We start from the raw sequence: 115,020 nt of genomic DNA, 5'->3' as shown, positions 1-115,020 counted from the left end.
GCAGCGCCCCTATGTAGCGCAGGTCAGTTGAGGAATGACTCACTGCTTATTTTTTTCAGCAATCCAGGTCAGCAGGCTATCCATACCTTCGCGCATCAAAAACGCCATCACTTTGCCACGCTCACTGTCTGAAAGTTGGTAATAGTATTCAACCCACACTGCAAGTGGGTCCTGACGCCCGGCCTCGTAGATCGCAGGCTCTTCGCGCAATACCAGCAGATTTTTGACGCCGGTTGGCAAGCTGTCGATATGATATTCCAGCGCCTTGCCTTGCACGCCTTTGCGGCGACGGCTGAGCCAATTTTCGCGCCGGGCCATCAGATTGATTCCCTGTGTAGAGGACGGTAATCCTGCGATGCCTATCAGCTCCTTGGCAGCAAACCACTCGTTTTTCATAGCCATGATCTCGGGACAATAGTGTGGCAAGACAAATTTTTCAGAAACCATAAGGTATTTTTGGGAAACTTGGTGGTATCCTAGTTTCTGAATAAACGCTTCACGTTGTTCAAACGATTAATACTGACCTGTTAGTTATACCACTAACAGAACTTTCTCTAATCAAAAAAGGAATGAAAATATGAATTCACGGGACCCAGATTGGCATCCAGCAGACGTCATCGCGGCTTTGAAGAAGAGAGGTACCACTCTGGCAGCGGTTTCACGGGGGGCAGGGTTAAGTTCATCGACGTTGGCCAACGCGCTGTCACGTCCTTGGCCCAAGGGAGAGTGGTTGATTGCTGATGCACTGAACGTACATCCGGCAGAGATCTGGCCGAGCAGGTATTTTGATCCGCTTACCCATCATCTGCGAGATCGGAAAAGTCGAATCAAATCATGATAAACATAAGAAAGCCGCCGGATTCGGCCCGGCGGCTTATCAAAACATCACATACTGAGGGATCAGTTGTTGATAAACTTCTCGCCCAGTTCGATATCTTTGTGCAGTACGTCCAGCATTTCGCTCAGCGCTTTTTGCTCGAAGGCGCTCAGGGTACCGATGTCTTTACGCTCTTCGATACCGTTTTTGCCCAGCAGCAGTGGCTGTGCAAAGAAGCGGGCATATTTGCCATCCCCTTCAACATAGGCACATTCCACTACGCCTTTCTCACCGCTCAACGCACGCACCAGAGACAGGCCAAAACGTGCAGCAGCCTGGCCCATAGATAAGGTTGCAGAGCCGCCACCGGCTTTGGCTTCAACCACTTCGGTACCCGCGTTCTGGATACGTTTGGTCAAATCAGCCACTTCCTGATCGCTAAAGCTTACGCCTGGGATCTGCGATAGCAGAGGCAAGATGGTCACGCCTGAGTGGCCGCCAATCACCGGTACGTTAAGTTCTTCCGGTTGTTTGCCTTTCAGTTCAGCAACGAAGGTGTTTGAACGGATAATATCCAGCGATGTGATGCCAAACAGTTTGTTTTTGTCGTACACACCCGCTTTCTTCAACACTTCTGCCGCAATGGCCACCGTGGTATTCACCGGGTTGGTGATGATACCGATGCAGGCTTTCGGGCAGGTTTTGGCCACTTGCTCAATCAGGTTACGTACGATGCCAGCGTTAACGTTGAACAGATCGGAACGATCCATCCCTGGTTTACGCGCAACGCCAGCAGAAATCAGCACCACGTCCGCACCGTGCAGCGCAGGGGTTGCATCTTCGCCACTGAAGCCTTTGATTTTAACTGCGGTTGGGATGTGGCTTAAGTCAACGGCAACGCCTGGGGTAACAGGGGCAATGTCGTAGAGGGAGAGTTCAGAACCTGAAGGAAGCTGGGTCTTGAGTAGAAGGGCGAGGGCCTGGCCAATACCGCCAGCAGCACCGAGAACTGCAACTTTCATCCTATACTCCTTTATTGTCTTAAATATAAAAGCGCCGTGAATTCTTTGGTCACGGACCTTAATTTATCACGCCTTTAAAAACAACCTCTTAACAGTCGGTTTTAGATCTGGCGCAATAAAATGGCCGATGTTGCGAGCATTTTAAAGTAAATAGCTTATGCATTAAGGGCATAGCGCACACTAATCGAAAATAGTGCCAAGCTTTTCACGATCGCGTTAACCGGCGGTTACATTACACCCTTACGTAACATCAGAACAACATCATTTTAATAACATTTTCGTTACCGGAGAGCTGACTCGCTTCCCGCACCGAAAGGGCATATTCATGAGCAACGGATTTTGTTAAAATCGCGCTCTTGCCTTTCTGTCTGGGCATTTTTGATTTTCCAGACGGCCCCTATATTGCATAAAAATGCATTTATATGCATAATAATCAGCTCTATTACCAACATTCCACGGTGCAAAATGCGTAATCCCGCAAAGCAGGAAGATCTGATCAAGGCGTTTAAGGCGTTATTGAAAGAAGAAAAATTCAGTTCTCAAGGCGAGATCGTTTTGGCGCTGCAAGAAGAAGGCTTCGAGAACATTAACCAGTCCAAGGTATCACGCATGCTGACCAAGTTCGGGGCGGTACGCACGCGTAATGCAAAAATGGAGATGGTGTACTGCCTCCCGGCCGAACTCGGAGTCCCAACCACCACCAGCCCACTCAAGAATCTGGTGCTGGATGTGGATCATAACGACGCGGTGGTGGTGATCCATACCAGCCCAGGTGCGGCGCAGCTGATTGCCCGCCTGTTGGACTCACTGGGCAAATCCGAAGGGATCCTGGGCACCATTGCCGGTGACGACACCATTTTTGTCACTCCGGCCAGTTCATTTACCGCACGCCAACTGTTTGAAGCCATTCTCTCCTTGTTCGAACAGGAACTTTGATGCATTCAGCGCAGCCTGCGGCTCTCCGTCGCGGGCCGCTCATCCTTTATTAACCCTTCATTTACTTCTTCCGCACTGCCTACCACGTTTAAAACTGCCAATAAGCCGACTTGCAGCACATTTCAGTGACATTTCTGGGTGACTGGTGATAGTGACTGGAAGCTTCCGCACTTTTAGTCAAAAGCACTTAGCTCATTGAAATTACAAAAATTTAACATCAAAAGTGTATTTTATCGCCGTTTTTTATTCCATTAGGTTATTAAAAGTCACGGCCACCCCAATAAAGTTTCACTAGAAACTGTTAGTCAGCTATTAATTTTTGCCGTTACTAGATGTATACTCATTTTCGTGACGTAAATCACAGTTCATTGGAACTGATAAAAGAATACGAAGAGGATAAATCATGAAAATTAAAACTACCGTAGCAACAATTAGCCTGCTATCCATGCTGTCTTTCGGTGCATTTGCAGCACAATCCATTGATGCTTCACAGGCTGAAAAACTGCAGTCTGCCGGTACCATCACCGTGAGCGGCGTCGGTGCAGCACCTTCTGATATCCGTCAGGCGCTGTCTGCCAAAGCCGATGCTCAAGGCGCTACCGCTTACCGCGTGATCGAAGCTCGTAACGAAGGCAACTACCACGCTACCGCCGAGATTTACAAATAAGTACAAGATGTGATGTGAGCATTGCACGACAACTCTCTGGTAAAAAACAAGCAGATAACCGCCTTCAAGTATAAAAAACGCTGTAAAGCCCTTCCAGGCCGTTATCTCTGAACGATTAAGGATCGAAGTATCATGAACATGAAAACTACTCTCGTTGCACTTAGCCTGCTGTCTGCCGTTTCTTTCGGTGCTTCTGCGGCTAACCTGGTCACTGATGCCCAAGCCAGCAATCTGCAGTCCGTCGGCACCATTACCGCTAGCGGCGTGGGTGGCGCACCTTCTGATATCCGTCAGGCGCTGTCTGATAAAGCGGACCAGCAAGGGGCCAAAGCCTACCGTGTGATCGAAGCCTATGAAAATGGCAACTGGCACGCAACGGCTGAAATCTACAAGTAAAAAACCGAGGCCGCGTTTACTGAACTGACTACCCTCGTCACTGCCACTGCCGAGTTCTCAGGTAAACGCTAGTATCTTGGAAATTATCGTCGTCCTATCCGACGAACCCCATTGCCCTCGCTCGCGAGGGCTTTTTTATGGGCGTAAAAAAGGCCGCATCAGCGGCCTCATATTGGTAGGGTCGCCGCATGCGGCGCCCGTTTAGCTAAACGTCAGTAGGTTTCTTTCGGTTCGGCCTTGTTAGCCAACCCTGCCAGCAGTTTGTCATGAATGCCGCCAAACCCGCCGTTGCTCATCACCAGAATATGGTCACCCGGCTGCGCGGTTTTCACAATCATCTCCACCAGCGTATCCAGATCGGCACTCCAGTGCGCGGGCTGGACGCAAGCTTCGGCAACTTCCGCTACCTGCCAAGGGATGTGGTGAGGCTGGAACAGGAACACTTCATCGGCACGGCCAAGCGAGGGTGCCAGATCGTTTTTGCTGATCCCCATTTTCATGGTGTTTGAGCGAGGCTCCAGCACGGCCAGGATGCGTGCGGTGCCGCCCACTTTGCCACGCAGCGCCGCCAAGGTAGCCAGAATGGCGGTCGGATGATGGGCAAAGTCGTCATACACCGTGACGCCATTGGCTTCACCGCGCAATTCCAGACGGCGGCGGGCATTGATAAAGTCACCCAGCGCTCGGCAGGCATCGGCTGGCTGTACGCCAACATGGCGGGTGGCGGCGATCGCCATCAGGCCGTTATGCATGTTGTGTTCGCCCACCAGCGCCCAGTTAACCTCACCCACCTTCTCGCCGTTGAGGAACACTTCGTAATGGCTGGCATCCGTCGTCAGTTTGTGTGCACGCCACGCGCCCCCTTCCCCGACCCATTCCTGTTCGCTCCAGCATCCCATCGCCATCACCTGTTTCAGATGGGTGTCGTTTTCCGGCAGGATAATCTTGCCTTGCCCCGGCACCAGGCGCACCAGGTGGTGGAACTGTTTCTGGATGGCTTTCAGATCGTCAAAGATATCGGCATGATCAAACTCGAGGTTGTTCATGATCAACGTGCGCGGGCAGTAATGAACAAACTTGGAGCGTTTGTCGAAGAAGGCACAGTCATACTCATCGGCTTCGATGACGAAGAACGGGCTACCGCCAAGACGGGCCGAAACATCAAAATTGCCCGGTACGCCACCGATCACAAAGCCCGGCTGATAGCCGCAGGCTTCCAGGATCCAGGTCGCCATCCCGGCGGTGGTGGTTTTACCGTGTGTTCCCGCTACCGCCAGCACCCAGCGATCGCGCAGGACATAATCATGCAGCCACTGAGGGCCAGACATGTAAGGAATGCTCTGTTCCAGCACCGCTTCTACGCAAGGATTACCACGGCTCATGGCATTGCCGATAATCACCAGATCCGGAGCCGGATCCAACTGGGCAGGATCGTAACCCTGGATCAGATCGATCCCCTGCTTTTCCAGCAAGGTGCTCATCGGAGGATAGACGTTGGCATCTGAACCGGTCACCTCGTGCCCCAGTGAACGAGCCAACATGGCTAGCCCACCCATAAAGGTGCCGCAGATCCCAAGAATATGTATGCGCATTAGGTTTCTCATTTTAGTGCATCGATTTACTGCCTATTCTAGCGCTCAGAATCGCTCAGAAGAAATGGATTTGCCTATGAATCGCAAGTTGCTTTGGGCTACACTGCTGACGAAAACGTTGGCGGTATGTTAACAAGCCGCTATCCATCCGTAGATTCAGGGATTGTGTCATGAAAACGTTAGGCGAATTTATCGTCGAGAAACAACACGACTTCTCTCACGCCACCGGTGAGCTGACCTCATTACTTTCTGCCATCAAACTGGGTGCCAAAATCATTCACCGTGATATCAACAAGGCAGGTTTAGTTGATATCTTGGGGACTAACGGCATTTCCAACGTTCAGGGCGAAGTTCAGATGAAGCTGGACCTGTTCGCGAACGAAAAGCTGAAAGCAGCGTTGAAGGCTCGTGGTGAAGTTGCGGGCATCGCTTCGGAAGAAGAAGACGAGATCGTGATTTTCGACGGCGAGCGAGCTGAGAATGGCAAGTATGTGGTGCTAATGGATCCGTTGGACGGCTCGTCCAACATTGATGTGAACGTCTCGGTCGGGACGATCTTCTCTATCTATCGCCGCATCACCCCGATTGGCACGCCAGTCACCGAAGAAGATTTCCTGCAGCCTGGCCATGCACAGGTAGCGGCCGGATATGTGGTTTATGGCTCCTCCACCATGCTGGTATACACCACCGGTTATGGCGTACATGCCTTCACCTACGATCCGTCTCTGGGGGTGTTCTGCCTCTCCCACGAGAAAGTGCGCTTCCCGGAAAAAGCCAATATGTATTCCATCAACGAAGGTAACTACATCAAGTTCCCGCTCGGGGTGAAGAAATACATCAAATACTGCCAAGAGCAGGATGAAGCCACCCAGCGCCCTTATACCTCACGCTATATCGGTTCACTGGTTGCCGACTTCCACCGTAACCTGCTCAAAGGCGGCATCTATATCTACCCAAGCACCGCCAGCCACCCACAGGGCAAGCTGCGTCTGCTGTATGAATGCAACCCGATGGCGTTCCTGGCTGAACAGGCCGGGGGTAAAGCCAGCGATGGCAAAAACCGCATTCTGGATATCGTGCCGCAACAGCTGCACCAGCGTGCGCCATTCTTCGTCGGAACCAAATCGATGGTAGAAGACGCCGAACGCTTTATTGCTGATTTCCCGGACCAGTAACGCTATAAAAGGGGCGGCATGCCGCCCCTTCACATCACAGTTTGAACACAGCCATACTCTGTGCCAATAGCTGCGCCTGCTCTTCCAAAGAGCGCGTTGCAGCCGCAGACTCTTCCACCAGCGCCGCATTCTGCTGTGCCACCTGATCCATTTGCACTACCGCCAGGTTGACCTGCTCGATACCACTGCTTTGTTCGCGAGTGGCCGCCGAGATTTCACGCATCAGCGCCGTGACGCGTCCGACTTCGCCGGTTATTCCGTTCATGGTCTTCGCCGCCGTCGCCGCCATCTGTTCACCTTCCCGTACGCGGTGTTGTGAAACTTCGATCAGCCCTTTGATCTCTTTGGCCGATTGCGCACTGCGTTGGGCCAGGCTGCGTACCTCACCGGCCACCACGGCAAAACCACGGCCTTGCTCACCGGCACGTGCCGCCTCTACCGCCGCGTTGAGCGCCAGGATATTGGTCTGGAAGGAGATACCGTCCATCACGCTGATGATGTCGGCGATGCGTCGAGAGCTGTCGGTAATGGCCTGCATCTTGCTCATCACCTGGCTGACCACGTCACTGCCCTGCTCGGCAATATCGGAGACGCTCAGTGCCAACTGGTTGGCCTGTTCGCAGTTTTCAGCATTCATTTTCACCGTAGAGGTCAACTGCTCCATACTGGCGGCGGTTTGCTCCAGCGAAGCGGCCGATTCCTCCGTACGCTGCGCCAGATGAACGTTACCCGCAGCCAACTCGCGGGAGCCGGTATCGATCTGGCTGCTGGCATCGCGGACTTTACTGACCGACATCACCAGCGATTGCTGCATACGTTGCATAGCGCGTACCAGGCGCCCCATTTCGGTATCTCCCTCACTGCTAATTTCGTGGGTCAGATCCCCGGCGGCGATATGCTCCAATTGGACGATCGACTCATCTAACGGGCGCAGCAAGATCACACGCATAGCAAACCAGGCCAGCGCCGCCAGTAACACGCTGAGCAGCCCAGCCGCAACGATCAGGATAATCTTGGTGCTGGCATTACTTTCTGCCTCATGCGCATGCTGCTGGCCAATATCCATGGCAAACGCGCGGAACTCACTAAGATCGGCTTCAAAAGCAATGCTCAGCTTAGAGATATGATTTTCTTGAATGGCGTAATAGTCATCCAACTTCCCCGCCTTTATCGCCGCCGCCATGGGCGCAATGCCTTGCTCCAGATAGGCGCGATAGCTCTCCTGCATCCGCATTGAAAATTGGCGACCCCGTTCGGTCACCGTTCCCACGTCGACAAAGCGCGCCATTTCCTTTTTCGACTGTTCCAGGTAGCCATAAATACGCCCCACCGAGGCGTCAGCATCCTCTATCTGACCAATCTCGCGTTGGCGTACTGCAAGCGAGGCCGCCGTTCTGGCCCGCAGCGCCAGGTTGGAGCTGTTGGCCAACGAACCCAGTTCTTCCCCCAGGATCTGGTTCAAAGTCTGTAGCGAACGTGTTCCGTCGTTAATGGCTTTAACCCCGATGATGCTGACAACAATCAACAGCAACGTCATCAGGCTCAACAGGGCAATCAGCCCGGCCTTAACGGTGATCTTCTTTAACATGAGTGTTTCCCGGCTTTAGAAAAAAGTAGCTTCAGATGTAGAGGAGGCAAGAAGGCAGGGTCAGCTAGCTGCTGGACCGTTATTATTTGAGGAAGTTATCGGCAGCCGGGGAGTAAACTTCAATCATTGAGGGATTAATCTGGAAAAGTTGCTGTTATCGACCAGGCAGCAGCTCATTGATGAAAAGGGCGGGAAATCGCAAAAGACTCCGCTATAATAGCCGCCACTCCATTTCTGGTTTGATTAAAGGAAACCGACATGAGCTTGAACCTGGTCCCTGCTGGCAAAGACCTGCCAGAAGACATCTACGTAGTTATCGAAATCCCGGCTAACGCCGATCCAATCAAATACGAAATCGACAAGGAAACCGGCTCGCTGTTCGTTGACCGTTTCATGTCCACGGCGATGTTCTACCCGTGCAACTACGGTTACATCAACCACACCCTGTCACTGGATGGTGATCCGGTAGACGTGTTGGTGCCAACCCCATACCCACTGCAACCAGGCTCTGTGATCCGCTGCCGCCCAGTTGGCGTGCTGAAAATGACCGACGAAGCCGGTGAAGATGCAAAACTGATTGCCGTACCGCACAGCAAACTGACCAAAGAGTACGATCACATTAAAGATGTGAACGACCTGCCAGAACTGCTGAAAGCGCAGATCAGCCACTTCTTTGAACACTACAAAGATCTGGAAAAAGGCAAATGGGTGAAAGTGGAAGGTTGGGCAGACGCTGCCGCAGCCAAAGCTGAGATCGTCGCCTCTTTCGAGCGCGCCAAGAAGTAATTCTCGCCCGAACTGATAAAAAAACACCGCCCAGATGAGCGGTGTTTTTTTTTACTGCTTTTCGTCAAGACGCTTCAGCCAGTCACCGCTTTCAATCCGCGGGAAACCGTCCACGCTGTGTCTATACAGGTAGATCCACGCACTGCCATAAGGCGTGCGGATCAGCTCGCGCTTGTAGTCTTTGGTATTGCTTTTCAACTCGTCCAGCTCGGCCAGAATCGATGAGTTAATACGATACACTTCGCAGTGTACCGTGCCCTCTCCAGGGATCGCCGCCGGGTAGTGCCCCAGATTATAAAGCTGGTAGCCTTCTAACTCATGTTCACCCAACCATTGGGCGTTGGTCATCCAATGGCTGTTTCCCTGTTTGCGTCGTAAACTGCCGTAGACAATTATTCGCATAGCTAAAACTCAAACTGATAGAGCACATCCAGTGCCTGGTCGAGACCAGACACCGCTTCCAGATACAACCTAGGCATCAGGCGGTATCGCAACGTCAGCGTGGCCAATGAGTCGAAGATCCCCACCCCATATTTTACTTGTAAGCCAGGGAGGACATAGCCGCTCACCACTACCTGAGAGCTGTCGCCAACTCCCTCGGTATCAAGGGCCAGATTACTTACGCCAAACGCCTCGCCGATTTTACCCACAAGTTGACCACTTTGTGCAACCCCCATACCAATTAACATTGAGGTCATGGCATTGCCATCGGCACCGCCAGCCCCTAATCCCTGGCCGCGCAGCAGGTAAGACAGCGCTTCTTGCTGAGACATGGCTGGATCGGAGAACACTTCCAGCCTTGGCGCATCGGCCATGCCAGTCACGCGGACACCGGCGGTCACGTCATTCTCCGTAGCATCCGGATTACGGATCGCCTCAATATTCAGCAGCGGTTGATCCGGTGGCCCAGAGAAGAGCAGTTGCCCTTTACGCACGATCAGATCCTGGCCATAAGCATGGAAACGCCCCGACGGAATATTAATCTGACCATGCACCCCCAGACCATTCTGATCCTGTGCCACACGCAGATCGCCACGCAGTCTGGCTTTCAGGCCAAATGCATCCAGACGCACGTCGTTACCCACGCGGATCGTCAGATTGCTGTTGATTGGGATCCCTGCTGTCGCCGGTTGGATCGGCTTGAGCTGGTTATCCAGCATCACTTCATCAGGAGAAACCCCGACTGCGCTTTCTGGCAGTTCCTGCACCGTGATGCGAGCCCAAGGGATAGCTACGCTACCATTGAGTGAGAACAGCTGCGGTGTGGCTTCGAACACCACATCCGGTGAAACATCAATACGGACCATTGGTGGCAAGGTCACCCGCAACCGATCGCCCTTGGCTGCAATACGTGCACGCCAGGCATTGATATCCCGCCAGTCGGCATCCCCAGACAGATTGAGCTGCCCATGCGTGGTCGCCAGCAATCCTTCCAGGGTCGAGGTCATACCGTTGAAGTTCAGCGCCAGGCGGCCTTCGGTCATATCGAACGGCATCCAGTGGCCAACGATCGCCACCTTATCCAGCGCCAGACGGCCAAACACCAGCGGGTTCTGCGCATTGCCGCCTAATTGCAGATTGGCATTCAGCATCCCCGCGGCTTTCTCGCCCTGCGTCAGTATCGGGTTAAGCAGCGCCAGCGAGACATTGGTGATATTTACATTGCCGCTGATGGTACGACGTACCTGCGGATCGGCGATCTGAACGTTACCGTTAAACTGCCCGTTATTGGTCAGCTTGATCAGCCAGTCTGCCTGGGCCCGGCCATTGTTCAGGCCAGCATTGAGGTTTAGCGTGTCAAAGGCGATCGGCAATGCGGCACCCTGCACCTGCTGCACCACTTTCACCCCTTTGCCCACCAGTGAAACCTTCGCCTGTGGCAATGCGCCCCCTGGTTGCCAACTTACGTCAGCTCGGCCAGTAAAGACCCCGTTCATGGCGGTATCCGGCCCCAGGAACGGTTTGATCATTGCCAGGTCGAAGCGGTTGAGTACTACGCTAGCCTGGCCGCTGGCTCCCGCCTCGATGGTTCTAGGTACGCACAGCTCGGCATTCGGGTTCACCCAGCAATGTGGCCCTACGCTGATCTTCTGTTGCGTATTCAGGTAATCCAACGCGATAGCACGGCTAAGACGCCATTCACCCACCGGTGTATCAAAGCGAGTGTTGTTCAGGTTGCCTCGCCAGCGCTGTTGCTGACGATCAAAGCTGCCCTCCAGGGCCAATTGCCCGGAAACAGGCTTGCCGTCGATATTCACTTGCAGCCGATGTTGGCGCTCGCTGCCTCTGGCATCCAACGTCAACAGATTGACCTGCAACTCATCCTGTTTGAGCTGTTCAACCCGCACCGCCAATTGCCCCTGGATCTGATCGCTGGAACGGACATCACCGTTGACCTTCACCCGATTGATGTGTAGCGCCTGCCATTGCAAGCCCGTCGCGGTAAGGTCTGCCAACAGTTGCGGTGCCTGCAAATTCCCGCGCAGCTTCAACTGCCCGCGGACATTCCCAGCAAGGCCCGGCAAAGCGCCGTCGAGATGCGCTGCATCAACATTGGCATCCAGCACCCAGCTTTTCTCATCCAACTGGCCTTTAACGCTGAGCGTATTGCGCCCTAACGCCAGATCGATACCCGGGATCGTCCACTGCCCGGCCGCATTACCACGCAAAGAGCCCCGCGCCGATACCTTGTTTTGTTTCACATTGCCGTCGAGCTGCAGCACCGGTACCTGTAATTGCCAACTGCCGCCGTGCAGGCTGCCACGGGTGGTGATTTTCCCTTCCAACCGGGCTGGCCATTCCGGCCATTGCTTGGCGGTATTAATGCCCGACAGCGTCAGTTGTGACGTCCAGCTGATCGCTTTACTCCAGTCCACCAGCGCCGTCAGATCGGTGTTCCCCTCCAGCGCAACCAACCGCAGGCGCTCAAGTCTGAACTGTTCAAGATTACCTTTACCATCCAGCTGTAGCACTGCCGGTGGCAGATCCTGACCTTTGAAATTGGCGCGGGCAGACAACGCATAATCTGCGGCCTTGCCATTAAAACGCAGGCGGAAATCATTAACCTGATACTGTGCCTCGCCGGTCAGCGGCCATTTCAGCTGTTTGCTTTGCAGCGTCAGCGCCAAGGGTAAACCCGCCTCTGCCAACTGGGTTTGCACATCCAGCTGCGCACCAACGGGGCCAGACAGGTTAAGCGCTACTTTCAGCTCTTCACGCAGCCCACCAGACACATTCAGCTTCACCTTCTCGCCTTTCAGCGGATCGATATTCAGCGTGCTGTTGGCCACCATTTCCACCGGCCAACTGCCGGTCAGCGTTGCCTGTCCTTTGGCGGAAAGCATGCCCTGCGGCGATCTCACGTCAAAGCGATCCAGCTGAATATGCTGATCTTTGGTGCTGGCCTGCAACTGCAAGCGGGTGATCGACACCTCGGTATCCCCGGTCAGATGTAGCTGCTCGCCGTTGATTTCCTCAACGGTAATATCCAACGGCAGGCGAATTTCTGGCAGGTCCGGCAGCAGTGGTTTGGCAAACAGCGCTTTCAGGGTTTCGCCCAACGGTTTCTCTTCCACTGGCGGTGGCACCAATGCTGGCGCAACCGTCGTTTTCTCAGCGACCTTGTCCGCCACTTTCTCCGCTGCGGGCTGCAGCGCTTCCGGCAAAGGGTTCACCGGCGTTTTTGGCAACGCGATCAGCAAAGCGCGAACCGTAGTTGGCATCAACGTCAACGCTCGTTCCTGCCACTGTGCGCCAGTGCTGAATTCCCCCAGCGAGATCGCCGTATCGTCCACGGTAACCTTGACGTTATTCAACGCCAGCTTACGCAGGGTAATGGGATAAGGCGTGCTGAGATCGCCGATCGGCTCGTTGCTTTCCTCAACCGGCGCAGAAGGCGCCATTTCGGCGGTTTTCACCACTACATCTACATCCTGAGCGGTCAGCGCATTGACGCACAATGAACTGCGTTTAAAACAGGAGAGATCGAGCGAGAGATGGAACTGCCCGGCGTTAACCGCCACACCCGGCATCTGATACTTCACGCCTTTCAGGGTCAGATCGCGCCAGCCACCGCTGACCGCCGCAATTTCCAGCCCAGGTACCCAACGGGCAGCGCCGTTGATCAACATATGCAGGCCAGAAGTGGTGCCAAGCAGAAACGCCAACGTGCCGATCAGCAGCAACAGCAGGATCAAAAATCCCAGACAAATCTTTTTTATCAGGCTCATAGTTCAGGCCCCAAACCGATATAAAACTGTAGGCCGTGGGTATCTTGATCCCCAACCGGTGCGGCAATATCCAGTTTCACCGGCCCTACCGGCGACTGCCAGCGCACGCCAACGCCCGCACCGGTCTTGAAATTGCTGTCTTTGAAGTTGTTAACTGCCTGCCCAGAATCGACAAACATCGCCCCCCACCAACGGCCAGTGACGTTATATTGGTACTCCAACGACCCCGTCACCATTTTAGAGGCACCGGTCAGCTTGCCGTCATCTCCACGCGGGGAAATGCCCTGGAATTTATAACCACGGATGCTGCGATCGCCACCGGCGAAGAAGCGCAAATCCGGCGGCACTTTGTCAAAATCGTTGGTTTCGATCCAGCCGACCTGACCACGGACCACAAAGCGGTTTTTCTCGCCCAAGCTACGGATCCAGACGTTTTGTGCCTGCAACAGCGCAAAGTCCACCCCGGAGCCCCAGGTAGTATCCGACACGTCAATGGAATAGCGTTGGCTATCGCCCCACAAGGGCATCAGGCCTCCCCGTGAACGCGTACGATTCACGGTCACCCCAGGGTAAAGCAGCATAGTGGTATTGGTGACGGACCCCTGGGTAAAGTGGTCCAGACGCCAACTGAGGTTCACCGCATGCTGCCAGCCGCTGGAGAGATCCCAGTTACGCGAAGCCACGACCTTGGTACTGTCAGATTGAGTGTCATTCAGATCGGTACGTTTGAAACCGCCCTGTAACAGGTAATACTGTTCCAGCGGGTTGCGTAGCAATGGGATTTTATAGGTCAGATCCAGCTGCTGCTCCGGCTGAGAGATACTGGCGGCGGTTACCAGGCTGTGGCCACGATCGTTCAGCCAGGGCTTTCTCCAGGTTCCTAGCACCCGTGGACCAATATCGGTAGAAAAACCACCACCTAGCTCCACGATATTGCTGCTACGCGGCGTCACCACCGCATCTAGCGGCAGGATCTTGCTCTCTTTAGAGTCGGTAAAGTCTGGAGAGACCACCACCGAGTTGAACCAGTTGGTGGCGGATAAACGGCGGTTCAGCTCGGCAAGATCGTTCGAACTGTAATAATCCCCCTGATGGAAGGGAAGCAGGTTTTGCAGGTAGTCCTCACGGATTTGCGAGCCCTTGAAAATCACTTTGCCGAAGTGATAGCGCTCACCGCTGTTGAAATCTATGTCCCAGAACGCCTTATGCAACTCTTCCGCCACGCCAAGTTGGCTCTTGAGCATTTGAGCATCAAAATAGCCTTTACGCAGCGCCAGGTTGGTCAGCGAACTTTTAAAACTGTCGAACTGGCCATGGTTGAGGATCTCGCCAATCGTTGGCCGATCGGTTCTGACCAGATTCAGGTAATCTTCGTCGGTTCTGGCCCCGCCTTGCAGCTGGATATCCACACCTGCAATACGCACCGGTTCACCTGGATCGACCTTGGCGATCAATACCGGGCGCGAAAGCTTCGGGTTATCATCAAAGGTGAATTCAATCGTAGGCTGATAATAGCCCAACGGCCGCAACCCCAGGCGGATGGCAGCATCCACCCGAGCGCGAAAACGCCCCTCGGCATTAACCTCTTCCGGCGTGATCGCCGAAAGGCGCACACGAACGTTGCGCTCCAAATCCCCACTCAGGCCGTCAACCTGCAGCCGCACATTCGCTGCTAACACCGACGGCGTAACGAATAGCGCACATAACATGCAAAGGACACGATATCGTGGCACAGGTGCTCCTTAATTGATTTTTCTGTCCTGTCAGTACCTTTGCTCTGGTGCTGGGGCGGTGCTATCAGACTGCCCCCCTTACCTTTAGATCCCAGCCGTTGCCCATACGGCATCGGCCGTTACCGAAAACAAGACGCATTCTTAGCTTTTGGCGCTCAAAATACTGCGTTAAGCTGATACATAAACCTTAGATAGGGCTTATTGTGGGCAAAGAAGCGGCCAGTTACAACTGACACGCGTTCCTATTAGGCTAATTCTTATTATGGCAATGGGAGTCAAACATGGTGCAATCTCTTGATAAGTCTCACAACATCGATAAGGCAAGTGCGCTTCCTGGCCGTACTACGCCGATGCCCGTCGCTACGCTTAACGAGGTGACCGGCCATTCCATGACCTTCGTGCCCGAGGGGATGGCCACAGCCATCTTCGGCATGGGTTGCTTTTGGGGCGTTGAACGCCTGTTTTGGCAGCAGCCGGGGATTTATAGCACTGCCGCAGGTTACAGCGGTGGCTATACGCCAAATCCAACCTATCGCGAAGTATGCAGCGGCCAGACTGGGCATGCCGAAGTGGTACGTGTAGTCTTTGACCCGCAGGTCATCAGCTACCGCCAGCTGTTACAGGTATTCTGGGAAAACCACGATCCTGCGCAGGGCATGCGCCAGGGCGGAGATATCGGTACCCAATACCGTTCTGCTATTTACTACCTGGATGCAGAACAACAGGCCGAAGCGGAGCAAAGCCTGCAAGCTTTCCAGCAGGCGATGGATAAAGCGGGCGATCAGCGCACCATCACCACCGAAATCGCACCGGCACTGCCTTTCTACTATGCAGAAGATGACCACCAGCAATACCTGCATAAGAATCCGGGCGGCTATTGTGGTCTGGGCGGCATCGGGGTGTGTCTGCCTCCACAGGGTTAAGCTGTTAATTCTTAACCACTGGCGGCCCTCACGGGGCAACTGCTATACTGTGTTGGGCCGCGTTTGCGGCCCGCTTTTGTGGGCGCGTGATATAACGGCCCTTGGATCCACCTTTTTAAACGGTATTACCCCTCCGAAAGATCGCCGACATCCCGTCGGTACGAATGGATAGACTATGTTAAACAGTATTTTACTGATTCTTTTTCTGATCGCAGTGAGTGCGTTTTTCTCGCTTTCAGAAATCTCCCTGGCTGCGTCACGCAAGATCAAACTCAAACTGATGGCTGACGAAGGCAACATCAATGCCGCCAGAGTCCTTAAGCTGCAGGAAACCCCAGGCCTCTTCTTTACCGTGGTGCAAATCGGCCTCAACGCCGTAGCCATCCTCGGCGGGATCGTCGGCGATGCCGCCTTCTCCCCTAGTTTCAAATTGATTTTCGACCGCTTCCTGTCACCTGAGATTTCTGAGCAGGTAAGCTTTATGTGCTCGTTCGTGATGGTGACCAGCATGTTCATCCTGTTCGCGGATTTAACCCCGAAGCGCATCGGTATGATTGCACCAGAGACGGTTGCCGTCCGGATCATCAACCCGATGCGTTTCTCGATCATGCTGTTCCGCCCGCTGGTCTGGTTCTTCAACGGCATGGCCAACCTGATTTTCCGCATGTTCAAGCTGCCGATGATGCGTAAAGACGACATCACCTCCGAAGATATTTACGCGGTGGTGGAAGCCGGCGCGCTGGCCGGGGTACTGCGCAAACAGGAACATGAGCTGATTGAAAACGTCTTCGAGTTGGAGTCGCGCACCGTGCCCTCTTCGATGACGTCCCGCGAAAGCGTGATTTACTTCGACCTGCGCGAAAGCGAAGACAGTATTAAAGAAAAGATCTCCACTCATCCGCATTCCAAGTTCCTGGTGTGCGACGGCCATATCGATCAGGTCGTTGGCTATGTTGACTCCAAAGACCTGCTGAACCGCGTTTTGGGCAACCAGAGCCTGGTACTGAGCAGCGGCGTGCAGATCCGCTCGGCGCTGATCGTGCCGGATACGTTGACCCTGTCAGAAGCGCTGGAAAGCTTTAAAACCGCGGGTGAGGACTTTGCGGTGATCCTCAATGAATATGCTTTGGTGGTCGGGATTATTACGCTGAACGATGTGATGACCACGCTGATGGGTGACCTGGTAGGCCAAGGTCAGGAAGAGCAGATCGTGACGCGTGATGAGAACTCGTGGCTGATTGAAGGTGGGACGCCAATCGAAGACGTGATGCGTGTACTGCATATCGATGAGTTCCCACAGGCTGGCAACTACGAAACCATCGGCGGCTTTATGATGTACATGCTGCGCAAAATCCCGAAACGCACCGACTTTGTAAAATATGCCGGGTACAAGTTTGAAGTGGTCGATATCGACAGCTACAAAATTGATCAGCTATTGGTCACCAGGCTGGTCGACAAACCGATCACGGTGCTGCCAAAAGCCCCCGACGAAACACCTCAGGCCTAAATCCCCCTACGGTAGAAACATTAGCGGCCCCTTCGGGGCCGCAGTTACTTTTCTTTGCAGGGTACTCCATAGATTGCGCTTTAGCCCATTTCGGCCTGCAGTAACAACACCTGCCGGTTAACTTCTGACATCACGTTGAAGTGGCGCTTGTCACGAACCTTCGGCAACAGGATTTTCCCCTTGTCGAATTCGAACGCCCCCACATCCTTGATGTACAGCCGCCCCCGGAACAGGGTTTTTACATACGTAGCCACTTTCAGTGGGTTATAACGCTGGAAGATTCTCATAGTTGTTACTCTCCTCCCGTTGGATCCATGCGCTCAGCGAGCGGCCAAAGTGGCCACCTCGACATTCGGAACGCAACTTGATTGCTTTCTAGTAGACTGAGTAAAGACCATTTTGTTCAACTCCGCCTGGATTTCTATCCTGGATTTACACTTACTGACAGAATTGTGTATAGCTATTTATAACCTTTGCAGTATATCCATTCAAAAACCGCGTGATTACCCCCAGAAGGAAAAACTGCGATCCGGTTAACAGGACAGACCTCGGATGAGCACCTATGCTTTAATCACCTTGAGTCATATTGAGACTTATTTCCCTCTGCAGGAGAACGCATGAAAAATAGCATGCTGATAATATCGCTGCTGTTGGCCCCGATGTTGGCCTCTGCTCACAACCTTCAACTCCACCAGCGCGTGGCACCGATCGGCGTCAGCGATAAAGGCGAGTTGGACTATGTTGATAATAAGTTTAGCTACAAAGGTTGGAATAGCGCGCAGCTTGGTGGAAAAGTGCGAGTAGTGCAGCATATTGCTGGCCGCACTTCGGCCAAAGAGCTCAACGACCCGCTGATTGAAGCTATCAAAGCCGCTAAGCTACCGCACGATCGTTACCAAACGACGACCATCGTCAATACCGACGACGCCATCATCGGCACCGCCATCTTTGTGCGTAACAGTATTGAAGACAGCAAGAAAGAGTTCCCCTGGTCGCAGTTCATTGTCGACAGTAATGGCAACGTCAAAAAAGCTTGGGACCTGCAACCAAAAGGCTCGGCAATTGTGGTGCTCGATAAAGAAGGCAAGATCCAGTTTGCCAAAGATGGCGCACTGACGCCGCAAGAGGTGCAGCAGGTGATGGAGATGCTGCACCAGTTGCTGAAATAGCGCTTAAACGGCGTCCCGCACGGCGATGAGCGGGACGCTGCCTAAAACAGAGAAACCCTAAAGCCAGGGTTCAGGAAAGACTCACGCGGGGTATATAACAGAGGCTTGCCCTGCCAATCGTGGATCTGAGCCCCGGCTGCTACCGCTACCGCGTGCCCTGCCGCCGTATCCCAGATGTTGGTTGGCCCAAACCGTGGGTAAAGCTGCGCCCGCCCTTCCGCCACCAGGCAGAACTTCAGCGATGAGCCTACCGAAATGGTTTGGTGTTCGCCCAACTGTTGCAGGTAATCCTGTAATTCCTCATCGCTATGAGAGCGGCTGACCACCACCAACGGTAGTTCGGCATTACTGACGCTAATCTCACGACGTCGGCCACCTTCTTCCTTCCAGGCCTTGCCTCGTTCGGCCAGATACAGCACGTCCATCGCCGGGGCATAGACCACTCCCATTACCGCCTTACCCTCTTCGATCAGCGCGATATTGACCGTGAACTCACCGTTACGGTTTAAAAACTCTTTGGTACCGTCCAGCGGATCGACTAGCCAGTAACGCGTCCAGTTGCGGCGGACTTCCCAGGCGGGAGGGTCTTCCTCTGACAGCAGTGGGATCTCCGGCGTCAGTGCCGCCAGACCCTGTTTGATAATATGGTGCGCGGACAAATCCGCGGCGGTCACCGGTGAATCATCTTTTTTCTGTGCCACATCAAGCGGTTGTTCACCATGATATACCGCCATGATCGCCGTACCCGCCTCGCGGGACAGCTGGCAAATCTGCTCCAACATAGTGCACCTCAGACATTAAGTTCCGTGGGACATTTCCCCTTTCTATAGCTTGCAGCCTAGTTTTTTTTGGGCGGAATATCCATCTCAACTCGCTAAGCTGCGGTATTTATTCAAGTCTTCTCCGTCACAACTTTGCATATCTGTCCGTTACATTCGGCCAGTTTATGCCAGACTTCACAGTTTCCTGAGAGAGGTAGTGGTAATTACATACCCCTTTGAGATGCCCCTCGAAGAATAATCCAATGGAGATAACCATGATCAAGCGCCCTTTGGGACTATCTGTCCTGGCCCTGCTGGTCTGCGCCTCAACGCAGGCAGCCACGGTTGACCTGCGCGTGCTGGAAACCAGCGACCTACACGGCAATATGATGGACTTCGACTATTACAAGGATAAGCCCACCGACAAATTTGGTCTGGTGCGTACCGCCAGCCTGATCCAACACGCTCGCCAGCAGGTGACCAACAGCGTACTGGTCGATAACGGTGACATCATCCAGGGTAGCCCAATGGCTGACTATATGGCCGCCAAGGGCTTGAAACCTGGCGACATGCACCCGGTCTACAAGGCGATGAATACCCTGGATTATGTGGTAGGCAATATCGGTAATCACGAGTTCAACTACGGGCTCGACTATCTGAAGAATGCCCTGGCTGGCGCCAAATTCCCCTACGTCAACGCCAACGTTATTGATACCACCACGCAAAAACCGTTGTTCACTCCCTACATTATTGTCGATACCCCGGTAAAAGACCGTGATGGCAAAGCTCATACTTTACGTATCGGCTATATCGGCTTTGTGCCGCCGCAGATCCTGGTATGGGATAAAGCCAACCTTCAGGGGAAAGTGACCGTAAACGACATCACCGAAACGGCCAAACGCTACGTACCGGAAATGCGCAAACAAGGGGCCGATCTGGTCGTCGCGATCCCCCACTCTGGACTTTCCAGCGACCCCTATAAGGCCATGGCGGAAAACTCGGTGTACTACCTCAGCCAGGTTCCAGGCATCGACGCCATCATGTTCGGCCATGCGCATGCGGTATTCCCCAGCAAGGATTTCGCCAATATCAAAGGCGTGGATATCGATAAAGGCCTGCTGAACGGCGTGCCTGCGGTGATGCCCGGCCAATGGGGCGATCATCTCGGCATCGTGGATCTGCAATTGAACAACGATGGGGGAAATTGGAAGGTTACCGCAGCGAAGGCACAGGCCAGACCGGTTTATGACAAAGAGAACAAGCGCTCGTTGGCAGCGGAAGATCCCGCACTGGTCAAAGTGTTAGAAGAAGATCATAACGGAACGCGTGAGTTCGTCAGCAAGCCTATCGGCAAGTCCGACGGCAATATGTACAGTTATCTGGCCCTGATCCAGGACGATCCTACCGTGCAGATCGTCAACAATGCGCAAAGAGCCTACGTTGAGCACTATATTCAAGGCGATCCGGATCTGGCCGATCTGCCGGTATTGGCCGCAGCTGCGCCGTTCAAAGTGGGTGGCCGCAAGAACGATCCCGCCAGCTTTGTCGAGGTAGAAAAAGGCCAGCTCACCTTCCGCAATGCCGCCGATCTCTATCTCTACCCCAATACCTTGGTGGTGGTGAAAGCCAGCGGTAAGGAAGTGAAAGAGTGGCTAGAGTGCTCCGCCGGGCAGTTCAACCAAATTGACGTTAACAGCAGAAAACCGCAGGGGCTGATCAATTGGGACGGTTTCCGCACCTATAATTTCGACGTGATCGACGGCGTCAATTATCAGATCGACGTCAGCCAACCGGCACGTTACGACGGAGAATGTACGCTGATCAATGACCAGGCGGAGCGTATCAAGCAGCTGACCTTCAAGGGCAAGCCGATCGATCCTGACGCCCAGTTCCTGGTTGCGACCAACAACTACCGCGCCTACGGCGGCAAGTTTGCCGGAACGGGCGATAAGCATATTGCCTTTGCTTCACCGGATGAGAACCGCGCGGTATTGGCGGCCTATATCAGCGAAGAAACCCAGAAGCACGGCGCGGTGCATCCACAGGCGGACAATAACTGGCGTTTGGCCAGCTTCCACAGCCCACAGCCGCTGGATATCCGCTTTGAGACCTCCCCTAGCGAGAAGGCTGCTGCATTTATTAAGGATAACGCCCAGTATCCTATGAAATCGGCGGGTAACGACAGCATCGGCTTTGAGCTGTATAAGATCGACCTACAAGCCAAATAATTGAGCGTTAGGCGCGTTACGGCGCGCCTTTTAGCCTCTACCCCTTTTTAACCATGGCGCACCCTTTAAATTGCATTTAAAATGCATGTTATAGTTTTCTTCCTTTAAAGGGGCATCATCATGGATTACCGTAACCAATCCCTAGGCGCACTCGCCATCGCAATCCCACGTGCCAGCAAGCTGTTCCGCGACTACGATCTGGACTTCTGCTGCGGGGGTAAACAAACCCTTGAGCGCGCTGCCAGCCGCAAAGAACTGGATCTGGATAAGTTGGAAAGTGAGTTGGCCGCTCTGGCTGCAGACCCGGTGGATACCCGCGATTGGCGCCAGGCTCCACTGGCTGAGATCATCGATTACATCCTGCCACGCTTCCACCAACGCCACCGTGAACAGCTGTCAGAACTGGTGTTGATGGCGGAAAAGGTTGAACGCGTTCACGGCGACAAGCCCACCTGCCCACGCGGGCTGGCCAAGCAGCTAAACCTGATCCGGCTCGATCTGGAAAATCACATGATGAAGGAAGAACAGATCCTGTTCCCGCTGATTAAACAAGGCATGGGGCAACAGGCGGCAGGGCCGATTTCGGTGATGGAACATGAACATGATGAGGCTGGCGAGCAGTTGGAGGTGGTGAAATTCCTCACCAACAACGTCACGCCACCTGATGGGGCATGCAATACCTGGCAGGCGCTGTACAGTGGTATCAATACGTTTATCAGCGATCTGATGGAGCATATCCATCTGGAGAACAACCTGCTGTTCCCACGCGCACTGAGCGGCAAATAAAACCAGGGCGCCGTGAGGCGCCCTTACTGTAACACTAGAAGCCGATTACAGAATTTCGAGCAGCTCAACGTCAAACACCAGCGCGCTGAATGGCGGGATGGATGCGCCTGCACCACGCTCACCATAGGCCAGGTTGTGAGGGATATACAGCTGCCACTTGGAGCCAACCGGCATCAGCGTCAGGGCTTCGATCCAGCCTGGGATCACGCCGCTGACCGGGAACTCGGCAGGTTGACCACGTTCAACGGAGCTGTCGAACACATCACCGTTGATCAGGCGACCGGTGTAATGCACACGCACGCGATCCTGACGTGATGGGATTGGGCCATTGCCCTGCTCCAACACGGAGAACTGCAGGCCAGACTCGGTCAGCGTCACTTCGTCACGCTTGGCGTTATCTTCCAGGAACTTCTGGCCTTCAACGGCCATCTCCTGCTGGCGCTCAAGGCGAACAGCATCCGCACGTTCGTGGATTTCGCGCAGCGCACGATGGACCACATCTACCGGAACCGCCGGGGCATTCCCTTCCAGCGCGTCACGCAGGCCAGCCAGCAGAGCTTCTGGTTGTAAACCTTGCAGGCCGGACTCTTGCAGTTGCTGACCGACCTGTAAACCAATCCCGTAACTTGCTTGCGCTTCAACGCTATCAAAAGAAGGGGTTGTCATGGGGTTTTCCTTTAGTCTGTAAAAAGTCGAAAGCGCAGCATAACAGCGCGGCAAAGCCGGGTAAAATCTTGTGTGGAGAATGATGACTTTTGTCGTAGAAAAAGAAACAATAACCTGCTGTTAACGTTTGGTGTCATTATTCTCTCGGCTACCAATCGCTTCAAACAGTTAGCGATATAGACCCGGTACGGCTCAAGGCTGGCACCGTAGTGGCGCAGTACAGAGACTATTCGCCCCTCAAGGTGCACAAGTGCACTGCGGCTTGAAACCATAGGGTATACTGGGGTCAGCGATACACTTTTTGTAAAGTGACAATTTTACGCAGTTGAAGAGAGGTCACCATGGGCAGAATCGCGCCCAGGAGAAGGAAAACCACCCGTGTCTACCAGCCATTGCTGCGCGCCTGGCTGAACCTGAGCCAACGCCTGAAGCCTGGCCCGGCACCGGAAACGCCAGCAACCACCGATGAGCCGGACTCACCACCGCCACAGCAGAGCGGCAAGGGGCAAAGGCTTAAAGCGTTGTTGCTGAAAATATGGCACCTGCCGGACAGCCTCCACTGGATGGAACCTTTGCCCTATTTTCACCGCCGTTGGGTGATTATTTTTGGTGCTATCCTGCTACTGTCGCTGCTTTGGCCGTATTCCGACGATAACGCACGTCCGTTCCCGGTTACCAGCCAGGAAAACCAGATACCGTTGCAGGCTCAGTTACAAAACGATGGTCAGCAAACGGCAGGCGAAAGCGATAGCTGGCAGCGTTATCAGATCCAGGCTGGCCAAACTCTGGCGCAGCTGTTCCGTGACAACAACCTGCCGGTGAACGAGGTGTTTGCCATGGCGCGAGTTGAAGGCAACGATAAGCCACTCAGCAATCTGAAGGCCGGGCAAGAAGTGCGTGTCGAACGCAATGCCAACGGTGTGATCACCGCGCTCTCAGTCACCACAGTGGATAACAGGGAAGCCCTGTTCCGCCGCCAGAGCGATGGCAGCTACCTGCGCATTCGCTAATCTTTAAGCTGGTCCAGCAAAAAATCACGCAGTACAACCCCCTGGTTGTGCTGTGTGTCCTTGCTGCCATACAGCAGGGTCAACGGCTCACCTTGCTTTAACAACGCCACCAGCGGCTGCCAGGCCTCATTGGCGACCAGCTGTTGGCGATAGAGTGCAACAAACTCATCCCACTGGTCGGTATGCTGATGAAACCACTGGCGTAACGCCGTATCCGGTGCCACCTGCTTAAGCCAGATGACGCCCTGCAACCTTTCCTTACTCACACCGCGCGGCCATAGCCGGTCGGTCAGATAACAGTGCTCCGGTGCCGGGCCGCTGAAATCGTAGACTCGCTGTAAGATAATTTCTGCCATTTTCGCCTCTCCTTGCCAACAGATGGCCTCAGAGTAGCGCGTTTTACCCGGCGCTGAAAAGCAAAACGCCAGCACTAGGCTGGCGTTTTAACTTGGTGTACTAAAGCCGATTAAGCTTCAGCAACCACAACTACATTCAGCTGTGCGAACACGTCGCTGTGTACCTGGAAGTGCACTTCGTGCTCACCAGTGGTACGCAGAACGCCGTTCGGCAGACGAACTTCGCTCTTGGCAACTTCAACGCCTGCCGCAGTAACTGCGTCAGCGATGTCGCGGGTGCCGATAGAGCCGAACAGTTTACCTTCGTCGCCTGATTTAGACGCGATGGTGACTGAACCCAGTTCGTTGATCTTGGTTGCGCGAGCTTCAGCAGCAGCCAGAACGTCAGCCAGTTTGGCTTCCAGTTCAGCACGGCGTGCTTCGAAGAACTCTACGTTTTTCTTGGTAGCAGGAACAGCTTTGCCCTGTGGTACCAGGAAGTTACGGGCATAACCCGCTTTAACGTTAACCTGATCACCCAGGCTGCCCAGGTTTGCTACTTTATCAAGCAGAATAACTTGCATTACCTTATCCTCTCAAAGTCGTTAATGGACAGTGGCCGATTACTGATGACGATCAGTGTACGGCAACAAAGACAGGTAGCGCGCGCGCTTGATAGCACGGGCCAGCTGGCGCTGATATTTTGCACGAGTACCGGTGATACGGCTCGGGACAATTTTACCACTTTCAGTGATGTAGTTTTTCAGCGTAGCGATGTCTTTATAGTCAATCTCTTGAACGCCTTCCGCGGTGAAACGGCAGAACTTGCGACGACGGAAATAACGTGCCATTTGGCTAGTCTCCAGAATCTATCAATTCAATCTGCTCGGCATGCAGGACCAATTTGTTCAGCCCGTTGCGCCCTTGATGGCAGCTAACGAAGCCTTGAACGGTAACCTGACTGCCGACCGTTAATCTTTGAGTTAAAGCTTGTGACTGTTGTCCGCTGACAACCACGGGCATTCGGCACCATGCTTGCCTGCTGAATCCGGCTTCCATCTGCGACGATCGGTGCTCAAGCACAAATTGGCAGTGGGGTATCCCGGAAGGACTCACTTTTCGCACCGGCGTCTTGCACACTGTGCCAGACAACACCAGACGATTAGCCGTCACGACAGCAATTACTCTTCAGAATCCCCAGCATCTGCATCATCTGCGGTTTCGTTAGCGAAGTCTTCGCGGCGATCGCCACGACGTTCGTCTTTCGCTTTAACCATCGGAGATGCTTCAGTTACCGCGTGCTTAACGCGCATAACCATGCTACGGATAACGGCGTCGTTGAAGCGGAAGTTAGTTTCCAGCTCATCGATCGCTTCCTGCGGAGCTTCAACGTTCAGCAGAACGTAGTGGGCTTTGTGCAGTTTATTGATCGGGTAAGCCAGTTGACGGCGGCCCCAGTCTTCCAGACGGTGAATCTGACCTTGCGCGTTAGTGATGGTAGCACTGTAACGCTCGATCATGCCCGGAACCTGTTCGCTTTGGTCAGGATGGACCATAAAAACGATTTCGTAATGACGCATCGAATTGCTCCTTACGGATTATTCAGCCTCCTGTCAGGGTCAACCGCGGCCCATGGAAGCAAGGAACGTGTGTATGTGTGCGGCTGAAAAATGACGCGTAATCATACCGGCGCAAGGGGGGGAACTCAAGGACTGAGTAGGATTTATTGAGGTTTATGCGTAAGGCCACGAGAAATAGCACGATTTGCTGACAGAAAAAGCGATGTATGCCGATCCATAGGTTTTAAAAATCCTTCAACAAAATCATCGGCCCACTGGAAATCATTATCATTTTATTTGAACAAGGCCATCAAAATCTCCCCCTTTTTAATCCTGACTATCGGACTAGAGTTAAATTATCCGCCGCAGAAAGCGCAGCGATAAAGGGTTGCAGTTATTCAAGATTGATAAATAACTTTTTGCTTAATGAACAGTATATCGGCAGCGAGCCAAGTGACACGCCGCTGTAGCAAAGGGTTAAGAGAGGTGTCTATGAAACGTATCACCATCGCTACCGCTATCGCGTTGCTGCTTTCCGCCAACGCCATGGCCGCCACTGAGATCACCGCACACCAGGCCGCAGAGCGCCAAAGCATTGGCTTCGTCAGCCTGACTCAGGAAGTGGTTTCACCCGACGACGCGACGTCCCAAATCAACAAGATTGCCGATCAACGCGGCGCCAGCGCTTACCGGATTGTTGCGCTACATGAGCCAGGCAGCACCGCGTCTATCCACGTCAGCGCCGAGCTTTATCGCTAACCGAAAAATGCAGCACCAGGGAACCCTGCCGCACCAAGAGGCGGTCGATCAGTAAAAGTCATGCCTTGCCCCCTCCCTCGGGGGCTTTTTACAGTGAATCCTGGAAGAAAGCTGCGGTAGCGTTCAACGCACCAGGGGTAATACGATGGCGTACTTCCGCTTCAGTGAGGTAGGTCAACCTCCGATCCAGGCCGCGCTGGCGTAACTCACCGGCCAAGCGCTCACTCTCCACCGCAGGCACCACATCATCGGTTTCGCCATGCCATAACAACAGTGGCCGCTCGGCAAAACTCTCCCAATGATGTTCAACTTCATAAGCGGCCAGTGGTGCAAGACGTGCCATGAGCGCGGACTGCTCCAGCGGCTGGCCATGCGCATCCAATGGCGGATACAGCGTCTGCGCCAGTGACGTAAAGTAGCCCGACCCCATCAGGCTGGCGGCCGCTTTCACCCAAGGATAACGGGTAAAGGCACCCAAAGTGGTCATGCCCCCCATCGAAGCGCCCGCCACGCCAATGCGATCCCCGGCAATTAACCCACGCTGCTCAAAGTGCGTTTTGAGAGCGGGTAACTCATCGATGTTACTTTTGAGGATTTCCCAGAAATGCGCCAACCGCCGGGCTTCATCACCATCAAACCGCTCACCGTGCATCGCGCAATCGGGCAGCACCACCCGGAAACCGACCTTGGCCAATGCATAGGCAAAATAGGCGTACACCTCTTTCGATGAGGTATACCCGTGATAGAAAAAGATCGTGGGTAACGGCTGATCATAGCGCCCGGCTGGCACCGCATGGATCACCGCAACGTCACCCACCCGCTCATCATGGATCTCGATCATGTATTCCCCCTGCGCTCAATCTTCTCTATGATGGCAAATATCGGCCCGAAACCGTAGTTCAAACCGTTCTACTCTATGCTAAATAGCGATGAGGCCAGCATGAATCTTTCCCGTTCGTTGATCACCCTATTGCTGTTTGGTTTGTTATCCGGCTGCAGCGTATTTAAAACCACGCCCAAACCCCCACCGCCGCCTACCTCTCAGGCACAAGAGATCACCCGCGCCCAAACCACCGAGTTGGAGAAGATGGGGACGATCAGCGCGCTAGTGCATGGCAGCCCGATGAACGTGGAAGCCGAGATCCAGCGCAAAGCTAACACCAGCGGGGCACGCTATTACATGATCATCATGAACAGTGAAACCATCGTGCCGGGCCAGTGGTATTCACAGGCGATACTTTATCGGTAGCACCAGCTCTGAGATAGAAGTAAAAGCGGGTGCCTGATATAAGCACCCGTAAGGGAGTTTGCGCAATTACTCTTTGATTACCGGCCCACTTACATCACCGTTATTGGTGTATCTCCCCGTCAGGTTCAGTTTCACACCTTCCAGGCCGCCGATCACCGCACCACGCCGGTTAGTAAAATTCTGACTGTTGATCGTGGTGACCTTGTCGGACCATAATTGACCGCTGTTGGTCAACGCCCCGTTGACGCGAATATCCAGCCCTTCACTACCATGGACTAAACCGCTGTTGGTAAAGGCTGAAGTCACTTCTACGCTACTGCTACCTGTTGAAGAAATTGTGCCATTGCCGTTATCCAGGCGGTTAGCCAGCAGCGACAGATAAGCCACACTTGAAAGGGTGCCGCGGTTGTTATCCACGTTGCCAGCATACTGCATGTTCAAGTTGCCGCCGCTGGCAGCAATCAACCCCCGACTGTTGTACACCCGGTTACCGGCCATACTCAGATCGCCCATACTGATAATGCCTCCTTGGGTGTCTTCCGGCATATCGATATGCACCCCCATCACTCGACCAAAATTCTCACCATTACGGTTATAGAGAGTTACCGCCTTTATTTCTGCCGTCTTATCGGCATAAATCAGCCCCTCGTCATTGCGCAATGTGTCGGTATGCACATGAACTTCCTGCCCCCCCAACAAGCCCGCATTGTTGTTGACCGTGCTGGCGTACACCTCCGTGCTACCCAGCGCGCTACGGATCACGCCATAGTTGTTATTAAGGGCATTTTGGATGCGAACGTCATTGCCCTTGTCCAGGGTTAACCCACCCGTGCGGTTATCCAGGCTGTTTGCTCGCAGTAACAGCTTACCCTCACCGCTAACACTGCCATCCCGGTTGTCCATGGCGTTGATATTGGCGAGCTGGATATCCCCCATTGCAGAGATCTGCCCACCCTCGTTGAGCAGGTTACTGCCGTTGGTGTTTACGTTCAGCATCTTGGTCGCTTGCAGACTACCGGTTCTATTGGTGAGTAGCCCACTGTTGATATCCAACGCCCCAGCCGACTCAATCAAGCCGTTGGTGTTATTGAGCGCAGCGTTGTTTGTTGTCAGCTTAAAATCATCACCCGCACTCATTTTGCCGTTAGCGCTATTGTTCAACGCACTGCTGGTAGACAGATTTACGTGATGTTGAGCCGCTATTTCGCCGCCACGGTTATCAAGCGTGCCGCCAACGGTCATCGACAGATCGGACAACGAAGAACCAAAGGCAAAAATCTGCCCATTACGGTTATCCAGCGCACCGCTGATGATAGTGGAGTTACCACTGGTGGTGATCAGGCCATTGTTATTGTTCAACTGACCCGTTTTCAGGGTCATACCCAAGGTGCTGTAAATGCCGGTATCGTTATTGCGGCCAGTATTGGTCAGCAACTGCCCATTGGTATCGATAGTAATCTGTGAACCGGATTGCACCATACCGTTGGTATTGTTCAATTGCCCACTATTGATGCTCACAGAGCCGATGGCGGCTATGTTGCCGTTGGTATTGGTAAGGCGGTTTTTATGGGTATTGATAGTGATACCACCGTTACCACCGGTGATTTTCCCCCTGGTATTATTAATAGTACCTGCGGTGTTCAGTTTGTTGGCGTGTGCGGCGGATAGGGTCCCTGAACGGTTATCCAGCACACCATTAACGTCCATCATCAGATCTGAAGTGGAAGCCGCGATGGTACCGGCATTACGAACGCCCACTCCGCTTTCTGTCCCCACCAAGGTGATCTTGCCGGCATACATCCCCCCCAAAGCAGCAACGTCAATCCCGACACCGGGTCTGCCCAACGCCGAGGCCAGCGCAGTCGCCTGGGTATTATCCGCATTGACGTTATTACGGCCAGTGGTCACTTTCAAATCCTTGGCCCAGACACCGGCATTAATCGCCACGGAGCGGGCAATCAAATCGGTATAATTACTGTCACCGCTGTTCAGGCCATTGCCATTAATAACAATGCTGCCCTTTTCCGTTTTATATCCCTGTATGGCACCATCGGCAATCTGGGCAGTACCGGTGGTCAGCGTTGCTCTGCCGGCATTAATAAATCCGCAGCCGCTACAGGTAATACCGGCCGGATTGGCAATAATTACCTGAGCCTGCTGACCTGCAACTTCCACCATGCCATTTAACACGCTGGCCCGATTAGAGTTGACCTCATTAAGGATCACCGAGGCCGCCCCACCGCTTAAATTCGCATTACCCGCAAGACTCCCCGCCAGTTGGCTATTCGCACCATCGACGCTGTTATTCAGCACCACACCGTTTTTATCAACGTTGAACTGGTTGAAGATATTATGCGAAACACCCCCTTTACCCGCAGCGTTAATATTCACCACGGTCGAACCATTCGCCCCGGCATTAACCCCAGGGCTAGAGGCCTGCCCAGCGTCGGCAACGATTGCCGCATTAGCCTCGGAGACGCAGCCAAAAGCCAGCAGCCCGGCAAAGTAGAGTGGCGAAAGATTCATCCGTAGAGATGAATTGCTCTTTTCCTTACGTGTCGATAAATCGGTTGTGGACGAGTAATTACTATATGTCATGCTGTGAATTCCTTTTACACAATAGGAAAGTCAGTAGATTGCCGCGAACAAGCCGCAATAAAAAAAGACTTTCCCAAATAAATAATTAGCACAGATTGGCACTCACGAGCCGTGCTTAATCTCCATTACATTAAAAATGTAACATACAACCTGTTACCCACTCAGCCAATTAGTTAAGCAGAACCCAAAAAAGGGTATATCCCGCACATTAACGAGAATCATCCTTAAAATTACAGCAGAACACATCTTAGGCGCTCAGACGAAATTAATATCATGCGAGATATTTCTATAATTAATCATTCAAGCTGAAATCAGACAGGAAATTATACATCCAATACCATCAGCATATTATCTGATGGCATTTCCCTCTAGGCTATAAGCCCCGAGTTCCTGTTTATCCCCCCATAGCCCGCTGGAGCAGCGTATCGCACACCTCCGCGGGCAACACTCTATCTCCACGATAATCCAGCGTTAAGTGGCACCAGGCTTCCCCAATTGGCGGGCTGGCATGCTGCAGCAGTTGGGCGGCACAGCACAGATCGAATAACTGCTGGGTTAACAAACGCCCCATTTCTTCACGCGGTTGGCGCATACGCTGTTGCCATTGCCGCCAGGCGCGATCGAACAACCGGTTCTGCCCGCGCACCGGCAACAGTTCCTGCTGCAGCAACTCTAGCGCACCAGGCAACTTATGCAGACTACGCATGACGTCCAGGCACATGATGTTGCCCGACCCTTCCCAAATGCTGTTTACCGGTGCTTCTCGATACAGACGCGGCAACTCGCTGTCTTCGCAATAGCCGATCCCTCCCAGCACTTCCATGGCTTCCCCGATAAATGCCGCGCCTTGATGACAGATACTGTATTTTGCCGCCGGGGTCAGTAAGCGGCTGTAGACCACTTCGCCTTCATCCCCCCGGCTTTCCCAGGCTCGCGCCAAACGGAGCAGTAAAGCGGTATGCCCTTCAAGCCGTAACGCCATGCGGGCCAATACCTGCCGCATCAATGGCTGTTCAATAAGGCATTTACCAAACGCTTGCCGTTGCAGGGCATGGTACAGCGCCACCGAAAGGCCGCGGCGCATCAGTCCATGGCTACCCAAAGCGCAATCGAAACGGGTCATCCCCCCCATCTTGAGGATTTGCCTGACGCCATCCCCTTCATCGCCCAATAACCAGGCCGTTGCGTCCTGAAACTCGGCTTCGCTACTGGCATTGGAACGGTTGCCTAGCTTGTCTTTAAGCCGCTCCAGACGGATGGCGTTACGCGTTCCATCAGGCAGGAGCCGAGGCAGGAAGAAACAGGAAAGCCCTCCCTCCGCCTGTGCCAATATCAGATGGGCATCGCTTTGCGGCACCGAAAAGAACCATTTATGGCCCACCAGGCGATAGGCCTCCCCATTGCCTCGACTAGCGAGCGGTACGGCGGTGGTGGTATTACTCAGCACGTCCGAGCCGCCCTGCTTTTCCGTCATCCCCATGCCGATCAACAGCCCGCGCTTTTGTGCACCGGGCAGCAGATGAGGGTCATAACGATCGGAAAGTAAAGGGGATAGCCAGGATTGATACTCTTTTGGCAGGGAACGCTGTAGCAGTGGGATAGCGCCATAGGTCATGGTGATTGGGCAGAGCGTGCCGGCCTCCACCTGAGCGTGCAACACAAAGCGGGCAGCACGGGCCACCAAGGAGCCAATACGGGCATCTTCCTGCCACGGCAGGTTATGCACCCGGTTAGCGACCAGCCCCTGCATCAGGATGTGCCAGGCTGGATGAAAGCGCACGTCGTCCAGGCGTTGCCCGGTAGCGTCATAGCGCAGCAACTCCGGTGGGTTGGTATTGGCCAGCCGCCCCAACTCCAGCGACTCCTGCGTGCCTAACTGTTGCCCAAGCGAGGCTAGAACATCGCTATCCCAACCCGCCAACTCGCGCTGCAACGCTTCACGCAACGGCGTATCGGACAGGAAGAGGTTGCTGTTGCCCAAGGGCTTGGGTTGGTTAAAGACGGTATGCGTAGTCCAGACCATGAGATTGCTCCCTGATTAACGCTTCAGGGGTAATTATGGTCATTAGCTGGATTTCTGCCGCTGGCGGGATCACAAGATAGGAGATTAGAGGTAGGGGTGACAGATTTCACCCCTATTAAATCATCAGCTGCGCTGACGCACCGCTTCAAATAGACAGACACCGGTCGCTACCGAGACGTTCAGCGAGGAAACCGTACCGGCCATCGGAATGCTGATCAGTTCGTCGCAATGTTCACGGGTCAAACGACGCATACCTTCACCTTCCGCACCCATTACCAGCGCCATCGGGCCGGTCATTTTGCTTTGATACAGCGTGTGGTCGGCTTCACCCGCCGTGCCCACGATCCAGATGTTCATCTCTTGCAGCAAACGCAGGGTACGAGCCAGGTTGGTGACGGTGATCAGTGGGACATTCTCGGCCGCACCGCAGGCCACTTTCTTCGCCGTCGCATTCAGTTGGGCAGAGCGATCGCGTGGGACGATCACCGCATGGACACCGGCAGCATCGGCACTACGCAGGCAAGCCCCCAGGTTATGGGGATCGGTAACGCCGTCCAACACCAGCAGGAATGGCGTTTCAACGCTTTCCAGCAGCCCAGGCAAATCGTTCTCCTGATATTTCCGCCCTTCACGCACCCGCGCAATAATGCCCTGGTGGACGGCCCCTTCGACCTTCTCATCCAGCCATTGGCGGTTAGCCACCTGGATCACAATACCGGTCGCTTCCAGCTCGGCAATCAAAGGCTGTAAGCGGCGATCGTCACGCCCCTTGAGAATAAACACTTCCAGGAAACGTTGTGGATCGTTGTCTAGCAGGGCTTTGACAGCGTGAATACCGTAGATAATTTCGCTCATGATGCTCTTTTAACTGTGCGGCCGGGATGACCCGGCCGGGGATAATAACGTGCGGCAGGTTAACCCTGCTCGGCACCTTTCTTCTTACTGGCACGCTTGGCTTTGGTCGCGGCCGCTATCTTTTTGGTTTTATCAGACGCTTTTTTGGCTTTTGCCTTCGGATCGGTTTTCGCTTTCGCCTTCGGGTCTGGCTTCACCTTGTCTGCAGGTTTGGCCTTGGCCCCATCTTTTTTACGGAAGGCGCTGTCTGGCTCAAAGTTGGCAGGCGTCTTGCCGCCACGGCGTTTACGTTGAGCCTGACTGCGGCCCGCTCCAGCACCGTCGCGCAGCGTACGCTGGCCGCCATTCTTGGCACGTTCGCGCTCGGTTTTGCCTTCACCACGCGGTTTGCGGGTGCTGGAAACCAGGGCGAAGTCGATCTTGCGTTCGTCCATATGCACGGCCTCAACGCGGATCTCCACCGTATCTCCCAGGCGATAGACCATGCCGGAAGATTCGCCGATCAGACGCTGGCCGATATTATCGTAGCGATAGTAATCGTTATCCAGCGTAGACACGTGTACCAGACCATCGATAAACAGATCGCTCAGGCGGACGAAGAAACCAAAGCCGGTGACGCTGGCAATAACGCCGCTAAACACTTCACCGACGTGATCCTGCATAAAGTCGCACTTCAGCCAGTCCGCTACGTTACGCGTAGCTTCATCGGCACGGCGCTCGGTCATCGAGCAGTGCATACCCAGTTGCAGCATCTCTTCCAGATCGCTGTGCCAGCCTCCGGTTGGCGTCCAGCGCTCTTTCTGTTCACCTTGCTCCTTCGCCAACACGTACTTGATGGCGCGGTGCAACGACAGGTCCGGGTAGCGACGGATCGGCGAAGTAAAGTGGCCATAAGAGGCCAACGCCAGGCCGAAGTGGCCACGGTTTTCCGGATCGTAGATCGCCTGTTTCATCGAACGCAGCAGCATGGTTTGCAGCATTTCACGGTCCGGACGTTCCGATACTTCATCCATCAAAGTGGCGTAATCTTTCGGCTGCGGCTTCAGGCCGCCACCCAGGGTCAGGCCCAGTTCGCTCAACACGCTGCGCAATGCGGAAATGTGATCGTCACTTGGACGATCGTGCACACGGAACAGCGCAGGTTCGTTATGCTTCTCAACAAAGCGTGCCGCCGCAACGTTCGCCATGATCATGCACTCTTCGATCAGTTTGTGCGCGTCATTACGTACCGTTGGCTCTACGCGCTCAATACGGCGTTCGGCGTTGAAGATAAACTTGGCTTCTTCGGTTTCGAAGGCGATACCACCGCGTTCGGCACGAGCCTGATCCAGCACTTTATACAGCGCATGCAGCTCCTGCAGGTGTTTGACCAACGGATGATACTGCTCGCGCAGCTCCTGATCGCCCTGCAAGATATGCCAGACCTTGGTGTAGGTTAAGCGCGCATGGGAGCTCATTACCGCTTCGTAGAATTTAAACGAAGACAGACGGCCCGATGCGGAGATGGTCATCTCACTCACCATACACAGGCGGTCGACCTGCGGGTTGAGCGAGCATAGGCCGTTGGAAAGCACTTCCGGCAGCATTGGCACCACTTCCGACGGGAAGTAGACCGAGGTGCCGCGGCTACGGGCTTCGTCATCCAGCGCCGTGCGCGGGCGCACATAGTAGCTGACATCGGCAATCGCGACCCACAGGCGCCAGCCGCCACCGCGTTTTTTCTCGCAGTACACGGCATCATCGAAATCGCGGGCGTCTTCGCCATCAATGGTGACCAGCGGCAGGTGACGCAGATCCACACGCCCTTTCTTGGCGGCTTCCGGCACCTGCTCACTGAGGTCGGCAACCTGCTTCTCCACCTGAGGTGGCCAGGTATGCGGGATCTCATGGGTACGCAATGCGATATCCACCGCCATGCTGGTGCCCATTTTATCGCCCAGGATCTCGACGATCTTGCCCACGGCTTTGGTGCGGCGCGTTGGGCGCTGGGTCAGCTCGACCACCACCATAAAGCCCATCCGCGCCCCGCTGACCGAATCGGCAGGGATCAGAATATCGAAGCTCAGGCGGCCGTCATCCGGCACCACGAAGCCGGTACCGGCATCGGTGAAGTAGCGGCCAACAATCTGGCTGGTTTTGGGCACCAGCACGCGCACGATACGCGCTTCACGGCGGCCTTTGCGATCTTCGCCCAGCGGTTGAGCCAGCACCACATCGCCGTGGATGGCCATTTTCATCTGCTCGGCGGAGAGATAAAGGTCGTCTTTACGCCCTTCAACCCGCAAGAAGCCGAAGCCATCGCGGTGGCCGATCACCGTGCCACGCAGCAGGTCCAGACGCTCCGGCAAGGCATAGCACTGGCGGCGGGTAAAGACCAACTGGCCATCACGCTCCATCGCACGCAGGCGACGGCGCAGGGCTTCCAGCGCTTCTTCGCCGGATAAATTCAGTTCATTGCCCAACTCTTCGCGGCTGGCCGGCGTTTCACGTTTCGCCAAATGGGCCAGAATAAATTCGCGGCTAGGAATTGGGGATTCATATTTTTCTGCTTCTCGTTCCAGGAATGGATCTTGTGACATTGAGGTTCCTCCGTTGTCATCAGCAGGGTGTCGCTGAGCCTTGTCTTCTCAGTAACGCTTTATTCGACAAGCAAAAGCTTGTAGAGCGGTGAATTGTCTTCGACCATGTCGGCCAATGTGTGACTATCCAGCTCCTCAAGGAAATTCTTTACCGCCTGCTGGAGCACTTGCTTCAAACGGCAGGCTGGGGTGATATGACAAAAATCGCTGCTGCAGTTAACCAACGAAAGCGGCTCCAGCGCCCGCACCACGTCGCCAATACGGATGCTCTCAGCCGGTTTACCCAAGCGTATACCGCCGTTTTTACCCCGCACGGCGGTTACAAAGCCTTCACGGCTCAGCTGATTGATAATTTTTACCATATGGTTACGGGAAACCCCGTACACCTCCGTAACCTCAGAGATGCTGGTCATTTTGTCCGCAGGCAATGATGCCATATAGATCAATGCCCGTAGGCCATAGTCAGTAAAACTTGTTAACTGCACGTTTACCTCTGGGTATCTGCCGATTTTCGGCGATTTTCTTTACTATCTTATTGGATGATAAACCAGCCGGAGAGTTCGCAGCTAATTATTTAGTACATAGCCGACTCTCAACCGGAGCAACGAAAGGATTTTGTGAGGTGAAAACGCCATCGGGGAGGATACATGAGGCAAACAAACCGGGACTTGGCCCGGTTTGTTTGGTGACAGTAGGTAAACAGATTATGCGTCGAACGGATCGCGCAGGATCATGGTTTCGCTACGGTCTGGGCCAGTAGAGATAATGTCTACCGGTACATCAGTCAGCTCTTCGATGCGTTTGATGTAGTTCAGCGCTGCCTGTGGCAGTTTGCTGTAGTCTTTCACACCAAACGTCGTTTCGCTCCAGCCCGGCATGGTTTCGTAGATTGGCTCAATACCTTCCCAACCTTCTGCAGCCAGCGGCGTGGTGGTCATTTCGCGGCCGTCCGGCATGCGATAACCCACACAGATCTTCACTTCTTTCAGGCCGTCCAACACGTCCAGCTTGGTCAGGCAGAAGCCAGACAGGGAGTTGATCTGCACGGCACGGCGAACGGCAACCGCATCCAGCCAGCCGGTACGACGGCGACGGCCAGTGGTAGCACCAAATTCATTACCCTGTTTGCACAGGTATTCGCCGGTTTCGTCGAACAGTTCGGTTGGGAACGGGCCTGCACCTACACGGGTAGAATAGGCTTTCACGATGCCCAGCACGTAGTCCACGTAACGCGGGCCAATGCCAGAACCGGTTGCTACGCCACCAGCGGTGGTGTTGGAAGAAGTCACGTACGGATAGGTACCGTGATCGATATCCAGCAACGTACCCTGTGCACCTTCGAACATGATCAGATCGCCACGCTTGCGCGCACCGTCCAGCAGTTCGGAGACGTCAACTACCATCCCGATCAGGATATCGGCAATCGACAACACATAGTCAAGGGTGGTCTGGTAATCGACGGCTTCTACTTTGTAGTAGTTAACCAGTTGGAAGTTGTGGTAATCGATGATGTCTTTCAGCTTGGTAGCGAAGGTAGCTTTATCGAACAGGTCACCAACGCGCAGACCGCGACGGGCAACTTTGTCTTCGTAAGCCGGGCCGATACCGCGGCCGGTGGTGCCGATGGCTTTGGCGCCACGCGCTTTCTCACGCGCATTATCCAGGGCGACGTGATAAGGCAGGATCAGCGGGCAGGCTTCAGACAGTAACAGACGTTCGCGTACCGGGATGCCGCGCGCTTCGAGTTCACCCATTTCCTTCATCAACGCGTCTGGCGCCAGAACCACACCGTTGCCGATGACGCTGGTCACGTTTTCACGCAGGATACCTGAAGGAATTAAATGAAGAACGGTTTTTTCACCGTTGATAACCAGAGTGTGGCCAGCGTTATGGCCACCTTGGTAGCGCACAACATATTGAGCCCGTTCAGTCAGCAGGTCTACGACCTTACCCTTACCTTCGTCACCCCATTGGGTGCCCAGTACGACGACGTTCTTACCCATTTTAAAATCACCAGGTTGCTTAAAAATGGATTCTACCACCCTAATTCTTCAGTTTCAGCACTTTTAGCATACGATTGCGTACTTTTTCGGCTAAACTTTAAACCCCCGCGTGTGCACGCAACATGTAGTAGATCACACAGCCTGCAACCACTAATCCCCCACCAAAACGCCGCAGCGTAGCATCGGGTAGTTGCGACATTGCCTGAACCATTTTACGCCAAGCCTGTGGGAACAACATCGGCCCCAGCCCTTCCAGCACCAAAACCAACCCAAGCGCCAGCCAGATTGTCGAATTCATCCTTCCCCCAAAAAAAGAAAGGCCCGCGTTTAAACGGGCCTTGGTTCTACCCCTGTTCTTTCAAACCATGGCCTGAAAGCTATCGGGGATCGCCATCATGCTGACGTTATCTGTTGCGCGTAGCAACCGGCGACTTCATGTAGCGGAAGAAATCGCTGTCCGGGCTCAGCACCAACACGTCCTGGTTGCCAGGGCCGAAGCTGGTTTCATAAGCACGCAGGCTACGGATGAAAGCGTAGAAATCCGGATCCTGACTGAAGGCATCGGCAAACAGTTTAGCTGCTTCCGCATCGCCCGCACCGCGGGTTATACGCGCCTGACGCTCGGCTTCCGCGATGGTACGGGTCACTTCGTAGTCGGCGGTGGCTTTGAGCTTCTCAGCCTCTTCCTTACCTTGTGAACGGTGACGACGGGCTACCGCCTCACGCTCTGCACGCATACGCTGGAAGATCGCATCGGACACTTCCGCAGGCAGGTTGATCTGCTTGATACGGACGTCCACCACTTCAATACCCAGTGCTGCCATGCTGTTCGGGTTAACCGCTGGCTGTTTGCCATTGGTTTCACGCTCAACACGGGCTGCCGCAGAAGCAATAGCGTCATCGGCTTCGGTAGCGGCGGCTTCTTCGCCGTCACCCACGGTACCGGTGTTCAGCGCATCACGCACGTCTGCCATCAGACGGCCACGGGAGTCGGTCACGATGTCACGCACGTCCAAACGGCCAATCTCGGAACGCAGACGGTCGTTGAACTTGCGTTTCAGCAGCAGTTCCGCCTGAGAAACGTCACCACCACCGGTGGCCAGGTAGTAGCGGCTGAAATCACTGATACGCCATTTCAGGTAGGAGTCGACGATCAGGTCTTTCTTCTCGCTGGTCACGAAGCGATCGGCCTGGTTGTCCATGGTCTGGATACGGGCATCCAGCATTTTCACGGTTTCAATAAACGGGATCTTGAAGTGCAGACCCGGTGCATAAACCAGCGGTTTGTTTTCGCTGTCGCGCAGTACTTTACTGAAACGCAGCACGATGCCGCGCTCGCCTTCCTGAACCACAAACATTGAGGCGTAAAGGGCTACCAACACCACCGCGAGGATAACTATGAAAGACTTACGCATTGATTATTCTCTCCCTACGCGTGTGTTGTCGCTACGCTGCGCATTCGCCCGGCGTTGGTCCATGATGGAACCACTGCTGGAACTGTTGGTGCTCGCATCCGATGAAGGAGTCGAGGCTGGCGCAGGGGCGAGAAGGTTCTGTCCGGCATCTTTGCTGCCTTCGGTAACCGGCTTACCGGCACCGCGCAGCATTTGATCCAGTGGCAGCACCATCAGACTGTTATTGCCTTTGTTGTCTGCCACCAACACCTTACGGGTGTGGCTCAACACTTTTTCCATGGTTTCGAGGTACAGACGCTCACGGGTAATTTCCGGTGCGGCTTTGTACTCCGGCAACAGCTTGGCGAAACGAGCAACCTCACCCTGGGCTTCCAGAACGGTCTGGGCCTGGTAGGCGCGCGCATTTTCCAGCAGGCGCTGTGCAGCACCGTTGGCACGCGGCTGAACTTCGTTGGCGTAAGCTTCTGCTTCACGAATGGATTGCTGCTCGTTCTCACGTGCGGCGATCGCGTCATCAAACGCGGCTTTCACCTCTTCCGGCGGACGTGCAGCCTGGAAGTTGACGTCCAGCAGAGTGATCCCCATTTTGTACGGACGGATGGTATCTTCCAGTACACGCTGAGTGTCGCTACGGACGATAGTACGGCCTTCGGTCAGGATCTTGTCCATGGTGTATTTACCGATAACACCACGCAATGCGCTGTCTGTCGCCTGTCTCAGGCTGTCGTTGGCATCGGTTACGCTGAACAGATAGGCTGCCGGATCGGAAACGCGATACTGCACGTTCATCTCGACACGCACCACGTTCTCATCGGAGGTCAGCATCACACCGGACGCGGACAGGTCACGGACCGACTCCACGTTAACCGGGCGAACCTGATCGATAAACGTCGGTTTCCAGTTCAGACCTGGTTGCACCAGATGGCTGAATTTACCAAAGCGAGTGACCACACCACGTTCGGCTTCTTTGATGGTATAGAAACCGCTGGCGGCCCAGATCACCACCACCGCAACCGCAGCGATGCCGACAATCTTGCCACTGAAGCCAGGCCCGATTGAACCCGTTCCACCGCTGTTATTGCCGTTGGAGCCTTTGCCACCGCCGGTCAGGCTGCTCAATTTCTTGCTCAGCTTACGGAAGATGTCGTCTAAATCCGGTGGCCCTTGATCGCGACCGCCTTTATTGTTACCGCCAGAGTTGCCGCCATTATTATTGCTGCTCCCCCACGGGTCGCGGTCCTGTCCGTTATTACCGGGCTGATTCCACGCCATGTTTTAGCTCCATTATTCTGTGATTGGGTACTTCAGGCTAATGCTTAGCCCACTCTTCTATTGAGCGGGCACACAAATGTAACAGGATATGATCATACGATAAAGTTAATCAGTTCCTGTTCCTGCTTGCAGAGGCGGCGCCACTCCACGATCGGCATACGCACCACCACGCCGATACTGCCGTCCTCTTCATTCCACTCTTTTTCGATCGCCTGAAGCTGGTAGAAACGGCTACGAAGACGGCCTGCCTGTGGCGGTAAGCGCAGCTCATAATGCGCGATTTCCCCCGATAAGCGCTCCGTCAACGCCTGAAATAGCAACGGGATACCTTCACCGCTGGCGGCGGACAGCCACACTCGGATCGGTAAATTTTCCTCGTTGCGATCGATACGCGGGACAAAATCATCCAGCATATCTATTTTGTTCATCACTAACAGTGTAGGTATCTCATCCGACTCAATCTCTGCCAACACGGAGTTCACCGCTTCAATGTTTTCATCCACCCGGGTATCCGCAGCGTCGATCACATGTAACAACAGAGAGGCCTGGCGCGTCTCTTGCAGTGTCGCTTTGAACGCGGCAACAAGATCGTGCGGCAAGTGCCGGATAAAGCCTACGGTATCCGCCAACACGGTATCGCCTACGTCCGCCACGTCAATACGCCGCAGGGTAGGATCCAGGGTGGCAAATAGCTGGTCCGCCACATACACTCCGGCAGACGTAATTCGGTTAAACAGGGTTGATTTGCCTGCGTTGGTGTAACCCACCAGCGATACGGTTGGCACATCGGCACGGGTACGCGCTCGTCTCCCTTGATCGCGCTGCTTCTCTACCCGCTCAAGGCGGCGCAGGATCAGGCTGATGCGATCGCGTAGCAGACGACGGTCAGTCTCTAACTGGGTCTCTCCCGGCCCGCGCAGGCCAATCCCCCCTTTCTGACGTTCAAGGTGAGTCCAACCACGAACCAGACGAGTGGCAATATGGCGCAATTGCGCCAACTCTACCTGCAGCTTACCTTCATGGGTACGGGCACGCTGGGCAAAGATGTCGAGAATCAACCCGGTGCGATCGATCACCCGGCATTCACACAGACGTTCGAGATTTCTCTCCTGCGCTGCGGAAAGGGCGTGATCAAACAGGACAACAGACGCGCCGCTGGCTTTCACCGCATCTGCAATTTCTTCGGCCTTTCCTTCACCGACAAAGTATTTTGGGTGAGGTGCTTTGCGGCTACCAGTAACCACTTGCAAAGCCTCAACGCCCGCAGAGGACACCAGCGATTCGAACTCACTGAGATCTTCTGTATCTTTGTCTTGCGAGAAATAGATATGAACCAGGACGGCCTGCTCACCGGCTTCATAACGGTCAAACAAGCGTGCAACCTCTCAAACGGAACAAAACCGCGAGTTTGGGGGACATAAACAGCACTGCGCTGCTTATGCTCCCCGTCATGGTTGACTCGCAACGCGCTTTATTCAGCGTCATCGCTTTCCTGCTGCGGCTGTTGCGGCGCAGACGGGTTGTTACCATGGTGATAATTGCTGGTGCCGCCGCTGCTCGGGGTGTTGCTGTGGTGCGATACCGGGCGCGATGGAACAACGGTAGAGATAGCGTGCTTATAAACCATCTGGCTCACCGTGTTCTTCAACAGGATGACAAACTGGTCAAAAGACTCAATCTGGCCTTGCAGCTTAATACCATTCACCAAATAAATAGAAACCGGAACACGTTCACGACGCAATGCGTTCAGGAACGGATCTTGCAAAGATTGCCCCTTAGCCATTCTATCTTTTCCTTATTTGTTTGTTGTTTTTAACCAAGAACCTGTCGGCTCAAAATAAACGACCTAAAAAATTTGCGCGCTGAATACTCATCAATTGTACACAATCACTCAACCTATGCACTAACAACCTGTGTTACCGAGTCTAAAGCCTCTCCCGGCTTTTCACTGTCCAACCACCGAACCGACTCCCAACCCCGTAACCAGGTCATCTGGCGTTTGGCCAACTGACGTGTTGCGCAAATACCTCGAAAAACCATCTCATCGTAACTAATCTCGCCAGAAAAATATGACCACATCTGGCGATAACCGACACAGCGAATGGAAGGCAAATCCGTATGCAAATCACCCCGTGCAAAAAGTGCACGCGCTTCCGCCTCAAAACCCGCCGCCAACATCTGATTGAACCGCAGCTCGATACGTTGATGCAACAACTCCCGGCTGACTGGCGCTATCGCAAATTGGTGAACATGATACGGCAACGATTCACCCGAAATTTTAGTCAGTTCAGTTAAAGTTTTACCCGAAATCAAAAAAACTTCCAGTGCTCTGGAGAGTCTCTGTGGATCATTCGGATGAATACGTAAGGCTGCAACCGGGTCTATCGCCTGCAATTGGCGGTGTAAAGCCTCCCAACCCTGCTCCGCCGCCTGCTGCTCAATCTGCTCGCGCACGGCGGGATCGGCAGAGGGTAACGGCGATAAACCTTCCAGTAACGCCTTAAAGTAAAGCATTGTGCCCCCCACCAACAGCGGAATACGCCCGGCGGCAGTAATATCAGCCATTTCCCGCAACGCATCGGCACGAAAATCGGCCGCCGAGTAAGCTTGCGCGGGATCGCGGATATCAATCAAACGGTGTGGTGCCTGGGCCAACTCTTCCGCCGAGGGTTTAGCCGTGCCGATATCCATACCGCGATAAATCAGGGCGGAATCGACACTGATCAGTTCGACGGGCAAGCGCTCACGCAGCGCCATCGCCAAGGCGGTTTTGCCTGAGGCCGTTGGCCCCATGATAAAAATGGCTGGGGGACGAGGGGTCATTTCAATTTCAGTCATGCTTAAGTGCTGCCAATGCAGCCTGCAAATCAACGGGTTGTAAAAGAGCGGCAGGAGGGGATTTGACCAGTTGCGGGCAAAGTCGTTCAACTTCTGTCAACAATTGTATCGCTTGCGAGCTGTTCCACACTTCATGTTCGCTGCCTAATTGGCTGGCGATCCAGATGGATAGCACCGTTGGCGACATCTCCTGATGTTCGGCCAGATAGCCTAACAGCTCGGGTATCAACTTTTGTAAATTTTGTTGGCGTAATGGTAAAGGTACTGCGCGCAAAGTCACACGGCCGTGATCGGATTGCAGCTCCAACCCCATTTTTACCAGCAGCGCCTGATGTTGCACACAGGCGGCCGCTTCATTTTTATTCAACGTCAGCTTAATCGGGATCAGCAGCGGCTGTGGCCGTAATCCCTCTTCAGGCGGGCAAAGCTGCGCCTGACGCAGCCAACGTTCGGCCATGGTCAGGTTCAGTAACGCCAACTGCTGACGCTGTTCAACCAGCGCATAGCTCGGCGGGCAAATCATCAGAACGCGGCCAAAACTGTGCTGACTACCGGCGAGCGGTGTTTCCTGCACGGCGTTAACCGGCGGGAACAGCGGCTGTTTTACCGTATCTGCTGGCGGCGTAGCCTGCAACAGCTTGCCATACAGCTCGCCTTCACGCTTTTGGTAACCCGCACCGGCCTGATAGGCTGGCTGCGGGGCACGTTCACGGGCAGCGGAGAGTTCAGCAGGCTGACGTTCACGCTGTGGCGCAGGCTGGGAGAAGTGGTTACCACCGGCGGCAACGCGGTTCTCCGGCTGCCAGGCGGGAGCCTCCTGCGCAGCGGACTCTTCAGCCAATGGCAGCGCGGCATTACCCGCCTGCTGCAACACCGTGGTAACCGCCTGATAGATAAAATCATGTACCAGCCGAGCCTGATGAAAACGCACCTCATGCTTGGCCGGATGAACGTTGACATCTACCTGATGCGGATCCACTTCCAGATACAGCACATAGGCAGGCAGTTGATCGTCTTTCAACTGATCCTGATATGCCTGACGAATGGCATGATTAATCAGCCGATCGCGCATCATCCGGCTGTTGACGTAGCAATACTGCATTTCGCCAAGCTGACGCGCTCCTTGCGGATCCGCCACCCAGCCGCGGATGCTGAGATCGCCATGCTGCCAGGAAATCGCCAGCGCATGCTGCAAGAAGGCAGGGCCACAAATGCTGGCCAGACGCCGCTCATGCTGGCTTTCTTCTTTTGCCGCGCGATACTGACGCATCAGCTTGCCGTTGTGGCTGAGGTTGATCGCCACATCGAAACGCGCCAGCGCAATGCGCCGCACCACTTCGTCGATATGGCCAAATTCGGTTTTTTCGGTGCGCATGAACTTGCGCCGTGCGGGGGTGTTGTAAAACAGATCGAGCACTTCGAGCGTGCTGCCCACCGGATGAGCTGCCGGTTTGACGGTGACCGCCTGATCGCGCCCTTCCGCGTAGGCTTGCCAGGCTTCGCTCTGTTCCGCCGTGCGTGAGGTCAACATCAGACGGGAGACCGAGCTGATACTGGCCAACGCTTCGCCGCGAAAGCCCAGGCTGACTATGGCCTCAAGATCGTCAAGCGTACTGATCTTACTGGTGGCATGGCGCGCCAGGGCCAAGGCCAGGTCGGCTTTGGCAATGCCGCAGCCGTTATCACGGATGCGGATCAGTTTGGCCCCGCCGCGTTCGATATCAATATCAATCCGCGTTGCCCCAGCATCCAGGCTATTCTCTACCAGCTCTTTGACTACCGACGCAGGCCGTTCGACCACTTCTCCGGCGGCAATCTGGTTGGCTAGCTGTGGCGGTAACACCTGGATAGGCATGGGGCTCCCTCTGTTGTTGGCATCAAGCCTACGGAATGATCAGCGTCCGATCCAGCGGCGCAACATCCGACTTTAATTTGTTAACCCGTTTAAGCTCGCTGACGCTGACGCCATATCGCGCAGCGATGGATGACAGCGTATCACCGCGAGTCACCTTATGTTTGCTCGGTTTAGCGCTTTTTGCCTTGGCCTTGGCCTGAACTGGTGCTGCCGCCGTTTTCCCAGCGGGGACCTTCAGACGCTGGCCAACCCAGACGCCGTCTTTTTTCAGCTTGTTCAGCTCACGTAGCGCCGCCATGCTGGTGCCATAGCTATCGGCAATGCCGGAAAGCGTTTCCGCCCGCTTCACCACATGGATCTGCGTTTTTCCTACACTGGCGCTGCTTCTGGCCGGGCTGGTCACCGGCTCAGGCTGTCTGAGATCCTCTGTCGTGGAGTTAACCGCCGCTGCGACGTCCAGCGGGCGGTTTTCCACCTTTGGGTCGGCTTGTAGCGGATGCGCCAGGAAATAACTGCGTAGGCCGTTGTGGATCGCCCGTGCAATTTTATCCTGATATGCGCTACTGCCCAGCAGTCGCTCCTCCGTGCTATTACTGATAAACCCGGTTTCCACCAGCAGCGATGGAATATCCGGTGAACGCAGCACTCCCAGGCTGGCGTGTTCCGGACGGCGTTTGTGCAATGAACCTACGACCTGTAACTGTTGCAAGACCTTAACGGCCACGTCATAACCGACGCGCTGCGAATGACCAAACTGCAGATCCAACACCGCCTGACTCAGATAAGGGTCGGCCTGGCTGTTGGCCAACAGATCGCCCGCGCCGCCCAGCAGCTCGGACTGTTTCTCGTGCTGTTCCAACCAACCGGCCATCTCGCTGTTAGCCCGGCGATTGGACAATACCCAAACCGAAGCCCCTTTGGCACTGCGATTCGGCGCGGCATCCGCGTGGATAGACACCAACACGTTGGCCCCCTGCTTGCGCGCCACGTCAGAACGGCCCATCACCGAAATAAAGTAATCCCCGTTACGCGTCATCACCGCTTTGAACATCGGGTCGGCATCCAACAGCGCACGCAGACGATGCGCGATAGCAATGGTGACGTTTTTCTCTTTCAGGCCGTTTGGCCCGATAGCGCCAGGATCTTGTCCACCATGGCCGGCGTCGATCGCCACCACTACCCGATCGCCAGAACCGGCGGACACCCGGCTGCTACGTGGGGTAATGCTGGTTGCCGTGCCTGATACCGCAGCCGACTTCGGAGTAAATGGATTGGCGCTACTCGACGTGACCGGCGCTTTACGTACTGGCTCACTCACCACCGGCACAGGCACAGGAACCGGCGCCTTACGGACAGTGTTGGTCGTCGTCTTGGCTTCTGAGGTGATGGTGAAGACGACAATGTAACTGTTACCCTCTTGACGCGTCGCCACACGGGTTTTGGCACGTTGGGTTAAATCAAACACCAAGCGTACGGTTTGCGCATTTTTCGGCTGACTGGAGCGAATTCTTTTTACCAGGTTTTGGCCGCTGAAGTTCAACGGCAGGCCGCCCACCTTGCCCGTTTGGGTAACGTCCAGCACCACCCGATCCGGGCCATGTAACGTAGCGAAGGTATACTCCGGAGGACCGGTAAAGCTCACCGATACCGTGGCTTCACGCTGAGCATTGGTCACTTTGACGTCCGAGAGGGACGATGCCGCCCAGGCACCAAACGGCCCCAGCAACGCAAGCAAGGCAATTACAGCAAATCTTCTTAACCCATACATCATTGCTGCGTCATCCTTGTTGCCTCTGGATACTTTCTAATAATTGTTCGCCATAGGCGGAAACCGCCTGGAGCTTCGCCTGACGCCCTTCGTCTTGGTAACTGAGATGCAGCTCCAGATCGGGATCGGGCAGCACGCCGGTACCCTGCTGCGGCCACTCCACCAGGCAAATCGAGTCCTGGGCAAAATAGTCGCGGATACCCATAAATTCGAGTTCTTCCGGATCGGCCAAGCGATAAAGATCAAAGTGATAGACCGCCAACGGTTGCAGCGCATAAGGTTCCACCAGCGTATAGGTTGGGCTTTTCACATTGCCCTGGTGGCCTAACGCCTGCAAAAAGCCGCGGCTGAAGGTGGTTTTACCGGCACCCAAATCCCCATAAAGATAAATCACGCTGGCACGATCGCACGCCAGGGCCAAGACGGCCCCCAGTGCGACTGTGGCTGCCTCATCCGGCAGCGGTAAAACGAGTTCTTTCATTCGATAATGTCTATTTTGCCAACTCAGGGTTAACGTAATGAGGGATCACCGCCAGCAGATCGGTGGCCAGTAATCCCCTTGTTCCTTGTTTTGCAGCAATATGATCCGCCGCTGCGCCGTGCACTACGCAGCCCGCGCAGGCAGCATCATACAGCGGCAGCTTTTGTGCCAACAAACCGCCAATGATACCCGACAGCACATCTCCCATGCCACCGGATGCCATGCCAGCATTGCCAACGTCGGCGATCGCCATCTGTCCATGCTCATCAGCGATCAAGGTGCCTGCGCCTTTCAGCACCACAACGCCGCCGAATTGCGCGACCAACCTGCGGGTTGCAAGTAAGCGATCACTCTCAATATCAGCGGTGCGGCAGCTCAATAATCGCGCGGCTTCACCAGGATGCGGGGTAATAATACGATTCTGACGCTTCTCGGGGTGTAATGCCAGTAAGTTAAGCGCATCTGCGTCCCATAATGTTGGTTTATCACTGGCTTGCAGCTGTTGCAACGCATTGCGGCCCCAATCGCCCTGGCCAAGTCCCGGGCCAATCACGACCACATCGGCCCAGTCCAGCGCCTGTTGCAGGATATCATCACTCAGGCGCTGCACCATCAACTCAGGCCGAGCGGTCAGCAGCGGCCCAATGTTTTCACTGTGAGTAAGCACTCGCACTAGCCCAGCGCCGGACCGCAGTGCCGCTTCCGCGGCCATGCGGATTGCCCCGCCAAAGCCGTGATCGCCCCCCACCAACAGTAAACGACCATGCTCCCCTTTATGAGAACAAGGGCGGCGAGGCTTCAGCCATCTGCCCAAATCGCCAGCCGTAATACGCTCGATCTGCGGGGACTGTATTGCCAGCCAATCCACCAATCCTAGCGTACTGTAATGCAGTTGCCCCACCCAATCACGAGCCTGCCCGGTCAGCAACCCTGGTTTGAGTGCAATAAAAGTCAGCGTATGGGCCGCACGGATCGAGACTCCCGGTACGGATCCGCTTTCAGCCAGCAGGCCAGAAGGAATATCCAGAGCAACCACTGGCGCATCGGCTCGGTTGGCCGCTTCGATCAGGGCATCATAGGGCGCTCTGGGGGCCGCCCCCAACCCAGTGCCTAACAATCCATCAATGATGAGATCGACATCCTCTGGCCAACGGCTGGTCGCGGGCAGGACTTCTCCGCCGCTTTCCAACCAGGCTTGCTGGGCGGTAGCGGCCTCTGGCGGCAATGGACGAACGCCTTCGCAGGCAATGAGCGTCACCTTGATGCCCGCCGCACGGGCCAGACAAGCAACCACATAACCATCGCCACCGTTATTGCCATGCCCACATAGCACCAGCCAATGCCTGCTGGCCGGATACTGGTCGCACGCCAGCTCATAAGCCGCCGCACCGGCACGCTCCATTAACGAATACAAGGAGAGGCCCAGCGTTGCGGCAGCAGCAGGTTCAGCCTGGCGGATCCAGTCTGCAGACCAAACAGAGTGTGGTAAACTGGAACAGTATTGTTTCTCACTATGGCCCGTCATGACACACCCCCTCGATCTCGATCAACTCGCCCAACATATCAAGCAATGGGGGCAATCGCTAGGATTCCAGCAAGTAGGGATCTGCGATACCGATCTCAGCGCGGAAGAACCCCGATTGCAGGCATGGCTGGATAAGCAATACCACGGCGAGATGGAGTGGATGGCACGTCACGGCATGATGCGCGCGCGGCCACATGAATTATTGCCCGGCACACTGCGGGTGATTAGCGTGCGCATGAACTATCTACCCGCGAAAGCCGCGTTCGCCAGTACGTTAAAAAACCCTCAGTTGGGCTACGTTAGCCGTTATGCGCTGGGGCGTGATTATCACAAGCTGCTACGCCAACGGCTAAAAAAACTCGGCGATCAAATCCAGGCTTATTGCGGTGAACTGAATTTCCGGCCCTTTGTGGATTCGGCCCCCATCATGGAGCGAGCCTTGGCCTCAAAAGCCGGCATCGGCTGGGTTGGTAAACACTCACTGATCCTCAACCGCGACGCTGGCTCCTGGTTTTTCCTGGGCGAGTTGTTAATCGATCTGCCCCTGCCGGTGGATAAGCCGCAGGAAGAGCAGTGTGGCCGCTGTGTCGCCTGCATCACCACTTGCCCCACCGGTGCGATAGTTGCCCCTTACACCGTCGATGCCCGGCGCTGCATCTCCTACCTGACCATCGAGCTGGAAGGCGCTATTCCAGAAGAATTCCGCCCTCTGATGGGCAATAGAATCTACGGCTGCGACGATTGCCAGCTCATTTGCCCGTGGAACCGCTTCTCGCAGTTGACGGATGAAGACGATTTCAGCCCCCGCGCTGCGCTGCATGCCCCGCAGTTGATCGAGCTGTTTGGCTGGAATGAGGAGAAGTTTCTCCGTATCACCGAAGGCTCTGCCATCCGGCGTATCGGCCATTTGCGCTGGTTACGCAATATCGCGGTAGCACTCGGCAACGCCCCTTATCTGGATCAGATCGTTATCAGCTTGCAGACTCGGCAAGGTCAGGATCCGATGCTGGACGAGCACATCAGTTGGGCACTGGCTCAACAGCTTGCACGCCGTGAAGCCCTGGCGGTTGAGGTGCAGACTATGCAGAAAAAACGTTTAATTCGGGCGGTTGAGAAAGGATTACCGAGGGATGCTTAGAAAACCCTCAGACTCTCCCTGTGGATTTGTGCATAAAAATAAAAATGCGTTGTCTTTCAAGCGTCACAAAAAGAGCAAGTGATCGAGATAACGTTTTATAAGAAATAAATGTTGATTATTATCAATAAGATATAAATTTCATTTGTGAGGCGTTGCAATTTTGCACAGAAGGTATTATGTACAGAATCTGTGGATAACTCTGTTCACAACATATTTTCGGAGTATGTATAACTGAAAGAAAGTCACACCGGAAGCGGCGTAGGATTGAATCTAACTGGAGATAAATTTGGAGCGGGAAACGAGACTCGAACTCGCGACCCCGACCTTGGCAAGGTCGTGCTCTACCAACTGAGCTATTCCCGCATTGATATGCTTGAAGCATCCGGCCAACAATCAACAGCATGGCCTTTGAAATTTTTGGAGCGGGAAACGAGACTCGAACTCGCGACCCCGACCTTGGCAAGGTCGTGCTCTACCAACTGAGCTATTCCCGCGTCGCATGGGTGTTACTTTAACTACTTTTTCTTCATCATGCTACATCAGCAGCATTTTTGAAGTTGGAGCGGGAAACGAGACTCGAACTCGCGACCCCGACCTTGGCAAGGTCGTGCTCTACCAACTGAGCTATTCCCGCCCGGCGTAACGATGGTGTAATAGAACGAAATTCTTCATCGGTACGGGGTGCGCATTATACGAGAAATCCTTTTCGCCGCAAGCCCCTGAAAGCAAAAAAACGCGAATTTTGTTTGATTGCTGCTTTAAGCACCTAAATGGTGAATTTTCATGCCGGGATAGGCAAAAACCTGTTTTGCGGGACTTTCATCCTGCTGTCCACGGCCCCTTACCTGCACTCAGACTTTGTCATTGATATTGATTTCCAGCATATCGCGCTGATTCAACTGTTTACAGGGGTTGGGGCTGACACTGTTTATCATGTCGATAAACGCTATCTTGCTATCCGCTCTCAGGCGGGACGAGATTGTGGCAGGCTCATGACTGGCCGCACAGATCGCCTTCAATGATATTTCATATGCGTTGGCTGGCGTGTTTCTGCTAGCCATCGTGCTGGTTTGGTTTGCCAAACCGCCCTTCGTCCCTAAAGCCAAACCCTAGAACCCCGCAATAGAAAAGGGGGCGTGGATTAATCCTCCGCCCCCTTTTAACTTGATCCCGACTACAGCTGAATAAAATGCTCGCGGTAGTACGCCAGTTCCGCAACGGATTCGCGGATATCATCCAACGCCTGATGGGTGCCCTGCTTCTTGAAGCCTGGCAGGATCTCCGGTTTCCAGCGGCGCGCCAGCTCTTTCAGGGTGCTGACATCCAGATAACGGTAATGGAAGTAGGCCTCCAGCAGCGGCATATAGCGGAACAGGAAACGGCGATCCTGGCCAACGCTGTTGCCACAGATTGGTGATTTACCCGCTGGCACCCACGCTTGCAGGAAAGCGATAGTGGCCAGCTCGGCTGCACGATCGTCATGCTGGCTGGCTTTAACGCGCTCCACCAGCCCACTGCCGGTATGCGTGCGCACATTCCAGTCATCCATCCGCGCCAGTTGCTCATCTGATTGATGCACTGCGATCACCGGTCCTTCGGCAAGGATATTCAAATTGGCATCGGTCACCAACGTCGCGATCTCGATAATACGATCGCGTTCAGGGTCCAACCCGGTCATCTCCAGATCGATCCAAATCAGGTTGTTTTCGTTTCCTGTCATGATTTTTCCTGCGTAAAAGCCGAAAGATAAATAAACCACGGGCAAACCCGCGGCTAATGCCAGCGTGCGTGGCGGTCAAGAACGGTTATTTAATATAAAATAGCGTGTATCATAGCCTTTTTGCTCGCCCCGAGCGATAAATGCCGATTCAAGTGAGGCTCAGTGAGTAAGAACAAACTGTCCAAAGGTCAAGAACGCCGCGTACAGGCCAACCATCAGCGTCGCCTGAAGCGTACTGACAACAAGCCGGAGCTGGATGATTCCCAATTGGGCGAACCGCAGGACGGGATCGTCATCAGCCGCTTTGGCATGCATGCAGATGTGGAAGCCGCAGACGGCGTCCAGCATCGCTGCAACATTCGCCGCACCCTACGTTCGCTGGTTACCGGCGATCGCGTGGTCTGGCGCCCTGGTGTAGGCACTCATGCGGGGGTCAAAGGCATCGTAGAAGCGGTGCATGAACGAACCTCGGTGCTGAACCGCCCTGATTTCTACGACGGCGTTAAACCCATCGCCGCCAATATCGATCAGATCGTCATCGTGTCGGCCATTTTGCCCGAACTTTCACTCAATATGATCGATCGCTACCTGGTCGCCTGCGAAACGCTGCAAGTCGAGCCTCTGATCGTGCTCAACAAGATCGACCTGCTGGACGCCGAAGCGCGTAAGGTGGTCGACGGAATGATGGACATCTATCGCCATATTGGCTATCGCGTTCTCGAAGTGTCCAGCCAGACCCGCGAAGGGATGGAAGCCTTTGAACAGGCACTGGTCGACCGTATCAGCATCTTTGCCGGGCAGTCCGGCGTGGGCAAATCCAGCCTGTTGAACGCTCTGCTGCCGCAGACGGAAAAGCAAATTCTGGTAAATCAGGTTTCCGACGTCTCCGGCCTGGGGCAACATACCACCACGGCGGCGCGGTTGTATCACTTCCAACATGGCGGTGATGTTATCGACTCCCCTGGCGTGCGTGAATTTGGTCTGTGGCATCTGGAGCCAGAGCAAGTCACCCAGGCCTATGTCGAATTCCGCGACTATTTAGGCGGTTGTAAATTCCGCGACTGCCGCCACGACACCGATCCGGGCTGCGCCATTCGCGCCGCGATGGAAAGTGGCGCGATAGCCAAAGAGCGTTTCGACAACTATCACCGCATCCTGGAAAGCATGGCGCAGGTTAAAACCCGCAAAAACTTCTCGGACGCAGATAACTGATCCACAGTGCGGGGGTGGCGCTAATCGCCATCCCCGCCCTTATATCCCCTTTCAAGAGGTTAATGTGCTGGATAGCATCAAGATAAAATTACAGTATTGGCTGCCAAAGCTGGCGTTAACCCGCCTGGCGGGCTGGGGCGCAGATAAAAAGGCCGGCTGGCTGACGAAGCTGGTGGTAAAAGCGTTTGCCCGCTATTACCGCGTGCAGATGCAGGAAGCACAGAACCCGGATTTAGCCTCCTATACCACATTCAATGAATTCTTTGTTCGTCCATTACGTGATGGCGCACGCCCGATCGTAGCCGAGCCTCACGTGCTGGCACTGCCGGCAGATGGTGCCATCAGCCAGCTCGGTGCGATCCGCGACGATCAGATTTTCCAGGCCAAAGGCCATAATTACACGCTGGAAGCCCTGCTGGCTGGCAACTATCTGTTAGCGGAGCCTTTCCGTAACGGCCTGTTCGCCACCACCTATCTGGCCCCAAGCGACTATCACCGCGTCCATATGCCTTGTGACGGCATACTGCGCGAAATGATCTACGTACCGGGCGATCTGTTCTCGGTTAACCCGCTGACCGCCGCCAACGTGCCGAATCTGTTTGCGCGCAATGAGCGTGTGATCTGCGTATTCGATACCGCCTTTGGGCCGATGGTGCAGATCCTGGTCGGTGCGACTATTGTGGGCAGCATCGAAACCGTCTGGGCCGGTACCGTCACGCCACCCCGCGAAGGCATCATCCGCCGCTGGACCTATCCAGCCGAAGGCATGGAAGGCACGATCCACCTGGTTAAAGGTGAAGAGATGGGCCGCTTCAAACTCGGTTCCACGGTCATCAACCTGTTCACACCTGGCAGCGTGCAGTTCGCACCGCACCTGAACAACGGCACCATAACCCGGATGGGCCAGGCTTTTGCTGAAGCCACAGCTGCACCAGACGCCACCTTCGAAGGGAATTAATGCTGTGCGCCTGATTATCGCTTTATTGCTCAGCCTGCTACTGATCCAGCCGGTTCTCGCCGCCGCGATCCCCAACGAGTCCCAGTTACGGCAAGAACTGAAGCTGGCCGAGGGCAATAAAAACGCGCCTAATCAGGCGGAGGTGGTTGAGGCGCTGCAAAGCGCCATCAACTGGCTCACCGAACGCAAAGAGTCGCAGGACAATTCACAGCAGTATCAGCGGGTTATTGACGATTTCCCGAAGATGACGCAGGAACTGCGCCGCCAGCTCACCCTCGAAGAAGCCAAAATCCTGCCCAACGGCGAAAACCTGCCCGCCAGCGATCTGGAACAGTTAATTCTGCAAACCAGCAGCCAACTGCTGGAACAGGCCCGCCTGTTGCAACAGGAACAGGACCGGACACGCGAGATCAGCGACTCTCTCAGCCAACTGCCACAGCAACAAACTGAAGCCCGGCGAGCGTTAACGGAAGTTCAGCGCCGCCTACAGGCTCAGGGCAATAACCAAACCACGCCATTGGCACTGGCGCAGCTTGCTCTGTTACAGGCAGAGGCAGCGGCACGTAAAGCGAAAGTGGATGAGCTGGACCTGGCTCAACTCTCGGCCAATAACCGGCAGGAACTGGCGCGGATGCGTGCCGATGTCTACAAAACGCGGCATGAAAAAATTGATGTCCAGTTACAGGCGCTACGTAACAACCTCAACAGCCAACGCCAGCGAGAAGCGGAACGGGCGCTGGAAAAAACCGAGCAATTGGCCGAACAGAATGGCGATTTACCCGCCAGCCTGCGCAAGCAGCTGCAAATCAACCGTGAACTTTCTGCTGCGCTGAACGATCAGGCGCAACAGATGGATCTGATCTCTTCCCAACAGCGCCAGGCCGCCGCACAAACGCTGCAGGTACGCCAGGCGTTGAGCACCATCATTGAGCAGTCCCAATGGTTGAGCGCCTCTACTGCGCTGGGGGAAACCCTGCGCGCCCAGGTCGCCATCTTGCCAGAAATGCCAAAACCCCGGCAGTTGGACAGCGCCATGGCCGATCTGCGCGTTCAACGCCTAAATTTTGAAAACCAACTGGAAAGCCTGCCACAGCGAGCCAAAGAGTTTAAACAAGATGACGGCAGCCCCCTGACCAGCGCCCAGCAGCGTATCGTCGATGCCCAGCTACGCACCCAGCGTGATCTGTTGAACTCGCTGCTGTCCGGCTGCGATACCCAGATCCTTGAGCTGACCAAGCTGAAGGTGGCCAACACCCAGTTGGTCGATGCGCTGAACGAAATTCAGGATGCAGCGCACCGTTATCTGTTCTGGGTGCCAGACGTCAGCCCTATCACCCTGTCATACCCGCTCAATGTGGCACAGGATCTGACCCGTGTACTGTCACTGGATACCCTGACGCAGCTCAGCGGTGCCTTCGTGATGATGGTCACTAGCCGGGAAACCTTGATCCCGCTGTTTGGTGCGGTGCTGTTGGTGATTTTCAGCATCAGTTCGCGCAAGCATTACCATGCGTTTCTGGCGCGGGCCAGCAGCAGAGTGGGCAAGGTCACGCAAGATGAATTCCTGCTGACGTTGCGTACCGTATTTTGGTCGATCCTGGTGGCCTTGCCGCTGCCGGTATTGTGGGCAGCGCTGGGCTTCGGCTTGCAAAATGCCTGGCCATATCCGGTTGCTGTCGCCATCGGTGAGGGCGTCACCGCCACGCTGCCAGTGCTGTGGATCTGTATGATCAGCGCCGCCTTCGCCCATCCGCAAGGGTTGTTCATCGTGCATTTCCGCTGGCCGGTGAAACAGGTTTCCCGCGCCATGCGTTATTACCAGATGTCGATCTGGCTGATCGTGCCGTTGATTATGGCGCTGATCACCTTCGACAATCTCAACGATCGCGAATTCGCCAATACCCTTGGCCGCCTGTGCTTCATTCTGCTCTGTCTGGCGCTGGCGCTGGTCACCAACAGCTTGAAGCGGGCCGGTATTCCGCTGTATCTGGATAACAAAGGCTCCGGCGAAAACCTGATTAATACCGCGTTGTGGGGGCTGTTGCTTTCCGCACCGCTGATTGCCGCTCTGGCTTCCACCGTCGGCTATCTGACCACCGCACAGAAACTGCTGGCACGCCTGGAGACCTCGGTTGCCATCTGGTTCCTGCTGTTGGTGATTTACCACATTATCCGCCGCTGGATGCTGATCCAACGCCGCCGCATCGCCTTTGACCGTGCCAAACAGCGCCGTGCCGATATCCTGGCGCAGCGTGCCAAAGGCGAAGAAGAATCTTCACATACCCCTAACAGCATCGAAGGTGCGATTGAGGTGGATGAGACGGAAATCGATCTGGATGCCATCAGCGCCCAGTCGCTGAGGTTGGTGCGTTCGATCCTGACGATGGTGGCGCTGGTCTCGGTGATCGTCCTGTGGTCAGAGATCCATTCGGCCTTCGGCTTCCTGGAAAATATCAAGCTCTGGGATGTCAACTCCACGGTGAATGGCATTGATATCGCTCAGCCAATCACCTTGGGGGCGCTGCTGATCGCCATCCTGGTGCTGATCGTCACCATGCAGCTAGTGCGTAACCTGCCAGCATTACTCGAGTTGGCGGTGTTGCAGCACCTGGATCTGACGCCCGGCACCGGCTACGCCATTACCACCATCACCAAATACCTGTTACTGCTGTTCGGGGCGATCCTCAGCTTTTCCTGGATCGGTATCGAGTGGTCGAAACTGCAATGGGTGGTCACCGCGCTCAGCGTGGGCTTGGGCTTTGGTATGCAGGAGATCTTCTCCAACTTTATTTCAGGCCTGATCATTCTGTTTGAAAAACCGATCCGCATCGGCGATACGGTGACAATCCGTAACCTGACGGGCACCGTCACCAAGATCAATACCCGCGCCACTACCATTTCAGACTGGGATCGCAAAGAGATTATCGTGCCTAACAAGGCCTTTATCACCGAACAGTTTATCAACTGGTCCCTGTCGGACACGCTGACCCGTGTGGTGCTGACCGTCCCGGCACCGGCAGAGGCGAATACGGAAGAAGTGACCAAGATCCTGATCAACTCGGCCGAGCGTTGCTCACTGGTGCTGGATAACCCAACACCGGAAGCCTATCTGGTCGATCTGCAACAGGGTATTCAGATCTTCGAACTGCGCATCTACGCCGCCGAAATGGGCCACCGTATGCCGTTACGCCATGAGATCCATCAGTTGATCCTGGCGGGTTACCGTGAACACGGCATCACGCTGCCATACCCACCGTTCCAGGTTCGCACCGAAACGCTGTCGCGCATGACCAGTAATGGCCGCACGCCGCCTTCAACCCCACCGCGCAACACGCGCCGCGAGTCGGGCGGGCTATAAAAGCAAAAAGGGTTCGGCAAGCCGAACCCTTTTTCATGGAGGCGAAAACGTTATGCCCGGCTGACCGGAAACGCGATCACTTCGCTCAGGCTTTCGGCTCCCAACGCCAGCATCACCAAACGATCGACGCCCAATGCCACGCCAGCACACTCTGGCATACCATGCTTCAAGGCATCCAGCAGGTTGTTATCAATCGGGTGCTCCGGCAAGCCACGCGCCACGCGTTTACGATTGTCCTGCGTGAAGCGCTGGCGTTGCTCATCGCCATCGGTCAACTCGCGGAAACCATTCGCTAGCTCAAGGCCTTTGAAATAAACCTCGAACCGCTCTGCGACACGGTGATCTTCGGTGCTGATCTCTGCCAACGAGGCCTGTGATGCCGGGAAGTGGTAAACGAATGCCGGTTTATCACGACCAATATGGGGTTCTACACCCACGGTAAACAGCAGTTGCAGCAAGGTATCTCGGTCTTCTTCCGTATCGGCAATATTGCTCAGATCGAGCTTGGCCGCAGCCTCGCGCAGCTGCGCCTTCTCCGCCGACAGCGGATCGAGATCCAGATGGCGCAGGAACGCCTGCTGATAGGACAGGGTTTCGGCACTGTCGCAATCCAGTACCTGTTGCAGCAGATCGTCCACCTCGTTCATCAGGCGATACATATCATAGTGCGGGCGATACCATTCCAGCATGGTGAATTCAGGGTTGTGATGCCGCCCCGCTTCTTCATTACGGAAGCTGCGCCCCATCTGATAGATCGGGCCGCTCCCTGCCGCCAGCAGGCGCTTCATGTGGTATTCCGGGCTGGTCATCATGTACAGCGTCAGGCCATCTGCCGCGCCCGGGCCGACGAAACGCGTCTGGAACGGGACCAGGTGGATGTCGGTGACTGTCGCCTGGCTCATCGCCGGGGTCTCCACCTCCAATACGCCACGATCGGCAAAGAAACGCCGGATCTCAGCCAGTATCGCTGCGCGTTTCAACAAATTGGCGATGGGTGCACTTGGCTGCCAGCTTGCCGTTTCGCTCATGGTAATTACTCCGAAATCAAACAGGGGGTGCAGTCTACTCGCATCCTCTCATGCAAACAAATTCTTGGCTATTGTGTGCGCTGGTCTACATTAAAATCATAAAAAACATATAAGCCATATAAACCACCGACAATCCTACTAATCAAAGATAAAGGCGAGGCAACACCTTATTTTTGCAGGAATGCCTCTTGCGTAACGCTTAAAAGGCAAAACAATCGATCACATCAAATTTCTACTACTTAACTTTAGGTATAGTGATAACCCTATATTCGGTAGCAGTTATCTATCCTTAGTGTTTAGTTTAAAAAGTCACTGAATTTAGCTTAGCACCCGAAGCACCTTTATAAATATTAAGCATAGATTAATTAAATTGTCGTTTTAACGAGAACATTGGAGGAGTGCAGTGCAAACCTTTAACGCCGACCTAGCCATCATTGGTGCCGGGGGAGCTGGTTTACGGGCCGCTATAGCCGCCGCGGAAGCCAATCCCCAACTGAAAATCGCGCTGATATCTAAAGTATATCCAATGCGTAGCCACACGGTAGCCGCCGAGGGGGGCTCCGCCGCAGTCACTCAGGATCACGACAGCTACGACTATCACTTCCAGGATACCGTAGCCGGTGGCGACTGGCTGTGTGAGCAGGACGTGGTCGATCACTTTGTTCACAGCTGCCCACGTGAAATGGCCCAGTTGGAGCAATGGGGTTGCCCATGGAGCCGTAAGCCAGACGGTTCGGTCAACGTGCGCCGCTTTGGTGGCATGAAGATTGAACGTACCTGGTTTGCCGCCGACAAAACCGGCTTCCACATGCTGCACACTCTGTTCCAGACTTCGCTGAAGTACCCGCAAATCCAACGTTTCGATGAGCACTTCGTGCTGGACGTGCTGGTGGATGATGGCCAGGCGCGCGGCGTGGTTGCCATGAACATGATGGAAGGTACCCGCGTGCAGATCCGTGCCAACGCGGTCATCATGGCCACCGGCGGTGCAGGCCGTGTTTATCGCTATAACACCAACGGCGGCATCGTCACCGGCGACGGTATGGGGATGGCGTTCCACCACGGCGTGCCACTGCGCGACATGGAGTTCGTGCAATATCACCCAACCGGCCTGCCAGGCTCAGGCATCCTGATGACCGAAGGCTGCCGCGGTGAAGGCGGTATTCTGGTTAACAAAGACGGCTACCGCTACCTGCAAGACTACGGTATGGGCCCGGAAACCCCGCTGGGCGAGCCAAGAAACAAATATATGGAGCTGGGCCCGCGTGACAAAGTGTCGCAGGCTTTCTGGCATGAATGGCGTGCTGGCCGCACCATCGCCACCCCGCGCGGCGACGTGGTCTATCTGGATCTACGCCACCTGGGCGAGAAGAAACTGCTGGAGCGTCTGCCGTTCATCTGTGAACTGTCGAAAGCTTACGTGGGGGTCGATCCCGTTAAGGATCCAATCCCGGTCCGCCCAACCGCGCACTACACCATGGGCGGTATCGAAACCGACCAGAACTGTGAAACCCGCATTAAAGGCCTGTTCGCCGTCGGCGAATGTTCCTCGGTTGGCCTGCACGGCGCGAACCGCCTGGGTTCCAACTCGCTGGCTGAGCTGGTGGTGTTTGGCCGTGTGGCAGGTGAACACGCAGCCCGCCGCGCGCTGGAAAGTGGCCCGGCCAACGGCAGCGCTTTGGAAGCACAAGGCCGCGACGTGGAAACCCGCCTCAGCAACCTGATGAAGCAGGAAGGTAGCGAGAACTGGTCGAAAATCCGCGATGAAATGGGTCTGTCGATGGAAGAAGGCTGTGGTATCTACCGTACGCCGGAGCTGATGCAGAAAACCATCGATAAGCTGGCGGAGCTGAAAGAGCGCTTCAAGCGCGTCAAAATTACCGACAACTCCAGCGTGTTCAACACCGATCTGCTGTACACCATCGAGCTGGGCTATGGCCTGGACGTTGCCGAATGTATGGCGCACTCGGCCTTCAACCGTAAAGAATCGCGCGGCGCACACCAGCGTCTCGACGAAGGTTGCACCGAGCGTGACGACGTGAACTTCCTGAAACATACGCTGGCGTTCCATAACCCGAACGGTGCACCACGCCTGGAGTACAGCGACGTGAAAATTACCAAACTGCCACCGGCCAAGCGTGTTTATGGCGCCGCAGCCGAAGCGCAGGACAAAGAGAGAAAGGATAAGGAGCAGGCGAATGGCTGAGCTGAAAACCCTGAAAATCGAGGTCATGCGCTATAACCCGGAACGCGACGCCGAGCCGCATTTCGAAACCTTCAGCGTGCCTTACGATGAGCAGACTTCGCTGCTGGATGCACTGGGTTATATCAAAGATAACCTGGCGCCAGACCTGTCCTACCGCTGGTCGTGCCGTATGGCCATCTGTGGCTCTTGCGGCATGATGGTCAACCGCGTGCCCAAGCTGGCCTGTAAAACCTTCCTGCGTGAATATACCGATGGCATGAAGGTTGAGGCGTTGGGCAACTTCCCGATCGAGCGCGATCTGGTGGTGGATATGACCCACTTTATCGAGAGCCTGGAAGCGATTAAGCCGTACATCATCGGCAACGATCGCAAACCGGAAGATGGCCCGAACGTGCAGACCCCGGCGCAAATGGCGAAGTATCACCAGTTCTCCGGCTGCATCAACTGTGGCCTGTGCTATGCCGCTTGCCCACAGTTCGGCCTGAATCAGGAGTTCATCGGCCCGGCGGCGATTACGCTGGCGCACCGTTACAACCTGGATAACCGCGACCACGGCAAGAAACAGCGTATGCCGCTGCTTAACGGCCAGAACGGTGTCTGGTCCTGTACGTTTGTTGGCTACTGCTCTGAAGTCTGTCCAAAACACGTCGACCCGGCCGCTGCGATCCAGCAGGGCAAGGTAGAGAGTGCCAAAGACTTCATGATCGCAATGCTGAAACCGCAATAAGGGAGGGGAGACAGCAATGACAACACAACGTAAGCCCTATGTGCGTACCATGACGCCAACCTGGTGGCAAAAGCTGGGTTTCTACCGTTTCTATATGCTGCGTGAAGGCACTTCCGTGCTGGCGGTGTGGTTCAGCATCGTGCTGATCTACGGCGTCTTTGCCCTGAAGGGCGGCCCTGAAAGCTGGGCCGGGTTTGTCGGCTTCCTGCAAAACCCGCTGGTGTTGCTGATTAACATCATCGCCCTGCTGGCCGCCGCGCTGCATACCAAAACCTGGTTCGATCTGGCACCGAAAGCCGCCAACATCGTAGTCAACAGCGAGAAAATGGGGCCGGAGCCAATCGTTAAGGCGCTGTGGGCAGTGACGATCGTCGTCACCGTGATCATTCTCGCCGTAGCGTTACTGTAATCCGGAGGAAACATGATAAATCAATCACCTAAGCGCTCTGACGAGCCGGTTTTCTGGGGATTATTTGGCGCTGGCGGTATGTGGGGAGCGATCGTTGCTCCGGCTATCGTGCTGCTGGTCGGCATCCTGCTGCCACTCGGCCTGTTCCCCGGCGAAGCTTTAGGTTATGAGCGCGTCCTGGCATTTTGCCAAAGCTGGATCGGCCGCCTGTTCCTGCTGCTGATGATTATTTTGCCATTGTGGTGCGGGCTTCACCGTATCCACCATGCCATGCACGATCTGAAAATCCACGTGCCTGCTGGCAAATGGGTATTCTATGGCTTGGCAGCTATCCTGAGCGTCGTTACCCTGATCGGGGTCGTCACGCTGTAAAACCTCTGGCGGCCAACTCCCGTTGGCCGCCTATTCCGCAATCCCCCCCTGTCGACTACACTGTCTATCTGATACCGGTAAACAGGAGTCACTCATGCGTTTTTGGTCAAAACTTTGCGTCATATTATCTGCCCTCGTTTCCGTTGCCTGCAGCGTGACACCCCCGAAAGACGTCAAGGTTATAGATAACTTCGATAGCAAACGCTATCTGGGCACCTGGTATGAAATCGCGCGTCTGGATCATCGCTTTGAACGAGGCCTGGAGCAGGTTACAGCCAATTATAGCCCGCGCACAGACGGCGGTCTGAAGGTGATTAACCGGGGTTTCGATAGCAAAAAACAGCAGTGGCAGGAGAGCGAAGGCAAGGCGTACTTTATCGGCTCGCCGCAGACGGCCTCGCTGAAAGTCTCATTCTTCGGGCCTTTCTATGGCGGCTATAACGTCATCGAACTCGATCCGGAATACCGTTATGCGCTGGTTTGTGGCCCAAACCGCGACTATCTGTGGATATTGTCGCGCACGCCGACGTTGGACGCCGCCACGCGCGACAGACTGGTGCAGATTGCCAAGGGCTACGGCTTTGATACCGAAGCGTTAATCTGGGTCAATCAGCAGCCCACTCATTGACTGCTGAATTTTAGCCCCAGGATCCCGGCCACGATCAGGCACAGGCTGAGAATACGCATGATGTTGGTCGACTCACCGAGCAGCACCATGCCCATTACCGCCGCGCCCACCGCCCCAATCCCGGTCCACACGGCGTAAGCCGTGCCCGCAGGCAACGTTTTCATGGCGTGTGCCAGCAACACCATGCTCACCACCATCGCGGCGACGGTAATCAAACTGGGGGTCAAACGGGTAAAACCGTGGGTGTATTTCAGGCCAATAGCCCAGACGACCTCTAACAGGCCCGCAAAAAGCAAAATGATCCATGCCATGACACTGGCTCCAGAACTGATGGGGTCGTCCCCAGACAACAGAAGCGCAGGCGGGTCGTCCCACTTGGCTGATTGAAGACGTGGATTATAGCAAACAAGAGAATTAAATGGGTATTCCACGGAAGGGAAAATCAAGCGCTGCCGTGGAATACCGTTGAACCCAAAGGAATTTACTGTGCGCTACGCTGGATCGCCTGACCACCAGCTTCAACATCTTTGCCCACACCTTCGGTAGTATTACAGCCCACCAGCGATGACAGGATCAACAAGGAAAAAATGGCGAAAATAGTTTTCTTCAGCATAAGATTACCCTTATTCGTTATTAGTGAAAAAGTGTAGCTCTCTAAGCGTAGTAAAAATCAGGAGGGTTGCCGGAATAAACGGATTTTTCTGTATTATCCGATAAATGGCGCTAATTGATTTCAGCCAGCGCTGCGGGAAATCGCGCCGCCGAGGTGCTGAACGTCTTCACCAAAACCACGGAAGGTATTACAGCCGCTGAGAGACATCAGCAACAACAGAGAGACCACGGCCAACAGCGTTTTCTTCATCATGCGGTTCTGCCAACGTGTGACGGGAAGGGATAACACAGAGGAACCACGGGGGTTCCTCTGTGCTGAAACTTATTTAACGCGGGAGACGTATTCGCCAGAGCGGGTGTCAACCTTGATCACTTCGCCAATCTGCACGAACAATGGCACTTTAACCACTGCGCCAGTGCTCAGGGTAGCTGGCTTGCCGCCGGTACCTGCAGTGTCGCCTTTCAGGCCTGGATCGGTATCAGTGATTTCTGCTTCGATAAAGTTCGGTGGCAGCACAGCGATAGGACGGCCATCCCACAGGGTGACGATACATTCCGCGTTGTCCTGCAGCCATTTAGCCACGTCAGAAACGGTTTTCTCTTCAACCTGATGCTGTTCAAAAGTCTCAGGGTGCATAAAGTGGTAGAACTCACCGTCGTTGTACAGGTAGTTCATGTTGGTATCTACCACGTCCGCGCCTTCGCAGGAGTCGGTAGACTTAAAGGTTTTCTCAACGCGGGTGCCGGTCAGCAGGCGACGCATTTTTACACGCGCAAAAGCCTGGCCTTTACCTGGTTTGACGAACTCGCTGGATTCGACAGCGTAAGGTTCGCCTTCGAACATGATTTTAAGACCCGGACGGAAATCGTTGCTAGAATAAGTCGCCATGATGGCCCTCTGAAAATTTAAACTGGTAGCTTAGCCAAAAAAATGGCACACATTATAACCCAAAACACGGCGCATAGAGAAGATTGGTTGCATCAACTCGCCGATGTTATTACCGACCCCGATGAATTACTGCAGCTTCTGTCACTAAATACGCACCCGGAACTGCCACAGGGGCGCGATGCACGCCGCCTGTTTGCGCTACGCGTGCCGCGAGCCTTTGCCGCGCGTATGCAACCTGGTGATGCCAATGACCCGCTACTGCGCCAGGTACTCACCGCCAGTGCAGAATTCATCGATGCCCCAGGCTTCACGACCGATCCGCTGGATGAACAGCGCAGCGTGGTGCCGGGGTTGCTGCACAAGTATCGCAACCGTGCCCTGCTGTTGGTAAAAGGCGGCTGTGCGGTTAACTGCCGCTACTGTTTCCGCCGTCATTTCCCCTATCAGGAGAACCAGGGCAACAAGGCAAACTGGCTTCAAGCGTTGGAGTATATCCGTCAACACCCGGAACTGGATGAAATTATTTTCTCCGGGGGCGATCCGCTGATGGCCAAAGACCATGAACTGGATTGGCTGATCGGGGAACTTGAGGCCATCCCACATCTCAAACGCCTGCGTATTCATACCCGCTTGCCAGTGGTGATCCCCGCCCGCATCACTGCTACGCTATGCCAACGCTTCTCGGCATCGCGCCTGCAGGTGCTGATGGTTACCCATATCAATCATGCCAACGAGATTGACCCACCGCTGCGCGCCAGTATGGCACAGTTGCGTAGCGCCGGAGTGACGCTGCTGAACCAAAGCGTGCTGCTACGAGGGATCAATGATAACGCGGATACGCTGGCAACGCTGAGTAACGCCCTGTTTGATGCGGGGATCCTGCCCTATTACCTCCACGTGTTGGATAAGGTGCAGGGCGCGGCCCACTTTATGGTCAGCGATGACGAGGCCCGTGCGATCGTGAAAAGTTTGCTGAGCAAGGTTTCCGGCTATCTGGTACCACGCCTGACCCGTGAAGTCGGCGGCGAACCCAGCAAAACGCCGTTGGATCTGCGCCTCACGCAAAGCTGAGTGGCCGACATGAATGCAAAAAGAGGAATGCCTTGGCATTCCTCTTTTGTTTTATACGGGTGCTTATGCCAGCGTTACGGGCACTTATACACCTGGCCGATCATTTTGCTGTCCAGTGGTGCAAAACTTGAAAGCAGGTTCTGGCTTGGGCTAGTAGCACCGTAAATCACGTTGCCGCCCATTGCCGCTGCCTTGTTGCGCAGATCATTGGCCGCGCCACGCATGGAACTGCCCTCACCACCACTCCCCGACAGCCAGTTGCTTTGAGTGCCGGTGACTTCGCCTACCAACTGACATTCTGCAGCAGGCTTGGTGTCGGTAAATTTGACCTGTTGACCTGCGGCGGTCAGTTCATTGGTGCTGCTGCACCCTGCCAGCAGCAGCGCTGCCGATAGACCCAGTAAGGCTTTAATCCGCATCTTGTTCCCCATATGATGTTGAGAATTACGCAAAAGCTTATCAGAAAGCGTTGCCATCTCTTAAGCATCCGTTGCCAGCGGCCACTGGTGCCTGGTCAACGTCTTGAGCGACAGCTGATGAACTATCAGTTTACACGCTTAATAGATACGGTCTGCAAAAATATCATCAAATTCAGCACTGACGCATCAGTAGCCGCTGACGATGAAAAACACGGGCGCAACAATCAGCCCCGCACAGAAGAAAGGAATAAAAAAACCCGGCCGAAGCCGGGTTTTGTGGTTAGCTCACAGAGGTGAGGGGAATTACATCATTCCGCCCATACCACCCATGCCGCCCATACCACCAGCGCCACCCATGTCTAACTTGTCTTCTTTCGGCAAGTCAGTGATCATGCACTCGGTGGTGATCATCAGGCCAGCTACAGAGGCCGCGTACTGCAGAGCAGAACGGGTCACTTTAGTTGGATCCAGGATACCCATCGCGATCATGTCGCCGTATTCTTCGGTGTAAGCGTTGTAGCCGAAGCTGCCTTCGCCTGCTTTCACCTTGTTAGCAATCACAGAAGCTTCTTCACCGGCGTTGATCACGATCTGACGCAGTGGAGATTCCATCGCACGCAGGGCAACTTTGATACCCACGTTCTGGTCTTCGTTATCGCCTTTCAGGCCAGAAATTTTGTCTGCTACACGGATCAGCGCTACGCCACCGCCAGCAACCACGCCTTCTTCTACCGCAGCACGGGTAGCGTGCAGGGCATCTTCAACGCGGGCTTTCTTCTCTTTCATTTCAACTTCAGTTGCGGCGCCAACTTTGATAACGGCAACGCCGCCAGCCAGTTTAGCAACACGCTCTTGCAGTTTTTCACGATCGTAGTCAGAGGTCGCTTCTTCGATCTGCTGACGGATCTGGGAAACGCGGCCCTGAATGGTGGTTTCGTCGCCCACGCCATCGATGATGATGGTGGTGTCTTTGTTGATCACGATGCGTTTTGCCTGACCCAGATCTTCCAGGGTAGCTTTTTCCAGCTCCAGACCGATCTCTTCAGAGATCACGGTACCGGCAGTCAGGGTAGCGATGTCTTGCAGCATGGCTTTACGACGGTCGCCGAAGCCAGGTGCTTTAACTGCAGCCACTTTCACGATGCCACGCATGGTGTTAACCACCAGGGTCGCCAACGCTTCGCCTTCAACATCTTCTGCAATGATCAGCAGTGGTTTGCCCGCTTTCGCAACGGCTTCCAGCACTGGCAGCATTTCACGGATGTTGGAGATTTTCTTGTCAGCCAGCAGGATGAACGGGCTTTCCAGCTCGATAGAACCGGTTTCTGGCTTGTTGATGAAGTACGGAGACAGGTAGCCGCGATCGAACTGCATACCTTCAACCACGTCCAGCTCGTCTTGCAGACCGGTGCCTTCTTCAACGGTGATCACGCCTTCTTTGCCCACTTTCTCCATCGCTTCTGCAATCAGTTTACCCACGGTTTCGTCGGAGTTTGCAGAGATGGTGCCTACCTGAGCGATAGCTTTAGAGTCAGAGCAAGGTACGGATAATTTTTTAAGCTCTTCAACCGCAGCGATAACCGCTTTGTCGATACCGCGCTTCAGGTCCATCGGGTTCATGCCAGCAGCCACAGCTTTCAGGCCTTCGGTGATGATGGATTGAGCCAGTACGGTTGCAGTGGTGGTACCGTCGCCCGCAGCGTCGTTCGCTTTAGAGGCAACTTCTTTCACCATTTGTGCACCCATGTTCTCGAACTTGTCTTCCAGTTCGATTTCACGAGCAACAGATACGCCATCTTTAGTGATGGTAGGAGCGCCGAAGGATTTATCCAGCACTACGTTGCGGCCTTTCGGGCCCAGAGTCACTTTTACTGCATCAGCGAGAACATTCACACCGCGGAGCATCTTCACGCGAGCATCATTGCCGAATTTTACATCTTTAGCTGCCATTGGTATTTCCCTTCAACTCGTTCAGTTCAGAAGATTTATAAAGCGCTATTACGCTTCAACAATTGCCAGAATGTCGCTTTCGGACATGATCAACACTTCTTCATTGTCGATCTTCTCTGCTTTCACGCCGTAACCGTCGTTGAAAATCACGATGTCGCCTACTTTCACATCCAGCGGCTGGATGTTGCCGCTTTCCAGAACACGTCCTTTACCAACGGCTACCACTTCACCACGAGTAGATTTACCCGCTGCAGAGCCAGTCAGAACGATGCCGCCAGCAGATTTTGATTCAACTTCTTTGCGCTTGACGATAACGCGGTCATGCAATGGACGAATACTCATTGAACGCTCTCCTGTAAGAAGGTTTCTATCAGATTTAGGGTTGTCCGCCGGATTATTGATACCGGCTCCGTGGGATTTGAAATGGGGGCGTTCCATCCCCCTTCAAGGGGCAGCAGCAAAAAAATTTTCGATTTGATGGCCTACGGTGAACGCCACTAGCAAAAACGCGGCCGATTGGCCGCGTTTGGGGGAATTATCAGCGATCGTCACGCTTGTCGCGATCGTCAGGTTGATGATCCAAGGTGTAGCGGTCGTCTTGCTTGCGCTGGAATTCACCGTCGAAGGTATTGCCATTGGCAGCCCCGCCGTTCTGACCCCAACCGCCTGGGCGATAAACGGCGAGATGCGGCATCAACTTCAGCGTCAGCGATTTCTGCACCGGCGGCAACAACAGCAACAGGCCAAGGAAATCGGTGAAGAAGCCCGGTATCACCAGCAGGAACCCCGCCAGTACCAGTGAAACGCTTTTCACCATCTCCGCTGCCGGGCTTTCGCCCGCCGCCAGCTTCTGTTGCATCTGCACAAAGGTCTTCATGCCCTGATTACGCACCAGGGAAACGCCGACGCAGGAGGTAAACACCACCAGCAGCAGCGTCATTGCCACACCGAACACGGCAGCAACTTTGATAAACAAGGATATCTCTATGTAAGCCAGTAGAAATATCAGCAGTAACGGTAACCAGCGCACCTGGTTCTCTCCTCTAGGTAGAGTCGGCGTACCCGCCCGATGGCGCATACGTGATAAATGGGGCCACTAATCGGCCAACCTTCATACAATGGGGGCTTCCCGCCGCCATTTCAACCGGGCGATCTTTTTTATTCTCTTTGCCGCAAACGTGAAGCCCTTCACAGAAACCAAAAGCTGTCATTTGCTGAAGCACCATATAGTGATCTACGTTCATTCATTTATTACCAACCAGCATATGATCTGGGTAGCGACAATAGCTGCGGTCAATACTTCCGCAGTAGACCCGCTCGGCAACATTATTTTGTTATCCTGCACATAATTATATTCGGCAGCAACATAGAGAAGGTTCTCATGTCAAACAACATTCGTATCGAAGAAGACCTATTAGGAACACGTGAAGTCCCAGCAGAAGCCTACTACGGTGTTCATACTCTGCGTGCGATTGAAAACTTCTATATCAGCAACAGTAAAATCAGCGACGTTCCTGAGTTTGTACGCGGCATGGTGATGGTAAAAAAAGCCGCCGCCATGGCAAACAAAGAGCTGCAAACCATCCCACGTAAAATTGCCGACGTCATCATCCAGGCATGTGATGAAGTACTGGATAAAGGCAAATGCATGGACCAATTCCCGGTGGATGTGTTCCAGGGCGGTGCTGGCACCTCGCTGAACATGAACACCAACGAAGTACTGGCAAACATCGGCTTGGAGCTGATGGGCCACCAGAAGGGTGAATACCAATACCTTAACCCTAACGATCACCTCAACAAGTGTCAGTCTACCAACGACGCTTACCCAACCGGGTTCCGCATCGCGGTTTACGCCTCCAACCAGAAACTGATCGATGCTATCAACCAACTGCGTGAAGGGTTTGACCGTAAAGCCAAAGAGTTCGAAACCATCCTGAAAATGGGTCGTACCCAGTTGCAGGACGCGGTGCCAATGACCCTGGGCCAGGAATTCCATGCCTTCAGCGTGTTGCTGAATGAAGAAACCCGTAACCTGCACCGTACCGCTGAGTTGCTGCTGGAAGTGAACCTTGGCGCAACGGCGATCGGTACCGCGCTGAATACCCCGGAAGGTTACCAACACCTGGCTGTTAAGAAACTGGCGGAAGTCAGTGGCCTGCCGGTGGTACCTGCCGAAGACCTGATCGAGGCCACCTCCGACTGTGGTGCCTACGTAATGGTGCACAGTGCGCACAAGCGCCTGGCGGTCAAACTGTCCAAGATCTGTAACGACCTGCGTCTGCTGTCTTCCGGCCCACGCGCTGGCCTGAACGAAATCAACCTGCCTGAACTGCAGGCCGGTTCTTCAATCATGCCAGCCAAAGTGAACCCGGTGATCCCAGAAGTGGTTAACCAGGTTTGCTTTAAGGTGATCGGCAACGACACTTGCGTTACCATGGCCGCCGAAGCAGGCCAGCTGCAGTTGAACGTGATGGAACCGGTGATTGGCCAGGCGATGTTTGAATCGATTCACATTCTGACCAACGCCTGCTATAACCTGCTGGAAAAATGCATTAACGGTATTACCGCCAACAAAGAAGTGTGCGAGTACTACGTATTTAACTCTATCGGTATCGTCACCTATCTGAACCCGTTCATTGGCCACCACAACGGTGACATTGTCGGCAAAATCTGTGCTGAAACCGGCAAGAGCGTACGTGAAGTCGTGCTGGAACGCGGTTTACTGACCGAAGCTGAGCTGGATGACATCTTCTCCGTAGAGAACCTGATGCACCCGGCATATAAGGCGAAACGCTATACAGATGAAAATGAACAATAATAGACTCATCCGGTAGCCTGAAAGGCACGCTAATCCTCTGGATAGCGTGCCTTTTTTCTTTCTAACAATACAAAGTTGCAACCTTTGGTTTTCATAAAAATCCATTTTAAGGGGTAAACACTATGCTAGTAGTAGAATTGGTGATCGTTCTACTGGCCATCTTTTTGGGGGCCAGACTGGGCGGTATCGGAATAGGCTTTGCAGGCGGTCTTGGGGTATTGGTGCTGGCGATGATCGGCGTTAAGCCAGGCAGCATTCCCTTCGACGTTATTTCAATCATTATGGCGGTTATCGCCGCTATCGCCGCCATGCAGGTCGCTGGCGGGATGGACTATCTGGTGCAGCAAACCGAGAAGCTGCTGCGCAAAAATCCAAAATACATCACTATTCTGGCCCCAATCGTCACCTATTTCCTGACCATCTTCGCCGGTACCGGTAATATCTCCCTCTCGGCCCTGCCGGTGATTGCAGAAGTGGCCAAAGAGCAAGGCATCAAACCTTGCCGTCCACTGTCTACTGCCGTAGTTTCTGCGCAGATTGCCATTACCGCTTCGCCTATCTCGGCAGCGGTGGTGTACATGTCTTCCGTTATGGAAGGCCATGGTGTGAGTTATCTGCATTTGCTGATGGTGGTGATCCCTTCCACTTTCCTGGCCGTGATACTGATGTCGCTGCTGGTCACTTGGTTGTTTGACTCCAAGCTGTCTGACGATCCTGTGTATCAAAAGCGCTTCGAAGAAGGTCTGGTTGCCCTGCGTGGTGAGAACGTAATCGTGATCAAACCGCGTGCGAAAACCTCCGTGCTGCTGTTCCTGGCTGGCGTACTGAGCGTAGTGGCTTATGCCATCATCAACAGCCCAAGCATGGGTCTGGTGACGACGCCGCTGATGAACACCACCAATGCCATCTTGATCATCATGTTGAGCGTGGCCACCCTGACCACCATCCTGTGCCGCATCGAAACCGACCTGATTTTGAACTCCAGCACCTTTAAGGCCGGGATGAGCGCCTGTATCTGTATCCTGGGCGTGGCCTGGTTGGGTGACACCTTTGTGCAGGCCAACCTCGACTGGATCAAAGAGACTGCGGGTACCGTGATCCAATCCCATCCTTGGTTACTGGCGGTGATCTTCTTCTTCTGTTCGGCGCTGCTGTACTCTCAGGCCGCCACTGCCAAGGCGTTGATGCCGATGGCGCTGGCCCTGAACGTCACCCCGCTGACGGCGATCGCTTCCTTTGCTGCCGTTTCTGGCCTGTTTATTCTGCCAACCTACCCTACCCTGGTGGCGGCGGTACAGATGGACGATACCGGAACGACGCGCATCGGGCGCTTCGTGTTTAACCACCCGTTCCTGATCCCTGGCACCTTGGGCGTGGCGTTTGCCGTCATCTTCGGCTTCCTGATTGGCAGCGTTATTCTGTGATCCTCAAGCGGGGCTTCGGCCCCGCTTTCTGCTCCTCATTCCTCTGCTGCTGATAATCTAACCTTCTAGCCAACACCGCTTCAGGGTATAGTGCCCTGTTACCAAACCTGGTTGAGAGGGCCGAAGATGTCTGATTGCGAAGCTATCGTCATACTCTGTACCGCACCCGATGAAGCCACAGCGCAAGAGCTGGCGGCACGCGTCCTGGGGGAGAAACTGGCGGCCTGCGCCACGCTGCTGCCTGGGGCAACATCGCTGTATTACTGGGAAGGGAAACTGCAACAGGAATACGAAGTGCAGATGCTGTTTAAAAGCGATCGCCAGCATCAACAAGCGCTACTCACCTACCTGAAACAACATCACCCGTACCAGACACCCGAACTGTTGGTACTGCCGGTGATGGCTGGAGATAAAGATTACCTGTCATGGATCAACGCCTCATTAAACTGATATTGCTGCTGTGCAGCCTGTTCTTCCTGCCCGCTGCGGCTCAGGCTTCACTGTTCGGCCAAAACGCGGGCAACCAGTTCGTCCCCGTCGATCAGGCATTTGCCTTTGATTTTAAACAACAGGGCCCCCAACTGACGCTAAGCTGGCAAATCCGCCCTGGTTATTACCTGTACCGTCAGCAAATCAAGCTGGTGCCACAGCAGGCAACGCTAGGCCAGTTCGAGCTGCCCGCCGGGCTAAAGCATAAAGATGAATTCTTTGGTGAAGTGGCGATATTCAAGGAGCCATTGGCCCTGAGCATTCCCCTGTTGCAGGCGGGTGACAATGCCAGCCTGAGCGTCACCTATCAAGGGTGTGCTGAGGCCGGTTTCTGCTATCCACCGGAAACCCGCGTGATCCCACTGAGTGCAGTGCCGCTTGCCGCAGAGCCCGCAGTACCGGTAACCGTAGCACCAGCAGAAACAGCACCAGCCAATCTGCCCTTCTCCCCTCTGTGGGCCTTGTTGATTGGTATCGGTATTGCGTTTACTCCTTGCGTGTTGCCGATGTATCCGCTGATTTCCGGTATTATTCTGGGCCGTGAGCGGCCACACAGCAGCGGACGCATTCTGGTGCTGGCCGTGGTATATGTGCAAGGCATGGCGCTGACCTATACCCTGCTCGGCCTGGTGGTTGCCGCCGCCGGGTTGCAGTTCCAGGCCGCGCTGCAACACCCTTACGTGCTGATCGGTCTGTCGGTGCTGTTTGTCGCCCTGGCTCTGTCCATGTTCGGCTGCTACTCCTTGCAGCTCCCCTCTTCACTGCAAACGCGGCTGGCCAACTGGAGCAACACCCAGCAGGGTGGCTCGCTGGTGGGCGTGTTTGTGATGGGCGCTCTGGCAGGCCTGATCTGCTCTCCATGCACCACCGCCCCGCTCAGCGCCATCCTGTTGTACATCGCCCAAAGCGGTAATATGTGGGCCGGTGGCGGCACGTTGTATCTGTATGCATTGGGGATGGGTATCCCGCTGGTGATCGTGACGCTCTTCGGCAACCGCCTGCTGCCACGCAGCGGCCCGTGGATGCAGTACGTCAAAGAAGCCTTTGGCTTTGTGATCCTGGCGCTGCCTGTATTCCTGCTTGAGCGGGTAATCGGCGACGTCTGGGGGCTGCGCCTGTGGAGCCTGCTCGGCCTGGCCTTCTTCGGCTGGGCATTCGTCCTGAGCCTGAAATCATCCCGTGGCTGGACGCGAGCCATCCAAGTGCTGCTGTTAGCGGCGCTGGTGATTTCGGCGCGCCCATTGCAAGACTGGGCATTCGGCAGCACGGCCTCTGAGCAGGCGGCCCAGCCACATCTGAACTTCACCCGTATCAGTAACGTTGAGCAGCTTAACCAGGCGCTGCAACAGGCGCAGGGCAAGCCGGTAATGCTGGATCTGTATGCGGACTGGTGTGTCGCCTGCAAAGAGTTTGAGAAGTACACCTTCAGCGATCCGGCGGTGCAGGCCCAACTGGCCGATACGGTGTTGCTGCAGGCCGACGTAACGGCCAACAATGCCGAGCAGGCTGCCTTGCTCAAGCACTTGCAGGTGCTTGGCTTGCCGACCATTTTGTTCTTTGACCGAGAGGGCAAAGAGTTACCCGCAGCTCGCGTGACGGGCTTTATGAACGCAGAAGCCTTCGACGCACATTTGCAGAAAACCACTCGGTAAACGACACTGAGTTTCAGAACATTTTTTGGAGGGAGCACTAGTGCAACGTGAACAGGTTTTAAATACAGCCTTGGAGCTGTTGGAAAAACAGGGCCTGGCGACCACCACCTTGGAAATGCTGGCAGAAAAACTGGGTGTGCCATACAGCGATTTCAAACCGTTCTGGCCAGACCGTGAGGCACTGCTGTATGACTGCCTGCGCTACCACGGCCAGCAGATTGATACCTGGCGCCGCCAGTTGCAGCTTGATGAGACGTTGAGCCCGCAGCAAAAGCTGTTGGCGCGTTATGACGTGCTGGCAGAGCACGTACAGAATGAACGCTACCCTGGCTGCCTGTTTATTGCCGCCTGTAGCTTCTTCCCTGAGAGCGACCACCCGATCCATCAACTGGCCGAGCAGCAGAAAATCACCTCGCTGGACTTCACCCGCGATCTGTTGCGTGAGATGGATGCCGACGACGCCGACTCGGTAGCGCAGCAAATGGAGCTGGTACAGGAAGGCTGCCTGAGTAAACTGCTGATAAAACGCCAGTTGCAGGATGTTGCTGTCGCCAAACGGCTGGCCGAAGATATCTTGCATATTGCCCAGTGCCGTCAGTTCGGTGCGTTAAGCTAAAGCGTGAAATGCAGTGACCGATGGTAACAGAGGCAGAATTACGCGGCCTTTGCCTGAAAAGCCAGCAATCGGCGCTGTTTTCACGTTTTTCGTCACAAATCCGTTGACGCCGCACGGCCAATACGGTTTAATGCGCCCCGTTGCCCGGATAGCTCAGTCGGTAGAGCAGGGGATTGAAAATCCCCGTGTCCTTGGTTCGATTCCGAGTCCGGGCACCATCATTTAGAAGAACCCGCCTATGGCGGGTTTTTTGCTTTTGGGTTAAAACTCCCCCGCTATAAGCCCGCTAAACGTTTTCCTCTACAAAAAACCCTGACTGATTAAAAACTGCCACCACGGCATTCCAATCATCACGTGTACAACGAACGTGAGTAAGGCAATCACAGTCCCGGTGATCCACCATGATTTGATGTCATTATAGCCAGCAGAAAAAACGATAGGCCCAGCGGCTCCACCATAGTGGGTAATGCATCCGCCATAGGAGTTGGAGAATAATATGGCTAAAGCCAGGATCATCGGCGGTGCCCCAGCCACCATGCCGACAGTGGCAAAAACCGGTACCATCGCGGCGACATAAGCACCGCCGGAAGCAAACAGATAGCGGATAAAAATGCTGATCAACAGCAGTATAATCACCACATAATTACCTGAACCGCTAAAGGTAAAGTGATGAGAAAACCAATCGGCTAACCAGGTGAAAAAACCGGTCTTGGATAAGGTACTGCTCAGGCCAATAATCCCGCCATACCAAATCAGCGTGCTCCATCCACCTTTGTTTTTTAGAATATCATCCCAACTGACCACGCCAGAAAGCAAGGCAAGCACCATCACAATAATCGCAACGGTCGCCGCATCAATCCCTAACTCACCGGAGAATATCCAGCCTAGCAATGCCAACAGAAATATAATCATCAACCCTTTTTCCCTCTTCGTCATAGGGCCTAAGGTAGCCAAGCCTTCAGCAGAAAGGGTTTTATTGTCGATACATTTCAACTCTGGGGGTGAGATCTTATAAGTGATGTAGGGAATAACCGCCAGCATAATTAACCCCGGTATCCCTCCGGCCAACGCCCAACCCAGCCAACTTATCTTGATATGAAAAATGTCGGACATCAGGCTCAATGCCAACGCATTGCCAGCAAAGCCCGTTAAGAACATATAACTGGTGGTTTTCGTTACCATATAGATATTGATCATAAGAAAACGCCCGGCCTTACACGGACTCTTCTCGGGATCGGAGCCTAAGGCCACCGCGATACTATTGATGATAGGAAAAATTATGCCACCAGCTCGGGCGGTGTTTGACGGCGTCGCCGGGGCAAGGATCAAATCAAGCAATACCGTGACATAGCCGAGCCCCAGCGTGGTACTGCCTATCCGCCCAATCAGTTTATAGGCAATACGCTTTCCAAGCCCTGTGGTGACGAAAGCAGCGCTTAGGGTAAATGCGGCAAAAACCAGCCAGGTGGTCCCTGATGCATAGCCACTTAACGCTGCACTAAATTTTAGTTTGCCGTCACCCAGCGTTTCAATCACCACAGCGGATGCGGCAACCGCAGTCAATAACACCACCGGTTCGGGGTAGGGCTTAATCACCAATCCGATAATCGCGGCCAAATAAATCCCCAAAAGCTGCCAGGCCATCGGAGAAAGGCCTTCGGGTGCGGGAATAGCAAACACCAGAAGAGGGATTACCAAGATCACCCCCATTTTCCATACATTGGTTTTTATCATAATCATTCACCTAGATATCATATTAATCGCTTAAATAATTGGCTATAGAACTCACCACCCTATTTCCTCTCAAACGGATTAAGATAATATTTGATAATATTGACGCAAATGCCCCTCAGGCATTGCCCGATAAAAGCCTGAGAGGCACGACCTTTTAATCAAGAATGCAACGCGTACCGATTAATTTAACTGGCATTACCCCCCAGATAAAAAGGCATGGTGTTAAATGATAAATAGCGATAAGTATCCTGAGCGGTATCACTTATATTCGCCATGTAGCCAAGATATTCGTCCACCTCAGGAAGTTGCCCCGTCATGGCCGTTATCGCACTTAATTCAGCAGAGGCTAGATAAACCTTGGCATCCACACCTAACCGATTGGGGAAATTACGGGTTGAGGTTGAAACGACATGGCTTCCCGGTTTAACCCTGGCCTGATTCCCCATACAAAGTGAACATCCTGAGGGCTCGATCCTGGCTCCTGACTTGATAAAATGACTGAAGTAGCCTTCATTGCTCAATTGTACCGCATCCATTTTTGTTGGCGGAGCTAGCCAGAAACGTGTCGCAACCTCACCTTTGTGCTGCGCCAACAGCTTACCGGCGGCACGAAAGTGACCGATATTGGTCATGCATGAGCCAATAAACACCTCGTCAATTTTTTCGCCTGCCACTTCAGAAAGTAAATGAACATCATCAGGATCGTTTGGCACACACAGGATCGGCTGTGTTATTTCAGACAAATCGATATTGATAACAGCGGCATACTCGGCATCAGAGTCTGCACTCAATAACTGAGGGTTGGCCAGCCAGTCCTCCATCTCCTTGATTCGTTGCAGCAGAGTCGACCGATCCTGATAACCCTGAGCCACCATCCATTTCAGTAACACCACGTTAGATCTTAGATACTCTTCAACTTCGGGTTGGCCGAGTTTAACCGTACACGCCGCCGCAGAGCGTTCAGCTGAAGCGTCGGCCAGTTCAAATGCCTGTTCAACCTTCAGCCCCGTCAACCCCTCAATTTCGAGGATACGGCCTGAGAACACATTCTTTTTATCCTGCTTTGCAATCGTCAGCAGGCCCTCTCTGATGGCGAAATACGGAATAGCGTGCACTAAATCGCGCAGTGTGATCCCCGGTTGCCTCTCACCATGAAAACGGATCAAGACCGATTCGGGCATATCCAATGGCATAATCCCGGTTGCCGCCGCAAAAGCCACCAGCCCCGAACCTGCAGGAAATGAAATGCCTATCGGGAATCGGGTATGGGAGTCAGCCCCAGTCCCCACAGTGTCCGGCACTAGCATACGGTTTAACCATGAATGGATGATGCCGTCACCGGGGCGCAGTGAAACCCCACCTCGTTGGGTCATAAAGTCAGGTAATGTCTGTTGCAGATTAACATCGACTGTCTTGGGATAGGCCGACGTATGGCAAAACGATTGCATCACCAGATCGGCAGAAAACCTCAGGCAGGCAAGGTCTTTCAACTCATCCCTCGTCATGCCACCAGTAGTATCCTGCGAGCCTACCGTGCTCATTTTTGGCTCGCAATACTGCCCCGGGCGCACCCCTACGGTGCCACAGGCTTTGCCCACTATTTTTTGTGCCAAGGTATAGCCGGTGTGCTTTTCTGCCGGCACAACAGCCTGCCGAAATACGTCACCAGTCGGCAATCCCAATGAAGTACGCGCTTTAGCAGTGAGATCACGGCCAATAATCAGCGGAATGCGCCCGCCCGCCCTGACCTCATCCAAAAGTACCGGGCTTTTTAATACAAACCGGCTCACGACTTCTTCACTGTCATGGCGACGGATCTCGCCTTGGGCTGGATAAAGGTCGATCACATCGCCCATCGCCAGTGAGGTGACGTCTACTTCAATCGGCAGAGCTCCCGAGTCCTCCAGCGTATTGAAGAAGATCGGCGCGATCTTACCCGCCAGCACTATACCGCCACAGCGTTTACCCGGAACAAAAGGAATATCCTGGCCGATATACCACAAGATCGAATTGGTCGCCGATTTGCGCGATGAACCAGTGCCGACAACATCCCCCACATAGGCTAAAGGATGACCGGCCTGGCTTAACGCCGCTACCTGGCTGACTGGCCCGATGATGCCTGGCAGATCGGGCGTGATGCCCTCACGAGGAACACTCAGCATCGCCAGCGCATGCAGTGGAATATCAGGGCGTGACCAGGCTTCTGGCGCAGGAGATAAATCGTCAGTATTGGTTTCTCCCGTCACCTTCATGACCGTTAAGGTGATTTTTTCTGCTACCGCGGGGCGAGAGGTAAACCATTGCGCGTCGGCCCAAGAACGAAGAACCTGCTGAGCCAGTACATTACCTTGCCGGGCCTTGCTTTCAACCTCGGCAAATTTGTCGAAAACCAGTAACGTCGCAGCCAGCTCTTTGGCAGCCAAAGGGGCTAATACCTCATCATCAAGCAAGTCTATCAATGGCTGTACATTATATCCCCCCTGCATCGTACCTAAGAGGCGCACCGCTTCTTCTCGGGTTATCATCGGGGAGTCAGCTTTTTGCTGCGCAATATGGTCAAGAAATTCCGCCTTGATTTTTGCGGCATCGTCCACCCCGGAGGGCACGTGGTGAGCTAATAATTGCAGTAAGAAATCCCCTTCGTCCGGTACCGTTGATTGCAGCAATTTAACCAGCTGGGCCACTTGTTCGGCCGTTAACGGTTTGGGTGGGATGCCTTTTTCGGCGCGCTCAGCGCTATGTTGCTTATAGTCGGCTAACATTGCTTTCTCCTGAAACCCATTAAAAATTCATGTTAAAAATATTTTACTCATTGAATTTATTGATCACTTGCTTAGCAAACTGCCCCACCCGTGTCAGGCCATAGTCCCAGGAACCAAACCCGGATTCCGCATTGATATGCCCTGCCTCACCGACATCAACCAGCTCACTACCCCATACCCGTGCCCAATATTCTGCGCGGGTAAAACGCATTAACGGGTCGTTATGGCTGGCAAATGCCAGGCTCGGTACCGCCAAAGGCTGGTTATTGATGCGCTCTTCTAATTCAAAACGTAGCGGCTCGGCCGGTGCCACCAATACCACTCCGGCCACTCCCGAAATCCCACTCTGGACGACGTAACATGACGCCAAGGCACCAAAGCTGTGTCCGATCAAAATAGCCGGTTGCTTACAGGCCAATAGCTCCCGCCGGATAGCTAATCCCCAACTGTCCAAATCTGCCTGAAACCAGTCCCGCTGGCGGATCCTGCGCCACGATGGAAAACGCCGGGACCAGTAGCTTTGCCAATGCTCCTCACCGCTGTCGCGCACCCCAGGGACCAATATCATGGTCAGGTGTGCCGCCACCTCGGCCAGGGCGCTGTCCACTTCTGTCATGTGCATCAGCCTCGATCCTTGTTAAACCCCGTCAGCATGGGTACTGAGCCAATAGCCAGGTCACAGCCAGCAGATCGGCACTGCCACCCGGGCTGAGGTTATCCGCGGTCATCCGTTGATCCAGCATAATCAACGCCCTGCGACGCTCGGCGAGCCCTGCGTCCTGCATCTCTAACAGTTGCCGGGCCTGGCGTTGTACAAAACGCAAACCAGCAAGCCCGCCACGCGACACCAGATTGGTATCGCAGTTATGCGCCATCAGCGTCAGCAGCACATGCCATAACACCTGCTCTTCCGCATAGCCGGCTTTGCAAGCCTGCTGCCACGCAGGTAATGCGTATTGCCGTACCGTCATGAACCCGCTGGCGGCTTCCCCCCTGGCCCCCTTCATGCCGTATTGCTGATACAACCGCTCGCCAACCGTGGCAACCCGACTCCCCTGAACCAGCTCCTTCTCCACCAAATGAGCGCTCAGGGACGACACTGCCTGGCAAAGTGTGGTGCTGGTAATCGCCTGCTGCTGCCCCGCCAGACGCCCCGCCGCCGTACACAACAAACCCAGCGAGAAAATGCCCCCCTTGTGAGTATTCACTCCGCCAGTAGCCCGGAACATATCCTGCTCACACGCCAGCCCCACCGGCCTCACCTTGCTTAAGGCCACGTAGCCTTTCTCGTTGGCCGACAGTTCACCCGCCGTGACGAAACGACTGAACCAGGGAGCTATCGCCGCGATGCTGCGGCGAAACAACGGCAAATCCATGTCACGGTGAGCGCCATTACTTTCCCGGTCCACCAATCCCGGTTTGGGAGTCAGTTCCACTTCACGTCGTAAAGCTTCGACGGCCCATTGCGCAATGGTGCCAGCAGTAATGGGCTCACACTGATGAGCTGTTGACGTAGTCATCAATCTTGTCCTCTATACTCTGTAACAACCGCGATAGCGGGTGTTTGCCAGAACGGGCACAAGCATGTGCAGGTTCATCGCAAACCAGACAGGTACGAGCGGGCTGCCCGAAACGACCGCGGCTCAATAACCCCTCCTGTGGGCTAAAAACATCCATATCCCATAACCGCCCTAGAGGGTGATGGTTTTCCAACGCAACCGTGGCACGTTTTACCGCCACTGCTGGCGCCGTTACCGCCCAGAAAGCCTCCGCGCCTTCAGGCAACCAGAAAACCTGATGCTGACTGATCCCCCACCCGGCTCCCTGAACCAACTGCCCAAACGTCATTAGTGCCACCTGCATGACCTGACGAGCTTGTGGGCTATCTTTAACCTCGCCAGGCCAGACCAACGTCAGTGAAACCAGGGTCTCTTGCCAGCGCTCCAACCAGAGTCTTTGCCGTTCGGCCCGTCGATCCCGTGCTGCCAACAACGCCTCCAGAGTCACCGGGGTTGGCGCAACATCAGGTACGCTACTCATGGCTGTTTAACCTGGCGGACGACGTCAATAACGCTACCGTCGCGGTAACGGATCACTCCGACAATGCGATCCTCAAACTCGATGGGTTTCGGCTCACCGGAAATTTCCAATGTCCGCTGATGCAGTGCTTCAATGCTCATTAGAGGCAGACCGGCAACCAACAGGCGTTGGTATACCTCAGGACGTGCAGGATTCACCGCAATACCATGGTCGGTGACCAACACATCAATGCTTTCGCCAGGGGTGACGCAGGTCGTCACGTGGCGCACCACCGTAGGAATACGGCTGCGGATCAAGGGGGCGACCACGATGGTCAGATTAGCGGCGGCAGCCACATCACAATGCCCACCCGAAGCCCCGCGCATGACACCGTCCGATCCGGTTATCACGTTAACGTTGAAGTCGAGGTCAATCTCCAACGCACTGAGGATGACGATATCCAACTGGTCACAACAGGCCGCTTTGGCCGCCGGGTTGGCGTAAACGCTGGTCGAAATTTCCACATGTCGCGGATTTTTTGCCAGTGAGGAGGCTGCGCTACTGTCAAAGCTTTGCGTATCCAGCAGGGTTTCAATCAAGCCTTTCTCGTGCAGATCGACGAGGCTGCCGGTGATCCCCCCCAACGCAAAACTCGCCACAATGTTTCGGCGTAACATGCGGGCTTCAAGAAAACGGGTGCAGGCCGTTGATGCAGCACCAGAGCCGGTTTGTACCGAAAAACCGTTGTTGAAATAGCCTGAATGCTCGATCACATCGGCAGCTGTTCGGGCAATCATCAGCTCGCGTGGGTTACTGGTCACACGCGCCGCCCCTACGCTGATTTTCGCCGGGTCACCAACCTCTGTGACCTGCACTATGCTATCTACCTGAGTCTGAAGAATACTGGCTGGCAGGTTGGGGAATGGGACGATTTCCTCGGTCAGCAGCACCACGTGGCGAGCATACTGTGCATCCACCATCGCATAACCCAGTGAGCCACAGCGTGACTGACCTGCAGTCCCGTTGGCATTGCCATACTCATCGCTGCAAGGCACACCGAGGAAGGCCACATCAATGGTGATTTCACCACTTTCGATCAGCTTCACCCGCCCGCCATGAGAATGGATCTGCACAGGTTCCTTCATCAGCCCGTTAGAGATCGCCTCTGCCAGTGGGCCACGCATGCCCGAGGTATAAATTTTGCTGATAACGCCGTTGCGAATATGTTCGATCAGCGGCGCATTGCAGGTCATCAGAGAGCTGGAAGCCAAGGTGATGTTTTTCAGCCCCTGCCTGGCCAGAGCGTCCACCACGGTATTGATGACTTTATCACCCTCACGAAATCCATGATGAAAGGAGATGGTCATACCGTCGCGCAAACCACTGCGGGTAATGGCGTCTTCCAGGCTGGTACACAGTTTGCGCTCATGCTTTTGACGGGCATCGGCCAGGTAAGGAGTATGGGCGTTAGCACCACTGAATAGCGTCCAGTGATGCTCATCGGCACAGTGCTGGCGCAATGAATCAATTACATTAATCATCGACGTTTCCCGTTGGTTCCGTTTATTCATCATTGGCGCACACCTGATGCATGGGCGCGATCGAGTACGATGCGGGCATGATTAATGATCGGGGCATCAATCATTTTCCCATTCAGTGAGATGACTCCAAGACCTGCACGCTCACCTTCTTCTGCAGCGGCAATCACCCGCACTGCGTAATCCACATCTTCCTGTGTCGGCGCGTAGGCGTTGTGCAACAACTCTATCTGGCGGGGATTAATCAGGGATTTGCCGTTAAAGCCCATCCGGCGGATCAGGTCCACCTCACGTAGGAAACCCGCTTCATCATTGATATCGGAATACACCACATCAAATGCATCAATTCCTGCCGCCCGTGCCGCATGCAGCACCGCGTTACGCGCATAGAACAGCTCGGTTCCATCACCCCGTTCAGTTTGCATATCCATCACATAATCAAACGCGGCCAAAGCAATCCCCATCAGACGTGGAGAAGAGCGGGCAATTGCCACCGCATTGATTACGCCAACCGCCGATTCAATCGCCGCCATCAAACGGGTTGATCCCACAGGGCGACCGCAGGACTCTTCAATGCGGGCGACTTCATTTTCCAGTTGGTAAATATCATCCGGGCTGTCGGTTTTTGGCAGACGAATTACATCAGCACCGCCGCGAACCGCTGCCTGCAAATCTTTCAAACCAAATGGCGTATTTAGCGGATTGATGCGTACCACCGTTTCAATGTCGCGATACATCGGGAGTTGCAGTGCATGAAAGACCAAAATGCGGGCGCTGTCTTTTTCCCGCAGAGACACCGCATCTTCCAGGTCAAACATGATTGAATCCGGTTTATACACAAATGCAGTCGACAACATGGCCGCATTTGAACCGGGGAGAAATAACATGCTTCGACGCAGCTTTTTCATCACAGCACCTCCCAGTTGAGCGTCTCTTCCTGTGTACCGCGTAACACCGCACACTGAACCCTGGCTCGGATAACACAATCCAGCGCCCCTTTGTCATCAATGATCACCAGCCCATCCGTGACATCTAGCGCCTTCAGGGTTTGGTGCACGACTGCCGCTATCTGCTCACCAAACTGCTTGAATACTTCACTGTTAATGACGACGTCCAGCCCTCCCTCTGACGGACTCACCTTGACCAACAAATCGCTGGACTCAAAGGTGCCGGCCAGAGCCGCCTTAGTTATTTTCATGGTATGAATTCCTGCCTCGAGTCATTTGTAAAATGGATAACCTTATTGACGGTTGATGAACGCATTTCATGATGTACAGACCGGTAAGCAATAGGGTTGCAGATAGGGCAGCGTGGTCTTGGGCACAATGTCCTCAATAGCCTCTGCCTGGTGTTGGCGTAATAGCTGGCGTACATCGGAAGCAGAAATCGCCCGGCCATTCATGGTGGTTTTACGGTCGATCTCCACCACGCTTACTGCCCGTGAGGTTGTGTTGTCTGAGCCTTCCAGCCAGTAATGCATAGCATCGTTATATTGTGCTGTGACTGCGCAATGGGGTTCCGTGCCGACAAAACGGTGAGTGATCCCTAACGCAGGCGCGATATAGCGGCGGAAAACCAGCAGATCCATCGCTGAATAGGTTTCGTTAACCACCTTCTGTTCTTTGAGGAAATAACTGGGGAATGTTGCCCGTGAAATCAGGTAACAAGTGCCGGGGTGGACCGTCAGACCACTGAGGTCGGCCACGCCTTGGCGTACCATTTCCAACCGTTGCGCGAACGGGAACAGTGAAACATCCTCACTTACGACAAAGATATGCAACCAATCACAGGCTTGCAGTGCCTGTTCTACCAAATAACGGTGGCCAAGAGTGAAGGGGTTGGCATTCATCACGATACAGCCGATACGCTTGCCCGGTTGCCTGAACGGCTGGAGCGAGGCGCGATACCGGGCTATACCCACTGGCGTGTTTTCCAGCAACACGCTGATACCTGGAACCTCGGCTATCGGGAAAAAACCGCATCCGCGGAAGAAAACCTTATTTTCAGGACGGGTATACAAGAAAAGGTGTAGGTTGCCACGCTGTGCTGCCAACTTAGCCACCTCTTCGACAATCCGTACGCTGAGCTTTTCCCCACGCCAGGCAATATCCACGGCCACACACTTGATGGTGTTACCCGCCAAACCGGCACAGGCAATGATGTTTTTGCCCTTGCGGGCAATGACAAACAGCTCAATGTCCCGATCTACCCCGAGATGGCAATGCTGTAAAAACGAGTGTATCTCTCCGATCCAAACGACATCATCGGTAACTGAAATCACTTCAAATTCAACAGAGTCAATGATATCCATCAAGGGCACTCCCAGACTGCCGTCCATAACGTCACTCCCACCTTTTTGACATCTCTGCTGATGTTCTGGAGCCCGTTTTATTACGCAGGAATGTTGCATCGTGAACTGGCTTCAACAATTGAGTTACGTAAATGACCAATGTTTTCAATCTCTACTTCGATACAATCCCCCGGTTTCATAAACAGTGGAGGATTACGTTTTTTCCCAACCCCACCCGGCGAACCAGTGATGATGACGTCACCTGGGCGGAGGAAGGTGAAAGTACTGATGTACTCAATTAATTCAGCGACTTTGTAGATCATGCTGCTGGTATGGTCGTCTTGCACCAAGTGGCCATTCAGATAGGTACGGATAGATAAAGCATGGGGATCGGGAATTTCATCGACCGTGGTGAGAAAAGGCCCAAAAGAGCCGGTTTTACGCCAGTTCTTACCGGCGGTATACCAACTGTGCTGCCAGTCACGTACCGAGCCGTCCATATAACAGCTGTAACCCGCGACATACTCAAAAGCCTGCTCACGTCCAATGTTCTCACCTGATTTACCAATAATGACAGCCAACTCACCTTCGTAATCAAACTCCTTGGTTAACCAAGGTTTGATAACATCGGTATCGTGGCCGGTTTGAGAGTCGGCAAAGCGGACGAATAACGTGGGCGCAGGGTTCTGTTCATTAAACTCTTTACGTTTTTCCGCATAATTCATACCGACACAAAGGATTTTACCGGGCTGTTCAATTACCGGTAGGAAGGTAAGATCATCGAGCGAAATATCAGGCTGGCAACGGATAAACTCACGAGCCAATGCAAGAGCATCACCTTCCAATAATGATTTCAAAGTGGGGTAGCGCGCACCCATTCTATCCCCCAGATCGATAATGCCGTTGGGAGTATAAATACCGTAACTTTTTTGACCACCGTGGCTATAGCTTGCGAGTTTCATAAAAGGGCCTATTGGATTTTCCTGGGCCAGCAATTAAAATGCTCATTGCCGGCAATAGTAATTCACTGCTTAAATATGGGGCTACTTATTACTCTTGGCGGGGACGAGTAGGATGTTACCTACCGCACCTAAATAATTGGCCACCACAATCCCAACCCCTAGCAAGGCGATAATGAACCCGGTCATCCCAGGCCAGCCGAATGTGGCAAAAACCTGTCCATTGCAATAACCGATTACCGAGCCGCCCATATAGTAGAAGAACAGGTATAACCCCGTTGCTTGCCCACGAGAATGGGTCGCATTTTTGCTCACCCAGCTTAAGCCGATAGAATGACAGCCGAAGAAGCATCCGGTAAAAATGACTGCACCAACAATGAATACGGCGGTATTTTGTGTCAACGTCAGCAACATCCCGACAATCATCATCACGAAAAGGCCAGCTAATACTTTCATTCCACCGAACTTCGCTGATAAACGCCCTGCCTGTGGTGCGGTGAAGAAACTTAAAGCAAAACTGAATGAAATCAATCCAGCTTGCGCATGTGACACATTAAACGGTTCTTTAGCCAAGAAGAAGGCAAGATAGTTATACAAAGAGGTAAACACACCGAAAATAATAAAACTGACTACAAACATTAGCGCCAATTTTTTATTTTTAAAGTGCTGTGCACCTTCTTTCATAACACGGGTAAAATTAATATTTTTTGATGCCTGGAATTTTTGGGACTCCGGCAAGACAAAATATACCATCAGCGAGACCATCATCAAAAGCACGGCAAAGCCGTAGAAGATGATGTCGATGGAGACATAATCAATGAGTTGGCTGGCCAAAACACGTCCTGACATACCACCTATCGAGTTACCAAATACAAAGTATCCGGTGACCACCCCAGCCACGACCGGAGCGACCTCCTCACTGATATAAGCGGTCGCCGCTGCCGCTATACCGCTGAGCGCCAGCCCAATAACACCGCGTAGCATCACCAACAACGCCCAGGATTCAACGAGGGGACATAGGAGAGTGAGTACGCCCCCGGTAAACAGCGATACTATAATTAACCGTTTCCGTCCAAATCGGTCTGAGAGCGTGCCGGTAAATAGCAAGCCTATCGCCAGTAACGCGGTCTCCGCGGAAAGAATAATACTGACATGGCTAACGGCAACGTCATACTCAATGGCTAAACGAGGAAGCAGAGGTTGTATAAAAAATAAAGAGGCTAGTTCAGCCAACCCTGAGATAGCCAGGGCCAATATTACGCGATAATAATTTCTGGCACTAACACCACTGCCTTTTCCTGGCAGATCAGCCGATTTGGACACAGTCATTATGACCTCATAGTTATATTGAGTGTAGGTACAGAGAGATAAGTCACAGTTAAATAAAACATGTCTAATCATTGAGGTAATACGAAATCAATAAACGCCTTCCGTTTCTAAATCCCCTTCAGCCACACACACATTGCCAACAAATAATTTCCGGGCAGTCCTTATCACTGAGGCGCGAACACTTTCCATTTCACTACCTGTTTTAACTAAAGAGATATCAATTTTTCCGCTGGGGTGCTCAATGACGACGTGTTCGAGAAAGTCACCCGCCGGTTGGTCAACGAATTGATTTGCTATACTCCCTGGCATTAGGCAAGCGGTAGCAATGCCTACTGATCCCGTAATGGCTAATGATTTATGACAATTATGGGGCATAAAATAACGGACTTTTAAGGTACCCCCCGCGCTGGCCTCGCTTACTAATACCGGCTTAGGTATCACCTTTTTACTGACATCGCCTAACCCCATGGCCAAACCGGCTTTTAATCTGATGCTTTCGAGCATCTGAAGAAAATTTTTATCCGCGTCTAAAGCCTGTGGCGATTCGTCACCACGCTTACCTAAATCGCAGGCGTTGATTAATACCATGGGCATAGCCATATCAATGCAAGTCACACCGATACCCTCAATAACATCGATGACCTTACCTGTCGGGAGTAATTTACCCGTTTTGGAGCCAGCAGAATTCAAGAAAGTCAGCCCAACCGGTGCCGCACTACCTGGTACGCCATCGATCGTGGTATCGCCTTCGTAGGTCACAATTTTATCAGGGGTCTGAATATCAGCATCGATCAGGGTGCCGGTATTGAGATTACGAATTCGCACCCGGGTCACGGGATCGGTAGCAACCACCAACCCCTTTTCAATAGCAAAAGGCCCAACGGCACACAGCATATTGCCGCAGTTTGGCGTGGTATCCACATGCCGCTCTTTTACCATCACCTGTGCAAACAGATAATCGATATCAGCATCAGCGCTGGTCGATGGGCTCACTATCGCCACCTTACTGGTTTGCGGGCTTCCACCACCGATACCATCGATTTCAAGTTCATGACCGGCCCCCATCAAGGACAAGAGTATTTCATCTCTTGCTTCACGTTCCTGAGGTAAATCACTGGCCAATAATACGGGACCTTTAGAGGTCCCTCCACGCATGAGCACACAAGGGATCTGCAACATAATTAATCATCTCGGCAGTGAACAACTTTTGATGACACAAGATTCCCATAAGGTGATCAATTACTCTAATGCCGAAAATCGGGAGATTGATTCGATTTTGACATTAATACCGATGCTATCATTGTGGTTAAACAGGCCTCTTTCTTCATTTAGGATTACGCTATGCAGCATGAGCTACAAGGGATCCAAGCTTTTGTAAAAGTTGCAGAATTTTGTTGCTTTACCAAGGCAGCTGAGGTGCTGAACGTCACTCAACCTGCGCTGACGCGTAGAATTAAAAAGCTGGAAGAGAGCCTGGGTACGCCGCTGTTTGAACGTTCGACTCGCCGGGTCAGTCTGACCGCTGTCGGAAAGAGTTTTTTACCTAATGCACGGAATTTGCTAAATTTATTTGAAAATTCCGTGTTGAACATTAAAGAGATGGCTTCGCACCAGGTTGGGAAAGTCACGTTATCTTGTCTGCCTACTGCAGCATTCTATTTCCTGCCCACCGTTATTCGTGACTACAATGCCTCTTATCCAAATATTCGTGTGCGGATCCTTGAGCACGGTACAAATAATTGCCTGGAAGCGGTGCTAAATGGCGATGCTGACTTCGGCATTAACATGATCAATGTCACACATCCCAACGTTGAATTTATGCCGTTAGTTAATGAGCCCTTTGTGCTGGCTTGTCGACGAGACCATCCTTTGGCTCAAAAGCCATTGGTAATGTGGGAGGAATTAGATGGGTATCCACTTATTGGTGTGAGACGCTCAAGTGGTAATCGCCTTCTCATTGAGAAAGCCCTGGAGAATACCAAGTGGGATCCGAATTGGTTTTACGAAGTTCGCCATCTTTCTACCTCGTTGGGGCTGGTTGAGGCGGGCTTGGGGATTGCAGCGCTTCCCAGTCTGGCCATGCCCAAAGATGACCACCCTACCTTGGTGAGCCGCCCCTTGATTGAACCGGTGGTGAGAAGAACACTCGGTTTGATTCAACGCCGTGAGGCCTCACTTAGCCCGGCAGCAGAACGATTCAAGGAGATGCTGTTACAACTGTGGTCAAACGACCGGAATAGCCCTTGGGTCGGGAAATTTAACCTGTGACTCTAGAGGTAGAACTTCACGACAGCAATACGAAGTTCCAGAGTGTGGCGGGGTTTGCCCATAAAAATGCACCTTACTCAGTTGGTGCCCAACTTTTTGGGGTGCAGTTCATGTACGGCGGGGAGCAGTTACCCAAGCGAATGGGAAAATAGATTAAACGCCAACAGGTTTATCTGTAACTGGCTGTGTAGCAGCATGATGAAAAAGATCAACAAGGTACATACCATTTGAGTACTCACCGCGTTATGTAAGCGAGAAGTATTCTCGTCCCAACCGGGTTCGCCGGGTTGCAACGTGGCCAAAGCCTTGTTTGCAGGATCGCGCAAGCGTTTTTCGGCAAGTGAATCAATGATAAATACCAACACACTGAGGATGAACCACAGTTGAAATACTCGATGCCAGTCTTGTAACCAAAACATGACGATCCCACTAAGCATAAGTACCCAACCGGCAATATTGTAATAGGTATCAGCCACACTCAAGCCGTTTAACAGCAGGGTTTTATTCCCCCCTTGGCAACGTTTTAAACGTGCGGAAAGCCAAGGAGAAAACAGCAATGGCCCAGTTGCAGCAACAGCCGCCAGAACATGTACTACTTTGATAAAATCGTAATTTAACATCATTTTCTCCATTCATATCAGCATTGCGCTATACAGTACGTGAGAAAATAAATGGCAGGAATGTTCAAAATAAACAATTTATAGAATGAAACGGACAATTTGCCGTTGTCTGATTAATCAATCTTACGCAAGGGATAATCCTGCAAACATTTCCGGACTCTCCCTGGGCAATTAGCGGCGACTCGTCGAAACCAATGGCCAAAAGAATCTCCAGAGGAGAAGCCTAACATTGCAGAGATCTGACCGTTAGAAAGCCCTTTAGCCAACCCCTGCCAGGCTACTGCAAGCAGTAGACGATTATGCCACTCGGTATAACGCATCCCGGTCTCTTTGAGAAACAGGCGGGCTAGCGTGCGCTCTGTTGCCCCAACCAGACTCCCCCACTCACTCAGGCTACGGCGCTGGGCTGGGTTATCTATTAGGCTACAAGTGACCTTTTTAAGGCGACTATCTTTCGGTAGTGGCAAAGATAGATTGCTATCGGGTTGTTCTTCGATCTCTTCAAACAGCATTTGCAACATACTGTTGCGACGTGCCTCTGTGAGAGGCTGCTTAGCAGCCGCCAACCGCTCACATAACGCCACGATAAGTAATGAAGAATCAAGCAGTTTAATTTGGGAAGTGGGTGCGTAGCACAGTTCTGGCGTAATGTAGAAGACTGTCAGATCAACACGGTTATAGGCCCGTCCCCAATGTATTGTATTAGGAGGTATCCACACGGCCATCCCGGGTTTAAGTAACCAGTGTTGCTCCGGCGTATGTCCGTAAAGTACCCCGTGATTAACCAAAACGAATTGCCCAAGCGGGTGGCTGTGGGGTAAATTTTCCTCCGCCACCACCCTGTCTAGCACTCGTTCAATCACCAATGCATCGTAATCTGTTGTTTCATCCATTTCTTCCACCAAATACTTATTTTTTCGGGTATGTGCGGGGCAGTAACAGCGTAAAACACAAACCCACCAGCATACTCACCCCCAGAATACCGAAGCAAACCTGAAAAGCATGAACATCGGACAAATGAAGCTGTATGGTAGCCAGAGCATTTACCCCCAATGCAGCCCCCAAATTACGTAAAAACTGCACGGTTGCGGTCCATGTTCCTAAACGATTGGTTGGTGCTATATTTTGTGTAAAAACCAACGTGGTGGTAGCCGTAAAGCCCATTCCCAGCCCGATCAACAGAAGCGCAAAAGCCACCAACGCGGTCATATGGTGCCCCAAGGCTGGGATCATCAAAAGTGCTCCTGCCGCCAGCAAAAGCATGCCGAAAAGCGCCATATACAAATAGCCTGTTCGGGACAACTTACTGCCACAGAATGCCGCCCCTATCACCCATCCCATCGCTGCCAGCATAATCAGTAGACCAGCTACTACTGCCGAACCCGCTTGTTGGCTCAGAGCCAAGGGTATCAACGTGACCGAGGCATATAAACACGCACTGGAAAGTAACACCAAAATAATGACTGAAAACAATGCCCTACGCTGAAGGAATGGTAACGGAATGGGACTACTTTCTGGACATGCGCGAACACGCAACCCTAACAGCAGCAGAGACACCAACATCATGCCCCATAATATCGGTATGATCCCGTTCATACCTTTAGGCTGGCTCAAGAGCAATAACAGGCTGCTTGCTAAAATCATCAACAGCAATTGTGCCAATATATCGACACGTACCCTGCCCCCCCCTTTTCCTACCGTCGGGGTTACCCATAACATCAGCAATGCCAGAAGGCCCACAGGGAGATTGAACCAAAAAATCATGCGCCAACCAAGCGTGCTTGCAAGCACGCTTCCCAATAGAGGCCCCACAATCGCAGAAAGCCCCCATACCCCACTCAACATGCCCTGCATTTTCCCTCGTTTCTCAATGTCAAACAGGGCTGCTAGCAGCGAATAAGACAATACAATAATGCCTCCGGCCCCCACTCCCTGCAACGCCCGCGCCAGAATCAATACAGGCATGCTTGGGCTCAATGCAGCGAGAACCGAAGCCGCTAAAAATAACATTAGGAAAAGCTTGAGCGTTGCTGAAACACCGAGTCTATCGCCACAGGCTCCCGCTAACGGAGCCACCAAAGCAACTGGTAACAGGAAAGCAGACATGACCCAGGGGTAGAGGGCAGGATGGCCCAATTGTTGACCGATTGTAGGTAGCACAGTGGCAACAATAGTGCTATCCACGGCCGCCAAAAATAGCGCGGCGATCACTGCCAATACGCCCAAACTCTGCTTCTTTTGCGGTATTTCTGCCGCTATTAATGTTTGCTCTTTCATAAATGCCTCAACCCCGTATGAACCCGCGACGCCTGAGAGAACTGGCGAACAATTGCCGCAGTCTCTTCATCCATATAGTCATCCACTTTGCGGATCAAATCGCCAGACTGAACGATTTCACGAAAGCGCATGGTCATATCCAACTGGGTTTTCGCCGCGTGATTCCCTTCTGTGTAATCCAAATCAAACGCCGCTTTCACCGTTTCAGCACTTGCCTTCGCCAATTGAGTATTCAGCGCTTCCGTTTCTTGGATCAAGTGATGCATGCGCTTACGTTCTGCCGCCGTGAAGGTAGGGATTACCTGCTCAAAAATAGCGTGGTCACACTGAATATGGCGCGCTTCGTCGAGCCCATGGAAATGCAGCAGCTTCGTCAGGAAACTATGTTGCATAGGATCCAACACTTTGAGCCGACGCTCGAAGACAGTAATAATCGATTCGCCCACATAAGCAGTGGAGCATAATGCCGCCAGCTTAATTAGCGGTGCATCATTCTCATCGCAGTAAAGTTCGACACGCTGTTTGAACAGGTTGTTCTCCAGCTTGATATCGCGCCCCGATAGGTGGCGAACATACTGATAGAAACTGTTGGCGTGGTTAATTTCCTCCGCTGCGAAACACGAAACCGCGTGATAAAGGCCATCCTCCGCCATAAACGGAGTGTTATCGGCCTGCAATTCACACAAAGTGCGGCTCATAACAGTGGCCACATGCATTTCAATTTCAGCCAATTGCGCAAGTTCTTTGTACAGATAGGCCACGGCCTTATCTTCCTGACCAGCTTCTCCTACCAACGCGCACGAAAGGAAATCCAGTTCGTCACCCACTGCCGCTTGCTCCCACGGCATTCGGTTAGGATGTAGATAGTTGAGATGAGCGTATTCATTGATCTGTTTGAAAATATTCATGAGGAATGTTCCATCAGGCAATATAAGAAAGCGCATTGAAAATAGTGCGGGATTTATCTTCGATCTGGCGGCGACCATGCATCACGCGGGTGTTGTCGATCAACACGATGTCACCGTGCTGCCAACCAATGTCATAAGTGAAGCGATCGCACACAGCCTCGGCTTCTGCGAGTAGATCAGCCGGGATTTCCTCGCCATCAGCAAAAGTGATCAACGGCTTCTCATAGTTGTTGGATGGCCCAAATATGCTGTTAGCAAAGTTGAGTGCCTCACGCGGATTAATGCGGCTGGAGCGGATAGCAGGCGTCTCGAACTGATAGCGAATAGCGCCGTCATCGTTAAGCGTAATACTCGCCCCTGGCGTACCCACGACCAGCGATAATAGGTGATCCAGTGTGGTCTCCTCTATGCTGGCAGGAGCATTTGGCTGACTGGCAAGCACGTGGAAAGCATACGTTTTCCACTTTTTTTCTTCCACGCGGCGGGAGTACATGATGTCTTGTGCGCTAAACGCAGCACGAGCATGCGGGCTAAGGTGCTGATAGACCTGTTTGCCATCGCAGACGGTGGTTTGTGAACCATGCTCAGGTGCCTTCTGACAATAAAACCAGCAAAGATCGGGCCAAAACGGGCTGTTTCCATTCTCACAGTGCAGGCCTACTTTATCGTAACCGGCATCAACCTTTTGCGCTGTATCACCGTTAAAGCTACGAGCTGGATCAAGACTAATACGGCCACTAGTTTGGCGTACCAGACGCGAGAAGAGTTCAATGCTGTGTTTAAAACCACGTAATACAATATAACCGTGCCTCGTAAGTTGTGAGAACAGGTAATGTGGCAATAGACTGGTGACATCACCCTCGTCCAGAGAAGTAACTATCAGGCCGGTATCACTGACATGTGTAGTTTCACGAATATTCATGCTATGGCAGTCTCATGTTGGGCAAAAAATCAAATACGGCGTTACGGCGCGGGCGACCAGTAACGGTAAACAGGTGTTCCATAATTTCGGGGCTATGTGGTAGTAAGACCGGTTCAGCAATCTGTTCGATCTCATTGAGATTTTCTCGGGCAAACGTAATGATGGCCTGACGTATGGTTTGGGCTTGTGCAATGTCATCCACCACAAAGATGCCGCTGAGGAACTGCTGCTTGTCACCATAGACGATGGCCTGCAAAACTCCGGGTACAGTGCGGTAGGCTGACTCCAGCCACTCAGGCGAGATGTTGCGTCCATTCGCAGTAATGATCATGGTTTTCTTGCGGCCAATGATCGAGATATAGCCTTCGTCATCCTGGGTCGCCAGATCGCCCGTATGCAGCCATCCGTCCTCATCGATTGAGCAACTGCTGGGATCTTCATTCGAATAGCCTGCAAATAGTGAAGTGCTACGCAAGCAAAGCTCACCCTCTTCACTGATTCTGACTTCGACGTGTGCTAGCGGCTTACCCACGGTGCCAATACGGTTGGCATTGCGCGAGTTCCAGGTGGCAACAGAACTGTTTTCGCTCAAACCATACCCCTGATAAATTGGGATACCGAGCCGCTCCAACTCGAACAAGATATCTGCGTTAACCGGTGCACCACCGGCTGCCAACAGTGGCACCGTTTCTCGCCCAAACAGTGCAGTCATCAGGCCCGGCTTATCGCCATGTGCCTGCGCTTTTTCTGCCAACGCCTCAACCAACGCAGGGGTTAACGTCAGCGATGAAGGGCTCGCCTGGCGAAGGATCGCCAACCGTTCTAAAGCCGTGACTCCTGGGCTACCCAGCGGGGGCATATCACGCGGCGGCATTACCACCGCACCGCCGGAGGTCAATGGCATATACAGAGCTGTCACCTGTTCAATCAACAGGCTCAATGGCACCAGATTCAGATAGCGCTGGTAATCATCCTTTGCGGCTCGCAGCCAAAGCGCGTCAACCAACGCATCTAAACCGTGGCGACGTATCAGTACGCCCTTAGGCTGCGAAGTAGTACCGGATGTGTGAATCACTTTAATAATGGTATCTTCAGCCATACGTGCAGCAATATGCCTTAGTGGCTGCGCCTGCGTCGGCGTTTCACCGCAGGTTACCGCCATCACCGCACCAGCGAGTTGCAATCCGCTCTGCTGCCAATGCGCTAAGCGTTCGGCCCCAATCTCATCGGTTAAGATGACTTGGCAGTTGAGCAATAACCAAGCCGCCTGCTCACCTGAGAATGCCAACGGAACCGGGACTTCAATCAAGTTGGCCAACAGCAGTGTCACATCAGCCAGCACCCACTCCGGCGTATTCCCCATCACCACGCCTACAAGAGCTCCTCCCTGTATATGCGCCAACAGCTTTGCGGCCAGTTGGTGCGCCTCATGAATAAGTGCCTCATAGGTGTAGTATGTCGTTTCCCGATAATGGCCATCTTGAGCTCTATGTAGTTGGATCACTGCCGCCGCCTGCGGATTTTTTTCAGCCTGGGCCAAAATTGCATTCAGGATATTCATGCCGCTACCTGCGATGATCCCAGGGCTGAGCGCACCAGATGTTCAAACTCGGAGAAAACCAAACGCCCGCAAAAGTGATTAAACAAATGCCCACACTGCTCTAGCAAAATCACACCGGTTTGTGGTGCCTGATCGTAGTAGCTACCCCAGGCGACTTTCTCTTCTGGTGAAAGACGTGCGGAAGATGCTTCTGCTAACATGGTGAAGGGGATTTGATGGAAGGCCAATAATTTACGCAGGCGTCGGGTGGAGGTACACAGAATCGCTTTGCTGCCCATTAACCACGCAATAATGGGAACAATGCGGATGAAATCTGCGGCGGCGTTGGGATTATCAGAAGCTAGCGAACCAATCTCCACCACTTGATGGCGAGATAATACATGGTCCGTTTGCTGAGAAATTAATACATCAAGCGGCGCATCTAGATAACGTTCAGAAAATAAGCATTGACCTAGCGCAGAAAAAGAAATACCGGTACAAGCGAGCAACTCCCCAGAATCTTTATCCTTGCAAGCAATAATAATATCCGGATCAGGATTAGCTGTAGCCTTGTAATTATCATGATAAACCCTAGAAATATATTCCCGTGATTTCTCAGCTTGTTCATCATGTCGCCCAATAATTTCTATCTGCGTTGAGAGTATATCACCGCACTGTTGTTTATGCATAAAAACACTCATTTTTAGCATTTCCTCAGGTTAAGTACTGCTGTAAGTGATGCTAATGCTTGGTTGTGTATTTGAAAATGACTCATTAAGACAAAAACTCGAACGAAACAGACAACCAGCCAACCCTTGTGAATTTAATTATAAAAAATCAATTAATTAGCGCATGGAAATTGACAGCATGAATACTGTAAAAATAAAGAACATTTAATTGAATCAAGAAAACAGGAATTAAAGCATTAGCAAAATGTGACCATTAATGAATTGCGACTACATTGGCAATAGATTGAGTTTCTTTTTCCGCAATCCGCCATTAATGAAAAAACTGGCTGCGCATTCAAAAAAAACCAATGATCACAAATAATTATAGCGAGCATTTCGTAATACCTTTGTGTCAAGCGCCTTGTAATCAAGAGAACGAAAGGTCGAGTTAAGCTCTATCTGCTAAATTCAAGCTGTTTACTACATAGGGATATAACCCTGAATCCTAGGAGTTCCCATCAGTTAATCGGATACAACGAGTAACCTGCTCGCTGTAGACATCGCCATCTGGAGATTGATTTTTGTTCGTTCACTTGGCCTTGGGGGGCTGGCCATTATGATGTGGGATACCGGGTTACTGGGGCGCCTGTATGCGAAAGAGCTTGAGGCCGAAGATCGCACTCCCGAAAAAGGCTCGACGCAGTTGGTACCAATGGCCTGTAAAAGCATAGCTTCGCTACCTTCACACAAACTTTTCCGACCTTCCTGGCTTTAAGCCTATTTCAGATTGCATCCCATACTCGTTCGGCTACTGTGCTGGGCTTTGCCGGCGCAGGCGATGTAGGTCTTACGAGTACCTCATTAAAACAGCATAAAAAAACACCTGATTGTCCCCCGGTCAGCAAGGAAGCAACTATTGTTAAGGTACGGGCTGTTTGTCTGCTTAAGGCTCTCACCACCGATGTTAGCGGAAAGCCCCCAAAGAAGCCGTACCACCTAAATAATATTGTCATTTTGCGAGGTGCACATGCTTTATGTTGATATCCCTAGCCGTGAAGAATATTCCTATTTAGCTGATATTCATGCGGATGCTTGTATCTCGATTTATCTTGAAACCTCGCCTCTACGTCAGCACTTAGAGGCCAGTAAAATTCAACTTGGTAACTTCATCAAGGAGGCGCTGCTGCAGGTTGCAGACAGTGGCCTGGATAAACGCCGTGTTGCCTTGTTGGAAGAACAGCTTTGTTCTGTGTTGGAAGATGAGTCATTTTGGGATCTGCATGCACGCAGCCTGGCGGTGCTTGCAACACCAGACAGTATCCGAACTTACCGGCTGGCAAATGAGCTATCCAATCGACTAGAGGTGGGCAAACGTTTCTACCTTAAACCACTACTGCGTGCGTTAACCTTCCCACATTCGGCCTACATCCTTGCACTCTCTGAAAACCAGACGCGCCTGATCGAGTTTTTTGCTGATGCTCCCGCAGAAGAGATGACAGTGCCAGAGATGCCCACCTCCATGAAGGATGCTATGGGGGATGCAGCATTGAATGACCACCATCATGGAGCGACACATCATAAAGTGCGACTCGCGCAATATACTCGCAAAATTGACCAGGCGTTACGTCCACTGTTTGCCAGACATGATTCTCCGCTTCTCCTTGTCAGTACCGAGCCGCTGGCCTCAATCTACCGTTCAACAAACTCGTTGGCTAACCTGGCAGATGAAACGCTGTTCAAAAATGCAGAGCACCTTGGTACATCTGAATTGGTAACGTTGGTGCGGCCGTTAATGGATAACTATTATCAGGAGCAATTGAACGCGTTAGCCTCGCGCTTTGAAACGCGCTTAGGAGAACGCCGGGTCACTCAGGATCTTTCAGATGCGGCAAGAGCAGCCACATTCGGCGCCATTGATTTGTTACTGATTAACCTCGACTGCAAGCTGAAAGGCACCATTGATGAGCAGGGATTAATCACTTTCAGTGACCACGATGAGGATGACACCTACGATTTAATTGATGAGATTGCCAAAAGAGCGATGGCGACCGGTGCAAGAGTTTTAGCAGTACGCAGCGACGATTTACCTTCCGGTGCAGATCTTAACGCCATATTACGTTTCCCACTATAAGGACTCTGTCTGGTTAAGGAAGGTGCGATCAAATTAGGTCGCATCTTCTTGGGAACAATCTTCCGTAGTATCAATTCTCATCAGAGAGAAGTTTTAAACACGCCGCTTTGACTTCATCCATCAGTTGTTTAGCCAGCGGGGTCAACCCATGTTGTTGTTTATGAATCAGAACATATAGGGCATCAGGCAGTTTTTCTTTTATAGGTATAACTGTGATAAGATCTTTTACATAAGAGACATCGAGAACCGCCTTGGGGCCAATAAAAAAATAATCCTCATTTAACACCATTTGCTCACCAATGCTCAATGAGTCACCATAAATCACGATATCTGTGCTTCCCTTCCCTTTTGGGAAAATAAATTTCTCCAGCTCTTTATAATATCCTGTTCTGGTACTAGGGAAATACCATTTCGCCCCTTGCAATTCGCTTAATGAACGACAGTGAGAGAGAGGATGCCCCTTTCTGGCAATAATACAAAATTCCGCTTTGATCGGTTGCTCAACAATAAACTCGCTCATTGATATCTCAGGTGACGCGATTCCAATAAAAAAATCCAATCGCCCTAGCCGAAGTGAATTCACCAGTTCACAAAGTTGCCCTTCAATGATGGTAATATTGGATGTTGGGTGTTGGACTTGAAATTTATTAACCAAAGAAGGGAGCACACTTAAAGCAGGCAAGTGTGAACAACCAAAGACTACGTTGCCCTGAGATTGTTGACTCAATTGATGCAACTCATCTACGGCTCTTTCCAGATCGTTAAGTAGCGTGTTAACCCTATGTTCAAAAACACGCCCCATCTTGGTCAAAACCATGCCCTGCGGACCTCGGGATAATAATGACACTCCCAAAATCCGCTCTAACTCCTGAATACTTTTGGTCATCGCAGGCTGGGTTTTGAACAAGGCCTGTGAAGCGGTTCTGATGTTTCCATAATAGATAATCGCCTGAAAATCCCTGAGCTGATTGATTTTTGGAAGTTCTTTCATAGTCCACCATCTATTTTCAGACTAAATAACAACTTGAGAGTGAATAAATTTAAGCTTAGATGCTGAACCCAAAAATGTAAACACCAACTATTTTTGTCTCACAGAATCCATTTAGTCTTCGGTAATATTATTAAATATCAATTTATTACAACAAGATAGCGGGGAGGCGTAACGATTTATGCTCATGTCACTTCAAGTTGCGGCTACTCACCACCGCGGCAACTTGAAGGACGACGGGTAAAGCCATTGATTATTCAACCTCACTGGACCAAGGATAGATCTTACATTCCCTTTGCAGTTTATCTATCATGGTCCTGGCATGCATCGTCAACGGTAAACGATGAGAGTAGATAAAACTGTAGGACGCATCGGGTAGTTGCTCTTCGATCGGTATTATGCACAACTGCTGGCTTAGATAAGGTACCTGAAGCATCTCTTTCGCGGCCACTGTCAAAAAGCCAGCATTCATCACCATTTGCAACGTGATGGCCGCCGTGTCCCCCCGGATAATGGTCTGTGTATTCTCTTCCCCTTCGGGGAACAGTAGTGCATCAAGTTCACCGAAGTAACCAATTTTCGCCGTGGGTAAATACCATTTGGCCTGTTTGAGCTGGCTCAGCGAAGTACTCTTAGCCAATGGATGATCTCGGTGTGCCACCACGGCAAAAGGAGTGGTAAAGAATGGCTCTTCAATAAATTCGCTAGCCAGGATCGTTTCAGGCGACGTTGCGCCGATGACAAAGTCTAATTCCCCTCCCCTCAGTGCAGGTAATAGCTCGGAAATTTGTCCTTCCGTAAGATTGATGTTGACCTGCGGAAAGCGTTTATTAAAACGCTGGATTGCAGCTGGTAACATGGTAAAAAAAGGTAACGACGAACTCCCCAACTCAATGGTTCCCTGAGAGGTGGCGCTAAGTTGCTTTGCTTCATTGACTGCGCGCTCCAACTCTTTCAGCACCAATTGAACTCGGGGTTCAAAAAGCTTCCCTGCTTCGGTGAGTACCACACCACGCGGCCCACGCATCAGAAGTGAAGTACCTAACATTTTCTCAAGTTCATTCATTGACTGTGTCAATGCAGGCTGTGTCTGATGCAGGGCCTTGGCTGCAGCCCGAAAACTCCCGTGCTCGATAATCGACTGGAATACTTTAAGCTGGTTAGGCTTGGGCAGATTTTTCATAACGATGATATCTGTTTCTCACTATATTATAGATTTTTATATTCCATTATAGGGACATAAAACCCTCTTAAGACAAAACCGATTAGGGAACGACGCTGCTATTAATTCGTTTTTATCTTAGTTAAAAACAGGCAATGACAAGATAAAACGAGATATTGATGGCTGATGCTGTCATGGCAACTCCCCACAAAGTTGGCGGTTAATATATTAGGGCATATGCCTTTAATTCATCAGTAACGAACCACCACCAGCATTATGCTACTTTCTTTCCCTTTTATACCCATAAATTTATATTGCTGTACTACTTAATGCGCTATCCACTCTTATTTGACCCAAGGTCCTCCCCCAAGATGAAACCCTCTTGTTATATTTTCTTTTACCTATCAAATTCACTAAGGGACATAAGGAACGGACCCCCAGTTTAGCCAAGGCTGCACGTTTATGATGGCTTACTGTCCTGAAATTTAGTTTCAAGTCGTTAGCTATCTTTCTAGCGGTATCACCATCCAGCAGCATGCGCAGAATCTCTAATTCACGCGGTGTGAGCATAGTTGAACTTTTACCGAAGATTTGCTCATTATTTGCGGTAGTGCTCAGCAATTCCCTGCTTAACTCATCAAGCGTTATTGTCTTATTCAGTATGATACTGACGTTTCTCAACCCACTAAAGTAACATTTAAGTGGGTTGACATCGGCTATATCACTTATCATTACAACTTTGCTATTGGGATGCATTTTCGGCAAACGCTCTCCAACAAGTTGCAAGAGTGAGGCCAAGTTATAATCACGGTTACAGACCGTTAGGATGACTAAATTTACTACCGGCAAGGCATTTAAAGCGTCCTCACAGTCTGAAAAACTGTCACTAGTATCTACTATATCAAGAGATACTGACAAATCTGTATCTTTAATTAATGCTTCTAACCCTGCTCTCATAAAATTACAGGAACATTGCAAAACTACTTTTTTCCTTCTCATTACTTCCTCGTGTTTTTTGAGATATGACGTTTTTGGTAAGACTTTCTTCTTTAAATCTCCACACTCATTGCTACTTTCATTACTCTAGCAGCTACGATATTTAGCGATTGGATAGGGTTGCCTCTCCCTGTAAAGAAAGCCATTAAGGACATATTGTATATGCTAATGGCTTTAGTTAAAGACGAATCCATGCAATAACAAATGCAACCCTAGTTTTATTTATAGCCAGTATAAGATTTTACTTGGTCGTTGTGAAGGAAGTATTTTCTATCGGTGATAACTAAAAGTAATGAATGTTAGGTATAATAATAAATACTAGGGGTATTAAAAATAATTATAAATAAGCCTCGTTGTTTTATAAGGTTTTTATTTTTTAAAATAACTTATTTTTATCACCCATAGAAAAAACTATATTTACAGAGGTTATATTTTATCTCTATGCTACACCTCATTGAAATTCACTTCACTTAAAAAAAGAACATCATCTCTTTATTTTATATAGGAAAGGTTAAGCATAGTCTTCTTATTACTGATAATTCGGTGAGAGAACACTCTATTTGGTGGTAGGGGGCTCTTATTCTACAACTAATGTACTTATTCTAAGCGTCTTTTTACAATCACAGTGCCTTGTTAACTGTAATTAAGGAATGTAAATGAACAAATTTATTCTGTCTGCTATTGCAGGCGTCCTGCTCTCTTCTGGTCTGGCGCAGGCTGCTTCTGGCGGTACCATCAATTTTCAGGGGCAGTTAAGTAATAACACCTGCGAAGTCATTGTCAACGGCCAAGCTAGCAACCCGATTGTTACCCTGCCAATTGTTAGTATTGGTCAACTAGGAAGTGCGGCACAGACGGCCGGGCTCACCGGTTTCACCCTGACACTGGCCAACTGCAGTGGTAGTTTGAAAACCGCCTCCGCTTTCTTTCAAGCTGGTGCTGCGGTAGATGTTCTTACCGGCCGCCTTAATAACACTGGTACGGCACAAAACGTCAGCCTGCAATTGCGTGATGGCACCAGTGCTTCTCAAACGGTGATCAAAGCGGGTAACGCGGAACAGATCAACGGTAACTCGTTTGTAAACGTCAAGTCTGGTAGCACTAACTTGCCCTATTTTGTTGAGTATTATGCTGAGGGTACAACCACCCCAGGCACCGTCGTCAGCAATGTTGTTTACTCTATTCAATACAAGTAATGCCTTGAGGGAAGGGCTCCCCTCCCAAATAATCTACATCAGGAGACTTTATGTGTTTTCCCTTTCATAACATTTTACGAGTTGCTGGCTTAGCCGTGGTGGCCCTATTCAGTACTCATAGTTTGGCAAGTATCGTGATTAACGGGACACGAGTTATTTATCCTTCAGATCAAAAAGAAGTCAGCGTCAGGCTTAATAATACGGGTAATTCTCCCGTTTTGATCCAAAGCTGGTTGGATACGGGTGATATCAATGCCAAACCGGCAGCGATTAAGGTTCCCTTTATACTGAGCCCCCCAATGAACCGAGTAGAGGGAGGCAAGGGCCAGACGTTACAGATTAGTTACTCAGGGGGATCGTTACCCATGGATAAAGAGTCGGTATTTTGGCTCAACGTACTAGAGGTGCCCGCCAAGAAACAGGCAAAATCTGATGAAAACTACCTGCAAATGGCGTTTCGCTCACGCATTAAAGTCTTTTATCGCCCAGCAGGATTGGCAGGTAACGCAAATGATGCCGCTCAGGCAGTCACTTGGAGCGTAAAAGGCAGCAGCCTGCAGGCATTCAACCCAACACCCTATTATGTGTCTTTTGTCAGCCTGATGGTAAATGGCAAAAAAATTGAAGGCGAAATGGTAGCACCGAGATCTACCCTGACCTTGGCAGTACCCTCTAATAAGGGGGATACCGTGAGCGGTGAATTTGTTAACGACTACGGTGCCGTTAATTTGTTTAACGCCGAAATTAAATAGCCTTGGTTAAAGTTATATGCTTAATTTTTTTAATTGGTTCAGATACAGCAAAGTGATTGCTGAAACCAATAGTAACCTGTCGCTGGCGGCGTCCCGCTTTTCCTCTGATGGTTATCTGGATTTTATGACTGCCATGGAAAGCCGTGATGTGGTAACCAGAGGGGATTCACCTGAATCGGTATCACGTGCCAAAAATCGTTTCACCGTCACGGCAGGACAGCGGCTGGCTGAAGGCTGGGGGCAGTGAATATATGACCCTCCCCCAAAATCCTGCTCCATTCAGAAACAGAATTCCGGCATGATAAACACTCCCCTGAGTGGAGGTTGTGCCGATGAAAAAGTCGCGATTCACCGAAGAACAGATTGTCTTTGCCCTGAAACAGGCCGAGCTGGGTACATCGGTGCCTGAAGTCTGCCGTAAACTGTGTATCTCTGATGCCACCTTTTACACGTGGCGTAAAAAATACGGTGGGATTTCCCCCTTCAGAGCTGAAGCACATGCGCCAGCTCGAAGAAGAAAATCTCAGGCTGAAAAGGCTGGTTGCTGATCTGAGCCTCAACAAGGCGATGCAGCTGTGACCTTCATGATTAATTACTATTAAGCCATAGAGGATTATCTTGGGCCACGTAATTGCAGTATGCGCCGAGTTGTAGGGATAACAGCCCCAGCTCAAAGTGATCAGACAGAAAATTACGGGTTATCCAGGTTGCTGAAACTATTTGCATTCGCGTCTTTAATGGGGAAGAGGCTCGCAACTGATTTCTTGAAGCTTTATTGCGACTCTTCCTCAACGGACTACTCGGCGTAAGCCGGTTGAAAAACAGTATGCCCGATTTGACGCGCTGCATTGAGGTAAGCCTTAGGCTCCCCCAGTTCTGGCAGCAGGAGCATTTCAGATGTCTTAACCGAAGCGCCACAATAATCAAAAATACCGTGCGTTATATGCGCGTTAAAGGCATCGGTAAAACCATGCCGGTCATAGACGCCTTTGCTTGCCGCCCCCAGGGCAACCAGATGAACCGGTAAATGCCCCAGTTTTTTGACCACTGCCCCATCTGCCGTCTCTTCATAAGCCCAGCCATTGGAAAACACGCGGTCTACCCACCCCTTAAGCAAGGCAGGCATACTCCACCAGTAGATTGGGAACACCAGAACCAGGGCATCCGCACCATCAATTCGTGCCTGTTCTGCCAGAATATCCGCTGGAACGGTGGCCGTTTTTAAAAATGCGGCGATATCAGCGGCACCGTACACCGGATTGAAACCTTCCTGGGTAAGATCGGCAATTTCAAACGTATGGGCGGGCTCGGCTGCCGTTATCCCTTCGGCAATGGCTGCTGCAACACCATGAGTTAATGACGTATCGAGAGGATGAGACACAACGATTAGCGCGTGCATTGGGCGGCTCCTATTGTCAGGGCAAGGTATAAAACGTACTCTATATACCAACAGTAAGTTACCGTCGGTAAGTTACCTTTAGTATATAGCGCTGTCAACGGGTAAATATTGCCATGATCTCCAAACCACATTCACGAGTTCGGCTATCGAGAGAAGAGCGTTATCAGCAGTTGCTGACAACCGCATGGGAAATCATTAATGAAGAAGGTACCGAAGCGCTGACGCTCGGCCATCTGGCAGAACGCTCGGGCGTCACCAAGCCGGTAGTGTATGATCACTTCACCAACCGTTCGGGCCTGTTTGCCGCGCTGTATCAAGAGTTTGATAGTCGTCAAACCGCGCGGATGGATGAAGCTATCCAGAATACCAAGCCGGAGCTAGAAGCCTTATCCTCGGTCATTGCCACTTCCTACATTGAGTGCGTGTTGCTGCAAGGCCGTGAGATGCCTAGCGTCATGGCTGCACTAGCCGGTACTCCCGAGCTTGAGAAAATCAGGAATGATTACGCCGTGGTGTTCATCGAGAAATGCCGCCAGATCTTTGCCCCCTTCTGCTGCGATAACCAGCTTCAGGACGCCGCGCTATGGGGTATGCTCGGCTCTGCAGAAGGGCTATCCTACGCCACCAGCTGTGGTGCGATTACGGCAGCCCAGGCTAAGGAAGAGTTATTCGGCATCATTATTTCGATGGTGCAGCGAAGTGGCGATCGGCCGGATATGGCTATGCCATAATAAGCAAATTGTTACCCCTCATCATGGAAGAGAGTTATGCCGACGATCTTTACCCACGCCGCAGTGCCGTTATGCCTTGGTTTAGGGCTGGGCCAGAAAATCATACCGCCCCGCTTGCTGCTCGCTGGCGTGGTTCTTTCTATGCTGCCGGATGCCGACGTATTAGCGTTTAAATTCGGCGTGGCTTACGGCAATCAGTTTGGTCATCGCGGTTTCACGCATTCAGTGCTGTTTGCATTCCTGATGCCTAGCTTGGCACTGCTGTTCTACCGCTGGTTCAAGGCTAACCCCGTCAAGACCTGGTTGTTCCTGTTTATCTCGCTGTTATCCCATAGTTTGCTGGATTCGGTGACCACCGGAGGCAAAGGCGTCGGCTGGCTGTGGCCATGGAGTGACGAGCGTTTTTTTGCGCCCTGGCAGGTGATCCGCGTAGCGCCGTTTAGCCTCGAGAAATACCTGACTCCTGCTGGGCATGCGGTGATCATGTCGGAATTACTGTGGGTTTGGTTGCCAGGAGCCATCTTGATGACCGGCATGATAGCGCTGCGTAAGTTCATGCAGCGCAAGTGAGAGATTGATTAGGTTGGTAAGCGGCTCAACCGACAAAATCAATTCTGGTCAGCATCAGCGTGCCTTGTTGCAGAGTAAACTCTACACGCATACCTCCCTCACAGGCTTCTGATAACCCAGGGATCAGCAGGTTGGAACCCGTGCCGATAAATACGGCAAGCGTTCCGTCCTCAAAATCACCCGAGCCGACCGAATCGCAGGTGCCTTCAACCAGCACTTTCTTCGCCCCATCATTGTAATAGAACTGCCCGTCCTCCTCTGCTGGGAAGTATTTTCTGGCCTGCTCCAGCGGGGTTAATGCATTCACACGGAAATCAGTCACCTGCTTTTTAGTGAGGTTGACCCCCAGCAGCGGTATTTCCTTCAGACCATCCCTGATTTGCTGCGCATAGTGGTCAAACAACGCAGGGGTAATGCTCTGTTGATGTTCATCAGGCGTTCCTGCCAGGAAGGTGTCAGCGACGTTATCAAGTGGGAAGACAATATGCGCCTTTAAATAGGCCATATCGGCCGTCTTGACCGCCTGTTGGAATAGCTGGAACTGGGTGAGCATCTCAACCTTGAGGTCGTCATCGATCTCCTGAGGAGCCACCGAGATGAGTGGCTGCTTCACTGCATCCAACAGCTTTTGTTCGGTGATCGCCGAGGCTGGCCCACTGAAGTTGCACTTCTCCACGGTCTTGCTCTCAACCATCAGCGCCTGCCACTCTGCCTTGGCATCTTTGGCCATAACAGCATCGTAGTAATTCATCCCTTGCCGATCCTGGCTCTCTTCCCCTTCCAGTCGCCCGCAGAAATACGCCATCTTGCCGGTTGAGCACAGGTGAGAAACCACAAATCTGGGTTGGGCAATCCCCCCTTGATAACTGCGCCGGACCGCGTCCAGCAACGGTTTACGCTCCGCATCATAAAGGCCGACGTTTTGGCACCCGTTCGCTGCGGGTTCATCTTGAATAGTGCTATGGCATTGGGCCTGCGCCGGTGAGTCGACATAAGAGTCAAAATTGCTCACCGTCGTCCAGAAGCCTTCCGCTGACTGCTGCAATTCACGATCGTAGACCACCGTTTTGCCGTTAATTTTGGCACTACCGCTGCCATCATTGGTTTTAGCGGTGGCACAGAAATAGGCCTGCGAGCCGGAAATGCTCAGCTGTTTAACCACAAACTGGATATCGGTGGGATAACCGATATTGGCACGCATCTGATCCAGAATGACACGCCGTAGCGGATCGTTGGCATCCAGCGTCTGCCCTTGAACATAGGGGGATAACAGCACCAGCAACAGCGCATATCTTTTCATGGGGCAAATCTCATCCTGAGCAGGCCTTACAGAGAGCGCCAGTATTGAAGCAATTTAGCCATCATTCAATAAAAAAACCCGCCGACGGCGGGTTTTGAGAGCAAGAGATAGAGCGACTTAAGCCTGATTGGCAGGAGTCACTTTACTGGCCAGGAACTCTTGTTCATAAGCCAGCGACTTTTTACGATCGAACTGGTGTTCCCATTTGGCAATCACCAAGACCGCCAGCGCATTGCCCACCACGTTCAGAGCCGTACGCGCCATATCGAGGATACGGTCAACGCCGGCGATAAACGCCAAACCTTCCAGCGGAATACCCACGCTGCCCAAGGTCGCCAACAGCACCACAAAGGAGACACCCGGCACACCGGCAATCCCTTTTGAGGTCACCATCAGCGTCAGAACCAGAATGATCTCTTGCCCCAGCGACAGCTCAATACCGTATAGCTGTGCAATAAAGATAGCGGCAATACTCTGGTACAACGTAGAACCATCCAGATTGAAAGAGTAGCCGGTAGGCACCACGAAGCTGGTGATGGATTTTGGCGCTCCGTAGGCCTCCATCTTTTCGATAATGCGCGGCAACACGGTTTCCGAACTGGCCGTTGAGTAAGCCAGGATCAGCTCTTCTTTCAAGATGCGGATCAACGTCCAGATACGCAGGTTACACAGTCGCGCAACGGCCCCCAGAACCACCAAACCAAAAAAGGCGATGGCGAAGTAAACCAGCACCACCAGCTTGGCCAACGGCAAGAGCGAAGCAAAACCGAAGTTGGCTACCGTGACCGAGATCAGGCCAAATACCCCGACTGGGGCGTAACGCATGATCATGTGGGTCACTTTGAACATGCTCTCAGCCACCGCTTTGAACACCTTCAGCAACGGCTCTTTGGTCTCTTTCGGCAAGGAAGACAGCCCCAGCCCAAATAGCACCGAGAAGAAGATGATCGGCAACATGTCGCCTTTGACCATCGACGAGAACACGTTAGAAGGAATTAACGAAAGGATGGTGGCCACCAGGCTATGTGAGCCGCTTTGCACCTGTTCCGTCGTTTTTTCATACTGTGAGATGTCGACCGCGGTCAGCGCCGACATGTCAATGCCGTGCCCGGGTTGAAAAACATTAGCCAATGTCACACCCACGACGATCGCGATGGTGGTGATCACTTCAAAATAGATAATGGTTTTCAATCCAATGCGGCCCAGCTTTTTGGTATCGCCAATACCGGCAATACCGACGATCAGCGTGGAAATAACAATAGGCACCACGATCATCTTGATCAAACGAATAAAGATATCACCGGCGGGGCTCAATATATTACTGACCATCCACTCACGTGATTCTGTTTGATTATGCAGCACTGCGCCCAGGATAATACCCAATACCAACGCGATCAGGATTTGCCAGGCCAGGCTGATTTTTACATTTTTCATACCCAAAAAGTCCTCAAAGACTCCGTGCCAACGTGTTAAAAAGCACCTAGGCTCCGGAAGGAATACTTAATCATTTATTGCAGGCTTATGTTTGTGAACCTCTGCGCCAACTGCCCTTGGTGTAACGCAGTATGAATCTGTACCATCTGAAGGCGGGCTTCTGCAAGCCTTGTTTCATCTCGGTTTTGTCCGTTTCACCAGCAAAAAACCAACAAACAAAAAACGTATCGAAACATAATTACTTGTTCTAAAAAAAATAATTTTAGCTTGAGCAGAACAATAGTCGATAGGATAGGACGATTTTTAACCCAAATAAAAGTGCGTGATTTGTCATTCCATTTGCATATTTAGTCTAAAAATATGTTTCTTTATTGTTAATGAAAGGTTTTATAAAAGAAATAAAGTCATCATCTGAGACCCTTTAATAGACCAAGACAACTCTCGATATGATTCACATAACTAATAAATAACCACAAAATCATTCACCAGACCTCTTGTTTGGATTTTCAAAAAAACCAACATAATAAAGGCAGAAAAAATAAGCCTCCGACAGGTTGTGGTTAACAATTGCGCTGAGTATTTATAGCAGCCCTTAATAAGATCCGATTCGCTGTAAAATATCACCTCGGCCTTATTGTTTCCTGCCCCCTCAAGCCGATGCCTCACGCTTAATATTTTTAGTTATCTAAAAACTTTTTTAACAGAAATACGCCCATTACCGTCTTTTCACCGTCAACCAAACAGTTACACAACACAATTACGACAGTAACTATTACAAATCAACATCTTCGTTGCGTGATCTGCCGCCCAAAAAAGAAACAAACCGTCATGGCAAACTATACTTAACCATCAGTTGACATATCATTAACAATTCTAAGGAGAAAAACCATGAGCCAACTGCACAAACACGCCATTCCTTCTGCAATTGCAGATCGTGCCCTGATCAATCCGGAGCAATACCAGCAGTATTATCAACAATCTGTACAAGACCCAGCGGCATTCTGGGGCGAGCACGGCAAGATCCTCGATTGGATCAAGCCCTATACCTCAGTGAAGAACACTTCTTTCGATCCTGGTCATATCAGCATCCGCTGGTTTGAAGACGGTACCCTTAACCTGGCGGCGAACTGCCTGGACCGCCACTTGGCCGAACGCGGCGACCAAACCGCCATCATCTGGGAAGGTGACGATCCGACCCAATCAGCCAAAGTGACTTACAAACAGCTGCACCACGATGTCTGCCAGTTCGCCAACGTGCTGAAAAAGCTCGGGGTGAAAAAAGGCGATGTGGTGGCCATCTATATGCCAATGGTGCCTGAAGCCGCCGTCGCCATGCTGGCCTGTGCGCGCATTGGCGCCGTGCACTCGGTGATCTTTGGAGGCTTTTCCCCAGAAGCCGTAGCGGGCCGTATTATCGACTCCAACTCCAAACTGGTGATCACCGCTGATGAAGGGCTGCGTGCTGGTCGCGCGGTACCGCTGAAAAAGAACGTCGATGATGCGCTGAAGAACCCAGGGGTGAAAAGCGTCAACAACGTGGTGGTCTTCCAACGCACCGGTAAGCCGGGCTACTGGCAAGAAGGGCGCGACCTCTGGTGGCATGAGCTGACCGAAGGCGTATCTGCCGACTGCCCACCGGAAGAGATGAACGCGGAAGATCCGCTGTTTATCCTCTATACCTCCGGATCAACCGGCAAACCGAAAGGCGTGGTACATACCACCGGGGGCTATCTGGTTTACGCCGCGCTGACCTTCAAATACGTCTTTGATTACCACGATGGCGATGTCTATTGGTGCACCGCCGACGTGGGCTGGGTTACCGGCCATAGCTACCTGTTATATGGCCCATTGGCCTGCGGTGCCATTACGCTGATGTTTGAAGGCGTGCCGAACTACCCAGGCGTAAACCGTCTGTCACAGGTAGTGGATAAGCATCAGGTCAATATCCTGTATACCGCACCAACGGCAATCCGCGCCCTGATGGCCGAAGGCGACAAAGCAATCGAAGGCACCAAACGCGATTCGCTGCGCATTATGGGTTCCGTGGGTGAACCCATCAACCCAGAGGCCTGGGAGTGGTATTACAACAAGATTGGTAACGCAAAATGCCCGATCGTTGATACCTGGTGGCAAACCGAAACCGGTGGCTTCATGATCACCCCGCTACCAGGTGCTACCGAGCTGAAGGCTGGCTCCGCCACTCGCCCATTCTTTGGCGTGCAACCGGCATTGGTCGACAACATGGGCACACCGCAGGAAGGCGCCTGCGAAGGCAACCTGGTGATCACCGATTCTTGGCCGGGCCAGGCTCGAACTCTGTACGGTGACCATGACCGCTTCGAGCAAACCTACTTCTCTACCTTTAAAGGCATGTACTTCAGCGGTGACGGCGCACGCCGTGACGAAGATGGCTATTACTGGATCACGGGGCGTGTCGATGACGTGCTGAACGTTTCCGGCCACCGTCTGGGCACCGCCGAAATTGAATCCGCATTGGTATCTCACCCCAAAATTGCCGAGGCCGCGGTGGTGGGTATTCCGCATAACATCAAGGGTCAGGCGATTTATGCCTATATCACCCTGAATCATGGGGAAGAGCCAACGCCGGAACTGTATGCCGAAGTGCGTAACTGGGTGCGTAAGGAAATCGGGCCGATTGCCACGCCTGACATTCTCCATTGGACCGACTCTTTGCCAAAAACGCGGTCTGGTAAAATTATGCGGCGTATTCTGCGCAAAATTGCCGCCGGTGATACCAGCAACCTGGGGGATACCTCAACGCTGGCGGATCCGGCTGTAGTCGAAAAGCTGTTGGAAGAGAAACAATCAATGAAAGTTCCATCCTAATCCGCGCTGCCTCCGGCCGTTCGTCTGCCATGCGCAGCTGAACGGCCTGTATACCTGAAAGCTTTCAACTGCAGTAAAGCCGATCCCAGACATTTGGCTGGGATGGGTGAAGGTGGCCCGCAGAGCGCCAATTTGCCAGCTGGAAGGGTATCGCGTGGCGTACTTGTTCAATACCTATTGGAGAAACTCGGATGAATGAAGATATTTATCAAAGGATTGAAGAAAACCCGCGCTTTCAGGAGCTGGTGCAAAAGCGCAGCCGTTTCGCCTGGCTCCTGTCACTGATCACACTCGCGCTGTACGTCGGCTTTATCTTACTGATCGCCTTCGATCCTCAGTGGCTGGGGACTCCACTCGGCCCCGGATTAACCATTACCCGTGGGATCCCGGTTGGCGTGGGATTGATCGTGATTTCTTTCGTGTTAACCGGGATCTACGTTTACCGTGCCAACGGTGAATTTGATCGCCTGAATGCTGAAATCCTGCGCGAGGTGAAACAATGAAGCGCCTACTTTCAGCTGCCACACTATTGGCCCTGCCAGGCCTAAGCCATGCCGATGCCATTGGTGGCGCAGTGCAGCGCCAACCACTGAACATCCAGGCCATCATCATGTTCCTGCTGTTCGTAGGTGCCACCCTTTACATCACCTACTGGGCTTCCAAACGTACCCGCTCTCGTCAGGATTACTACACCGCTGGCGGGCGCATCACCGGGTTGCAAAACGGCCTGGCTATCGCTGGCGACTTTATGTCTGCAGCATCGTTCCTCGGTATCTCCGCGCTGGTCTATACATCCGGCTATGATGGGCTGATTTATTCCATCGGCTTCCTGATTGGCTGGCCAATCATATTGTTTCTGATTGCCGAGCGGCTACGTAACCTTGGCCGATATACCTTCGCCGACGTGGCCTCTTACCGCCTGAAACAGAAGCCGATCCGCTCACTTTCAGCCTGTGGTTCCCTGGTGGTGGTAGCGCTGTATCTGATCGCCCAGATGGTGGGCGCGGGCAAATTGATCCAGCTGCTATTCGGCCTCAATTATCACGTCGCCGTTATCTTGGTCGGTATATTGATGGTGCTGTATGTCCTGTTCGGTGGCATGCTGGCTACCACCTGGGTGCAAATCATCAAGGCCGTGCTGCTGTTGGCTGGCGCCAGCTTTATGGCGCTGATGGTCATGAAATCCGTCAACTTTGATTTCAATACCCTGTTTGCCGAAGCCGTGAAGGTGCATCCGAAAGGGCTTGCCATTATGAGCCCGGGCGGACTGGTCTCCGACCCTATATCCGCCCTCTCCCTGGGTCTGGCATTGATGTTCGGTACCGCCGGCTTGCCACATATCCTGATGCGTTTCTTCACCGTTAGCGATGCTAAAGAAGCGCGTAAGAGCGTGTTCTATGCCACCGGCTTTATCGGTTACTTCTATATCCTGACCTTTATTATCGGTTTCGGTGCAATCCTGCTGGTCAGTGCCAATCCGGCCTTCAAGGATGCCAGTGGGGCATTGCTGGGTGGTAACAACATGGCGGCGGTGCATTTGGCTAACGCGGTGGGGGGTAACTTCTTCCTTGGCTTTATCTCTGCGGTGGCCTTTGCCACGATCCTGGCGGTAGTTGCCGGGCTAACCTTGGCGGGTGCTTCTGCGGTTTCTCACGATCTCTATGCCTGCGTCATCAAGAATGGCAAAGCGACCGAGCGTGATGAGCTGAAAGTTTCCAAAATCACCGTGGTGTTGCTCGGAGTGGTGGCTATCGCGCTGGGGATCCTGTTTGAGAAGCAGAACATCGCCTTTATGGTGGGGCTGGCATTCTCCATTGCGGCCAGCTGTAACTTCCCAATCATCATTCTTTCCATGTACTGGTCACGCCTGACCACGCGCGGGGCAATGATCGGCGGGTGGCTTGGTCTGTTAACCGCAGTGATCCTGATGATCCTGGGCCCGACTATTTGGGTGCAGATCCTCGGCCATGCCAAACCGATTTACCCTTACGAATATCCGGCGCTGTTCTCTATGTTGGTCGCCTTTATCGGCACCTGGTTCTTCTCTGTGACCGACAATTCGTTGGTTGGGCAGCAAGAACGCGTGAAATTCCGTTCCCAGTTTGTACGTTCACAAACCGGGCTGGGGATTTCGCAGGGGAGTGCACACTAAGGTGTTGATTTGGGCTGAGGTTGACTCGGCCATTCTGCAAAGAGTTAGCCTGCTGGGTCTTCCGGCAGGTTAATTTGTCAGAGCGAGTCATACCCTTCCCCTCACCCTCTACCCCAGGAGAGGGAACAGCTCGAGCCCGCTGACATTCCTGCACCCCATCTTTCTTCTTACCCATCACTACCGAAGCGGTACAGGCTCATCAACGGCTCCATTCAAATCCCCCACTTCCCGAAGCAGTACGGGCTCATCCACGATGCCAGACTGCTCCCTCTCCCCGACACAAGTATTCAGGATGTTCCCGGCCGTTGCATTGGGAGAGGGCTGGAGTGAGGGGTTTTCACTGCCATTTTCTGTTTTTGACCCATAGCAAAAAGCCCCATGCTTTCGCATGAGGCTTTCTACTTAATTGATGCCTGGCAGTGTCCTACTCTCGCATGGGGAGACCCCACACTACCATCGGCGCTACGGCGTTTCACTTCTGAGTTCGGCATGGGGTCAGGTGGGACCACCGCGCTATTGCCGCCAGGCAAATTCGTTTCATTCCAACCGCTCCACTCTCGTGTCGCCATCAGAACCAATCTCGGAACTTCGCTGAAAATTGTCGTCTACTCTAAAACACCTTTGGTGTTGTAAGGTTAAGCCTCACGGATCATTAGTACTGGTTAGCTCAATGCATCGCTGCACTTACACACCCAGCCTATCAACGTCTTAGTCTTAAACGTTCCTT

Annotated in this window: 107 protein-coding genes, 4 tRNA genes, 2 rRNA genes and 2 pseudogenes; 43 read left to right on the top strand and 72 right to left on the bottom strand. The window is 52.9% G+C overall.

Going from position 1 to position 115,020, the window contains the following annotated elements; genetic code table 11:
• Window positions 1-39 precede the first annotated feature (39 nt).
• Window positions 40-396 carry a DNA-binding protein gene (locus tag IMQ33_RS00660; RefSeq protein WP_024529083.1) on the bottom strand — a complete coding sequence of 119 codons (357 nt, stop codon included), beginning with the start codon at window positions 394-396 and terminating at the stop codon, window positions 40-42.
• Window positions 397-577: 181 nt separating this feature from the next.
• Between IMQ33_RS00660 and IMQ33_RS00655 the strand changes: the two genes are divergently transcribed.
• Window positions 578-838, top strand: coding sequence for a helix-turn-helix transcriptional regulator (locus IMQ33_RS00655; RefSeq protein ID WP_071783710.1), 261 nt, complete (start codon window positions 578-580; stop codon window positions 836-838).
• A 62-nt stretch (window positions 839-900) separates the two neighbouring features.
• Here the strand turns inward: IMQ33_RS00655 and mdh are convergent, their stop codons facing one another.
• The gene (mdh, locus tag IMQ33_RS00650) at window positions 901-1,839 is read right to left on the bottom strand and encodes a malate dehydrogenase (RefSeq protein WP_021179035.1); all 939 of its coding nucleotides are present in this window, start codon (window positions 1,837-1,839) and stop codon (window positions 901-903) included.
• Between the two features lie 465 nt (window positions 1,840-2,304).
• Between mdh and argR the strand changes: the two genes are divergently transcribed.
• The 3 genes from argR to yhcN (IMQ33_RS00635) all read left to right on the top strand — a co-directional run bounded on the left by argR (window position 2,305) and on the right by yhcN (IMQ33_RS00635) (window position 3,838).
• The gene (gene argR, locus IMQ33_RS00645; RefSeq protein WP_021179033.1) at window positions 2,305-2,775 is read left to right on the top strand and encodes a transcriptional regulator ArgR; all 471 of its coding nucleotides are present in this window, start codon (window positions 2,305-2,307) and stop codon (window positions 2,773-2,775) included.
• Window positions 2,776-3,178: 403 nt separating this feature from the next.
• Window positions 3,179-3,442 carry a peroxide/acid stress response protein YhcN gene (gene yhcN / locus IMQ33_RS00640; protein ID WP_021807531.1) on the top strand — a complete coding sequence of 88 codons (264 nt, stop codon included), beginning with the start codon at window positions 3,179-3,181 and terminating at the stop codon, window positions 3,440-3,442.
• 132 nt (window positions 3,443-3,574) lie between these two features.
• Window positions 3,575-3,838: a peroxide/acid stress response protein YhcN gene (gene yhcN, locus IMQ33_RS00635; protein WP_021179031.1), complete on the top strand. Its 264-nt coding sequence runs from the start codon at window positions 3,575-3,577 to the stop codon at window positions 3,836-3,838.
• A 212-nt stretch (window positions 3,839-4,050) separates the two neighbouring features.
• Here yhcN (IMQ33_RS00635) and mpl read toward each other — a convergent pair whose 3' ends face one another.
• Window positions 4,051-5,430 carry a UDP-N-acetylmuramate:L-alanyl-gamma-D-glutamyl-meso-diaminopimelate ligase gene (mpl, locus tag IMQ33_RS00630; protein WP_024483358.1) on the bottom strand — a complete coding sequence of 460 codons (1,380 nt, stop codon included), beginning with the start codon at window positions 5,428-5,430 and terminating at the stop codon, window positions 4,051-4,053.
• Window positions 5,431-5,600: 170 nt separating this feature from the next.
• Here mpl and fbp point away from each other — a divergent pair, with 170 nt between their 5' ends.
• The gene (gene fbp / locus IMQ33_RS00625) at window positions 5,601-6,605 is read left to right on the top strand and encodes a class 1 fructose-bisphosphatase (protein ID WP_029711176.1); all 1,005 of its coding nucleotides are present in this window, start codon (window positions 5,601-5,603) and stop codon (window positions 6,603-6,605) included.
• A gap of 34 nt (window positions 6,606-6,639) precedes the next feature.
• Here the strand turns inward: fbp and IMQ33_RS00620 are convergent, their stop codons facing one another.
• Window positions 6,640-8,193: a methyl-accepting chemotaxis protein gene (locus IMQ33_RS00620; RefSeq protein WP_196061385.1), complete on the bottom strand. Its 1,554-nt coding sequence runs from the start codon at window positions 8,191-8,193 to the stop codon at window positions 6,640-6,642.
• A gap of 258 nt (window positions 8,194-8,451) precedes the next feature.
• Here IMQ33_RS00620 and ppa point away from each other — a divergent pair, with 258 nt between their 5' ends.
• Entirely contained in the window at window positions 8,452-8,979 is a 528-nt protein-coding gene (gene ppa / locus IMQ33_RS00615; protein ID WP_021179028.1) for an inorganic diphosphatase, read from the top strand.
• A gap of 51 nt (window positions 8,980-9,030) precedes the next feature.
• Here the strand turns inward: ppa and IMQ33_RS00610 are convergent, their stop codons facing one another.
• The 3 genes from IMQ33_RS00610 to IMQ33_RS00600 are packed head-to-tail and all read right to left on the bottom strand — an operon-like array spanning window position 9,031 to window position 14,941.
• Window positions 9,031-9,381, bottom strand: a complete 351-nt coding sequence (locus tag IMQ33_RS00610) for a gamma-glutamylcyclotransferase (protein WP_024483355.1) — start codon at window positions 9,379-9,381, stop codon at window positions 9,031-9,033.
• Between the two features lie 2 nt (window positions 9,382-9,383).
• Window positions 9,384-13,208, bottom strand: coding sequence for a translocation/assembly module TamB domain-containing protein (locus IMQ33_RS00605; RefSeq protein ID WP_196061384.1), 3,825 nt, complete (start codon window positions 13,206-13,208; stop codon window positions 9,384-9,386).
• Window positions 13,205-14,941, bottom strand: a complete 1,737-nt coding sequence (locus IMQ33_RS00600; RefSeq protein ID WP_065684100.1) for an autotransporter assembly complex family protein — start codon at window positions 14,939-14,941, stop codon at window positions 13,205-13,207. The genes IMQ33_RS00605 and IMQ33_RS00600 overlap by 4 nt, the downstream gene beginning before the upstream one ends.
• Window positions 14,942-15,222: 281 nt before the next feature.
• Between IMQ33_RS00600 and msrA the strand changes: the two genes are divergently transcribed.
• The gene (gene msrA / locus IMQ33_RS00595) at window positions 15,223-15,864 is read left to right on the top strand and encodes a peptide-methionine (S)-S-oxide reductase MsrA (protein WP_065684099.1); all 642 of its coding nucleotides are present in this window, start codon (window positions 15,223-15,225) and stop codon (window positions 15,862-15,864) included.
• A gap of 175 nt (window positions 15,865-16,039) precedes the next feature.
• On the top strand, window positions 16,040-17,371 hold the full coding sequence (locus tag IMQ33_RS00590) for a hemolysin family protein (RefSeq protein WP_065684098.1): 1,332 nt from the start codon (window positions 16,040-16,042) through the stop codon (window positions 17,369-17,371).
• A gap of 80 nt (window positions 17,372-17,451) precedes the next feature.
• Here the strand turns inward: IMQ33_RS00590 and IMQ33_RS00585 are convergent, their stop codons facing one another.
• Window positions 17,452-17,658 carry a DUF1107 domain-containing protein gene (locus IMQ33_RS00585; RefSeq protein ID WP_021179022.1) on the bottom strand — a complete coding sequence of 69 codons (207 nt, stop codon included), beginning with the start codon at window positions 17,656-17,658 and terminating at the stop codon, window positions 17,452-17,454.
• 330 nt (window positions 17,659-17,988) lie between these two features.
• On the opposite strand from IMQ33_RS00585, the gene IMQ33_RS00580 reads away from it, so the two are divergent.
• On the top strand, window positions 17,989-18,540 hold the full coding sequence (locus IMQ33_RS00580) for a YtfJ family protein (RefSeq protein ID WP_098928980.1): 552 nt from the start codon (window positions 17,989-17,991) through the stop codon (window positions 18,538-18,540).
• Between the two features lie 41 nt (window positions 18,541-18,581).
• Here IMQ33_RS00580 and cysQ read toward each other — a convergent pair whose 3' ends face one another.
• The gene (cysQ, locus tag IMQ33_RS00575; RefSeq protein WP_196061383.1) at window positions 18,582-19,322 is read right to left on the bottom strand and encodes a 3'(2'),5'-bisphosphate nucleotidase CysQ; all 741 of its coding nucleotides are present in this window, start codon (window positions 19,320-19,322) and stop codon (window positions 18,582-18,584) included.
• A 254-nt stretch (window positions 19,323-19,576) separates the two neighbouring features.
• Here cysQ and IMQ33_RS00570 point away from each other — a divergent pair, with 254 nt between their 5' ends.
• A complete protein-coding gene (locus IMQ33_RS00570) occupies window positions 19,577-21,529 on the top strand; it encodes a bifunctional 2',3'-cyclic-nucleotide 2'-phosphodiesterase/3'-nucleotidase (protein WP_196061382.1) in 1,953 nt (650 codons plus the stop codon).
• Window positions 21,530-21,649: 120 nt separating this feature from the next.
• On the top strand, window positions 21,650-22,315 hold the full coding sequence (ytfE, locus tag IMQ33_RS00565) for an iron-sulfur cluster repair protein YtfE (RefSeq protein WP_065684094.1): 666 nt from the start codon (window positions 21,650-21,652) through the stop codon (window positions 22,313-22,315).
• Between the two features lie 45 nt (window positions 22,316-22,360).
• Here ytfE and IMQ33_RS00560 read toward each other — a convergent pair whose 3' ends face one another.
• Entirely contained in the window at window positions 22,361-22,981 is a 621-nt protein-coding gene (locus tag IMQ33_RS00560; RefSeq protein WP_065684093.1) for a peptidylprolyl isomerase, read from the bottom strand.
• A 341-nt stretch (window positions 22,982-23,322) separates the two neighbouring features.
• On the opposite strand from IMQ33_RS00560, the gene IMQ33_RS00555 reads away from it, so the two are divergent.
• Complete coding sequence (locus IMQ33_RS00555; protein WP_065684092.1) at window positions 23,323-23,991, top strand: OapA family protein; 669 nt, start codon at window positions 23,323-23,325, stop codon at window positions 23,989-23,991.
• Here the strand turns inward: IMQ33_RS00555 and IMQ33_RS00550 are convergent.
• The 5 genes from IMQ33_RS00550 to rpsF form a co-directional block, all read right to left on the bottom strand.
• Entirely contained in the window at window positions 23,988-24,347 is a 360-nt protein-coding gene (locus tag IMQ33_RS00550; protein WP_021807544.1) for a DUF488 domain-containing protein, read from the bottom strand. The genes IMQ33_RS00555 and IMQ33_RS00550 overlap by 4 nt on opposite strands.
• Before the next feature lie 110 nt (window positions 24,348-24,457).
• On the bottom strand, window positions 24,458-24,910 hold the full coding sequence (gene rplI, locus IMQ33_RS00545) for a 50S ribosomal protein L9 (RefSeq protein WP_004933629.1): 453 nt from the start codon (window positions 24,908-24,910) through the stop codon (window positions 24,458-24,460).
• A 39-nt stretch (window positions 24,911-24,949) separates the two neighbouring features.
• Window positions 24,950-25,177 carry a 30S ribosomal protein S18 gene (gene rpsR, locus IMQ33_RS00540; RefSeq protein WP_000135199.1) on the bottom strand — a complete coding sequence of 76 codons (228 nt, stop codon included), beginning with the start codon at window positions 25,175-25,177 and terminating at the stop codon, window positions 24,950-24,952.
• Window positions 25,178-25,181: 4 nt separating this feature from the next.
• Complete coding sequence (gene priB, locus IMQ33_RS00535; RefSeq protein ID WP_065684090.1) at window positions 25,182-25,499, bottom strand: primosomal replication protein N; 318 nt, start codon at window positions 25,497-25,499, stop codon at window positions 25,182-25,184.
• Between the two features lie 8 nt (window positions 25,500-25,507).
• Window positions 25,508-25,906: a 30S ribosomal protein S6 gene (gene rpsF / locus IMQ33_RS00530; protein ID WP_004933634.1), complete on the bottom strand. Its 399-nt coding sequence runs from the start codon at window positions 25,904-25,906 to the stop codon at window positions 25,508-25,510.
• 471 nt (window positions 25,907-26,377) lie between these two features.
• On the opposite strand from rpsF, the gene IMQ33_RS00525 reads away from it, so the two are divergent.
• A complete protein-coding gene (locus IMQ33_RS00525; protein ID WP_065684089.1) occupies window positions 26,378-26,644 on the top strand; it encodes a DUF1471 domain-containing protein in 267 nt (88 codons plus the stop codon).
• 88 nt (window positions 26,645-26,732) lie between these two features.
• On the opposite strand, the gene yjfP is transcribed toward IMQ33_RS00525, so the two are convergent.
• Entirely contained in the window at window positions 26,733-27,485 is a 753-nt protein-coding gene (gene yjfP / locus IMQ33_RS00520) for an esterase (protein ID WP_196061381.1), read from the bottom strand.
• Window positions 27,486-27,584: 99 nt separating this feature from the next.
• Here yjfP and bsmA point away from each other — a divergent pair, with 99 nt between their 5' ends.
• Window positions 27,585-27,893, top strand: a complete 309-nt coding sequence (bsmA, locus tag IMQ33_RS00515; RefSeq protein WP_186530491.1) for a biofilm peroxide resistance protein BsmA — start codon at window positions 27,585-27,587, stop codon at window positions 27,891-27,893.
• Window positions 27,894-27,959: 66 nt separating this feature from the next.
• Here bsmA and IMQ33_RS00510 read toward each other — a convergent pair whose 3' ends face one another.
• From IMQ33_RS00510 to nnr, 16 genes are all read right to left on the bottom strand, one after another.
• Window positions 27,960-30,491: a filamentous hemagglutinin N-terminal domain-containing protein gene (locus tag IMQ33_RS00510; protein ID WP_196061380.1), complete on the bottom strand. Its 2,532-nt coding sequence runs from the start codon at window positions 30,489-30,491 to the stop codon at window positions 27,960-27,962.
• 394 nt (window positions 30,492-30,885) lie between these two features.
• Window positions 30,886-32,514 carry an isovaleryl-CoA dehydrogenase gene (locus tag IMQ33_RS00505; RefSeq protein ID WP_161739924.1) on the bottom strand — a complete coding sequence of 543 codons (1,629 nt, stop codon included), beginning with the start codon at window positions 32,512-32,514 and terminating at the stop codon, window positions 30,886-30,888.
• A gap of 123 nt (window positions 32,515-32,637) precedes the next feature.
• Window positions 32,638-33,369, bottom strand: coding sequence for a 23S rRNA (guanosine(2251)-2'-O)-methyltransferase RlmB (gene rlmB / locus IMQ33_RS00500; protein WP_021179009.1), 732 nt, complete (start codon window positions 33,367-33,369; stop codon window positions 32,638-32,640).
• A gap of 59 nt (window positions 33,370-33,428) precedes the next feature.
• Entirely contained in the window at window positions 33,429-35,948 is a 2,520-nt protein-coding gene (rnr, locus tag IMQ33_RS00495) for a ribonuclease R (RefSeq protein ID WP_074032086.1), read from the bottom strand.
• Window positions 35,949-36,007: 59 nt separating this feature from the next.
• On the bottom strand, window positions 36,008-36,433 hold the full coding sequence (gene nsrR / locus IMQ33_RS00490) for a nitric oxide-sensing transcriptional repressor NsrR (RefSeq protein ID WP_024483339.1): 426 nt from the start codon (window positions 36,431-36,433) through the stop codon (window positions 36,008-36,010).
• A 219-nt stretch (window positions 36,434-36,652) separates the two neighbouring features.
• On the bottom strand, window positions 36,653-37,951 hold the full coding sequence (locus IMQ33_RS00485; RefSeq protein ID WP_065684083.1) for an adenylosuccinate synthase: 1,299 nt from the start codon (window positions 37,949-37,951) through the stop codon (window positions 36,653-36,655).
• 97 nt (window positions 37,952-38,048) lie between these two features.
• A complete protein-coding gene (locus tag IMQ33_RS00480; protein ID WP_196061379.1) occupies window positions 38,049-38,249 on the bottom strand; it encodes a DUF2065 domain-containing protein in 201 nt (66 codons plus the stop codon).
• 106 nt (window positions 38,250-38,355) lie between these two features.
• Window positions 38,356-39,366, bottom strand: coding sequence for a protease modulator HflC (gene hflC / locus IMQ33_RS00475; RefSeq protein WP_021807553.1), 1,011 nt, complete (start codon window positions 39,364-39,366; stop codon window positions 38,356-38,358).
• Window positions 39,367-39,369: 3 nt separating this feature from the next.
• Window positions 39,370-40,638, bottom strand: coding sequence for an FtsH protease activity modulator HflK (gene hflK, locus IMQ33_RS00470; RefSeq protein WP_065684081.1), 1,269 nt, complete (start codon window positions 40,636-40,638; stop codon window positions 39,370-39,372).
• 92 nt (window positions 40,639-40,730) lie between these two features.
• The gene (hflX, locus tag IMQ33_RS00465; RefSeq protein WP_024483336.1) at window positions 40,731-42,011 is read right to left on the bottom strand and encodes a ribosome rescue GTPase HflX; all 1,281 of its coding nucleotides are present in this window, start codon (window positions 42,009-42,011) and stop codon (window positions 40,731-40,733) included.
• 98 nt (window positions 42,012-42,109) lie between these two features.
• Window positions 42,110-42,421, bottom strand: a complete 312-nt coding sequence (gene hfq / locus IMQ33_RS00460) for an RNA chaperone Hfq (RefSeq protein WP_021179001.1) — start codon at window positions 42,419-42,421, stop codon at window positions 42,110-42,112.
• Window positions 42,422-42,534: 113 nt separating this feature from the next.
• Complete coding sequence (gene miaA / locus IMQ33_RS00455) at window positions 42,535-43,476, bottom strand: tRNA (adenosine(37)-N6)-dimethylallyltransferase MiaA (RefSeq protein WP_065684080.1); 942 nt, start codon at window positions 43,474-43,476, stop codon at window positions 42,535-42,537.
• Complete coding sequence (mutL, locus tag IMQ33_RS00450) at window positions 43,469-45,331, bottom strand: DNA mismatch repair endonuclease MutL (RefSeq protein ID WP_196061378.1); 1,863 nt, start codon at window positions 45,329-45,331, stop codon at window positions 43,469-43,471. Before mutL ends, miaA begins: the two co-directional genes overlap by 8 nt.
• 28 nt (window positions 45,332-45,359) lie before the next feature.
• Window positions 45,360-47,102, bottom strand: coding sequence for an N-acetylmuramoyl-L-alanine amidase AmiB (amiB, locus tag IMQ33_RS00445; protein ID WP_161739926.1), 1,743 nt, complete (start codon window positions 47,100-47,102; stop codon window positions 45,360-45,362).
• Window positions 47,103-47,109: 7 nt separating this feature from the next.
• Window positions 47,110-47,580, bottom strand: coding sequence for a tRNA (adenosine(37)-N6)-threonylcarbamoyltransferase complex ATPase subunit type 1 TsaE (tsaE, locus tag IMQ33_RS00440; protein ID WP_065684077.1), 471 nt, complete (start codon window positions 47,578-47,580; stop codon window positions 47,110-47,112).
• Window positions 47,581-47,590: 10 nt separating this feature from the next.
• Entirely contained in the window at window positions 47,591-49,105 is a 1,515-nt protein-coding gene (gene nnr / locus IMQ33_RS00435) for a bifunctional ADP-dependent NAD(P)H-hydrate dehydratase/NAD(P)H-hydrate epimerase (RefSeq protein WP_196061377.1), read from the bottom strand.
• On the opposite strand from nnr, the gene queG reads away from it, so the two are divergent.
• Window positions 49,104-50,243, top strand: coding sequence for a tRNA epoxyqueuosine(34) reductase QueG (gene queG, locus IMQ33_RS00430; RefSeq protein ID WP_059199518.1), 1,140 nt, complete (start codon window positions 49,104-49,106; stop codon window positions 50,241-50,243). The two genes, nnr and queG, sit on opposite strands and share 2 nt — an antisense overlap.
• Window positions 50,244-50,530: 287 nt before the next feature.
• On the opposite strand, the gene IMQ33_RS00425 is transcribed toward queG, so the two are convergent.
• The 3 genes from IMQ33_RS00425 to IMQ33_RS00415 all read right to left on the bottom strand — a co-directional run bounded on the left by IMQ33_RS00425 (window position 50,531) and on the right by IMQ33_RS00415 (window position 50,877).
• Window positions 50,531-50,606 (bottom strand) — tRNA-Gly (locus IMQ33_RS00425).
• Between the two features lie 55 nt (window positions 50,607-50,661).
• Window positions 50,662-50,737: transfer RNA gene (locus IMQ33_RS00420), tRNA-Gly, on the bottom strand.
• 64 nt (window positions 50,738-50,801) lie between these two features.
• Window positions 50,802-50,877 (bottom strand) — tRNA-Gly (locus IMQ33_RS00415).
• A 136-nt stretch (window positions 50,878-51,013) separates the two neighbouring features.
• On the opposite strand from IMQ33_RS00415, the gene IMQ33_RS00410 reads away from it, so the two are divergent.
• A complete protein-coding gene (locus IMQ33_RS00410) occupies window positions 51,014-51,265 on the top strand; it encodes a hypothetical protein (RefSeq protein ID WP_196061376.1) in 252 nt (83 codons plus the stop codon).
• A gap of 152 nt (window positions 51,266-51,417) precedes the next feature.
• Here IMQ33_RS00410 and orn read toward each other — a convergent pair whose 3' ends face one another.
• Entirely contained in the window at window positions 51,418-51,963 is a 546-nt protein-coding gene (gene orn, locus IMQ33_RS00405) for an oligoribonuclease (protein ID WP_065684074.1), read from the bottom strand.
• Between the two features lie 162 nt (window positions 51,964-52,125).
• Here orn and rsgA point away from each other — a divergent pair, with 162 nt between their 5' ends.
• The 3 genes from rsgA to mscM all read left to right on the top strand — a co-directional run bounded on the left by rsgA (window position 52,126) and on the right by mscM (window position 57,491).
• Window positions 52,126-53,175, top strand: coding sequence for a small ribosomal subunit biogenesis GTPase RsgA (gene rsgA, locus IMQ33_RS00400; protein ID WP_024530196.1), 1,050 nt, complete (start codon window positions 52,126-52,128; stop codon window positions 53,173-53,175).
• A 64-nt stretch (window positions 53,176-53,239) separates the two neighbouring features.
• Window positions 53,240-54,133 (top strand): archaetidylserine decarboxylase, encoded by an 894-nt coding sequence (gene asd / locus IMQ33_RS00395; protein WP_196061375.1) that lies wholly within the window; start codon window positions 53,240-53,242, stop codon window positions 54,131-54,133.
• A gap of 4 nt (window positions 54,134-54,137) precedes the next feature.
• Window positions 54,138-57,491: a miniconductance mechanosensitive channel MscM gene (gene mscM, locus IMQ33_RS00390; RefSeq protein WP_196061374.1), complete on the top strand. Its 3,354-nt coding sequence runs from the start codon at window positions 54,138-54,140 to the stop codon at window positions 57,489-57,491.
• Between the two features lie 50 nt (window positions 57,492-57,541).
• Here mscM and epmA read toward each other — a convergent pair whose 3' ends face one another.
• Window positions 57,542-58,519: an elongation factor P--(R)-beta-lysine ligase gene (epmA, locus tag IMQ33_RS00385; protein WP_065684070.1), complete on the bottom strand. Its 978-nt coding sequence runs from the start codon at window positions 58,517-58,519 to the stop codon at window positions 57,542-57,544.
• Window positions 58,520-58,922: 403 nt separating this feature from the next.
• On the opposite strand from epmA, the gene frdA reads away from it, so the two are divergent.
• The 5 genes from frdA (at window position 58,923) to blc (ending at window position 62,861) form a co-directional block, all read left to right on the top strand.
• Window positions 58,923-60,725: a fumarate reductase (quinol) flavoprotein subunit gene (frdA, locus tag IMQ33_RS00380; RefSeq protein ID WP_024484775.1), complete on the top strand. Its 1,803-nt coding sequence runs from the start codon at window positions 58,923-58,925 to the stop codon at window positions 60,723-60,725.
• A complete protein-coding gene (locus IMQ33_RS00375) occupies window positions 60,718-61,452 on the top strand; it encodes a succinate dehydrogenase/fumarate reductase iron-sulfur subunit (RefSeq protein WP_024484774.1) in 735 nt (244 codons plus the stop codon). Before frdA ends, IMQ33_RS00375 begins: the two co-directional genes overlap by 8 nt.
• A gap of 16 nt (window positions 61,453-61,468) precedes the next feature.
• Window positions 61,469-61,861: a fumarate reductase subunit FrdC gene (frdC, locus tag IMQ33_RS00370; RefSeq protein ID WP_021182104.1), complete on the top strand. Its 393-nt coding sequence runs from the start codon at window positions 61,469-61,471 to the stop codon at window positions 61,859-61,861.
• Window positions 61,862-61,873: 12 nt separating this feature from the next.
• Window positions 61,874-62,233 (top strand): fumarate reductase subunit FrdD, encoded by a 360-nt coding sequence (gene frdD / locus IMQ33_RS00365; protein ID WP_021182103.1) that lies wholly within the window; start codon window positions 61,874-61,876, stop codon window positions 62,231-62,233.
• A 94-nt stretch (window positions 62,234-62,327) separates the two neighbouring features.
• Window positions 62,328-62,861 carry an outer membrane lipoprotein Blc gene (gene blc, locus IMQ33_RS00360; RefSeq protein WP_065684068.1) on the top strand — a complete coding sequence of 178 codons (534 nt, stop codon included), beginning with the start codon at window positions 62,328-62,330 and terminating at the stop codon, window positions 62,859-62,861.
• Here blc and sugE read toward each other — a convergent pair.
• The 4 genes from sugE to efp all read right to left on the bottom strand — a co-directional run bounded on the left by sugE (window position 62,855) and on the right by efp (window position 64,362).
• Window positions 62,855-63,172: a quaternary ammonium compound efflux SMR transporter SugE gene (gene sugE, locus IMQ33_RS00355; RefSeq protein WP_021182101.1), complete on the bottom strand. Its 318-nt coding sequence runs from the start codon at window positions 63,170-63,172 to the stop codon at window positions 62,855-62,857. The genes blc and sugE overlap by 7 nt on opposite strands.
• A gap of 170 nt (window positions 63,173-63,342) precedes the next feature.
• Window positions 63,343-63,474: an entericidin A/B family lipoprotein gene (locus tag IMQ33_RS00350; RefSeq protein ID WP_021807577.1), complete on the bottom strand. Its 132-nt coding sequence runs from the start codon at window positions 63,472-63,474 to the stop codon at window positions 63,343-63,345.
• Between the two features lie 120 nt (window positions 63,475-63,594).
• Window positions 63,595-63,726: an entericidin A/B family lipoprotein gene (locus IMQ33_RS00345; RefSeq protein WP_021182099.1), complete on the bottom strand. Its 132-nt coding sequence runs from the start codon at window positions 63,724-63,726 to the stop codon at window positions 63,595-63,597.
• A 69-nt stretch (window positions 63,727-63,795) separates the two neighbouring features.
• On the bottom strand, window positions 63,796-64,362 hold the full coding sequence (gene efp / locus IMQ33_RS00340; RefSeq protein WP_024484772.1) for an elongation factor P: 567 nt from the start codon (window positions 64,360-64,362) through the stop codon (window positions 63,796-63,798).
• Between the two features lie 42 nt (window positions 64,363-64,404).
• Between efp and epmB the strand changes: the two genes are divergently transcribed.
• Window positions 64,405-65,433 carry an EF-P beta-lysylation protein EpmB gene (epmB, locus tag IMQ33_RS00335; protein WP_024530203.1) on the top strand — a complete coding sequence of 343 codons (1,029 nt, stop codon included), beginning with the start codon at window positions 64,405-64,407 and terminating at the stop codon, window positions 65,431-65,433.
• A 74-nt stretch (window positions 65,434-65,507) separates the two neighbouring features.
• On the opposite strand, the gene IMQ33_RS00330 is transcribed toward epmB, so the two are convergent.
• The 4 genes from IMQ33_RS00330 to IMQ33_RS00315 all read right to left on the bottom strand — a co-directional run bounded on the left by IMQ33_RS00330 (window position 65,508) and on the right by IMQ33_RS00315 (window position 68,832).
• Window positions 65,508-65,852: a DUF4156 domain-containing protein gene (locus IMQ33_RS00330; RefSeq protein WP_024484770.1), complete on the bottom strand. Its 345-nt coding sequence runs from the start codon at window positions 65,850-65,852 to the stop codon at window positions 65,508-65,510.
• A 303-nt stretch (window positions 65,853-66,155) separates the two neighbouring features.
• A complete protein-coding gene (gene groL, locus IMQ33_RS00325) occupies window positions 66,156-67,802 on the bottom strand; it encodes a chaperonin GroEL (protein WP_024484769.1) in 1,647 nt (548 codons plus the stop codon).
• Between the two features lie 48 nt (window positions 67,803-67,850).
• Window positions 67,851-68,144 carry a co-chaperone GroES gene (locus tag IMQ33_RS00320; RefSeq protein WP_004952634.1) on the bottom strand — a complete coding sequence of 98 codons (294 nt, stop codon included), beginning with the start codon at window positions 68,142-68,144 and terminating at the stop codon, window positions 67,851-67,853.
• Window positions 68,145-68,340: 196 nt separating this feature from the next.
• Window positions 68,341-68,832 carry an FxsA family protein gene (locus IMQ33_RS00315; RefSeq protein ID WP_024484768.1) on the bottom strand — a complete coding sequence of 164 codons (492 nt, stop codon included), beginning with the start codon at window positions 68,830-68,832 and terminating at the stop codon, window positions 68,341-68,343.
• A gap of 351 nt (window positions 68,833-69,183) precedes the next feature.
• Between IMQ33_RS00315 and aspA the strand changes: the two genes are divergently transcribed.
• The 6 genes from aspA (at window position 69,184) to IMQ33_RS00285 (ending at window position 75,019) form a co-directional block, all read left to right on the top strand.
• Window positions 69,184-70,620 carry an aspartate ammonia-lyase gene (gene aspA, locus IMQ33_RS00310; protein WP_021807586.1) on the top strand — a complete coding sequence of 479 codons (1,437 nt, stop codon included), beginning with the start codon at window positions 69,184-69,186 and terminating at the stop codon, window positions 70,618-70,620.
• A 122-nt stretch (window positions 70,621-70,742) separates the two neighbouring features.
• Window positions 70,743-72,044, top strand: coding sequence for an anaerobic C4-dicarboxylate transporter (locus IMQ33_RS00305; RefSeq protein ID WP_024484767.1), 1,302 nt, complete (start codon window positions 70,743-70,745; stop codon window positions 72,042-72,044).
• A 126-nt stretch (window positions 72,045-72,170) separates the two neighbouring features.
• Window positions 72,171-72,494, top strand: a complete 324-nt coding sequence (cutA, locus tag IMQ33_RS00300) for a divalent cation tolerance protein CutA (protein ID WP_021807588.1) — start codon at window positions 72,171-72,173, stop codon at window positions 72,492-72,494.
• Window positions 72,470-74,185: a protein-disulfide reductase DsbD gene (locus IMQ33_RS00295; RefSeq protein WP_196061373.1), complete on the top strand. Its 1,716-nt coding sequence runs from the start codon at window positions 72,470-72,472 to the stop codon at window positions 74,183-74,185. Before cutA ends, IMQ33_RS00295 begins: the two co-directional genes overlap by 25 nt.
• A 40-nt stretch (window positions 74,186-74,225) precedes the next feature.
• Complete coding sequence (locus IMQ33_RS00290; RefSeq protein ID WP_021807590.1) at window positions 74,226-74,801, top strand: transcriptional regulator; 576 nt, start codon at window positions 74,226-74,228, stop codon at window positions 74,799-74,801.
• 142 nt (window positions 74,802-74,943) lie between these two features.
• Window positions 74,944-75,019 (top strand) — tRNA-Phe (locus tag IMQ33_RS00285).
• A gap of 82 nt (window positions 75,020-75,101) precedes the next feature.
• Here the strand turns inward: IMQ33_RS00285 and IMQ33_RS00280 are convergent.
• The 12 genes from IMQ33_RS00280 to IMQ33_RS00225 form a co-directional block, all read right to left on the bottom strand.
• The gene (locus IMQ33_RS00280; protein WP_173409943.1) at window positions 75,102-76,535 is read right to left on the bottom strand and encodes an anion permease; all 1,434 of its coding nucleotides are present in this window, start codon (window positions 76,533-76,535) and stop codon (window positions 75,102-75,104) included.
• Window positions 76,536-76,720: 185 nt separating this feature from the next.
• Window positions 76,721-79,297, bottom strand: a complete 2,577-nt coding sequence (acnB, locus tag IMQ33_RS00275; protein ID WP_196061372.1) for a bifunctional aconitate hydratase 2/2-methylisocitrate dehydratase — start codon at window positions 79,295-79,297, stop codon at window positions 76,721-76,723.
• A 43-nt stretch (window positions 79,298-79,340) separates the two neighbouring features.
• On the bottom strand, window positions 79,341-79,919 hold the full coding sequence (locus tag IMQ33_RS00270) for an alpha/beta hydrolase (RefSeq protein WP_161713693.1): 579 nt from the start codon (window positions 79,917-79,919) through the stop codon (window positions 79,341-79,343).
• 25 nt (window positions 79,920-79,944) lie between these two features.
• Entirely contained in the window at window positions 79,945-80,817 is an 873-nt protein-coding gene (citG, locus tag IMQ33_RS00265) for a triphosphoribosyl-dephospho-CoA synthase CitG (protein WP_196061371.1), read from the bottom strand.
• Window positions 80,789-81,337, bottom strand: coding sequence for a citrate lyase holo-[acyl-carrier protein] synthase (gene citX, locus IMQ33_RS00260; RefSeq protein WP_196061370.1), 549 nt, complete (start codon window positions 81,335-81,337; stop codon window positions 80,789-80,791). Before citX ends, citG begins: the two co-directional genes overlap by 29 nt.
• Window positions 81,334-82,857 (bottom strand): citrate lyase subunit alpha, encoded by a 1,524-nt coding sequence (gene citF, locus IMQ33_RS00255; protein ID WP_196061369.1) that lies wholly within the window; start codon window positions 82,855-82,857, stop codon window positions 81,334-81,336. The genes citX and citF overlap by 4 nt, the downstream gene beginning before the upstream one ends.
• Before the next feature lie 29 nt (window positions 82,858-82,886).
• Window positions 82,887-83,762 (bottom strand): citrate (pro-3S)-lyase subunit beta, encoded by an 876-nt coding sequence (citE, locus tag IMQ33_RS00250; RefSeq protein WP_024531090.1) that lies wholly within the window; start codon window positions 83,760-83,762, stop codon window positions 82,887-82,889.
• The gene (gene citD / locus IMQ33_RS00245) at window positions 83,762-84,052 is read right to left on the bottom strand and encodes a citrate lyase acyl carrier protein (protein WP_024531089.1); all 291 of its coding nucleotides are present in this window, start codon (window positions 84,050-84,052) and stop codon (window positions 83,762-83,764) included. Before citD ends, citE begins: the two co-directional genes overlap by 1 nt.
• Before the next feature lie 66 nt (window positions 84,053-84,118).
• The gene (gene citC, locus IMQ33_RS00240) at window positions 84,119-85,165 is read right to left on the bottom strand and encodes a [citrate (pro-3S)-lyase] ligase (protein WP_098931765.1); all 1,047 of its coding nucleotides are present in this window, start codon (window positions 85,163-85,165) and stop codon (window positions 84,119-84,121) included.
• A gap of 80 nt (window positions 85,166-85,245) precedes the next feature.
• On the bottom strand, window positions 85,246-86,106 hold the full coding sequence (locus tag IMQ33_RS00235; RefSeq protein ID WP_186530470.1) for a fumarylacetoacetate hydrolase family protein: 861 nt from the start codon (window positions 86,104-86,106) through the stop codon (window positions 85,246-85,248).
• Between the two features lie 81 nt (window positions 86,107-86,187).
• A complete protein-coding gene (locus tag IMQ33_RS00230) occupies window positions 86,188-87,432 on the bottom strand; it encodes an MFS transporter (protein ID WP_173409948.1) in 1,245 nt (414 codons plus the stop codon).
• An 87-nt stretch (window positions 87,433-87,519) separates the two neighbouring features.
• Window positions 87,520-88,611 carry a 4-oxalomesaconate tautomerase gene (locus tag IMQ33_RS00225; RefSeq protein WP_024531085.1) on the bottom strand — a complete coding sequence of 364 codons (1,092 nt, stop codon included), beginning with the start codon at window positions 88,609-88,611 and terminating at the stop codon, window positions 87,520-87,522.
• Between the two features lie 162 nt (window positions 88,612-88,773).
• Here IMQ33_RS00225 and IMQ33_RS00220 point away from each other — a divergent pair, with 162 nt between their 5' ends.
• Window positions 88,774-89,700 carry a LysR family transcriptional regulator gene (locus IMQ33_RS00220; protein ID WP_024531084.1) on the top strand — a complete coding sequence of 309 codons (927 nt, stop codon included), beginning with the start codon at window positions 88,774-88,776 and terminating at the stop codon, window positions 89,698-89,700.
• A gap of 128 nt (window positions 89,701-89,828) precedes the next feature.
• Here IMQ33_RS00220 and IMQ33_RS00215 read toward each other — a convergent pair whose 3' ends face one another.
• The 7 genes from IMQ33_RS00215 to IMQ33_RS00185 all read right to left on the bottom strand — a co-directional run bounded on the left by IMQ33_RS00215 (window position 89,829) and on the right by IMQ33_RS00185 (window position 96,668).
• The gene (locus IMQ33_RS00215) at window positions 89,829-90,320 is read right to left on the bottom strand and encodes a hypothetical protein (protein WP_024531083.1); all 492 of its coding nucleotides are present in this window, start codon (window positions 90,318-90,320) and stop codon (window positions 89,829-89,831) included.
• Window positions 90,321-90,433: 113 nt separating this feature from the next.
• Window positions 90,434-91,213 (bottom strand): helix-turn-helix transcriptional regulator, encoded by a 780-nt coding sequence (locus tag IMQ33_RS00210; protein ID WP_098929025.1) that lies wholly within the window; start codon window positions 91,211-91,213, stop codon window positions 90,434-90,436.
• A gap of 16 nt (window positions 91,214-91,229) precedes the next feature.
• Entirely contained in the window at window positions 91,230-92,597 is a 1,368-nt protein-coding gene (locus tag IMQ33_RS00205; RefSeq protein ID WP_196061368.1) for an MFS transporter, read from the bottom strand.
• Window positions 92,594-93,505 carry a hypothetical protein gene (locus IMQ33_RS00200; RefSeq protein ID WP_098929027.1) on the bottom strand — a complete coding sequence of 304 codons (912 nt, stop codon included), beginning with the start codon at window positions 93,503-93,505 and terminating at the stop codon, window positions 92,594-92,596. Before IMQ33_RS00200 ends, IMQ33_RS00205 begins: the two co-directional genes overlap by 4 nt.
• A gap of 13 nt (window positions 93,506-93,518) precedes the next feature.
• A complete protein-coding gene (locus IMQ33_RS00195; RefSeq protein ID WP_121608482.1) occupies window positions 93,519-94,427 on the bottom strand; it encodes a TauD/TfdA family dioxygenase in 909 nt (302 codons plus the stop codon).
• 1 nt (window position 94,428) lies between these two features.
• Complete coding sequence (locus IMQ33_RS00190; protein WP_121608481.1) at window positions 94,429-95,988, bottom strand: AMP-binding protein; 1,560 nt, start codon at window positions 95,986-95,988, stop codon at window positions 94,429-94,431.
• On the bottom strand, window positions 95,985-96,668 hold the full coding sequence (locus IMQ33_RS00185) for a thermostable hemolysin (RefSeq protein ID WP_196061367.1): 684 nt from the start codon (window positions 96,666-96,668) through the stop codon (window positions 95,985-95,987). The genes IMQ33_RS00190 and IMQ33_RS00185 overlap by 4 nt, the downstream gene beginning before the upstream one ends.
• A gap of 511 nt (window positions 96,669-97,179) precedes the next feature.
• Between IMQ33_RS00185 and IMQ33_RS26030 the strand changes: the two are divergent.
• Window positions 97,180-97,484 (top strand): annotated as a pseudogene (locus IMQ33_RS26030) (phosphonate ABC transporter, permease protein PhnE); the annotation flags it as partial.
• A gap of 178 nt (window positions 97,485-97,662) precedes the next feature.
• Window positions 97,663-98,766 carry a hypothetical protein gene (locus tag IMQ33_RS00180; RefSeq protein WP_065684065.1) on the top strand — a complete coding sequence of 368 codons (1,104 nt, stop codon included), beginning with the start codon at window positions 97,663-97,665 and terminating at the stop codon, window positions 98,764-98,766.
• Between the two features lie 70 nt (window positions 98,767-98,836).
• On the opposite strand, the gene IMQ33_RS00175 is transcribed toward IMQ33_RS00180, so the two are convergent.
• The 3 genes from IMQ33_RS00175 to IMQ33_RS00165 all read right to left on the bottom strand — a co-directional run bounded on the left by IMQ33_RS00175 (window position 98,837) and on the right by IMQ33_RS00165 (window position 101,915).
• Window positions 98,837-99,757: a LysR substrate-binding domain-containing protein gene (locus tag IMQ33_RS00175; RefSeq protein WP_196061366.1), complete on the bottom strand. Its 921-nt coding sequence runs from the start codon at window positions 99,755-99,757 to the stop codon at window positions 98,837-98,839.
• A gap of 250 nt (window positions 99,758-100,007) precedes the next feature.
• On the bottom strand, window positions 100,008-100,937 hold the full coding sequence (locus tag IMQ33_RS00170) for a LysR substrate-binding domain-containing protein (RefSeq protein ID WP_074031781.1): 930 nt from the start codon (window positions 100,935-100,937) through the stop codon (window positions 100,008-100,010).
• Between the two features lie 288 nt (window positions 100,938-101,225).
• The gene (locus IMQ33_RS00165) at window positions 101,226-101,915 is read right to left on the bottom strand and encodes a LuxR C-terminal-related transcriptional regulator (RefSeq protein ID WP_196061365.1); all 690 of its coding nucleotides are present in this window, start codon (window positions 101,913-101,915) and stop codon (window positions 101,226-101,228) included.
• 653 nt (window positions 101,916-102,568) lie between these two features.
• Here IMQ33_RS00165 and IMQ33_RS00160 point away from each other — a divergent pair.
• From IMQ33_RS00160 to IMQ33_RS00145, 4 genes and pseudogenes are all read left to right on the top strand, one after another.
• Window positions 102,569-103,108, top strand: a complete 540-nt coding sequence (locus tag IMQ33_RS00160) for a fimbrial protein (RefSeq protein ID WP_196061364.1) — start codon at window positions 102,569-102,571, stop codon at window positions 103,106-103,108.
• 50 nt (window positions 103,109-103,158) lie between these two features.
• A complete protein-coding gene (locus IMQ33_RS00155) occupies window positions 103,159-103,860 on the top strand; it encodes a fimbria/pilus periplasmic chaperone (RefSeq protein WP_196061363.1) in 702 nt (233 codons plus the stop codon).
• Window positions 103,861-103,876: 16 nt separating this feature from the next.
• The gene (locus IMQ33_RS00150) at window positions 103,877-104,107 is read left to right on the top strand and encodes a fimbria/pilus outer membrane usher protein (RefSeq protein WP_196061362.1); all 231 of its coding nucleotides are present in this window, start codon (window positions 103,877-103,879) and stop codon (window positions 104,105-104,107) included.
• An 85-nt stretch (window positions 104,108-104,192) separates the two neighbouring features.
• Window positions 104,193-104,430 (top strand): annotated as a pseudogene (locus IMQ33_RS00145) (transposase); the annotation flags it as partial.
• Between the two features lie 226 nt (window positions 104,431-104,656).
• Here the strand turns inward: IMQ33_RS00145 and IMQ33_RS00140 are convergent.
• Window positions 104,657-105,259 (bottom strand): NAD(P)H-dependent oxidoreductase, encoded by a 603-nt coding sequence (locus tag IMQ33_RS00140; RefSeq protein ID WP_196061361.1) that lies wholly within the window; start codon window positions 105,257-105,259, stop codon window positions 104,657-104,659.
• Window positions 105,260-105,375: 116 nt separating this feature from the next.
• Between IMQ33_RS00140 and IMQ33_RS00135 the strand changes: the two genes are divergently transcribed.
• Entirely contained in the window at window positions 105,376-105,990 is a 615-nt protein-coding gene (locus IMQ33_RS00135) for a TetR/AcrR family transcriptional regulator (protein ID WP_065684111.1), read from the top strand.
• Between the two features lie 36 nt (window positions 105,991-106,026).
• Entirely contained in the window at window positions 106,027-106,560 is a 534-nt protein-coding gene (locus IMQ33_RS00130; protein ID WP_196061360.1) for a metal-dependent hydrolase, read from the top strand.
• 25 nt (window positions 106,561-106,585) lie between these two features.
• Here the strand turns inward: IMQ33_RS00130 and IMQ33_RS00125 are convergent, their stop codons facing one another.
• A complete protein-coding gene (locus IMQ33_RS00125) occupies window positions 106,586-107,860 on the bottom strand; it encodes a hypothetical protein (protein ID WP_196061359.1) in 1,275 nt (424 codons plus the stop codon).
• Window positions 107,861-107,977: 117 nt separating this feature from the next.
• A complete protein-coding gene (gltP, locus tag IMQ33_RS00120) occupies window positions 107,978-109,294 on the bottom strand; it encodes a glutamate/aspartate:proton symporter GltP (protein WP_024531058.1) in 1,317 nt (438 codons plus the stop codon).
• Window positions 109,295-110,182: 888 nt separating this feature from the next.
• Between gltP and acs the strand changes: the two genes are divergently transcribed.
• The 3 genes from acs to actP all read left to right on the top strand — a co-directional run bounded on the left by acs (window position 110,183) and on the right by actP (window position 114,293).
• The gene (gene acs, locus IMQ33_RS00115) at window positions 110,183-112,141 is read left to right on the top strand and encodes an acetate--CoA ligase (protein WP_024484748.1); all 1,959 of its coding nucleotides are present in this window, start codon (window positions 110,183-110,185) and stop codon (window positions 112,139-112,141) included.
• A 191-nt stretch (window positions 112,142-112,332) separates the two neighbouring features.
• The gene (locus tag IMQ33_RS00110; RefSeq protein WP_021182245.1) at window positions 112,333-112,644 is read left to right on the top strand and encodes a DUF485 domain-containing protein; all 312 of its coding nucleotides are present in this window, start codon (window positions 112,333-112,335) and stop codon (window positions 112,642-112,644) included.
• Complete coding sequence (actP, locus tag IMQ33_RS00105; protein WP_098929061.1) at window positions 112,641-114,293, top strand: cation/acetate symporter ActP; 1,653 nt, start codon at window positions 112,641-112,643, stop codon at window positions 114,291-114,293. The genes IMQ33_RS00110 and actP overlap by 4 nt, the downstream gene beginning before the upstream one ends.
• Window positions 114,294-114,704: 411 nt before the next feature.
• On the opposite strand, the gene rrf is transcribed toward actP, so the two are convergent.
• Window positions 114,705-114,820: ribosomal RNA gene (gene rrf, locus IMQ33_RS00100) — 5S ribosomal RNA — on the bottom strand.
• 104 nt (window positions 114,821-114,924) lie between these two features.
• Window positions 114,925-115,020: ribosomal RNA gene (locus tag IMQ33_RS00095) — 23S ribosomal RNA — on the bottom strand; the annotation flags it as partial.

The sequence above is a fragment of the Serratia sp. Res13-Sevr-LER1-36-b genome, from assembly GCF_015673035.1.
GTDB lineage: Bacteria > Pseudomonadota > Gammaproteobacteria > Enterobacterales > Enterobacteriaceae > Chania > Chania fonticola_C.
The sequence above is the reverse complement of the archived record's forward strand: the minus strand, read 5'-3'. Positions and strand labels throughout refer to the sequence as shown.

Excerpts from the sequence above, each read along its gene's own strand:
- IMQ33_RS00660 (WP_024529083.1), bottom strand. The coding sequence starts at position 396 with ATGAAAAACGAGTGGTTTGCTGCCAAGGAGCTGATAGGCATCGCAGGA.
- IMQ33_RS00655 (WP_071783710.1), top strand. The coding sequence starts at position 578 with ATGAATTCACGGGACCCAGATTGGCATCCAGCAGACGTCATCGCGGCT.
- mdh (WP_021179035.1), bottom strand. The coding sequence starts at position 1,839 with ATGAAAGTTGCAGTTCTCGGTGCTGCTGGCGGTATTGGCCAGGCCCTC.
- argR (WP_021179033.1), top strand. The coding sequence starts at position 2,305 with ATGCGTAATCCCGCAAAGCAGGAAGATCTGATCAAGGCGTTTAAGGCG.
- yhcN (WP_021807531.1), top strand. The coding sequence starts at position 3,179 with ATGAAAATTAAAACTACCGTAGCAACAATTAGCCTGCTATCCATGCTG.
- yhcN (WP_021179031.1), top strand. The coding sequence starts at position 3,575 with ATGAACATGAAAACTACTCTCGTTGCACTTAGCCTGCTGTCTGCCGTT.
- mpl (WP_024483358.1), bottom strand. The coding sequence starts at position 5,430 with ATGCGCATACATATTCTTGGGATCTGCGGCACCTTTATGGGTGGGCTA.
- fbp (WP_029711176.1), top strand. The coding sequence starts at position 5,601 with ATGAAAACGTTAGGCGAATTTATCGTCGAGAAACAACACGACTTCTCT.
- IMQ33_RS00620 (WP_196061385.1), bottom strand. The coding sequence starts at position 8,193 with ATGTTAAAGAAGATCACCGTTAAGGCCGGGCTGATTGCCCTGTTGAGC.
- ppa (WP_021179028.1), top strand. The coding sequence starts at position 8,452 with ATGAGCTTGAACCTGGTCCCTGCTGGCAAAGACCTGCCAGAAGACATC.
- IMQ33_RS00610 (WP_024483355.1), bottom strand. The coding sequence starts at position 9,381 with ATGCGAATAATTGTCTACGGCAGTTTACGACGCAAACAGGGAAACAGC.
- IMQ33_RS00605 (WP_196061384.1), bottom strand. The coding sequence starts at position 13,208 with ATGAGCCTGATAAAAAAGATTTGTCTGGGATTTTTGATCCTGCTGTTG.
- msrA (WP_065684099.1), top strand. The coding sequence starts at position 15,223 with ATGGTGCAATCTCTTGATAAGTCTCACAACATCGATAAGGCAAGTGCG.
- IMQ33_RS00590 (WP_065684098.1), top strand. The coding sequence starts at position 16,040 with ATGTTAAACAGTATTTTACTGATTCTTTTTCTGATCGCAGTGAGTGCG.
- IMQ33_RS00585 (WP_021179022.1), bottom strand. The coding sequence starts at position 17,658 with ATGAGAATCTTCCAGCGTTATAACCCACTGAAAGTGGCTACGTATGTA.
- IMQ33_RS00580 (WP_098928980.1), top strand. The coding sequence starts at position 17,989 with ATGAAAAATAGCATGCTGATAATATCGCTGCTGTTGGCCCCGATGTTG.
- cysQ (WP_196061383.1), bottom strand. The coding sequence starts at position 19,322 with ATGTTGGAGCAGATTTGCCAGCTGTCCCGCGAGGCGGGTACGGCGATC.
- IMQ33_RS00570 (WP_196061382.1), top strand. The coding sequence starts at position 19,577 with ATGATCAAGCGCCCTTTGGGACTATCTGTCCTGGCCCTGCTGGTCTGC.
- ytfE (WP_065684094.1), top strand. The coding sequence starts at position 21,650 with ATGGATTACCGTAACCAATCCCTAGGCGCACTCGCCATCGCAATCCCA.
- IMQ33_RS00560 (WP_065684093.1), bottom strand. The coding sequence starts at position 22,981 with ATGACAACCCCTTCTTTTGATAGCGTTGAAGCGCAAGCAAGTTACGGG.
- IMQ33_RS00555 (WP_065684092.1), top strand. The coding sequence starts at position 23,323 with ATGGGCAGAATCGCGCCCAGGAGAAGGAAAACCACCCGTGTCTACCAG.
- IMQ33_RS00550 (WP_021807544.1), bottom strand. The coding sequence starts at position 24,347 with ATGGCAGAAATTATCTTACAGCGAGTCTACGATTTCAGCGGCCCGGCA.
- rplI (WP_004933629.1), bottom strand. The coding sequence starts at position 24,910 with ATGCAAGTTATTCTGCTTGATAAAGTAGCAAACCTGGGCAGCCTGGGT.
- rpsR (WP_000135199.1), bottom strand. The coding sequence starts at position 25,177 with ATGGCACGTTATTTCCGTCGTCGCAAGTTCTGCCGTTTCACCGCGGAA.
- rpsF (WP_004933634.1), bottom strand. The coding sequence starts at position 25,906 with ATGCGTCATTACGAAATCGTTTTTATGGTCCATCCTGACCAAAGCGAA.
- IMQ33_RS00525 (WP_065684089.1), top strand. The coding sequence starts at position 26,378 with ATGAAACGTATCACCATCGCTACCGCTATCGCGTTGCTGCTTTCCGCC.
- yjfP (WP_196061381.1), bottom strand. The coding sequence starts at position 27,485 with ATGATCGAGATCCATGATGAGCGGGTGGGTGACGTTGCGGTGATCCAT.
- bsmA (WP_186530491.1), top strand. The coding sequence starts at position 27,585 with ATGAATCTTTCCCGTTCGTTGATCACCCTATTGCTGTTTGGTTTGTTA.
- IMQ33_RS00510 (WP_196061380.1), bottom strand. The coding sequence starts at position 30,491 with ATGACATATAGTAATTACTCGTCCACAACCGATTTATCGACACGTAAG.
- IMQ33_RS00505 (WP_161739924.1), bottom strand. The coding sequence starts at position 32,514 with ATGGTCTGGACTACGCATACCGTCTTTAACCAACCCAAGCCCTTGGGC.
- rlmB (WP_021179009.1), bottom strand. The coding sequence starts at position 33,369 with ATGAGCGAAATTATCTACGGTATTCACGCTGTCAAAGCCCTGCTAGAC.
- rnr (WP_074032086.1), bottom strand. The coding sequence starts at position 35,948 with ATGTCACAAGATCCATTCCTGGAACGAGAAGCAGAAAAATATGAATCC.
- IMQ33_RS00485 (WP_065684083.1), bottom strand. The coding sequence starts at position 37,951 with ATGGGTAAGAACGTCGTCGTACTGGGCACCCAATGGGGTGACGAAGGT.
- IMQ33_RS00480 (WP_196061379.1), bottom strand. The coding sequence starts at position 38,249 with ATGAATTCGACAATCTGGCTGGCGCTTGGGTTGGTTTTGGTGCTGGAA.
- hflC (WP_021807553.1), bottom strand. The coding sequence starts at position 39,366 with ATGCGTAAGTCTTTCATAGTTATCCTCGCGGTGGTGTTGGTAGCCCTT.
- hflK (WP_065684081.1), bottom strand. The coding sequence starts at position 40,638 with ATGGCGTGGAATCAGCCCGGTAATAACGGACAGGACCGCGACCCGTGG.
- hfq (WP_021179001.1), bottom strand. The coding sequence starts at position 42,421 with ATGGCTAAGGGGCAATCTTTGCAAGATCCGTTCCTGAACGCATTGCGT.
- miaA (WP_065684080.1), bottom strand. The coding sequence starts at position 43,476 with ATGACTGAAATTGAAATGACCCCTCGTCCCCCAGCCATTTTTATCATG.
- mutL (WP_196061378.1), bottom strand. The coding sequence starts at position 45,331 with ATGCCTATCCAGGTGTTACCGCCACAGCTAGCCAACCAGATTGCCGCC.
- amiB (WP_161739926.1), bottom strand. The coding sequence starts at position 47,102 with ATGATGTATGGGTTAAGAAGATTTGCTGTAATTGCCTTGCTTGCGTTG.
- tsaE (WP_065684077.1), bottom strand. The coding sequence starts at position 47,580 with ATGAAAGAACTCGTTTTACCGCTGCCGGATGAGGCAGCCACAGTCGCA.
- queG (WP_059199518.1), top strand. The coding sequence starts at position 49,104 with ATGACACACCCCCTCGATCTCGATCAACTCGCCCAACATATCAAGCAA.
- nnr (WP_196061377.1), bottom strand. The coding sequence starts at position 49,105 with ATGACGGGCCATAGTGAGAAACAATACTGTTCCAGTTTACCACACTCT.
- IMQ33_RS00410 (WP_196061376.1), top strand. The coding sequence starts at position 51,014 with ATGGTGAATTTTCATGCCGGGATAGGCAAAAACCTGTTTTGCGGGACT.
- orn (WP_065684074.1), bottom strand. The coding sequence starts at position 51,963 with ATGACAGGAAACGAAAACAACCTGATTTGGATCGATCTGGAGATGACC.
- epmA (WP_065684070.1), bottom strand. The coding sequence starts at position 58,519 with ATGAGCGAAACGGCAAGCTGGCAGCCAAGTGCACCCATCGCCAATTTG.
- IMQ33_RS00375 (WP_024484774.1), top strand. The coding sequence starts at position 60,718 with ATGGCTGAGCTGAAAACCCTGAAAATCGAGGTCATGCGCTATAACCCG.
- frdC (WP_021182104.1), top strand. The coding sequence starts at position 61,469 with ATGACAACACAACGTAAGCCCTATGTGCGTACCATGACGCCAACCTGG.
- frdD (WP_021182103.1), top strand. The coding sequence starts at position 61,874 with ATGATAAATCAATCACCTAAGCGCTCTGACGAGCCGGTTTTCTGGGGA.
- blc (WP_065684068.1), top strand. The coding sequence starts at position 62,328 with ATGCGTTTTTGGTCAAAACTTTGCGTCATATTATCTGCCCTCGTTTCC.
- sugE (WP_021182101.1), bottom strand. The coding sequence starts at position 63,172 with ATGGCATGGATCATTTTGCTTTTTGCGGGCCTGTTAGAGGTCGTCTGG.
- IMQ33_RS00350 (WP_021807577.1), bottom strand. The coding sequence starts at position 63,474 with ATGCTGAAGAAAACTATTTTCGCCATTTTTTCCTTGTTGATCCTGTCA.
- IMQ33_RS00345 (WP_021182099.1), bottom strand. The coding sequence starts at position 63,726 with ATGATGAAGAAAACGCTGTTGGCCGTGGTCTCTCTGTTGTTGCTGATG.
- efp (WP_024484772.1), bottom strand. The coding sequence starts at position 64,362 with ATGGCGACTTATTCTAGCAACGATTTCCGTCCGGGTCTTAAAATCATG.
- epmB (WP_024530203.1), top strand. The coding sequence starts at position 64,405 with ATGGCACACATTATAACCCAAAACACGGCGCATAGAGAAGATTGGTTG.
- IMQ33_RS00330 (WP_024484770.1), bottom strand. The coding sequence starts at position 65,852 with ATGCGGATTAAAGCCTTACTGGGTCTATCGGCAGCGCTGCTGCTGGCA.
- groL (WP_024484769.1), bottom strand. The coding sequence starts at position 67,802 with ATGGCAGCTAAAGATGTAAAATTCGGCAATGATGCTCGCGTGAAGATG.
- IMQ33_RS00320 (WP_004952634.1), bottom strand. The coding sequence starts at position 68,144 with ATGAGTATTCGTCCATTGCATGACCGCGTTATCGTCAAGCGCAAAGAA.
- aspA (WP_021807586.1), top strand. The coding sequence starts at position 69,184 with ATGTCAAACAACATTCGTATCGAAGAAGACCTATTAGGAACACGTGAA.
- IMQ33_RS00305 (WP_024484767.1), top strand. The coding sequence starts at position 70,743 with ATGCTAGTAGTAGAATTGGTGATCGTTCTACTGGCCATCTTTTTGGGG.
- cutA (WP_021807588.1), top strand. The coding sequence starts at position 72,171 with ATGTCTGATTGCGAAGCTATCGTCATACTCTGTACCGCACCCGATGAA.
- IMQ33_RS00295 (WP_196061373.1), top strand. The coding sequence starts at position 72,470 with ATGGATCAACGCCTCATTAAACTGATATTGCTGCTGTGCAGCCTGTTC.
- IMQ33_RS00280 (WP_173409943.1), bottom strand. The coding sequence starts at position 76,535 with ATGATAAAAACCAATGTATGGAAAATGGGGGTGATCTTGGTAATCCCT.
- acnB (WP_196061372.1), bottom strand. The coding sequence starts at position 79,297 with ATGTTAGCCGACTATAAGCAACATAGCGCTGAGCGCGCCGAAAAAGGC.
- IMQ33_RS00270 (WP_161713693.1), bottom strand. The coding sequence starts at position 79,919 with ATGCACATGACAGAAGTGGACAGCGCCCTGGCCGAGGTGGCGGCACAC.
- citG (WP_196061371.1), bottom strand. The coding sequence starts at position 80,817 with ATGACTACGTCAACAGCTCATCAGTGTGAGCCCATTACTGCTGGCACC.
- citX (WP_196061370.1), bottom strand. The coding sequence starts at position 81,337 with ATGAGTAGCGTACCTGATGTTGCGCCAACCCCGGTGACTCTGGAGGCG.
- citF (WP_196061369.1), bottom strand. The coding sequence starts at position 82,857 with ATGATTAATGTAATTGATTCATTGCGCCAGCACTGTGCCGATGAGCAT.
- citE (WP_024531090.1), bottom strand. The coding sequence starts at position 83,762 with ATGAAAAAGCTGCGTCGAAGCATGTTATTTCTCCCCGGTTCAAATGCG.
- citD (WP_024531089.1), bottom strand. The coding sequence starts at position 84,052 with ATGAAAATAACTAAGGCGGCTCTGGCCGGCACCTTTGAGTCCAGCGAT.
- citC (WP_098931765.1), bottom strand. The coding sequence starts at position 85,165 with ATGGATATCATTGACTCTGTTGAATTTGAAGTGATTTCAGTTACCGAT.
- IMQ33_RS00235 (WP_186530470.1), bottom strand. The coding sequence starts at position 86,106 with ATGAAACTCGCAAGCTATAGCCACGGTGGTCAAAAAAGTTACGGTATT.
- IMQ33_RS00230 (WP_173409948.1), bottom strand. The coding sequence starts at position 87,432 with ATGACTGTGTCCAAATCGGCTGATCTGCCAGGAAAAGGCAGTGGTGTT.
- IMQ33_RS00225 (WP_024531085.1), bottom strand. The coding sequence starts at position 88,611 with ATGTTGCAGATCCCTTGTGTGCTCATGCGTGGAGGGACCTCTAAAGGT.
- IMQ33_RS00220 (WP_024531084.1), top strand. The coding sequence starts at position 88,774 with ATGCAGCATGAGCTACAAGGGATCCAAGCTTTTGTAAAAGTTGCAGAA.
- IMQ33_RS00215 (WP_024531083.1), bottom strand. The coding sequence starts at position 90,320 with ATGTTAAATTACGATTTTATCAAAGTAGTACATGTTCTGGCGGCTGTT.
- IMQ33_RS00210 (WP_098929025.1), bottom strand. The coding sequence starts at position 91,213 with ATGGATGAAACAACAGATTACGATGCATTGGTGATTGAACGAGTGCTA.
- IMQ33_RS00205 (WP_196061368.1), bottom strand. The coding sequence starts at position 92,597 with ATGAAAGAGCAAACATTAATAGCGGCAGAAATACCGCAAAAGAAGCAG.
- IMQ33_RS00200 (WP_098929027.1), bottom strand. The coding sequence starts at position 93,505 with ATGAATATTTTCAAACAGATCAATGAATACGCTCATCTCAACTATCTA.
- IMQ33_RS00195 (WP_121608482.1), bottom strand. The coding sequence starts at position 94,427 with ATGAATATTCGTGAAACTACACATGTCAGTGATACCGGCCTGATAGTT.
- IMQ33_RS00190 (WP_121608481.1), bottom strand. The coding sequence starts at position 95,988 with ATGAATATCCTGAATGCAATTTTGGCCCAGGCTGAAAAAAATCCGCAG.
- IMQ33_RS00185 (WP_196061367.1), bottom strand. The coding sequence starts at position 96,668 with ATGAGTGTTTTTATGCATAAACAACAGTGCGGTGATATACTCTCAACG.
- IMQ33_RS00180 (WP_065684065.1), top strand. The coding sequence starts at position 97,663 with ATGCTTTATGTTGATATCCCTAGCCGTGAAGAATATTCCTATTTAGCT.
- IMQ33_RS00175 (WP_196061366.1), bottom strand. The coding sequence starts at position 99,757 with ATGAAAGAACTTCCAAAAATCAATCAGCTCAGGGATTTTCAGGCGATT.
- IMQ33_RS00170 (WP_074031781.1), bottom strand. The coding sequence starts at position 100,937 with ATGAAAAATCTGCCCAAGCCTAACCAGCTTAAAGTATTCCAGTCGATT.
- IMQ33_RS00165 (WP_196061365.1), bottom strand. The coding sequence starts at position 101,915 with ATGAGAAGGAAAAAAGTAGTTTTGCAATGTTCCTGTAATTTTATGAGA.
- IMQ33_RS00160 (WP_196061364.1), top strand. The coding sequence starts at position 102,569 with ATGAACAAATTTATTCTGTCTGCTATTGCAGGCGTCCTGCTCTCTTCT.
- IMQ33_RS00155 (WP_196061363.1), top strand. The coding sequence starts at position 103,159 with ATGTGTTTTCCCTTTCATAACATTTTACGAGTTGCTGGCTTAGCCGTG.
- IMQ33_RS00150 (WP_196061362.1), top strand. The coding sequence starts at position 103,877 with ATGCTTAATTTTTTTAATTGGTTCAGATACAGCAAAGTGATTGCTGAA.
- IMQ33_RS00140 (WP_196061361.1), bottom strand. The coding sequence starts at position 105,259 with ATGCACGCGCTAATCGTTGTGTCTCATCCTCTCGATACGTCATTAACT.
- IMQ33_RS00130 (WP_196061360.1), top strand. The coding sequence starts at position 106,027 with ATGCCGACGATCTTTACCCACGCCGCAGTGCCGTTATGCCTTGGTTTA.
- IMQ33_RS00125 (WP_196061359.1), bottom strand. The coding sequence starts at position 107,860 with ATGAAAAGATATGCGCTGTTGCTGGTGCTGTTATCCCCCTATGTTCAA.
- gltP (WP_024531058.1), bottom strand. The coding sequence starts at position 109,294 with ATGAAAAATGTAAAAATCAGCCTGGCCTGGCAAATCCTGATCGCGTTG.
- acs (WP_024484748.1), top strand. The coding sequence starts at position 110,183 with ATGAGCCAACTGCACAAACACGCCATTCCTTCTGCAATTGCAGATCGT.
- IMQ33_RS00110 (WP_021182245.1), top strand. The coding sequence starts at position 112,333 with ATGAATGAAGATATTTATCAAAGGATTGAAGAAAACCCGCGCTTTCAG.
- actP (WP_098929061.1), top strand. The coding sequence starts at position 112,641 with ATGAAGCGCCTACTTTCAGCTGCCACACTATTGGCCCTGCCAGGCCTA.